A 109,574-nucleotide genomic window follows, 5' to 3' on the forward strand; every position below is an offset into this window, starting at 1 on the left:
GCTGGTGGACTGGCGCAACAGCACCAACCAGGATCACATCATCACCGTCGAGGATCCGATCGAGTACGTGCACGCCCACAAGAAGTCCATCGTCACCCAGCGCGAGATCGGCGTCGACACCGAGAGCTGGGAGATCGCGCTGAAGAACACGCTGCGCCAGGCGCCGGACGTGATACTGATGGGCGAGATCCGCGACCGCGAGACCATGGGCTACGGCCTGCAGTTCGCCGAGACCGGCCACCTGTGTCTGGCCACCTTGCATGCCAACAACGCCAACCAGGCGCTGGACCGCATCCTCAACTTCTTCCCCGAGGAACGCCACCAGCAGGTGCTGATGGACCTGTCGCTGAACATGCGCTCCATCATTTCGCAGCGGCTGGTGCCGCACAAATCCGGCCGCGGCCGGGTGGCCGCGGTGGAAATCCTGTTGAACAGCCCGCTGGTATCGGACATGATCTTCAAAGGCGAGATCGCCGGCCTGAAGGAAGTGATGGCCCGCTCGCGCGAAGCCGGCATGCAAACCTTCGACCAGTCGCTGTTCGAGCTGTTCGAGGCCGATTTGATCACCTACGAGGACGCGCTGCGCAACGCCGACTCCATCAACGACCTGCGCCTGAGAATCAAGCTGTACAGCGAAAGCGGCCGCAACCGCGACCCGCTGGAAGGCATCGACCACCTGGATATCGTCTGAACCGGCGCCACGCCACCCGAGAATCATGCATTTTGACGCCAATACCTCCGTACTGATCATCGAAGACTCCCATACCGTGCGCCAGGGTTTGCGCACCATGTTGTCGATGGCCGGCATTACCCGCTCCGACGCGGTCGGCAACGCCAGCGAGGCGCGCAACCGCCTGCGCGGCAAGCACTACGACGTGGTGCTGTGCGACTACAACCTCGGCGAGGGCATGGACGGCCAGGAACTGCTGGAAGCGATGCGCAAGGGCGGCAACCTGCCGCTGTCCACCATCTGGATCATGATCACCGGCGAGCGCCACTACGAACGCGTGGTGGCCGCCGCCGAAATGGCCCCGGACGACTACATCCTGAAGCCGTTCGCCTCCCAGCTGCTGCTGGACCGGATGAACCTGGCCGGCCAGCGCAAGACCTTCCTCGCGCCGGCGCACAAGCTGCTGGCCCAGGGCAAGGTGGAGCAGGCGATACAGGTGCTGCTGCAACTGGCGCGCGAGACGCAGAACGCGCAGTACCGGCTGGACGCCAAGCGCCTGACCGCCGAGCTGCTGGTCAACGAGGGCCGCCAGGGCGAGGCGCTGACCATCTACCAGGAGCTGCTGACGCAGCGGGTGATCCCCTGGGCCAAGATGGGCGTCGCCCGCATCGTCGCCGAGCAGGGCGAGACCCACGAATCCAACTCGCTGCTGCGCGAGATCATCGCCGACGCGCCGCGCTACACCGACGCCTACGACCTGTTGGCGCAGAACCTGATAGACGACGGCCAGTACCAGACCGCCGCCGCCGTGCTGGAAAAGGCGGTGGCGATCTCGCCGCGCAACTTCAACCGGCTGAAGAGCTGCGGCACCGCGCTGTTGCGCTGCGGCGACCCGGCCAAGGCGGCCGACTACCTGCAACGCGCGGTGGAGATAGGCCGCAACAACAATTTCTTCGGCCCCGACGTGCTGGTGGACCTGCTGCAGGCCTATAGCGAAAGCGACCAGACCCAGCAGCTGGACCGGCTGCAGGCCGAAATCGCCAGCCGCATCGACGAGCTGCCCGGCGGCCAGCTGACGATGGCCGTGTGCCGCGCGCTGACCGCGCTGGCGCAGAAACGCCCCGCCGACGCGCAGACCCTGCTGCAATCGGTGGCCGAGGAATTGCGCGCGCGCGAAACCGACTTCGTCAACGCCCAGCGCTTCCTCGCCGCCGCGGTGCGGCTGCCGCCGGAGCAAAGCAGCGACCTGCCGCAGCAATGGGCGCACAGCATCGCGCTGCGCTTCGCCGACGGCCGCCACGAGCTGGGCACGCTGCTGGAGGTCGCCCACAAGCACCAGGCCTGTCACGACGCCATCGAAACCGCCTACGACACGCTGCAGACCGACAGCAACAAGGCGGTAGAGCTGGCCAGCGCCGGCAAGCTGGAAGAGGCCGCCGCCATGCTCTACCTGCTGTCGCAAAAGACGCTGAACGAGCGCATCAGCATGAACGCCTGCGCGCTGCTGCTGCGCACCTGCGAAAGCCGCCACAAGGCCGGCCAGAACTTCGCCGTCGAAGACAAGCAGGTGCTGCAGCTGCTGCAATGGCTGCCGGAGGACAACGAGCGGGTGCGCGGCTTCGTCCGCCGCCACCAGGCGCTGGACCCGGATTGCGAATGAGCCGGCGCCGCGCCCGGCCGACAGGCGGGCGCGGCCACCGCCGCTTTTGACCGACACCGCTGCTTGCGAGGCTGCAGATGGCATTCGACGCGAACACCACCGTACTGATCATCGAGGACTCGCAAAGCATGGCGCAGGGCATACGCGGCATCCTCGCGCAGGCCGGCGTCACCCAGTCGGAAACCGCCAGCCACGCCGGCGAGGCGCAGAACCGGCTGCGCGCCCGCCGCTACGACGCGGTGCTGTGCGACTACAACCTGGGCCAGGGCATGAACGGCCAGGAGCTGCTGGAGACGATGCGCAAGAGCGGCGCGCTGCCGCTGGCCACGCTGTGGGTGATGATCACCGGCGAGCGCAACTACACCCAGGTGGTCACCGCCGCCGAAACCGTACCCGACGACTACATCCTGAAACCGTTCACCTCGCAGCTGCTGCTGGACCGGCTGGAGGCGGCGGCGCGGCGCAAGGCCTGGCTGGCCCCGGCGCACAAGCTGCTGGACAAGGGCAAGGTGGAGCCGGCGATCCAGACGCTGCGCGACCTGGCTCAGCAGGCCGACAACCGCCTGTACCGGCTGGACGCGCAGCGGCTGTGCGGCGAGCTGCTGGCGCGCGAGGGCCAGTTCGAGCCGGCGCTGCAGCTGTACCGCGCGGTGCTGGCCCAGGACGAGCAGCCGTGGGCCAAGATGGGCATCGCCCGCGTGCTGGCCCGGCAGGGCGACAGCGCCGCGTCCAACACGCTGCTGGACCAGGTGATCGCCGTCGCGCCGCGCTACACCGAGGCCTACGACCTCTTGGCGCAGAACATGGTGGACGACGGCCAGTACCAGGAAGCGGCCGCGGTGCTGGAAAAGGCGGTGGCGATCTCGCCGCGCAACGTCACCCGGCTGCACCACTACGGCACCGCGCTATTGCGCAGCGGCGAGGCCGCGCGCGCGGTGGAACCGCTGCAGAAGGCGGTGGAGATAGGCCGGAACAACAGCGTCTTCGGCCCGGAGGCGATGGTGGACCTGCTGCAGGCGCGCAGCGAAAGCGGCCAGACCCAGCAGCTGGACCGGCTGCAGAACGAGATCGCCGCGCAGATGGGCCGGCTGCCCGGCGGACCGCTGACGATGGCGGTGTGCCGCGCGCTGGCGGCGCTGGCGCAGCAGCGGCCGCAGCAGGCGCTGGAACAGCTCAGCGACGGCGCCGAGTGGCTGCGGGCGCCGGAAACCGACTTCGGCAGCGCGCTGCGCTTCTTGTCGGCGGCGGCGCGGCTGCCGGACAAAGAGGGCGCGGCGCTGGCGCCGCAATGGGCGCGCACCATCACGCTGCGCTTCGCCGACGGCCGTCACGAGGTCGGCAGCCTGCAAGAGGCCGCGCAGCCGCACGCCGCCTGCGCCGAGGCGATCAACCAGGCCTACGCCGAGCTGGAAAACCAGAGCCGGGCCGCGCTGGAGCTGGCCAATCAGGGCCAGTTGGAAGAGGCCGCCGCCATGCTGCTGCGCGAGGCGATGGCCAGCCTGAACTGCCGGCTGGGCATGTACGGCTGCGCGATGCTGCTGCGCATCGCCGAAAACCGCCAGCAAGCCGGCCAGGACAGCGCCGACCAATTGCAGGGCCTGCGCCAGCTGCTGCACTGGCTGCCGCACGACAACGAGCGCATACAGGGCTTCGTCAAGCGCCGCCAGGCGCTGCTGCGCCACAAGGACTGAGAAGGACTGGGCGGGACGGACCCGCCCCGCTACTTGGACTCCCCGCCGGCGCGCGGCGCCGCGGCGGCCAGGCGGTCGGCCAGCCGCGCCAGCGGCAGCGACTGCAGCCACACCCGGCCCGGACCGGTCAGCTTGGCGAAGAACAGCCCCTCGCCGCCGAACAGCGCGCTCTTCAGCTTGCCGACGTACTCGATGTCGAAATCGACGCCGGGCTGATACGCCGCCACGCAGCCGGCGTCGACCCGCAACACCTCGCCGGGCCGCAGCTGCATCTCGGTCAGCGCGCCGCCGGCGTGCAGGAAGACGTAGCCGTCGCCCTCCAGCTTCTGCATGACGAAGCCCTCGCCGCCGAACAGGCCGGCGCCGATGCGCCTCTGCCAGGCCAGACCCAGGCTGACGCCCTTGGCGCCGGCGAGAAAGCTGTCCTTCTGCGCGTACAGCACGCCGCCCAGCTCCAGCAGGTGCAGCGGCACGATCTTGCCCGGCGTCGCCGCGGCGAAGGCCAGCCTGCGCCGCCCGTCCGCCTGATTGGCGAACACGGTGGTGAACAGCGAGGCGCCGCCCAGCAGCCGCTTGCCGGCGCCCAGCAGCGAGCCGAGCACGCCGCCGCAGTCGGAACCGTCGCCGAACACCGTGTCCATCGCGATACCGTCCTGCATGTAATACAGCGCGCCGGCCTCGCCGACCGCCGCCTCGCCCGGCCCCAGCTCCACCTCGACATACTGCATGTCGTCGCCGAAGACCTGGTAGTCGATCACGTCCATCGTCATCATGCCTCCCCCGCGCCGTCCCAGCGCGCAGCGGCGGCCGCGTCGCTGGCCTTGGCGTCGACCCAGTGGCGGCCGCCGTCGGCCAGGATCTCGCATTTCCAGAACGGCGCCTGCCGCTTCAGGTAGTCCATCAGGAAGGACGCGGCCTCGAAGGCGTCGAGACGGTGGCTGCTGGTCGTCACCACCAGCACGATGGACTCGCCCAGCGCCAGGCGGCCAACGCGGTGTATCAGCGTCACCCCCTTCAGCGACCAGCGCCGGCGCGCCTCGCAAACGATGTCGGCGAGCGCCCGCTCGGTCATGCCCGGATAATGTTCCAGTTCCAGCGCCACCACGTCCTGGCGATCGCCGTAGTCGCGCACCAGGCCGGTGAAGCTGACCACGGCGCCGCAGGCCGGATTGGCCGACCAGCGCCTGACCTCGGCGCCGACGTCGAAGTCCTCGGTTTGCACCCGGATGTGGTTGACCGTCATCTCAGCCCCCGGTCACCGGCGGAAACACCGCCACCTCGTCGCCGTCGGCCAGCGCCGTGTCGGCCCGCGCCATCTGCTGATTGACCGCCACCCGGAACACCCGGTCCGCCGCCAGCTCCCGCGCCCAGGACGGGCCGCGCTGGCGCAGCAGGACCAGTAGGGCGTCCACGGTGGCCGCCTCGCAATCGAGCCGTTCGCTCTCGACGCCCAGGGTCTCGCGCAACCTGGCGAAATACAGCAGGTTCAGTGTCATGTCTTTCCTTCCCGGTCCGCGCGCCGGTCGTTGCCAGATGCGTCCAGTGTAAGCAATCGACCGCCGCCGGCCAATGCTGCTTATGGCCTAGGCCGCTTATGGGCTGGGCGCGCGGTCGCGCTGCGGATCGAACCACATCGTCGCGTCGCCCAGCGGCGTATCGGGCGGCAACAGCGGATTGGACAAGACGATCAGCCGGCGCTCGCTCATCCGGGCCTGGCGCAGCACGTCGCGGTGGTATTGCCAGAAGATGGCGTCGAAGCTGCCGTCGGCGCGCATCCGCTGCAGGCCCAGCTGCAGCCGCGCCGCCAGCCGCGGATTGTCGCGCTGGCAGAAGAAATAATAGGGCCACGGATAATAGATCAGCAGATGCTGCTCGACTTCCAGGTTGGGGTAGCGCTCGTGGTACTGCTGGTATTCGCCGAACACTTCGAGCACGCTGCGCGGCAACAGGTCGAAACGGTGGTTGCTGAGCATGCCGAACAGGCTGTCGTAACGGCCGGTGCTGACCCGGATGGCCGCGGCGCGGTAGACCTGGACGTCGCCCCAGTCCTTGCCCTGGCCGACCTGGAAGCGGCCAAGCCCGGCCAGCGTCCGCACCTGGTCGAATTCCGGCTGCCGCCTGCCGTCTATCAGCGCGATACGGTAGCCGAGCAGGCCCTTGCGCAGATCGACGCGCACCGGCAACAGCTGGCGCTCGCGCAGCGCCGAGGTGGAGCTCCAGGCGACATCGATGCCGCCGCCGCGGCGCAACTCCTCCAGCGAGCGCTCCTCCTCCATCGGCAGCCGGCTGGCCTCCAGCCGGTACGGTCCGTAGCGGTCCACGGTCTTGTCCAGCGCCGTGCGCAGCAGGACCAGCAGATCGTCATAGCGGTGATCGCTGGCGGCCTCGGTCGCCGGGTACACCACCCGCATCGGATCGGCGGCCAGGCTCGGGTGGCACAGGCATGCCAGCAGTATCCACCTCCACATCGCCCACACCCCCGCCCCGCATGCACTCCATCCAGCATAGGCGCGCGCGGCTCCGACGGCGAAAAAAAACCCGCCTCTGGGGCGGGTCGGGCATTCAGCGATGCCATGGTCGCCGACGCGCACACTCGCGCGGCCGGTGTCCAGTCGGCATACTATTCCCTTTCCTGAAATGACAAATGAATTATTGCAGCAGAAGCAGCAGCTTGCAAGCCTGTTTACATCCGGATTACAAACCGCCGCCGCGCTCAGCGCACGATCTGCGCCAATTCGCCCTTCAGGTACAGGTTGGCCATGGTGTCCAGATTGATGCCCTTGATCTTGCTGGCCTGGCCGGCGGCGCCGAAGGCCTCGTAGCGCGCGATGCAGATGTCGCGCATCGCGACGATGGTCTTGGCCAGGTATTTGCGCGGGTCGAACTCGGCCGGGTTCTTGGCCAGGAATTCGCGGATCGCGCCGGTGGACGCCAGACGCAGGTCGGTGTCGATATTGACCTTGCGCACGCCGTGCTTGATGCCCTCGACGATTTCCTCGACCGGCACGCCGTAGGTTTCGCCGATGTCGCCGCCGAATTCGTTGATGATCTTCAGCCAGTCCTGCGGCACGCTGGACGAGCCGTGCATCACCAGGTGGGTGTTCGGGATGCGGGCGTGGATTTCCTTGATGCGGTCGATGCGCAGCACGTCGCCGGTCGGCTTCTTGCTGAACTTGTACGCGCCGTGGCTGGTGCCGATGGCGATGGCCAGCGCGTCGACGCCGGTGTCCTTGACGAAGCGGGCGGCTTCTTCCGGATCGGTCAACAGCTGGCTGTGGTCCAGCACGCCCTCGGCGCCGACGCCGTCTTCCTCGCCGGCCATGCCGGTTTCCAGGCTGCCCAGGCAGCCGATCTCGCCTTCCACCGACACGCCGCAGGCGTGGGCGAAGTTGACCACGGTGCGGGTGACGCCGACGTTGTAGTCGTAGTCGGCCGGGGTCTTGCCGTCGGATTTCAGCGAGCCGTCCATCATCACCGAGCTGAAGCCCAGCTGGATCGAACGCTGACAGACGTCCGGGCTGGTGCCGTGATCCTGGTGCATCACCACCGGGATGTGCGGGAATTCCTCGACCGCGGCCAGGATCATGTGGCGCAGGAAGGGCGCGCCGGCGTATTTGCGGGCGCCGGCCGAAGCCTGCACGATCACCGGCGCGTCGACCTTGTCGGCGGCTTCCATGATGGCGCGCATCTGCTCCAGATTGTTGACGTTGAAGGCCGGCAGGCCGTAACTGTATTCAGCCGCGTGGTCCAGCAGCTGGCGCATGGAAACGAGTGCCATGAATCTCTCCCTCATGGGCCCCGCCTGGGCGGAGCCTGTTGCGAAAAACGGGCGGCCGGCATCGCGGCCGCCATGATGGTTTACTGCCGCGTCAGCCCGGTCAGCAGCAGGCCGGCGCCGACGAAGGCGCCGCCGCTGAAGCGGTTGACCATGCGCAGACGGCTGGCGCTGTTCAGCCAGCGCGCGAGCCGGGCGCCGCCGCTGGCGTAGCTCAGCTGCCAGCACGACTCGATCAGATAGAACGTGGCCGCCAGGATGGCCAGCTGCGGCCCCTGCGGCTGGTGCGCGTTCATGAACTGCGGGAACAGCGCGGTAAAGAAGATGAAGGCCTTGGGGTTGCTCATCGCCACCAGGAAGCCGCGGCGGAACAGCGCCCACGGACCGTGCCGGCCGTTGTCGTCGCCGGACAGCTCGGCCACCGGCCGCGGCAGGCTGCGCCAGGTCTTGACGCCCAGGTACACCAGATACAGCGCGCCGGCGTACTTGACGATGGAGAACAACAGCTCCGACGTGGCCAACAGCGCGCCCAGGCCGGCCACCGAGCCCAGCATGATCAGGCCCAGCGCCGTCATCAGCCCGAAACAGGTCATCAGCGTGCGGCGCACGCCGTAATGGATGCCGTGCGTCATCGCCAGCAGCATATTGGGGCCGGGCGTGGCGGAAACGAAGAACACGGTGGTAACGAACAACAACCAGGTTTGCAGCGGCATCACATTCTCCAGACGGGGGAATAGCCGCCAGTATAGCGGAGAGGCCGCTCCAAGCGGCCGATCCGCGCCGCGCCGTTCGCCGAAATATCCATATTCTCAAGCGCATGGCGGCAAAGCCGCCATGCGATCCTTTCCGTTAACCGGCGCGCTCGGCCAGGATGGCCACCGCCGGCAATTCCCTGCCCTCCAGGAATTCCAGGAAGGCGCCGCCGCCGGTGGAGATGTAGCTGATGTCGTCGGTGATGCCGTATTTGGCGATCGCCGCCAGCGTGTCGCCGCCGCCGGCGATGGAGAAGGCCTTGGAGCGGGCGATGGCCTCGGCCAGCGTCTTGGTGCCGTTGCCGAACTGGTCGAACTCGAACACGCCGACCGGACCGTTCCACACCACGGTGCCGGCCTCGGCGATGATGCCGGCCAGCTGCCGGGCAGCGTCCGGACCGATGTCCAGGATCATGTCGTCGGCGGCCACCTCGGCCACGTTCTTGGTGACGGCGGCGGCCGTCTCGGCGAATTCCTTGGCGCACACCACATCGGTGGGCAGCGGCACGTCGCCGCCGCGGGCGCGGATCTTGGCGATCACGCGCTTAGCGTCCTCCACCAGATCGGCCTCGGCCAGCGATTTGCCTATGGCCCTGCCCTCGGCCAAGAGGAAGGTGTTGGCGATGCCGCCGCCGACGATCAGCTGGTCCACCTTGTCGGCCAGCGCCTCCAGTATCGTCAGCTTGGTCGACACCTTGGAGCCGGCGACGATGGCCACCAGCGGGCGGGCCGGCGCCTGCAGCGCCTTGGACAGCGCGTCCAGCTCGGCCGACAGCAAGAGGCCGGCGCAGGCCACCGGCGCGAACTTGGCCACCGCGTGGGTCGAGGCCTCGGCGCGGTGGGCGGTGCCGAAGGCGTCGTGGACGAAAACGTCGCACAGGCTGGCGTAGGCGCGGCCCAATTCGTCCTTGTTCTTCTTCTCGCCCGGGTTCAGGCGCACGTTCTCCAGCATCGCCACCTCGCCCGGCGCCAATTCGACGCCATTGGCGAAATCGGCCGCCAGGCGCACCGGCTTGCCCAGCAGCTCGGACAGGCGGGCCACCACCGGCGCCAGGCTGTCTTCCGGCGTCGGCTCGCCCTCGGTCGGACGGCCCAGATGGGTCATCAGCAGCACGGCGGCGCCGGCCTTCAGACAGTGTTCGATGGTGGGCAGGCTGGCGCGGATGCGGGTGTCGTCGCCGATGACGCCGTTTTTCAGCGGGACGTTCATGTCGACGCGGATCAACACGCGCTTGCCGGAAAGATTCTGCTCGGAGAGTTTATTGAATTTCATCGCTTCGCTCGCTCGGTTTGGGATGCGGGACGTCCGGCCCGCCGCATGCAAGAACGGCGGGACGGCGACGGTCATGTTGGAGAATTTCCGGCGACGACGGCGCGCCCGCCGCGTCGACCGACAGCATCCAGTGTATGCCGAAACGTCGGCGCAACTTTAACACCAATCAAATTGACCGCATGTCTTGGTGTAATAAAACAACAGGGCGGCCGGCCCTGTCAGCCGGCCGCCCGCCGCCGCCTCAGCAGCCGAACATCGCGCGCGCGGTGCGCAGCATCTGGCAGCTGAAGCCCCACTCGTTGTCGTACCAGGCCAGCACCTTCACCATATTGCCGCCGGTGACCTTGGTCAGCGTGGAGTCGAAGGTGGACGCCTCCTCGGTGTGGTTGAAGTCGCCGGACACCAGGGGCAGCGTGTTGAAACCCAGTATGCCCTTCATGCTGCCGTTGGCGGCGCCCTCCAGGATCTCGTTGACCTCGTCGCGGCAGGTGTCGCGCGCGGCGGTGAAGGTCAAATCGACCAGCGACACATTGATGGTCGGCACGCGCACCGCGAAGCCGTCCAGACGGCCCTTCAGCTCCGGCAGCACCAGGCCGACGGCCTTGGCGGCGCCGGTCTTGGTCGGGATCATATTGTCGGTGGCGGAGCGGGCGCGGCGCAGGTCCTTGTGCTTGACGTCGGTCAGCACCTGGTCGTTGGTGAACGCGTGGATGGTGGTCATCAGGCCCTTCTTGATGCCGATCGCGTCGTTCAGCGCCTTGGCCACCGGCGCCAGGCAGTTGGTGGTGCAGCTGGCGTTGGAGACCACGGTCATGTCCGCGGTTAGCACGTCGTGGTTGACGCCGTAGACCACGGTGGCGTCGACATCGTCGCCGCCCGGCGCCGAAATCAGCACCTTCTTGGCGCCGGCGGCCAGGTGGGCCTGGCACTTTTCCTTGGTGGTGAAGGCGCCGGTGCATTCCAGCACCAGGTCGACATCCAGCTCGCGCCACGGCAGCTCGGCCGGGTTGCGGGTGCTGAAGAAGGGAATGCGGTCGCCGTTGAGCACCAGATGGCCGTCTTCCTGCGCCACGGTGCCGGGGAAACGCCCGTGCACGGTATCGAACTGGGTCAGGTGGGCGTTGATGCCGAGGTCGCCGGAGGCATTGACCGCCACCACCGTGAAATCGTCGTGCAACTTGTTTTCATAGATGGCGCGCAAAACCTGGCGGCCAATGCGACCGTAACCGTTGATGGCGAGGCGGATGGTCATGCTACAGGGTCTCCCGGTGAAGCTTTTGTAGTGCGGCGACTACATGGTGTGGCGAAAAAAAGGCCATCGCGCTGCGGCGATGGCCGGACTGCTAAATCAGCGAAGCACGGCGCGGGTCTTGGCGACCACGCTTTCGACGGTGAAGCCGAACTCCTTGAACAGCTGGGCGGCCGGCGCCGATTCGCCGAAATGGTCGATGCCGACCACTTCGCCTTCCAGGCCGACATACTTGCGCCAGAAGTCCGGATGGCCGGCCTCGATGGCGACGCGCGGCAGGCCCGGCGTCAACACGCTCTGCTGCCAGGCCTTGTCCTGGGCGTCGAACACATTGGTGCAAGGCATCGACACCACGCGGACCGGCACGCCCTCGGCGGCCAGCGCTTCCTGCGCCTTCAACGCCAGTTCCACTTCGGAACCGGTGGCGATCAGCACCGCGCGGGCGCCGGCGGCGTCGCGCAGCACGTAGCCGCCTTTGCGGATCGCGGCGGTCTGCGCCTCGTCGCGGGCGACGAAGGGCAGGTTCTGCCGGCTCAGCACCAGGCTGGACGGCGTGGTTTTCTGCTCGATCGCGTGCGCCCAGGCCACCGCGGTCTCGGTGGTGTCGCACGGACGCCAGGTGTGGTGGTTCGGGATGTAGCGCAGCGTGGCGGTCTGTTCCACCGGCTGGTGGGTCGGGCCGTCTTCGCCGAGGCCGATCGAATCGTGGGTGAACACGAAGATCGGGTTGATCTTCATCAGCGAGGCCATGCGCAGCGCGTTGCGGGCGTATTCGCTGAACATCAGGAAGGTGCCGCCGTACGGGCGCAGGCCGCCGTGCAGCGTCATGCCGTTGATGATGGCCGACATGCCGAACTCGCGGACGCCGTAGCTGATGTAGTTGCCACCGCCTTCGCCGTCCAGCCACTTGGAGCCGGACCAGTTGGTCAGGTTGGAGCCGGTCAGGTCGGCGGAGCCGCCGACGAATTCCGGCAGCGACGGGGAGAACGCTTCCAGCGCGATCTGGCTGGCCTTGCGGGTGGCCACGGTCTGGGCGGCGTCGGCGATCTTGGCGATCGCGGCGGCCTGGGTCTCGGCCCAGGCGCCCGGCAGCTCGCCCGCCATCCGGCGCTCGAACTCGGCGGCCAGCTGCGGGTGGGTGGCGCGGTAGGCGTCGAAACGCTTCTGCCATTCGATCTCGGCGACGGCGCCCTTGTCGCGGGCGCTCCACTCGGCGTAGATCTCGGACGGAATCTCGAACGGCGCGTGCGGCCACTTCAACAGATCGCGCGCGGCGGCGATCTCGCCGGCGCCCAGCGGGGAGCCGTGGCAGTCGTGGCTGCCCTGCTTGGTCGGCGCGCCGAAGCCGATGGTGGTCTTGCAGCAGATCAGCGTCGGCTTGTCGGCGCTCTTCTTGGCGGTGGCGATCGCGGTGGCGATCTCGGCCGGGTCGTGGCCGTTGACGTTGCGGATCACCTGCCAGCCGTAGGCTTCGAAGCGGGCCGGAGTGTCGTCGCTGAACCAGCCTTCGACGTGGCCGTCGATGGAGATGCCGTTGTCGTCCCAGAAGGCGACCAGCTTGGAGAGGCCCCAGGTGCCGGCCAGCGAGCAAGCCTCGTGGCTGATGCCTTCCATCAGGCAGCCGTCGCCAAGGAAGGCGTAGGTGTGATGGTTGACGATATCATGGCCGTCGCGGTTGAATTGCGTGGCCAGCATCTTCTCGGCCAGCGCCATGCCGACGGCGTTGGTGATGCCCTGGCCCAGCGGGCCGGTGGTGGTTTCCACGCCCGGCGCGTAACCGTACTCCGGGTGGCCCGGCGTCCTGGAATGCAGCTGGCGGAAATTCTTGAGGTCGTCGATCGAGAGGTCGTAGCCGGACAGATGCAGCAAGCTGTAGATCAGCATCGAGCCGTGGCCGTTGGAAAGGACGAAGCGGTCGCGGTCGGCCCAGTCCGGATTGGCCGGATTGTGCTTCAGATGATCGCGCCACAGGACTTCGGCGATGTCAGCCATACCCATCGGCGCGCCGGGGTGGCCGGATTTGGCCTTCTCCACGGCGTCCATCGACAGGAAACGGATGGCGTTGGCAAGCTCGGTGCGGGTAACCATTCGGTAAAACCTCAAGACTATTTGGGAACCGGAACGACGGTTCAACTCCTGCGCTCTGATGCCACCGGCGACAGGACCCTACCGTCGCGAAACCGCAGGATTATCGCCGATTTCGCCCATTGCCGGCAACCGGCCATACCGGCCGCAAAATGCGTAAAATCAGATAGAACCATGCTTGAATGGAATGGTCAGTGCCTATTTCCCATCGATAACGGCGGCTAAATCGCCAGTTCGGAGAACCTCATGCAGTCACCCGACACCGTCCATCCTCCCCGCAAGATCGCCGCCGGCCGCGGCTGGCGCTGGTGCGTGGAAGCGTTCCACATCGTGCGCGAGCAACCGCTGACCTGGGTGCTGCTGACGCTGGTCTATCTGCTGATAGGCTTCGCCGTCAGCCTGGTGCCGGTGCTGGGCCGCTTCGCCGGCGCCCTGATCGGCCCGCTGTTCGGCGCCGGCTACGTGCTGGCCGCGCACAAATCCGTATCGGGCGGGGAGCTGGAGCTGGCCGACCTGTTCGAGGGCTTTCGCCGCGCGCCCGGCCCGCTGATCCTGGTCGGCGTCATCTACTTCGCGCTGGCGCTGGCCTCGGTGCTGGTGATCACCATCGGCGGCGTCGCCGCCGGCGCCGGCGGCGGACTGCTGAGCCAGCCGGCGGCCGAGGCCGGCCAGCACGCGGCGGCGGCCTCCGGCACCGTCGGCGTGCTGCTGCTGGTGATGGCGGTGGTGATGTTCGTCGTCAGCCTGTGCTACTGGTTCGCGCCGGCGCTGGTGGTGCTGAACGGCGTCTCGGCGTGGCAGGCCATACGCGGCAGCCTGTCCGCCGGCCTGGCCAACTGGCGGCCGCTGCTGGTCGCCGCGCTGGCACTGGGCCTGCTGCTGATCCCGGCGCTGCTGCCGCTGGGCCTGGGCCTGCTGCTGTGGATTCCGGTGGCCTTCGTCACCGCCTACACCAGCTGGCGCGACGTGTTCGGCCAGCCGGAAGCCCCGGCGCCGGTCGAAGCGCCGGCCCAGCTGTAAGCTATGGCAATCAGCGCTCGACGATGGCCAGCGCGAAACCGTCGTAGCCCTTGCTGCCGACGGTCTGGATCGCGGTGGCCGACAAGCGCGGATCGGCGCCCAACAGCTCGATGAAGCGACGGGTGCCGACGATGGCCGGGTCGGGGTTGGCCGGATTGGCCACCTCGCCCTGGCGCGCGACATTGTCGCCGACGATGACGGTGCCCGGCCGCGACAGCCGCAGCGCCAGCTCCAGATAGACCGGATTGTTGGGCTTGTCGGCGTCGATGAAGATCAGGTCGAACGGCACCTCGCCGGCGGCGATCAGGCCTTGCAGCGTCTCGGCCGCCGCGCCCTGCAGGATGTCCACCCTGTCGGCCAGGCCGGCGCGCGCCAGATTGGCGGCCGCCACCTCGACGTGCCGCGGCTCATACTCCAGCGTCAGCAAGCGGCCGCCGGCCGGCAAGGCCCGCGCCAGCCAGATCGCGCTGTAACCGCCCAGCGTGCCGATCTCCAGAATCCGCTTGGCGCCGTGTATCCGCGCCAGCAGATTCAGGAACTTGCCCTGGTTCGGCGCCACATTGATCGCCGGCAGCCCGGCGGCGGCGCTGGCCGCCAACGCCGCGTCCAACGCGGCGTCCGGCCCGACCAGCTGTTTGCAGAAATAATCGTCGACCTCGTTCCAGCGTGCGTCCTGCATGCCTACCCCCTTGTCAGAAAAAAAGCCGCGCGCGGCGGCGTATCGGCCGTCAGGCCACGCCGTCGCCGCCATGGGCCTGGTAGGCCGGACGGCGGCGCAGCCGCTCGAAATAGGCCTCAGCCTTAGGCAAGGCCGGCTTGTCGAACGGCGTCAGCAGCCAGCGCTGCACCGCCCCTCCCAGCACGATGTCGGCCAGCGTGAAAGTGTCGCCCAATACCCAGCCGTCGCCCAACTGCGACTCCAGCAGCGCCATCTGCTTTTTCCATGACGCCACGCTGTCGGCGATGCGCGCCGGATCGCGGTGGTCCGGGCTGTTGCGGCTCAGCGCGTGAAAAGCGTACACCCAGGCGGGGTTCAGATCGGCGGCCTGCCAATCCATCCACTTCTCGACCGCGGCGCGCGCGGCTGGATCCAGAGGCAGCAAATCGTGGCGGCCGTGCTTCGCGGCCAGGTAGCGACAGATGGTGTTGGACTCCGACAGCACGACGTCGCCGTCCACCAGCACCGGGATCATCTCAAACGGATTCAGCGCCAGGAATTCCGGATCGGAAACCGGACGCACGCCGCGCCCCCAATCCTCGCGCTGATAATCGAGGCCGATTTCATGGCAAGTCCACAAGACCTTGCGGACGTTGATCGAGCTGCTGCGGCCCAGGATGCGGAGCATGGTGCGGTCCTTGTCGGAAACGGAATGCCGACCAGTGTAATCCGGAACATGCGGAAAGCATATGGCGCGCGGCCGGAATGCGGCACACCGTCTAGCGGACCGCTCCCGAGACCGGCGCCGACGCGTCGATATGGCCGCGGGCGCGCTCGGCATCGGCCGCCTCCGGCCGGTACTCGGCCCAGACGTCGGCGTCGCGCTCACGGTAACGCACCACGCCGCGGTCCAGGTCGAAGTCGTAATGGGCGTACACCCCGCGCGCCAGCAGCAGCGCCGGCGGGAACAGCAGCACGCCGGACGCGACGTTGCCGCCGTTGACCTTCAGCGGCAGCAGGCCGTACAACGGCGCCTTGCCGTCGCCGCTGGCCTTGAACTCGTAGCGGCTGAAACTGGTGTTGTCGTAGGTCTTGGTCGGCGCCGGCCGCAACGGCAGCCGGACCACCTGCTTCTGGTCGTAGATGGCGACGGCGGCGTGCGGCGCGTCGCCGCTCAGCGTGGTGGTGGACGTGGCGGCGCAGCCGGCGAGGGCCAGCGCGCCGAACGGCAGGACGAAAATCTTGTTCATGACGGCATCGAGATAGGCGAAAACAAAGCCGGCGGCATCCCGCCGCCGGCCAAAGTTGGCAATCGTAAGCGGAAACACGGCCCTACGGCCGGCCAGTCCCGCTTGTCATTTCAATTAAGCCATTGAAATGACTTGAATTTCCCGTTTTCGCAACACGGCCGGCGCTATTCCAGCCCGGAACGCAGCAAGCGCGCGTGCAGCACCATATTCTCCAGCGTCAGCCGCGCGGTGGCGGCCAGATAGACCAGCATGCGCTTGGCCTGGTCCGGCTCCTCGTCGCGGAACACCAGTTCACGCTCCAGCAGCGAATCGACGATCAACTCGCGCAGATTCTGTTCGTCGAACGGCAGGTCGGCGTAGTCGATAGGGTCCTCCGACTCCACATCCTCCACCAGGCACAGCAGGTTCTCACGGCTAAGCGCATCCATGGCCTTCCCTCCGGTTCCCGAACATCGACGACACGTTGATACGCAGGGTGCGTCACCCCGTAGGGTGCGTCACCCGAAGGGCGACGCACCGTTGGCGACGCACCATTAGGCGACACACCGCTGGTGCTTGTCAGTTTGAGTGTAGCGGATGGGAGGGAAGGGGGTTTCGCAGCAAACGTCGACAAAGCTTTGTGTCCGCTTTGCGGACGATTGATTTTCATGGCGGGGCTGCCCGCCGGGCAGGTCAGGGAGCTGTCTCGCCAGCCATCGCTGAGCGAATCAGAGATTCGCACGCAGACAACACCCCTAGGCGACCCCAGCATCGCTGCGAAACCCCGTCTCCAAAACCATTCCCAAGGCGCCGGCGAACTCGCGTCGCGCTAACGTCGCGCCGCTCAAACATGCGCCGTCTTAAAACCTTGGGAATGGCTTCGGAGCCGGCTTGCTCTGATGGGGATAGGGGTGCGTCGATACCGTCCTTACCGACTCGTACTTTTGGTGGATATGTCGGGAAAGCAGAGAGTGCCGCTCTTGGCCCAACCTATAGCATCACTATTTACCACACAAAACTGTATGAACGTGCGGACAATGCTGCTGATATTAACCCTGGCAATAGCAACTGCAGGGATCCAAACCAGACAGACCATAATTAACTATATACAAATACAAAAAGGTCCATAAGCACTTGATTCGTGTCTATATGGAGCCATATTACAGCTTTAATTATATTTCTGCGCAGCAGTGATAATTTGTTTTATTAAATTAGATGTTTGTTTTTTCTTAATCATATCCGTAATAACTATTACATTTGACTTCAATATATTATTTTCTATTTCCGAAGATCTATGTTCGGCTTCTTGATATATATCAGGTAACGGTTTAAATAAATCAGGTTGAAATGGTATCTTCATGGCCTTCTCCGTTAATATTTAGAATGCCATTTTGAGCAAGAGCTTTCGTAACAATAGCCTCAAGCACATGCAGCGCCTCGACCGATTTTTCATACCTCGGTGTAGCACTTTTTTTATCATAAGTCAACAGTTTACCATCCTTTTTCCGCCCTGTCGAGTTCGCGACAAAAAGCTCATGATAACGACGTGGTGCCACCCCTTCAAAAGCCAATAATCTTACTTTCTTTGAATCTTTTTCATTCTCAGTTAGACTATCATTATGCAATTTTGTTGCTAGGCTTTTTCGATATGGTTCAATAAAATAGACTTCAGAAATCCCTGCTGCAACGATATGACGAGCACAGGAATGGCACGGATATGTAGTGCAGTATAATTTGGCTCCAATTAATGAGCCATTACTATGATTCCCTGCATTTATAATTGCATGCATTTCTGCATGCACAGCTCTTGAAAATTCAATCAAGCTTTTCAGGCGGGCACTATTTTGTATAGCTTTTTTTGCAGCTTCTTTCTTATCTGGCTCAATTATACAAGCGTTAATTAAATCATCAACAACCTGCGTAGCAACAATACCCTTCTCTTTCTCATTATGGCATTCACTTGCTTTATAATTCCAACAACGCTTATCTTTATTTTTATCCTCTATATTAATATAGAGTCCGCCATTAAACTTTGGCACATCATTCCAACCAAGTGCTATTATATTGCCAGTTTTATCAGCAATAGCGGCCCCTACTTGCCTTGAAAGACATGCCGAGTTCTTTGCGGCTGAACTAGCAGCATGCATTGCTGTCTCAGCAGTAGTTGGCGTTATTAAACTTGTACCAAATAATAAATCTAAAAAACGACGAATTTTCTCCTCAATTTGAGAGGCAGAACTTTCATCAATCCTCAAAAAAAAGTCACTTAACGGAAAAACCTCAGAAACTTGTTGTCCACTACTTATTTCTTCCCCAGAATCTGTATCTATTAGCAAATGAACGTTTCGCTCTTCAATACCCCTAGATTTTAGTTCTGACACTCTATCTTCTATCGGAGAAAAAACTCCGACAGTAAATAATATTTCTCCATATATTAATTGCAACAGCTCTAATTCTTCTGGGTTTTTTATAGAGTTAATTATATAGCACACGCGATTTTTGTTTTCATCAATTATACTTTTTTTTCCTGAAGGTGCTTCACGAACCTTCCTATCCATTGCTATTTCACATACAGCTAGTTCTGCAAGAAATCGCCCTCCATGCGTCCTCCTTAACTCGTCACCAATATCAATCGCCGTCTTTATACGGTTAAACTCAGAGGATGGGTCAACATGCTTTTTTAATAATTCCTCTCCATATTGGCTTATACTATCGCTCAGCTTTATAATTTTTGAATTATAGTTATAATCTGATTTCAATATATGATCTAATTTTTTAGAAACTTCGTGTATTGGAGAACCGATAGGGCCGCATAATGCTATAACCAACTCTTCGGTATAGGTTGATTTCACTGTTTTCTTAGAATCAAATTTACTCCCTTCAAATAAGTCATTAGCCGCCAACGATTTAGCTGATTCTTTCTTTATAGCTTCTCCCACTGTCCTCTCCATATGTTAGTTTCGCAATCATGACAAAAAACACTACATCGTTATTGTATATGTATTAACAACACTAGTTGCTGGCATATCATGCCTTAACTCTAAATTAACTCTCTACCTAACCATCTATAAATTTTTCATCGGAAATTTATACAATATAACTAACTCAGCCGAATACAATACAGTAATTATTGGTTAAGTTAATTATGCTTTCACTCATTCTTACTAGCCTAAAGCATATAACTATGTTTGAAATTCTAAGTTTGAATAAATTACCGCATGCTCTCTCAGAGAACCTTAAGGCTACAAAAACTAATAATCTACTCAAAAAAGTAATGGTCCGCTACGTGTAGCAGACTTCCCCAACACCAATTACTCACCACAAAGGCATTTCCACATAATAGTAAAAATAACAATCAATCCATCTAGAACAAAATATGTGAGAATACTTAACGGTCGGCCTACCCAGAAGATCACAACAAAAAGTTTCATACTTCGCACTAAGTTCAATCCATCATCACCACCCAAGCAGCCCCCAGCAAAACCGAACCAACTCGCCCCCATCCCCCTCAGCTCGCGCCGGTCAAAAATCGTTCGGCCAGGTTTTAAGCCGGCGCATGTTTGAGCGGCGCGACGTTAGCGCGACGCGAGTTCGCCGGCGCCTGGCCGGGCGGTTTTTGATCGGGGTTTCGCGCGGTGCGGGGGCGGCCTGGGGGTGCCGGGGGGCTGGCCGCGCAGCCCCCTGGCCCGCCCGCCGGGCGGAACCCGACGTTTTGCAGAACCGACTTATCTAGGAAGCTCCCGGCTATCAGCCCCTCTTTCGTTGTTCCCACCCTCTGCCGCTGTTAGAATTTCCAACGGTGCTGAACACACCGACACACTAGCGGTTGCCTCGCCCGACAGACGAGGTCCTTGCGTCCATGGCTTTCACAGTCGCGCCTTGCTCTTGGTGCGTCTGCCGCTTATGGCCGGGTAGCGCGTCTGTCGAAAAATAGCCCGAAAGGACTAAGGCAGCGGGCCGTCTAGTGTCGGTGTTCAAGTACCTGGCCACCCCTCTGAACAGGGGGTTTCCGCATGGATAAAACACTAGGAGCCTCATCATGGATGCTCGTTTTGTTGCATTCGCCTTTCCTCCCCACCACCTCCCATCCGCGCCGCACCTGCCGATCCCTCACGGTCGCGACCACACCTGGGAGCCCCGTCCATGAACCACCACATCGACCTGGACGTGAACGCCCCGCTGCGCCTCGACTACGCCAAAGACCTGCCGCTGCGCGTGATCCGCCGCCAGGAAGGCTTCTGGTTCGTCGCCGCCGAAATCGCCGCCGCGCTGAAACAGGACGTCGACACGCTGCTGCCAGCACTGGAAGCGCCGGCCGGACGCCTGCTGTTACTGGCAGGCGAGACCGAGCCCGTGCTGTGCCTGTCCGAAGGCGAGCTGGACGAAACGGTGCGGCGGGTGAAGACGCCGGGCGCGCGGCGCTTGCGGCGCTGGTGGAAGGAGGAGACGCGGCCGGCGCTGCTGCATCAGGGCGGCCCGGCCACGACGGCGGAGAGCCTGCATCTGGCGCTGGCGCTCGCCGCCGAGGCGGCGCAACAGGTCAGCCGGGCGGTGATGGAGGCGGTGCTGCGCGGCCCCGGCCCGTGGCAGCATTCGCGCTGGGTGGTGGCGCTGGACTACGAGCGCCGCAACCGGCAGCGCTGGCCGCACGGCAAGCTGATCGGCCTCTCCAGCTCCGTCGCCACGCTGGAAGGGCTGGCCGAGCTGATCGCCGAGCCGGGCCGGATGCCGGTCAACAACGCCGACCTGGTCAAGCTGGCGGCAGCCTGCCATTTGCGGCTGGCGGAGCGGATGGGACGCGCTCAGGCGTAGGGTGCGTCACCCGCAGGGCGACGCACCGATGGGGCGACATACCGCCATCACGACCATGCTCCGCTTGCCCATGTCCGGCAAAACGGTGCGTCGCCCTGCGGGTGACGCACCCTACGATTCGCACGGAGCTGTACGGTTGCAGGCGGCCGCGCATCGGCCAACGGTGCGTCGCCCTCCGGGTGACGCACCCTACGATTCGCATGGAGCTGTACGGTTGCCACGGCCGCGCATCGGCCAACGGTGCGTCGCCCTTCGGGTGACGCACCCTACGAAACACACCCTACGAAACACACCGTACGAGACGCGCCGTACGATTGGCGGTTTATTGGCGCACGAAGCTGTACTGTTGCAGCAGCTTCTTCACGTCCTTGTCCTGGCCCCATTTCTTGGCCAGCGCCGGATACAGCGCCTTCGCCTTGCCGCAGGCATCGTCGATGCCGGCCTGGATTTCGCGCTTGTTCTCGTCCGGCAGGTCCGGGTCCCACTCGCCGGCGAAATGCTCGCAGGCCTCGGCGTTTTCCTTGAACGTCTGGACATCCTTGCTCATGTTCCCCCCGGCGATGGCGGCGGCGGGGATCAAGATCAGGCAGGCGGCAAACATGGCCTTGATCGATTGGCGGTCCAACATTTCATTCCTTCATCTAAATGGAAATCGGCGCCGACATCTAACTGGAAATCGACGCCAAATGGCGTAGGGTGCGTCACCCGAAGGGCGACGCACCATCACCGCAACCATGAGCTTCCGATGCCTGCTTGGTAAAACCGACGGAGTGCACGGTGCGTCATCCAACGGTGCGTCGCCCCGATGGGGTGACGCACCCTACCTTGGCGTGGCTTCGCCGGCCCAGTCCCTGGGCAAGATTCCCTGCCTGACATAGCGGTGGAAGCTGGAATACGGCCACTCGGCCACCCGCTCCACATGGCCGTGCTTGACCGGATTGTAATGAAGATAATCCAGATGCCGCGCCAGATCGGCCTCGTCCCGGATCCGGTGTTCCCAGTAGCGCCGCTGCCAGATGCCGCGCTCCTTGCGCCGCGTGCGCGACGAGGACAGGCTTTCCCCGCTTGCGATGCGCTTGGAAAACGTCATCTTGATCAAGCGCCAGCGCAGGGCGAAATCGGCGTCTTCGGCCGGCAGCTCCAGCACGCAATGCAAGTGGTCCGGCAGCACCACCCAGCCGTGGATGACGAAGGGGTGTCTGGCCTTGACCGCGCGCACCGCCTCCCGCAGCGCATCCACATGCCGCACCAGCAAGTCGTTGCCGTGCCGCCGCCATAGCGCCACCGTGAAGAAATAGGTGCCGCCGGGCGTCCAGCAGCGTCGGTAATCCGGCATGGCCGTTCTCCGCGAAGCGGGAGCGCTATCGTTGCATCCCGGAACCCCATCCTGCAAACCCACCTTATAACGTATGGTGCGTCACGCGTATGGCGCGATGTGCCATTGGACAACGCGCAGTTGAACGGCGCGCCGTCGTTTTCACCGGCCATGCGCAAGCGGGCGTGGCTGGATGACGGCGCGTCGCCCCGTTGGGGGCGCATCACCCGACAGCCGGTACATTGTTGCCCCCGCGCGCCGGCGCTAAACTCAATGGTTCCGCTCTCGAAACCGCCATCCCCATGCGCAAAGCCGAACGCCTGTTCCAACTGGTCAACCTGATCCGCGCCCGCCAGCCCATCACCGCGGCGGAGCTGGCCGAGCGGCTGGATGTGTCGGTGCGCAGCATCTACCGTTATATCGATGATCTGTCGGTCAACGGCATCCCGATCTACGGCGAGGCCGGCGTCGGCTACCGGCTGGACGAGAACTTCGAATTGCCGCCGCTGACGCTGACCTCGGCCGAGCTGGAGGCGCTGACGCTGGCGACCGACATGCTGTCGCGCGCGGTCGGCAACGATCTGAGCCGGGCGGCGCAGAGCCTGCTGGCCAAGATCTACGCCAGCTTGCCCGACGCGCGCGCCCGCGGCGGCGACGGCGCGGTGCTGGCCTTCACCACGCCGTTCGACGACGCGCACAAGGCGCGCTGGGACAAGCTGCACCAGGCCATCACCGAACGCACGGCGCTGGAGATCGACTATTTCAGCCTGGAGCAGCGCCGCACCCGGCGCGCGGTGTTTCCGCTGGGCCTGTTGTACTGGGGCGGCAAATGGACGCTGGTGGCCTGGTGCTGTCTGCGCGGCGATTACCGCAGCTTCCGCGTCGACCTGATCCAGTCGCTGCAGCGCGCCGAATCGCCGCCGCCGCCGGCGCACGCCAGCCTGACCGACTATCTGCGCCGCCAGCAGCAGGCGTGGCAGCCGGACGAGGCCACTGACAATACGCTGTCAGCAGAGGAAAAATAAACTGTCTCCATGCCAGGACGGCAGGGGACGAGCTTCCCGCCGTTCACCGGCCGAAACGCCATCAACAAAGGACAAGTTTATGAAGCGCGCCCCCTTCACCGCCTGCCTGGCGGTGCACGACATCGACGAGACCCTGGACTTCTTCGAGTCGCTCGGCTACCTGGTGGGCCGCGACAGCGTCTCGCCGGAAGAGACCGTGCACATGATCAGCGATCGCGACGGCCTGCTGTTCATGGTGCAGCCGCTGACCGAGGCCAATGTCTTCATGCCGCGCCTCCCGGCCGCCGCCACCGCGGCCAGCGCGATGTTCTATCTGTACGTCGACGACATCTTCGCCAAGCTCGACCAGGTCGGCGACAAGATAGACATCATCGCCAAATACGAGGACGACAACTGCCGGGTCTGCTATTTTCCCGATCCCAACGGCTATGTGTTCGCCTTCGTCGAGATGGCCGAGGAGGCCTGAGGCCTCGGCCGGGCATGAAAAAACCCCGCGCCTGGGCACGGGGTTTTTCGTTTAGCGTCCGGCGGCTCAGACCGCCATCACCGCTTCCACTTCCTCGACCGTCTTCGGGATCGGCTCGCCCAGCACGCGGCTGCCGTCTTCGGTGACCAGCACATTGTCCTCGATGCGGATGCCGCCGAAATCGGCGTATTCGCGGAACTTGGCGTAGTCGATGTACTGGCTGTGGCGGCCTTCCTTCTCCCAGGCCTCGATCAGCGCAGGGATGAAGTAGACGCCCGGTTCCACCGTCACCACCATGCCGGCCTTCAGCGGCTTGCCCAGCCGCAGATAGCCGAGGCCGAACAGGCCGCTGCGCTCGGCGCCGTCGCCATAGCCGACCAGGTCCTCGCCCAGCGCTTCCATATCGTGCACGTCCATGCCGATCTGGTGGCCCAGGCCGTGCGGGAAGGCGATGGCGTAGGCGCCGGATTCGACGACTTCGTCGGCATCGCCGCGGAAGAAGCCCAGCTCGGCCATCCGCTCCACCATCACCGCGGCGGACAGCTTGTGGATGTCCTGGTATTTGACGCCCGGCTTGACGGCGGCGATCGCCGCCTCCTGCATCTCCAGCACGATGTCGTACAGCTCGCGCTGGCGGGTGGAGAACTTGCCGCCGACCGGGAAGGTGCGGGTGATGTCGCTGGCGTAGCCGCCGCCGCTGGCACAGCCGGTGTCGTTCAGCACCAGGTCGCCCTGCTGCAGCACGTGGCCGTGGCCGTGGTTGTGCAGCACTTCGCCGCGCTTGGAGAAGATGGACGGGTAGGCCAGCTGCCAGTCATGGCGGCGCATGATGCCTTCCATGATGCCGACCACCTGGTATTCCAGCACGCCCGGCTTGGCATTCTGCATCGCGGCGATGTGCATCGCGTGGGTGACGCCCAGCGCGGCTTCCATTTCGGCGATTTCCTCGTCGCCCTTGATCTCGCGCAGCGCCACCACGGCGCGGGTCAGCGCGGGGGAGAAGCCTTCCTTGACCTTGGCCGGGTGCGTGTCCAGCAGCCGGCCCATCTCGATCAGCGTCTCGCCGCGGTACGGCGCCAGGTAGTGCACCGGGCGGCCGGCGGCGCGGGCTTCGGCCACCGCCTGCGCCAGTTCGGCGTACGGGCGGCTGCGCTCGACGGCGGCACCGGCGGCGCGCTCGGCCAGGCTGGGCAGCGGGCCGGTCCAGACGATGTCGGCCACGTCCGGATCATTGCCGAACAGCGTCGCGACGCCGCTGTCGGCGTCGATGGCGCCGGCGAGGCCGGGTTCGTTCAGGCCGAAGAAGTAGCGGAAGCTGGAGTCCTGCACGAAGGGCAGGGTGTTGTCGTGGTAGTTCATCGGCGAGTCGACGTTGCCGACGAACAGCAGCAGGCCGGAGAGGCCGGCCTGCTTCAGGCCGGCGCGGCGCAGGGCGTAAACGGAAGGGGCGAACATGCTTTTCTCCTTGGCCGCATGACGGCTTGGAAACGCTCATGCGGAATATTGTATGCAGCCGCCTAACTTATCACGCGCCGGCCACGGCGGCCAGCCGAGGCCTCAGCGCCCCACCGTCTCGACGGCCTGTTTCGGCGCTGGTCTGGCCGGGCTCAGCAGCCGGCACAGCAGGCCGCCGGCCAGCATCGCCCACAGCGGCGCGCCGAGACCGGCGATGCTGATGCCGGAGGCGGCCACGACGAAGGTCAGCAACGCCGCCTCGCGGTGTTCGACGTCGGCGAGCGCGGCGCCCAGCGACGAGGCCAGCGTGCCGAACAGCGCCAAGCCGGCGGCGGCCACCACCAGCGCCTGCGGCAGCAGCAGCACCAGCGCCGCCAGCGCGCCGCCGGCCAGGCCCAGGCCGATGTAGAGCAGGCCGCAGAACAGGCCGGCGACGTAGCGGCGGTTTCGGTCCGCATGCGCTTCCGGCCCGGTGCAGATGGCGGCGATGATGGCGGCCAGCGTGACGCCGTGGCCGCCGAACGGCGCGGTCAGCAGCGAGGCGACGCCCAGCGCCGTCACCGGCGAGCGCGCCGGCAAGTCGTAGCCGGACGCGCGCAGCACCGCCATGCCGGGCAGGAACTGGCTGGTCAGCGCCAGCAGCGCCAGCGGCAATGCCAGGTTGACGAAGGCGGTCCACGACCAGGCCGGCATCGTCAGCACCGGACCGGCGATGCCGGACAGCGCGCCGGCGGCCGGGGCGTGGATCCGCCCCTGGGCGACGCACAGCGCCACGCCCAGCGCCAGCGCCGCCAGCAGCGCCCAGCGCGGGAAGAAGCGCCGGCCGACGAAGAACAGCGCCGCCATCGGCAACACCAGCGCCAGCTCGCGGCCGGCCTCGGCCACCGTCTCGCCGACGAAGCGGAACAGGATGCCGCCCAGCAGCGCCGCCGCCAGCGCCGGCGGAAACAGCGCCATCAACCGGTCGAACAGGCCGCTCGCGCCGACCAGGGCGACGATGGCGGCCGCGGCGACGAAGGCGCCCACCGCCTCCGGATACGGCGTGCCGGGCAGGGCGGTCAGCAGCAGCGCCGCGCCCGGCGTGCTCCAGGAGGCGATCACCGGCGCCTTCCAGCGCCAGCTCAACCAGGCGCCGGCCACGCCTGAGCCTATCGACACCGCCCATACCCAGGAGCCGAGCTGGGCGGCGTCGAGGCCGGCCGACTGCGCGGCGTGGACGATGATCAGAAAGGGACCGGAATAGCCGACCAAGAGCGCCAGCACGGCGGCCAGCAAGGAGGAGGGCGCGGCGTCGCGCCGCAGGGTTTGCCACATGGAGGTTCTCGCCAATCGGTATCGATGGCTCGAGCATGCCATGGCGGCAACTGTCGCTTCTGCTACACCGATGGCAAACAGTTTGTACCCGCCGCAATCTGTTTGATATAACAGTTTGATGGAAGCGATCTACCAGGACATCGCCTGCCGCCTGCAGGCCCGCATCGACGCCGGCGAGTTTCCGCCGGGCAGCCGGCTGCCGTCGGTGCGGCAGCTGGCCGCGCAGCACCAGGTCAACAATCTGACCGCGCTGGCCGCCTACCGCTGGCTGGAGGCGCGGCAACGGGTGGTGGCGCGGCCGCGCGCCGGCTTTTTCGCCGCGCCGCCGGCCGGCGCCGACAGCCCGGTCGCCCGCGTGCTGCCGTCGCCGGCCGCGCTGGTGGACGTGGACAACCGGATGTCGCGGCTGGTGGAGTTGTCGGCGTCCGACGTGGCGGTGCAGCTGCACATGGCCGAGGCCCACCACAGCCTGTATCCGGCGATGGAGCTGGCGCGCCGCCTGCAGCAGACGCTGCTGCAGCGGCCGGAATTGATCGGCGCCCACCTGCCGGCCGCCCAGAGCGACCGGCTGCACGGGCTGATGCGGCGACTGGCCGCCGGCTGGCAGCTGGAGCTGCCGGCCGACCAGATCCTGTTCTGCAACGGCATCACCGAGGGCATAGGCCTGGCGCTGCGCCATCTGACCCGGCCCGGCGACACGGTGGCGGTGGAGACGCCGGTCTATTTCGGCCTGTTGCAGACGCTGGCGGCGCTGGGACTGAAGGCGCTGGAGATTCCGTGCACGCCGGACGCCGGCCTGTCGCTGGAGGCGCTGGAGTTCGCGCTGCGCCACGGCCCGCCGGTGCGCTGCCTGGTCACCGTGCCGCATTTCCAGAACCCCACCGGCGCGCTGATGCCGGACGACAACAAGAAGCGGCTGCTGGCGCTCGCGCGCCGCCACGGCCTGACCATCATCGAGGACGATGTCTTCGGCGAGCTGTATTTCGGCACCCGGCGACCGACGCCGCTGAAGGCCTGGGACCGCGACGGCGACGTGATCTACTGCGCCTCGTTCACCAAGAGCCTGGCGCCGTCGTTCCGGCTGGGCTGGCTGTCCGGCGGCCGCCACCACGCGGCGCTGGAACGGCTGCGCGCCAGCAACAGCCTGGTCAGCTCGACGCTGTTGCTGGGCGTGCTGTCCGACCTGTTGGCCAGCGGCGACTACGTCCGCTTCGGCAATCAGCTGCGCGCGCGGCTGGCCGGCCAGATGGAGACGGTGGCCGACGCGGTGCTGGCGGCCTTCCCGGCCGGCACCCGGCTGCGGCGGCCCCGCGGCGGCCTGTTGCTGTGGGTGGAGGGGCCGGAGGAGCTGGACAGCGCGCGGCTGCTGCAGGCGGCGCTGGCGGAGTCGATCAGCTTCGCGCCCGGCATGTTGTTCTCGGCCGAACCGCGCTTCGGCCACTGCCTGCGCTTGAATTTCGGCCAGCCCTGGGACGCGGCGCAACAGGCCGCCATCGTCCGGCTGGGACGGCTGGCCGCCGAACAACTGGAGACGCAACGATGAATCCGCAACCGACGATACGGCCGGCCCGGCCGGACGATCTGCCCGCGCTGGCCGGCATAGAGCGCCGCGCCGCCGCGCTGTTCGCGCCGGAGGACCTGCCGCCGGCGCTGCGCGGCGAGACCGTGCCGGAACCGACGCTGCGGCAAGCGCAGGCCGACGGCCTGCTGTGGGTGGCCGAGGACGGCGGCCGGCTGGCCGGCTTCGCGCTGGCCGAATGGCTGGACGGCCGGCTGCACCTGGCCGAGATGGACGTGGACCCGGACCACGGCCGCCGCGGCGTCGGCGCCGCGCTGCTGGCGCACGCGGTGGAGCAGGCCGCGCGGCTGGGCTGCGACGCCGTCACGCTGACCACCTTCGACCATCTGCCGTGGAACGCGCCGTTCTACCGCCGCCACGGTTTCGCCGACATCGCGCCGCCTCCGGCTTCGTCGCTGGCGGCGCGACTGCGCGCCGAGGCGGAGGCCGGCCTGGCCCGGCGCGTCGCGCTGCGGCGCGGCATCGTCCGATAAGAAGCTGCTCGAAGGAAGGCGTCGATATGGAACGGGTGGAATGCGTGGTGATAGGCGCCGGCGTGATCGGCTTGGCGGTCGCGCGGGCGCTGGCCGGCGCCGGCCGCGAAGTGCTGGTCGTCGAGGCGGAGCAGGCGATAGGCCAGCACGCGTCCAGCCGCAACAGCGAGGTGATACACGCCGGCCTGTACTACCCGACCGGCAGCCTGAAGGCGCGGCTGTGCGTGGCCGGACGCGACGCGCTGTACCGCTATTGCGCCGAACGGGCGATTCCGCACCGGCGGCTGGGCAAGCTGATCGTCGCCGGCCATGACGGCCAGCTGGCCAGGCTGGACGCATTGGAAAAACAGGCGCGCGCCAACGGCGTCGCCGACATCCGCCGGCTGGCGGCCGACGAGGCGCGCGCGCTGGAGCCGGCGCTCGATTGCGCCGCCGCGCTGCTGTCGCCGTCCACCGGCATCGTCGACAGCCACGCGCTGATGCTGGCGCTGCTGGCCGACGCCGAGGCCGGCGGCGCGCAGCTGGCGCTGGCCTCGCCGGTGGAAGACGGCGCAATCACCGCCGACGGCATCGTGCTGCGTGCCGCCGGCATCGAGCTGCTGGCGGACAAGGTGGTCAACGCCGCCGGCCTGTTCGCGCCGGGCGTCGCCCATACCCTCGCCGGCCTGCCCGCCGCCAGCGTCCCGACCGCCCGCTACGCGCGCGGCGTCTATTTCTCGCTGCAGGGCCGCTCGCCGTTCTCGCGGCTGATCTACCCGCTGCCGGAGGCCGGCGGCCTGGGCAGCCACCTGACGCTAGACCTGGGCGGCCAGGCCCGCTTCGGCCCGGACGTCGAATGGGTGGACGGCGTCGACTACCGCGTCGATCCGGCGCGCGAGGCCGCCTTCTACCGCGCGGTGCGCGCCTGGTGGCCGCAGTTGCCGGACGGCGCGCTGTCGCCCGGCTACGCCGGCATCCGCGCCAAGATCGTCGGCCCCGGCGAGCCGGACGCCGACTTCGTCATCCAGGGCCCGGCCGAACACGGCGCGCCGGGCCTGGTCAATCTGTTCGGCATCGAGTCGCCGGGCCTGAGCAGCTGCCTGGCCATCGCCGACGCCGCGCTGGCGCGGCTGGCGGACTGACGGCGCCGGACGTTGACTGGCGCCGATGCAAATCGCTTACAATTTGCCGCAACAAGCGGAGAAACAACAACAATGCTGATCCTGAATCAACGTCAACAAGCGCTGCTGGACATGGTCAAGCGCGAGAGCTACGTCAGCGTGGAGAAGCTGGCCGAGCACTTCGACGTCACCCGCCAGACCATACGCCGCGACATCGCGCTATTGGCCGAGCACCAGCAGCTGCAGCGCTACCACGGCGGCGCCAGCGTGCTGTCCAGCGTCGAGAACGTCGCCTACCAGGCGCGGCAGGTGCTGTGCATAGAGGAAAAGCGCCGCATCGCCCGCTGCCTGGCGCGCCACATCCCGGACAACGCCTCGCTGTTCATCAACCTCGGCACCACCACCGAGGAAGTGGCCAAGGCGCTGCACCGCCACCGCGGCCTGAGGGTGATCACCAACAATCTGCACGTGGCCGAGCAGATGTGCGACTACCCGGACTGCGAGGTCATCGTGCTGGGCGGCACGCTGAGAAAGCGAGACCGCGGCCTGACCGGCGAGGCCACCGTGCAGCTGATCCGCCAGTTCCGCGTCGACTACGGCATCATCGGCGTCTCCAGCATCGAGACCGACGGCACGCTGCGCGACTACGACTACCGCGAGGTGCGCACCACCGAGGCCATCATCCAGCAATCGCGCCAGGTCTTCCTGGCCGCCGACCACAGCAAGTTCGACCGGCCGGCGCTGGTGGAGCTGGGCCGGCTGGCCCAGATCGCCGCGCTGTTCACCGACAAGCCGGTGCCGCCGGCGATCGCCCGGCTGATGCAGGAGGCCGGCACCCAGCTGCACGTCGCGGAATAGCTGGGGCGCGCGCCTGGCGGAATACTCTGCAAGCGTTTGTTAGCGGGTCCGATTTCGATACGTGTTTTTGCTATGCTGAAACATCGTTCCCACGCCAAGGCAGGTGCGCCATGCAGCCCACTCTCGGCGCGCAGGCGGGCAGCATGCTGTTCCGCGACGCATCCGGCCGCTACTGCGCCGCCCTGGCCGGCTACCGCTTCCTCAGCGTCTTCCAGCCCATCGTCTACCGCGGCGGCGCCCTGTTCGGCCACGAGGCCCTGCTGCGCGTCGTCGACGACGGCGGCGAATGGCTGGCGCCGGACCGCTTCCTGGCCTCGCTGCCGGCCGAGCTGGCGCTGGAAGCCGACCGGCTGGCGCGGCTGATCCATGTGCGCAACTTCGCGCAGAGCGGCGCCGAGGGCTGCTTGTGCCTGAACCTGATGCCGGCCACCGTGCAGCTGGACCACGGCGGCCGCACCCATCTGCCGCTGCTGCAGAACCTGCTGGCCAGCCTGGAGATAGACGCCGGCGTCACCATCTTCGAGGTGCCGGAATTCGAGATCGAGCAGCACGGCCAGCCGCTGCTGGACGGCATGCGCCACGCCGCCGAGCTGGGCTTCGGCGTGGCGGTCGACGATTTCGGCGCGCTGGCCTCGCGCCACGGCAAGGTCGGCGCGCTGTGCCCGGACATCATCAAGATAGACCGCAGCCTGCTGCTGGACCACATGGCCGGCGAAACCCAGCAATTGCCGGCGCTGCTGGAGTTCGGCTGGCAAATCGGCAGCCGCATGCTGGTGGAAGGGGTGGAAACCGCCGAACAGCTGGAAGCGATGCGCGCGCTCGGCGTCGAGCTGTACCAGGGCCATCACCTTGGCCGGCCCGGCGAATTGCCGGTGATCCGCCAGTTGTAGCCGCCGGCGTCCAGACGCAGGCTGAGCAGCGCCAGCAAGGCCAGCAGCGCGCCCAGCCACAGCGGCGCGCGCAGGCCCAGGCCGGCGTCCAGGCCGGCGCCGCCCGCCCAGGAACCGAACATCAGCCCCAGATTCACCACCGCCATGTGCAGGCTGTTCACCATCGGCCCGCTGCCGCCGACGCGCACCACCCGCGCCACCATCGCCGGATTCATCGGCAGGCCGGCCAGGCCCAGCAGGGCCACTCCGGCCACCGTCAGCGCCTGCCATTGCGCGCCCAGCGCCAGCGCCGACATCACCAGACACAAGGTCAGCGTGCCGCCCAGCAGCACGCGCCGGGTGTGGCGGTCGGCCAGCCGTCCGGTCAGCAGATTGCCCAGCACCGTCGCCGCGCCGTAGACGCCGAACAGCAGCGGCACCGTCTCGCCGGAAAAACCGCCGACCTCGACGAAGATCGGCGCCAGATAAGTGAAGGCGGCGAACACCGCGCCGATGATCAGGCCGCTGGTCAGATAGGCCGCCCACAGCGGCGGCCGCGCCAGCGCGCGCAGCTCGTCGCCGGCGTCCTGCCGCGCCGGCTTGTCGCCGGCCGGCGCCAATGCGGCGATGCCCAGCATCGCCAGCCCCACCAATGCCGCCACCAGCCAGAACGCCGGCCGCCAGCCCCATTGCTGGTCCAGCAGCGTCGCCAGCGGCAGGCCGGCCACCGAGGCCAGCATCAGGCCGTTCAACACCAGGGCGGCGGCGCGGGCGATGCTCGCCATCCCCACCAGTTCGCCGGCCAGCGCCAGCGCCACGCCGAAGAAGGCCGACTGCGCGACGCCGCAGACGATGCGCGACGCCAGCAGCTGCGGATAGCCGCCGGCGGTCGTGCCTATCAGCTGGCCGATCAGGAACACCGCCAGCAGACCCAGCAGCGCCGGCTTGCGCCGCGCCGCGCGCAGCCTCAGCGTCAGCAACGGGCCGCCGACCACCACGCTGGCGGCGAAGGCGGACACCAGCTTGCCGACATCGGCCAGCGAGACATGGAAGGCCGCCGCCAGCGACGGCATCATGCCGGCCACCATGAACTCCGAGGTGGCCATCGCGAAGATGCACAGGCCAAACAGATAGATGACGGCCGGCAGCGGCCGGGACGCCGCGGCGCCCTCCTGGGGGGAAACAGCGGACGGTGTGGACATGGCGGCACTCCTGTAAGGTCAGGCCCCGATGCTAATGGCGCCGCCCATGACGGATAAATGGGTTAGCATGCCGCTCATAACGGAATGTTTTTCCGTAATTCAGGAAAAATCATGGACAAGATGAGCGGAATCGAGCTGTTCGCCCAGGTGGCGCGCCAGGGCAGCCTGGTGGCGGCCGGCCGTCAGCTGGGCCTGTCGGCGTCGGCGGTGGGCAAGGGGCTGGCGCGGCTGGAGCAGCGGCTGGGCGCGCGCCTGGTCCACCGCAGCACGCGGCGGCTGGCGCTGACCACCGAGGGCAGCCAGTACCTGGCCCGCTGCCTGCGCATCCTGGACGAGGCAGAAGCGGCCGAGCGCGAGCTGCAACAGGGCCTGGCCGCGCCCAGCGGCCGGCTGAAGGTAGGGCTACCGCACGAAAGCGGCCTGCTGACGCCGCCGCTGGCCGATTTCATGCGCCGCTACCCGCAAGTGGCGCTGGACCTGGACTACAGCGACCGGCTGGTGGACGTGATAGGCGAGGGCTTCGACGTGGTGGTGCGCGGCGGCGAGCCGGCCGACTCCCGGCTGGCCGCGCGCAGGCTGGGCGGCTACCGGATGCGGCTGCTGGCCTCGCCCGGCTATCTGGCCGAACACGGCGAGCCGGCGACCGCGCGCGATCTGCTGCGGCACCGCTGCCTGCACTACCGGCTGCCCCACAGCGGCAAGCTGCTGCCGTGGCCGCTGCTGCCGGACGGCGACGGCGAGGTGTCGCCGCCGATCAGCGCCAGCTGCAATACCGGCGAGGCGCTGATCGCGCTGGCCGCGCGCGGCATGGGCATCGCCTGCCTGCCGGACTTCACCGTCCGGCGCGAGCTGGCCGCCGGCACCCTGGTCCAGCTGGCGCGGCCGCAGGTGGAACGCAGCGGCAATCTCTATCTCTTGTGGCCGGCGGCGCCGGCGATGCCGCCGCGGCTGCGCGCCTTCATCGACCACATGGCGGCGCATGCCTTCGCCGAGTGAGCCGCCATGAAAAAACCGCCCGGAGGCGGTTTTCGTTTGGGAGAAGCGTCCGCTCAGACCTCGGACAGCACCAGCCGCACGCTGTGTTCCTCCAGCAGCTTGCTGACCGGCTCCGGCGGCATCGCGTCGGTGAACACGGTGTGGAACTCGCTGATGTGGCCCATGCGCACCAGCGCGTTGCGGCCGAACTTGCTGTGGTCGGCGGCCAGGTAGCGGTGGCGGGCGTTGTTCATCATCGCCTGCGCCACCCGCACCTCGCGGTAGTCGAAATCCAGCAGCGAGCCGTCGGACTCGATGCCGGACACGCCGATGATGGCGTAGTCGACCTTGAACTGATTGATGAAGTCCAGCGTCGCCACGCCGGTGATGCCGCCGTCCGACGCGCGCACGGTGCCGGAGGTGATCATCGCGGTGAAGTCCGGATTGGTGGACATGATGGACGCGACGTGGATGTTGTTGGTGATCACCCGAAGGCCCTTGTGCGTCGCCGTCAGCGCCTGCGCCACCGCTTCTATGGTGGTGCCTATGCTCATGAACAGCGAGGCGTGGTCGGGGATGCTGCGCGCGATCATGTCGGCGATGTGGGCCTTTTCGCTCTGAAACTTTCCTTTGCGAGCAAAATAGTCCTCGTTCTCCACGCTGTTGCCGAGCGCGGCGCCGCCGTGGTAGCGGCGCAGCAGATTGGCCTCGCACAGCTGGTTGATGTCGCGACGTATCGTCTGCGGCGTGACATCGAGCAACCTGGCCAGCTCCTCGATCGGCATGAAGCCGTTTTCGCGGACCAGTTGCAGAATCTTGTCGTGACGTGGAGAGCGGCTCATAACTATTCGGAATCGAAAATCACGTTACTTTAGTAACATATTTTTCGCCCCGTTAGCAAATGCCGGCTGCAATTTTCGTCCCGTTCCCGACCGGCGGCGTGCGGCCGCCACAACGGCGGCCGGATGTCGCTCGACGCTAGGGCGCCGTCGTCGCCGACGCGAAACGGTCTACCCGCGGCCAGGTGTCGCCGGCGATCAGCCGGCGCGCGAACTCGTCCAGCGGCATCGGCCTGGCGATATGGAAACCCTGCAGCCAGCCGACGCCGAGCTGGCTCAGATAGGCCAGCTGCTCGGCGGTCTCGACGCCCTCGGCCACCGTTTCCAACCCCAGCTTGGCCGCCAGTTCCGCCACGCTGTCGACGATGTGGGCGGACAGGCCGTCGCTGCCGATGCCGGCGACGAAGCTCTGGTCTATCTTCAACCCGTCCACCGCCAGCTGTTGCAGATAGACCAGACTGGAATGGCCGGTGCCGAAGTCGTCCAGCGCGATCTTCACCCCCAGCTGGTGCAGCCGGTGGAACAGTTCCTCCACCTCGGGCGTGACCTCGACCAGCTCGCGCTCGGTCAACTCCAGCGTCAGCACCGCTCCGCTGCCCTGCAGCGACTGCTGCAGCTCGCGGCAATCGTCGTAGAAGCGCGGGTCCTGCAGATGGGCGCGGCTGATGTTGAAGCCGAGATGGAAGTCCGGCGGCAGCGGCAGCCTGCGCAGACGGTCCGCCACCTGCCGCATCATCTGCCAGGTCATCGGCACGATCATGCCGGATTCCTCGGCGTGCGGGATGAACAGCTCGGGCCGGATCAGGCCGTCGCGCGGATGGCGCCAGCGCATCAGCGCCTCGGCGCCCTGCCAGCCCGGCAGGCCGGGCTTGATCACCGGCTGCAGAAAGCCCTCGAACTCGTCGTTCGCCAGCGCGCGCCTCAGCTCGGCCAGCGGCGAGGCCGGCCGGCCCAGCAGCCAGTACAGCGTCGCGCCGGCGGCCAGGCCCAGCGACAGCAGCACGATGACCAACAGGCCGTGGCGCTGCCACAGCAGGCGCGGCCACGACGGGACCTCGTAGCTGGTCAGCAAGGTATACGGATAGCGCTGCGAGCGGCCGATCTCGACGGTGCGCCACGCTTGCGGCGGCGGACCGCGTCCGACCCGGCGCGGCCCCAGCCATGCGGCGCCGACCTGCAGGAAGACCGGGGAGGTGTCGCTGGCGTCCTGCAGCGCCAGTTGCAGGTAGCGGCCGTCCACGGTGGCGATGGCGTCGCCGCGCGGCCCGCGCAGCCGGTAGTACAGCAGCGGCACGTTCGGCGTGATGTGGTTGCCGGGCAACAGCTGCAGCCGCCCCTCGGCGAAGCCGCCGGAATCGAGCGGCAGCGAGATGCTGCCGCTGAGCGAGGTGCAATAGAAGGTGTCGGCGCGCGCCAGCGCGGTGCTGCGGACGAAGGGCACCATCGCCACCTGCCGGCGCAGGCTGTACACCGCCTGGCCGCAGGGCTGGCCGGCATGCGGCAGGATGGTGCGGCTGGCCTGGTCGGCCTGGTCCAGAATCTCGTCGACCTGGGCCACCCCCTGCTGGATCTGCTGCCGGGCCAGCCGGCGCAAATCCTGCCCCTCCTGCCACAGCAGCGTCGGCGCCACCGTCAGCAGCGGCAGCAGGGCGACCAGCAGCGCCGGCAGCAAATGGCTGAGCCGGTGTTGGCGGCGCGGATGCAAGGGACTCATCGGGTCTCCGCGGCAAGCGTCCGCGGCATGCGGGACCGCCCGGCCACAACGGGTTGTCGACATTGAGGAAGCGCCCTCCTCGCGGAGGGCCGTCGCCTGGCGCGCCGGGCTCAGCCGAGCCGGGCGCGGTGTCGGGCGATCTGCGCCGCCACCTGCCGCGGCGCGGTGCCGCCGACGTGGTCGCGTTGCGCGAGGCTGCCTTCCGGCGTCAGTACGGTATAGACGTCATCGGCGATCAGCGCACTGAAGCCCTGCAACACCGCCAGCGGCAGCTCGGCCAGGTCGACCCCCTGCCGCTCGGCGTGGCGCACCGCCAGCGCGACCACTTCATGGCTGTCGCGGAACGGCAGGCCCTTCTTGACCAGGTAGTCGGCCAGGTCGGTGGCGGTGGCGAAGCCCTGCAGCACCGCGGCGCGCATCGCCTCCGGCTTCACCGTCACGCCGCGCATCATGTCGGCGTAGATGCGCAGCGTGGTCTGCAGCGTGTCGACGGTGTCGAACAGCGGCTCCTTGTCTTCCTGATTGTCCTTGTTGTAGGCCAGCGGCTGCGCCTTCATCAGCGTCAGCAGCGCAATCAGGTGGCCGACGACGCGGCCGGACTTGCCGCGCACCAGTTCCGGCACGTCCGGGTTCTTCTTCTGCGGCATGATGGACGAGCCGGTGCAGAAGCGGTCGGCGATGTCGATGAAGCCGACGCGCGGGCTCATCCACAGGATCAATTCCTCCGACAGCCGCGACAGGTGGATCATCACCAGCGAGGCGGCGGCGGTGAATTCGATGGCGAAATCGCGATCGGACACCGCGTCCAGCGAGTTGTGGCAGACGTCGTCGAAACCGAGCAGCTCGGCGGTGTAATGGCGGTCTATCGGGTAGGTGGTGCCGGCCAGCGCCGCCGCGCCCAGCGGCAGCCGGTTGACGCGCTTGCGGCAGTCCTGCATCCGCTCGGCGTCGCGCGCCAGCATCTCGACATAGGCCAGCAGATGGTGGCCGAAGGTGACCGGCTGCGCCACCTGCAGGTGGGTGAAGCCGGGCATCACGGTGGCGGCGTGCGCCTCCGCCAGTTCCAGCAGGCTCTTCTGCAGCTCGGCCAACAGGTGGACGCTGGCGTCGATCTCGCCGCGCAGCCACAGCCGGATGTCGGTGGCCACCTGGTCGTTGCGCGAACGGCCGGTGTGCAGCCGCTTGCCGGCGTCGCCGACGCGGTCGGTCAGCCGGCGCTCGATATTCATGTGCACGTCTTCCAGATCGACGCTCCACGCCAGCCCGCCGGCGCGGATCTCGTCGCGGATCTCGGCCATGCCCTGGCGGATCGCCGCCAGGTCGGCGTCGGACAGCACGCCCGCCCGGTTCAGCATCGCCGCGTGGGCGAGCGAGCCGTCGATATCCGCCTCGGCCAATCGGTAGTCGAAACCGATGGAGGCGGTGTAGTGCTTGACGAGTTCGGAAACCGGCTCGGAAAAGCGGCCGGACCAGGCGTGTTGGTCTTGCATGGCGTTGCGTCCCACTGGTAATCGTGCAAAAGCCCTACTATGCCAGCCGCCACCGCGCGCGGCCAGCGCGGATTTTGCAACTAACGCTCATCGGCGCCCTTTTTGCCGCCGGCCAGCAGCCGGGCGACGCTGCCGTCGGCCAGCATCGCGCGCAGCGTCCGCGCTATCCGCGCCCGCTCCGGATAACGCGGGGAAGTCCGCGCCAGCGCCAGCCGGTTCGGACGGGTGTCGTCCAGCGTCAGGGGCACGCGCCTGACGCTGGCGGCGAACTCCGGACTGGCCGCCAGCAGGCCGCTTTGCTGCTCGTTGCCTATCAGCACGTCGACGCGGCCGGCCACCAGCTTGCGGAAACTGGACTCCATCGTCGGCGCCGTGTCGCGGCGGATGCGGAAGTCGGCGTCGAAGCGCGGATGGTAGCGCACGCCCTGCACCACCCCCACCGTCAGCGGCAGCAGGTCGGCGTAGCGGGCGACGCCGCGCCCGTCGTCGCGGCGCTGATACAAGACCAGCCGGTTGCCGCTGGCGAACGGCGGCTCCAGGTAATCCAGATAGCGGGCGCGCTCGGCGCTGTACTGCACCCCTATCATCAGGTCGGCCTTGCCGGCCTGCATCGCCGCCAGACAGCGCGACAGCGGGCACTGGAAGAAACGCAGCGGCATCCCCAGCCGGCGCGCCAGCTCGCGCACGATCTCGGTGTACGGGCCGACTGGCCGGCCCTGCGCGTCCACCCGCTTCCAAGGCTCGAACACGTTGTAGGCGAAGACCAGCTCGTGGGCGGCCGCCGGCGCGGACGTCAGCGTCAGGCAGCACAGCAGCAGGGCGATCAGTCTTTTCACGGTGTTTGCTTGGAAATGTTTTCACCCATGCTATCCGCGAATCGCGCGTACCGGGAATTCGGCGTGCCGATAGTCGGATCGTTGTTGTAAAAACATCTCGCCGGCGGACGCGGTCCGGGCGCAAAAAAGCCCGCGCCGGGCGCGGGCTTCGCCATCGGCGCGACGCCGATCAATGCTGCAGGATCTTGGACAGGAACTGGCGCGCGCGCTCGCTGCGGGCGTCCATATCGCCGAAAAAGTCGTCCTTGGCGCAGTCCTCGACGATGTGGCCCTGGTCCATGAAGATGACGCGGTCGGCGACGCGGCGGGCGAAGCCCATCTCGTGCGTCACGCACATCATCGTCATGCCCTCGTGCGCCAGCTCGGTCATCACGTCCAGCACCTCGTTGATCATCTCCGGGTCCAGCGCGCTGGTCGGCTCGTCGAACAGCATCGCGATCGGCTCCATCGCCAGCGCGCGGGCGATGGCCACCCGCTGCTGCTGGCCGCCGGACAACTGGCCGGGATGCTTGTCGGCGTGCGCCCTGAGACCGACGCGGTCCAGCAGCTTCAGGCCCTTGGCCATCGCCTCGTCGCGGCCGCGGCCCAGCACCTTGACCTGGGCGATGGCCAGGTTTTCCGTGATGGTCAGGTGCGGAAACAACTCGAAGTGCTGGAACACCATGCCGACGCGGCTACGCAGCTTCGGCAGATCGGTCTTGGCATCGCCGACCGAGATGCCGTCGACGACGATCTCGCCCTGCTGGAACGGCTCCAGCGCGTTGACGCACTTGATCAGCGTGGATTTGCCGGAGCCGGACGGCCCGCACACCACGACCACCTCGCCCTTGGCGACCCGGGTCGTGCAATCGGTCAGCACCTGGAAGTCGCCATACCATTTGCTGACCTTGTTCAGCGCAATCATTGCAGTCATACAGCCAACCTTTGTTGCAGGCGCTTCACCAGTCGCGAGGCGCCAAAACTGATCACGAAGTAGACCATGCCGGCGAATATCAGGAATTCATGCGGCAGGCCGACGATGTCGCCCTTGGAACGGGCGGTGTTGAGAAAATCCATCAGGCCGACAGCGTATACCAGAGACGTGTCCTGGAACAGGATGATGGACTGCTGCAACAGCAGCGGCAACATCTTGCGCAGCGCCTGCGGCAGCACGACCAGCCCCATCACCTGGTGGTAGCGCATGCCCAGCGCGTAGGCGGCGCCGGCCTGTCCCTTCGGTATCGCCTGGATGCCGGCGCGGACGATCTCGGCGAAATAGGCTGCCTCGAACATCACGAAGGCCGTCAGGCAGGAGGTGAACGCCCCGACCGGCTCGAAGTTGCCGGTGATCCAGTTCAGCAGCAGCGGCACCGCCAGATAGAACCAGGAGATCACCAGCAGCAACGGAATCGAGCGGAAATAGTAGACGTACAACGTGGCCAGCACCGACAGCGGCTTGAAATCGGACAGCCGCGCCAGGGCCAGCAGTATGCCGAGCAGCACGCCGCCCATCACGCCGCCGGCCAGCATCTTCAGCGTCAGCAGCATGCCCGCGCCCAGACCCGGCAGCGCCGGGACGATCTGGCTGAAATCCATTACTTGCCTCCCATCATGCCGGGCACCCTGAGCTTCTTCTCCAGCGCGTTCATCATCAGCATCAGGCTCATGTTGAGCACGAAGTAGATGATGGTGGCCAGCGTGAAGGCTTCGAAGATATTGGCGGAAAACTCCGCGGTCTGCTTGGTCTGCGCCAGCAATTCGGCCAGGCCGATCAGCGACGCCACCGATGAGTTCTTGATGATGTTCAGAAACTCGCTGGTCAGCGGCGGGATGATGATGCGCATCGCCTGCGGCAGCAGCACGTGGCGGTAGGTCTGGCCAAGCGAGAAGCCGACCGCCATCGCCGCGTTGCGCTGGCCGCGCGGCAGCGCCTCGATGCCGGTCCTCACCTGCTCCGCCACCCGGGCGGCGGTGAACAGGCCGAGACAGACGACGACAGACAGGAATTGCGAGGTGATCGGCGACAGATCCTGCTTGAACCAGATCTGCGCGCCCTCCGGCAGCATGTCCGGCACCAGGAAGTACCAGACGAACAGCTGCACCAAGAGCGGCACGTTGCGGAACAGTTCGACGTAGGCGGTGGCGATGCCGGCCACCCAGCGGTTGGGCAGCGTGCGCAGCACGCCGACCACGGTGCCCAGCGACAGCGCGATGATCCAGCCGCTCAAGGCCACCGCCAGCGTCCAGCCGAAGCCGCTGACGAACCAGTTCAGATAGATCTCGCTGCCGACACCGGTAGGCTTGAAGAAGATTCCCCAGTCCCAGTGGTAATTCATGAAGCCACTCCCAGCCGCGCGGCCGCGAAGGCGCGCGGCGATCGATGCCCCCGCCGGCCGGCGGCCGGACAGGGTCGAGCAGCCACCCGCCGGATGCGGATGGCTTCGGTTTGAAGGCTCAGGCCGCCGTCAGGCGGCCGCGCCGGATCACTCGGCGGGCTTGTCGGTCGGCTTGGCCAGCAGCGCCTTCAGCTCGTCGGACATCGGGAAGTTCAGGTTCAGGCCCTTAGGCGGGACCGGGGAGGTGAACCATTTGGCGTAGATCTTGTTCACTTCGCCGGACTTGAAGGTTTTCTCCAGCGCGGTGTCCACCACCTTCTTGAACGCCGGATCCTCCTTGCGCAGCATGCAGCCGTAGATCTCGTACGATTGCGACTTGCCGGTCACCACCCAGTTGGACGGATTCTTGGCCTTGGCCATCTCGCCGTACAAGAGCGCGTCGTCCATCATGAAGGCGGCGGCGCGGCCGGACTCCAGCATCAGGAACGATTCGCCGTGGTCCTTGGCCGAAATGATGTTCATGCCCATATTCTTGCTGGCATTCATCGATTTGATCAGCCGCTCCGAGGTGGTGCCGGCGGTGGTGACCACGTTCTTGCCCTTCAGATCCGGGAAGTCCTTGACGCCGGAGGTCTTGGCGGTCAGCAAGCGGGTGCCGATCTCGAAGATGCCGACCGAGAACGCCACCTGGCGGCCGCGCTCGGCGTTGTTGGTGGTGGAGCCGCACTCCAGGTCCACGGTGCCGTTCTGCACCAGCGGGATGCGGGTCTGCGAGGTCACCAGATTGTATTTCACCTGCAGATTCGGCAGCTTCAGTTCCTTCTTCACCTCGTCCACCACCTTGCCCGCGAGGTCCATCGAATAGCCGATAGGCTTCTGGTTGTTGTCGTAGTACGAGAACGGGATCGAGGAATCGCGGTTGCCCAGCACGATCACGCCGGACTCCTTGATCTTCTTCAACGTGCCGGTCAGTTCGGCGGCGCCGGCCGGCAGCGCGGCGACCGCGGCCAGCGTACATCCAACGAGAACGGAAGTGCGAATGCGCATGAGTGTTTCTCCTTATGACTCTCTTTGCGGGGTGAGACGGCGCCGCTTCTAGGGCTGGCGCCTTGATCTTCTTTGTAGTGTTTGTCTGTCCGACAGTATGCGGATATTTTTTATTCGTGTCAGGACTTAATGCCCTTGTCAGACAAATGATTGGCTAGCCGGACATAGTCCTCGACCGGCAGGTTCTCCGGCCTCAGGCCCGGGTCTATGCCCAGCGCCTCCAGATCGGCCACATCGACCAGACCCTTCAGATTGTTGCGCAGCGTCTTGCGCCGTTGCGAGAACGCCTGGATCACCAGTTTCTCCAGCAAGCCCTCGTCGCGGGCGACGCCGCAGCGGCCCGGCGCCGGAATCATCCGCACCACGGCGGAGTCGACCTTAGGCGGCGGCCAGAACGCCTCCGGCGGCACGAACAGGATGTTTTCCATGTAGAAGCGGTACTGCAGCATCACCGACAGCCGACCGTAGTCGGCGTTGGACGGCTCGGCCACCATCCGCTCTATCACTTCCTTCTGCAGCATGAAGTGCATGTCCAGCACGCGGTTGCCGTAGCTGGCCAGGTGGAACAGCAGCGGCGTCGAGATGTTGTACGGCAGGTTGCCGACGATCTTCAGCGGCTTGTCGCTGACCGCGCCGAAGTCGAAGGCCAACGCGTCGCCGGCGTGTATGGTCAGCTTGTCGGCCGGATGCTCGGCGCGCAGACGCTCGATGATGTCGCGGTCGATCTCGACCACATGCAGGTGCGGCAGCCGCGCCAGCAGCGGCTTGGTGATCGCGCCCAGGCCGGGACCGATCTCGACGACGATGTCGTCCGCTTGCGGATTGACTGCGTGGACGATGCCGGCGATGACGCTGTCGTCCTGCAGGAAATTCTGCCCGAAACGCTTGCGGGGGATGTGCTTGCTCATGAATCTGCCAAATCTTGGAACAGCCGCGATTGTACTCGCGCCGCGGCAAATGTCCCAAGCGATTCAGGCAGTTGTCGGACTCAGGCGCCTGCCGGCGCCGGCACGCCCTGCAGGCGCAAGGCCAGCAGGCAGGCCAGCAGGCAGGCCAGCGGCAGCAGCAGCGCCGCGCCGCCCAGCGCCCATTCCCCCGGCAGCGGCAGCGCGGCCAGTGCCGCCGACAACACCGCGGCGAACAGCATCTGGGCGCAGCCCAGCAAGGCGGCGGCGCGGCCGGCCGCGTGGGCGAACGGCGCCATCGCCAGGCTGCTGGCCGGCCCCAGCGTGAAGGCGAAGCCCACGCTCAGCACCGCCACCGGCCCCATGTAATGCCAGGCGCCGCTTTTGCCGGACAGCGCCAGCAACAGCGCGCCCGACAGCGCCATCAGGCCCAGGCCCCAGTGCAGCAGCGTCTGCTGCGAGAAACGGCCGATCAAGCGCAGGCCGACGAAGCTGGCAGCCATGATCAGCAGCGCGTTGGCGCCGAACAGGAGGCCGAAGACGGCCGGGCTGACGCCGCCGTCGGCGATCAGCACCTTGGGCGACAGCGTGACGTAGCCGAGTATCATGCCCAGCGCCGTGCAGCAGCAGGCGCCGTAGCGCAGCAATTCCGGATGGCGCAGCAGCTCGGCGCTGCCGGCGCGCTCGGCGCGCGGCGGGGCGGCGGGGCGCGTTTCCGGCATCTTCCACGCCAGCGCGGCGAAGGCCGCCAGCGCCAGCGCCGCCAGCAGCAGGAAACACGACGGCCAGCCGTACTGCCGGACCAGCACGCTGCCCAGCGTCGGCGCCATCGCCGGCACGATGCTGAGCATGCCGTTCAGCAGGCTGTAGCGGCGCGCGGCGGCGTTGCCGGAGAAGCAGTCGCGGATGATGGTGAACGCGCATACCGAGCTGGCGCTGGCGCCCAGCCCCTGCAGCACGCGGGCGAGCAGGAAGCCGCCCAGCGTGCCGCAATGGCCGGCCAGCAGGGAGGCGACGGCGTAGACCAGCAGGCCGCCCAGCGCCACCGGCCGGCGGCCGACGCGGTCGGCCAGCGGGCCGAACAGCAGCTGGCCCAGGCCCAGGCTGAACACGAAGGCGCCTATGCTGGCCGAGGCGTCGGCATGGAACTGGCTTTGCAGCATCGGCAGGGCCGGCAGATACAGATCAATGCCCAAGGGATTGAACAGAATCAGCAAAATGGCGGTGGCGGTGGCCGGATTGGCGTGGCGGGCGGCGGGGCTGGCTGGCGACATAGGAGGCGGCGGAAACGGTAAAAAGACAGTCATCTTATCAAAACCGTCGCTTGCAGTTCAATTTGCATAAAAATTAATTTCACTATGCTTTATGACATAAAAACAGCCGCCGGGCCTTGCCAAGCGACTACAATCGTTCACCAATTGCCAGCCGGCGCAAGGCATTGAATCTCCATCGCTTTCCACCGGACCAGCCCCCCGCGGCCACCGCGACCATGGTTGGCGCCGGGCCGCTCTGGTAACCTAGGCATCAGCCCAAGAACAAACGAGCAGCCTGATATGAGCACCAATGACAACAGAATCTACCTCGCGTCCGGCAGTCCACGCCGGCGCGAGATCCTGGAACAGCTGGGCCTTCATCTGGAACGCATTCACGCCGAAATCGACGAAACGGCGAGGCCGGGCGAGGAAGCCGTCGCCTATACCGAACGGCTGGCGCGCGAGAAGGCCGAGGCCGGCTGGCGCGTGGTTTCCTCCTGCGGCCTGCCGGAGCGGCCGCTGCTGGCCGCCGACACCACGGTGACGCAGGACGGCGAGATCTTCGGCAAGCCGGAGAACGCCGACGACGCCCGCCGCATGCTGCGCGCCTTCTCCGGTCGCCGCCATCAGGCGATCACCAGCGTGGCGCTGCGCCAGGGCGAGCGGCTGCTGCTCAAGACCTCGGTCACCGACGTTTGTTTCAAGACCCTGTCCGACGCCGAGATCGAACGCTACATCGCCAGCGGCGAGCCGTTCGACAAGGCCGGCGCCTACGGCATACAGGGCCGCGCCGGCGTGTTCGTCGAACGCATCGAGGGCAGCTACACCGGTGTGATGGGCCTGCCGGTACACGAAACCGCGTTGCTGCTGGCCGAATTCGGCTTCGAGCTGCCATAAGCCGGGGAGCGAACATGCTGCATCAATCGATCGCGCTGCCGCGCGACCTGCCGCGGCCGCAGGAACAGATATTGGTCAACATCACGCCGCAGGAAACCCGCGTCGCGGTGCTGGAAGAGGGCATTGTCCAGGAATTGCATGTCGAGCGCGCCGCCAGCCGCGGCATCGTCGGCAACATCTACCTGGGCCAGGTCAAGCGGGTGCTGCCCGGCATGCAGAGCGCCTTCATCGAGATCGGCCTGGAGCGCGCCGCCTTCCTGCACATCGCCGACGTGCTGGAACAGCGCCAGCACCCGACCGAGCCGCAACGGATAGAGAAGATGCTGTTCGAGGGCCAGACCGTCCTCGTCCAGGTGATCAAGGACCCGATCGGCACCAAGGGCGCGCGGCTGTCGACGCAGATCTCGCTGGCCGGCCGCTTCCTGGTGCACCTGCCGCAGGAAGAGCACATCGGCGTGTCGCAGAAGATAGAAAGCGACACCGAGCGCCACAGCCTGAAGGCGCGGCTGGAAAAGCTGCTGCCGGCCGGCAGCCCGAAGGGCTACATCATCCGCACCAGTGCCGAGACCGCGCGCGACGACGAGCTGGCCGCCGACATCGACTACCTCAGCAAGCTGTGGTCCGACATCCAGCAGAAATCGAAGACGCTGCCGGCGCAGAGCGTGCTGTACGAGGATCTGCCGCTGGCGGTGCGGGTGCTGCGCGACATGGTCAGCGGCTACACCGAAAAGGTGCTGGTGGACTCCAACGAGAACTACAGCCGGATGGTGGAATTCGCCGAGCAGTACGTGCAGATCGCCGTCGACAAGATAGAACGCTACGCCGGCGAGCGGCCGCTGTTCGAGATGCACGGCATCGAGACCGAGATAGACAAGGCGCTGGCGCGCCGCGTCAATCTGAAGTTCGGCGGCTACCTGATCATCGACCAGACCGAGGCGATGACGACGATAGACGTCAACACCGGCGGTTTCGTCGGCAACCGCAACTTCGACGAGACCATCTTCAAGACCAATCTGGAGGCGACCCAGGTGATCGCCCGCCAGTTGCGGCTGCGCAATCTGGGCGGCATCGTCATCGTCGACTTCATCGACATGGACAGCGACGAACATCAGGCGGCGGTGCTGGCCGAGCTGGCCAAGGCGATGGCGCGCGACCGCACCCGGGTGACGCTGAACGGCTTCACCAGCCTGGGCCTGGTCGAGATCACCCGCAAGCGCACACGCGAAAGCCTGGCCCACGTGCTGTGCGAGCCGTGTCCGACCTGCCAGGGCCGCGGCGAGATCAAGACGGCGCAGACGGTGTGCTACGAGGTCCAGCGCGAGATCGTCCGCGAGGCGCGGCAATACGACGCCAAGGGCTACCGCATCCTGGCCGCGCAGTCGGTGATAGACATGTTCCTCGACGAGGAGTCGCAGAGCCTGGCGATGCTGGTGGACTTCATCGGCAAGCCGGTGTCGTTGTCGGTGGAGGCCAGCTACACGCAGGAGCAGTTCGACGTGGTCCTGCTGTAGCCATTCGACTTATCCACAGCTTGCGGCCGGCGCGCGTTTTATCCACAACGCCGCCGGCCGCGCCGCTTCAGGCGTCGTAAGCCAGATTCGGCGCCAGATCGCGCTCGGCCTGTTCGATGCTGACGCCGCGCCGCTCGGCATAGCTCGTCACCTGGTCCTTCTCGACCTTGCCGACGCCGAAATAGCGCGAAGCCGGATGGCTGAAGTAGAAGCCGGACACCGCCGCTGTCGGCAGCATCGCGTAGCCCTCGGTCAGCGTCATGCCTATCGCCGGCGCGTCCAAGAGCTTGAACAGATCGGTCTTCACCGTGTGGTCCGGGCAGGCCGGGTAGCCGGGCGCCGGACGGACGCCGCGGTAGCACTCGTCTATCAGCGCCTCGTTGTCCAGATGCTCGTCGGCGGCATAGCCCCAGAACTCGCGCCGCACCCGCGCGTGCATCAGCTCGGCGAAGGCCTCGGCCAGACGGTCGGCCAGCGCCTTCAGCAGGATGGCCGAATAGTCGTCGTTGGCGTCCTCGAAACGCTTCACATGCGGCTCGATGCCGATGCCGGCGGTGACGGCGAAGGCGCCGATATAGTCGTCGACGCCGCTGTCCTTCGGCGCGACGTAGTCGGCCAGCGCCCAGTTGGCCTTGCCGTCCATCTTCGGCAGCTGCTGGCGCAAGCCCACCCAGCGCATCAGCGGCGCGCCGTCCTCGTTGCGGATTTCGATGTCGTCGTCGTCGACGCTGCTGGCCGGGAACAGGCCGATCACCGCGTTGGCGGCCAGCCAGTTCTCGTCGACGATCTGCTTCAGCATCAGCTGGGCGTCTTCATACAGCGCCCGCGCCGATTCGCCGACGATCTCGTCGTCGAGGATGCGCGGGAAGCGGCCAGCCAGCTCCCAGCTCTGGAAGAACGGCGTCCAGTCGATGTAGGCGGCGATCTCGGCCAGCGGATAGCGCTCGAAGCGGCGCACGCCCAGCCATTGCGGCTTGGGCGGAACGTAGTCGGCCCAGTCTATCTTCTCCTTGTTGACCCGCGCCGCCGCCAGGCTGACCACCTTGCGATTGGCCTTGTTGGCGTGGCCTTCGCGCGCGCGCTGCTGCTCGGCCAGGTTTTCGGCGACGAAACCGTCCTTCAAGGTGTCGGACAACAGATTGGAGCAGACGCCGACGGCGCGGCTGGCGTCCGGCACGTAGATCACCGGATGCCGGTAATGCGGCGCGATCTTCACCGCGGTGTGCACCTTGGATGTGGTGGCGCCGCCGATCAGCAAGGGAATGTCGAAACCCTGGCGCTGCATCTCCTTGGCGACGTGGCTCATCTCCTCCAGGCTGGGCGTGATCAGGCCGGACAGGCCGATGATGTCGGCCTTGTGCTCGACGGCGGCGTCGAGAATCTTCTGGCACGGCACCATCACGCCCAGATCGATCACCTGGTAGTTATTGCAGCGCAGCACCACGCCGACGATGTTCTTGCCTATGTCGTGCACGTCGCCCTTGACCGTGGCCATGATGATCACGCCCTTGGCCGGCGCGTCGGCCAGGCCCAGCCGTATCTTCTCCTCGTCGATGAACGGCTCCAGATGGGCGACGGCGGCCTTCATCACCCGCGCCGACTTCACCACCTGCGGCAAAAACATCTTGCCGGCGCCGAACAGGTCGCCGACGACGTTCATGCCGTCCATCAACGGGCCTTCGATCACGTGTATCGGCCGCGCCGACTTCAGCCGCACCTCCTCGGTATCCTCGACGATGAAGGTGGTGACGCCCTTGACCAGCGCGTGCTCCAGCCGCTTTTCCACCGGCCACTCACGCCAGGCCAGATCCTCGGTCTTCTTGTCGCCGGCGGCCTCGCCCTTGAACTTCTCGGCCAGCGCGATCAGGTGCTCGGTGGCGTCGCCACCATCCTTGGGATGGCGCATCAGCACCACGTCCTCGATCCGCCCGCGCAGTTCCGCGTCCACCTCGTCGTACACCTCCAGGGCGCCGGCGTTGACGATGCCCATCGTCATGCCGCGCTGGATCGCGTGGTAGAGGAAGACCGCGTGTATCGCCTCGCGCACCTTGTTGTTGCCGCGGAAGCTGAACGAGACGTTGGACACGCCGCCGGAAATCTTGGCGTGCGGCAGATGCTGCTTGATCCAGCCGGTGGCCTCGATGAAGTCCAGGCCGTAGCGGGCGTGCTCGTCGATGCCGGTGGCGACGGCGAAGATATTCGGGTCGAAGATGATGTCTTCCGGCGGGAAGCCCACCTCGTCGACCAGGATGCGGTAGCTCTTTTCGCAGATCTCGACCTTGCGCGCGTAATTGTCGGCCTGACCCTGCTCGTCGAAGGCCATCACGATCACCGCGGCGCCGTAGCGGCGCAGCAGCCGCGCCTGCTCGACGAATTTGTCCCGGCCTTCCTTCATCGAGATCGAGTTGACGATGCCCTTGCCCTGGATGCATTTCAGGCCGGCCTCGATCACCTCCCACTTGGACGAGTCGATCATGATCGGCACGCGGGCGATGTCCGGCTCGGACGCGATCAGGTTCAAAAAGCGCACCATCGCGGCGTGGGCGTCCAGCATGCCCTCGTCCATATTGATGTCGATGACCTGGGCGCCGTTCTCCACCTGCTGCCGCGCGACGTCCAGCGCCGTCGCGTAGTCGCCGTTCAGGATCAGCTTGGCGAAGGCGCGCGAGCCTGTGACGTTGGTGCGCTCGCCCACATTCACAAATAAATCGCCGTCGCCGATGTTGAACGGCTCCAGACCGGACAGCCGGCATTTCTTCTCGATATCGGGCAGCGCGCGCGGCGCGACGCCGGCCACGGCGCGGGCGATGGCGGCGATGTGCTCCGGCGTGGTGCCGCAACAGCCACCGACGATATTGATCAGCCCCGACTCCGCCCATTCCCGGACATATCCGCCCATCGCTTCCGGCTCCAGATCGTAGCCGCCGAAGGCGTTGGGCAGGCCGGCGTTGGCGTGCACGGAGACGTAGGTGGCCGACACCCGCGCCAACTCCTCGACATAAGGCCTGAGCAGGTCCGGACCCAGCGCGCAGTTCAGGCCGAAGCTGGCGGCGTCGGCGTGCGACAGCGAGTTGTAGAAGGCTTCCGTGGTCTGGCCGGTCAGCGTGCGGCCGGACTGGTCGGTGATGGTGCCGGAAATCATGATGGGCAGCCGCGGGGTATCCGGGCGCTCGTCAAAGTATTGATGGATGGCGAACACCGCGGCCTTGGCGTTCAGCGTGTCGAAGATCGTCTCGACCAGCAGCAGATCGGCGCCGCCGGCCACCAGGCCGTCTATCGCCTCGGTGTAGCTCTCCACCAGCTCGTCGAAGCTGACGTTGCGGTAGCCCGGGTCGTTGACATCTGGACTGATCGAACAGGTGCGGTTGGTCGGACCCAGCACGCCGGCGCAGAATCGGGGCTTGGCCGGATTCTTCGCCGTCTCGGCGACGCACAGCTCCTTGACCAGCCGCGCCGCTTCGCGGTTGATCTCCGACACCAGCGTCTCCATCCGGTAGTCGGCCATCGCGATCGACGTGGCGTTGAAGGTGTTGGTCTCGACGATGTCGGCGCCGGCGTCCAGATAGGCCTGGTGGATGCCGGCGATCACGTCGGGCCGGGTCAGCACCAGTAAGTCGTTGTTGCCTTTGACGTCGCACGGCCAGTCGGCGAAGCGCCGGCCGCGGTAATCGGCCTCGTCAAGCTGGTGGCGCTGGATCATCGTTCCCATCCCCCCGTCCAGGATCAGGATGTGTTGCGATAACTGCTGATAAACGGGATGAGGGAATGGCTTTGTCATGTCGCGCGCGCTTACTTTTGTCTAAAACGGTATCAACAACAAGGGCTATAGTGCCCAATCATCTTAACACCGGCATCCTGGCTATCCGATGCCCGGCCATAGAATAAAGAGAGAGAGTCGATATGGCCCTTTTGCATAAAAAATGCATAGGCTTCTTATTGCTGATGGCGACGGCCGCGTCTCAAGCCGCCGCCCTGCGCATCGGCGTCGCCGACACCGACGCCCCGCCGATCGCCGTGCTGTCCGAGGACGGCAATACCCTGAACGGCGGCCTGGCTCGCGACCTGGGCCTGCTGCTGGCCGACGAGATGGGCATGAAACCGCAGTTCCTGCTGCTGGCGCGGCGCCGGGTCGAACCCAGTATCGAAACCGGCAAGGTAGACCTGATCTGCAACGCCAATCCGGACTGGTTCGCCAATTCCGCCCGCCTCAACTGGAGCCATGAAATCTATCCGCTGACCGAACGCGTGCTGTCGCTGAAGGGGCTGCCGCCGATACGTCAGCCGGACGACCTGGCCGGCAAGCATATCGGCACGCTGCATGGCTATCATTACCCGTCGCTGGAATACCTGTGGTCCAGCAACCGCAGCGAGCGGCAGACCGAGGCCCGTTTCGACCTGATGTTCAAGTCGCTGGAGAAACGGCTCAGCGACGTCGCCATCGTCACCGAGCTGACCTATGTCTGGTGGGCGCGCGGCCACGCCCAGGAAGCGTCCAGCTTCAAGGTGCACCCGCTGGTGGTGTCGTCGCAGCCGACCATGTGCGCGCTATCGCCGCAGTCGCCGGTCAAGCTCGACCAGCTGAACCACGCGATAGACCGCCTGCACAAGAACGGCCGGCTGAAGACGATGATGTCGCGCTACCAGTTGCAGGAGTAACGCCGCCAAAACGGGACGGGACGCATGCTAAAATGGCGTTTTTGCAGTGGAAAAGCGTCCCGTCATGAGCGATCTGTTAGCCGGTCTGAATCCCGAACAACTGCGCGCGGTCACCTGGCCGGCCAAGAGCGCGCTGGTGCTGGCCGGCGCCGGCAGCGGCAAGACGCGGGTGCTGACCACCCGCATCGCCTGGCTGTTGTCCACCAGCCAGACCTCGCCGGCGGGCTTGCTGGCGGTGACCTTCACCAACAAGGCCGCGCGCGAGATGCAGACCCGGCTGTCGGCCCAGGTGCCGGTCAATGTCCGCACGATGTGGATAGGCACCTTCCACGGCCTGTGCAACCGCTTCCTGCGCATACACTATCGCGACGCCGGCCTGCCGCAGACCTTCCAGATCCTCGATTCCGCCGACCAGCAGGCGGCGATCAAGCGGCTGCTGAAAAGCCTGGAACTGTCGGACGAGAAATACCCGCCGCGCGCGGTGCAGAGCTTCATCAACGGCAACAAGGAAGCCGGCGTGCGCGCCGAGGCGCTGCCGCCGGCGCTGAATCCGTACGAGGCCAAGCTGGTTGAGCTGTACGCCGCCTACGACGCCCAGTGCCGCCGCGAAGGCGTGGTCGACTTCGCCGAGCTGCTGCTCAGAAGCTACGAGCTCCTGTCGCGCAACGAGGCGCTGCGCGCTCATTACAGCGGCCGCTTCGCCCACATCCTGGTCGACGAGTTCCAGGACACCAACCGGCTGCAATACGCGTGGCTGAAACTGTTGGCCGGCGAGCACGGCGCGCTGTTCGCCGTCGGCGACGACGATCAGAGCATCTACGCTTTCCGCGGCGCCGAGGTCGGCAATATGCGCGCGCTGCTATCCGACTTCCAGGTGGCCGAACCGGTGCGGCTGGAGCAGAACTACCGCTCGATGGGCCACATCCTGAACGCCGCCAACGCGCTGATCGAGAAGAACGACGGCCGTCTCGGCAAGAATTTGTGGACCGACGCCGGTGACGGCGAAAAAATCCGCTTCTTCCAGGCCGGCAGCGACGGCGAGGAGGCCGAGTTCATCGTCGACGAGGCCAAGAGTCTGCACCGCGAAGGGCTGGCGCTGTCCGACATGGCCGTGCTGTACCGCTCCAACGCCCAGTCTCGGCTGCTGGAACACGTGCTGGTCAACGCCCAGATTCCGTACCGCATCTACGGCGGCCTGCGCTTCTTCGAACGGCAGGAGATCAAGCACGCGCTGGCCTATCTGCGGCTGGTTGCCAATCCGGACGACGACAACGCGCTGCTCAGAGTGATCAATGTGCCGGCGCGCGGCATAGGCGCGCGCAGCGTCGAGGGCCTGCAGGCCGTCGGCCGCGAGCAGGGCATCTCGCTGTGGCAGGCCGCCTGCGGCGCCGGCAGCGGCCGCACCGCCGCCAAGATAGGCGAATTCGTGCTGCTGATAGAGCGGATGCGCGAGCAGAGCCGCGACTTCAGCCTGGCCGAAACCATCAGCCTGGTCATAGACCGCAGCGGCCTGCGCGACATGTACGAACAGGACAAGAAGGACGGCGAGGAGCGGCTGGCCAACCTCGACGAACTGATCAACGCCGCCGCCAGCTTCATGCCGGACCAGCCGGAGCAGGCGCTGACCGAATTCCTGTCCGCCGCCAGCCTGGAGGCCGGCGAGCACCAGGCCGACGCCGGCAGCGACGCGCTGCAGCTGATGACGGTGCACGCCGCCAAGGGCCTGGAGTTTGACGCCGTCTTCGTCAGCGGCCTGGAAGAAGGCCTGTTCCCGCACGAGAACAGCGTGATGGACGGCAAGGGCCTGCAGGAAGAGCGTCGGCTGATGTATGTGGCGATCACCCGCGCCCGCAAGCGGCTCTATCTGTCCAGCGCGCAAAGCCGGATGCTGCACGGCCAGAGCCGCTACCCGATACCGTCGCGCTTCATCGACGAGATTCCGGCGGAACTGATCCATTCTCTGTCTGCTACAGTGAAAACACCCGCCGCGCCGGCGGCTAGACAGTCGGCCGCGATGCCGCGCCGCCAGGCCGACAACGACTACGGCCTGCGCATCGGCCAGTCGGTCAGCCACGCCAAGTTCGGCGTCGGGGTGGTGATCAACGCCGAAGGCGGCGGCGCGGACGTGCGGCTGCAGATCAATTTCGCCGAACACGGCGTGAAGTGGCTGGATCTGCGCTACGCCAAGCTGACGCCGGCCTGAACCGCTCCGGGAGCGGGGACGGCGCTTCCATTCGACTGACACAGGACCATGCCGCGAGCATAGCGACATCCGATGAGCGAATCCCCGACCCAACCGTCCACGGCGCCGGAACCGGTGCACCATGTGCGTTCGGCGCCGCCGCGCAACGGCTACGAAGACCCGTACGCCAAACGGCTGTTCCTGATCATAGACAGCCTGCCGCAGATGCAGCGCGCGCTGGCGATGACGCTGTCGTCGTTCGGCGCCAACACCGTCGAGTTCGCCAGCAAGCCCAGCGACGCGCTGGCCAAGATGGCCAAGTACGATTTCGACGTGGTGCTGTGCGACTACGACCTCGGCAACGGCTACGACGGCCTCTATCTGTTCGAGGAAGTCCGCGAGCGCAATCTGCTGAAGCAATCCTGCGTCTTCATGATCGTCACCGGCGAGCGCCGCTCGCAGCGGGTGATCTCGGCCGCCGAGCTGGTGCCGGACGACTACCTGTTGAAACCGTTCACCGGCGAGGTGCTGCGGGCGCGGCTGGAGCGGGCGATGCGCAAGCGCGACGCGCTGCGCCTGGTCGACGAGAGCGTGCTGCGCCACGAATACCTGACCGCGATCGACACCTGCAGCCGCAAGATCGCCGAAGACAACGAATTCGCCATCGACTTCATGCGGCTCAAGGGCTCGCTGTCGCTGAAGATCAACGATTACGACACCGCGCGCGAAGCCTATATGCAGGTGCTGCGGCTCAAGCCAGCCACCTGGGCCAAGATGGGCCTGGCCAAGTCGCTGGCCGGCCTGAAATCGCCGGACGAGGCGCGGATGCTGTTCGAGGCGGTGCTGGCCGACAACAACCAGGTGATGGAAGCCTACGACTGGCTGGCCCGGCTCTACCGCGGCAGCCATGACCTGGACCGCGCCCAGGACACGCTGCAGACCGCCACCGAAATGTCGCCGGTGGTGTTCCGCCGCCAGCAGCAGCTGGCCGAGGTGGCGGTGCTCAACGGCGACCTGGCCACCGCCGAGACCGCCTGCCAGCAGACGCTGGACATCGCCAAATACACCTGGCATCGCAGCCCCACCCACTACGCCGCGTTGCTGCGGGTACAGCTGGCGCGCGGCGACAGCGGCAACGCCGGCCGCACGCTGGCCAATCTGCGCCACGACTACCGCTACAACGAGGAGGGCGAATGGCTGGCCGGCGTGATGGACAGCCAGCTGCAGGCCAAGAACGGCAATGGCGACAAGGCCCGCGAGTTGCTGGAGGCCGCCGGCGAGCGCTTCAAGCAGCTCGCCCCGAAGCTGAACGAGGAGTCCCAGATGGAATACGCCCGCGCCTGCTACCGGCAAGGGCGCGATCAGCAGGGCAATGCGGTGATGGAATACCTGGTGCGCAACCATCACGACGACGAGGACATGCTGGCCCGCTTCGGCGACATGTTCGAGGAAATCGGCCTAGCCGAGGCCGGCCGCCAACTGATCTCCCAGAACGTCAAATCGGTGCTGGAGCTGAACAACCAGGCGGTGCGCGAAGCGCAGACCGGCGCCTTCGACGCCGCGATCGAACGCTTCATCAAGGCGCTGGAGGAAATGCCGCACAATGTGCAGATCATGCTGAACCTGATCAATGCGGTATTGGCCTACGTCAGCCAGCATGGCTGGCACGAGAGCCATATGCGCCGCGCCTACGAGCTACTGGCCAAAGTGCGGGAAATCGCGCCGGCCAACAACAAATTCCAGAAAATCCTGCAATCATGGCGCGCGCTGGTCGACAAGATGGACAAGCGACAATGGACGCTGTAAGCGAACTGCGGGTGGTGGTGGTGGACGACGAGATGCTGGCGCGCGAGCGGCTGCGCCAGCTGCTGGCCGACAACGGCGTCGGCCAGGTGCAATGCCTGGAGGACGGCCAGGCCGCGCTGGACTGGCTGGCCCGCCATCCGGCCGACGTGGTGGTGCTGGACATCTCGATGCCCGGCCTCGACGGCATCGAGGTGGCCAGACTGCTGCGGCGGCAGCCGTTGTCGCCGCAACTGATCTTCAGCACCGCGCACGACCACTTCGCGGTGGAGGCCTTCGAGCTGGACGCCGCCGACTACCTGCTGAAGCCGGTGCGGCGCGAACGGCTGGCCGAAGCGCTGCGGCGGGCGCTGACGCGCTGCGGCAACCAGGCCTCGATGCCCGGCTTCACCGTGCGCCAGCGCGGCCGCTTGTTGAACGTGCCGTTCAGCGAGGCGCGCTATCTGAAGGCCGAGCTCAAATACGTCACGCTGGTCAGCCGCGACGGCGAATATTTGCTGGACGACGCGCTGGTGGCGCTGGAGCAGCGCCTCGGCGACGCGGTGCTGCGCATCCACCGCAACTGCCTGGTGATGCGCCACGCGGTGCAGGAGTTGCGCCGCAGCGGCAACGGCGGCGACGAGCAATGGGTGGTCAGGCTGCGCGACATCGCCGAACCGCTGCCGATAAGCCGTCGTCAAATCCACGCAATTAAGGCCGCATTAGCCGCCGCGCCTACGTTACGTACTATTACTTAATTCGATCTTTCGCCGATTTATTGCTAAAAAATAGGCACCCGTTCTTATAGAATCAGTCATTGCCGAATATATGTCGATGGTTTTAACATGCAAGCAAGACTGGTTTATGCTGGATGCATAGCGCTATGGCTGATACTGAGCGCGCTGGCGGCGCTGTCCATCGCCAGCCGCTCGCTGCTGGGCGCGGAACAGCAATTCAACAACCAGTTGCAGCAATTGACCGAACAGCTGAAACAGCGGCTGCTCACCAATGAAACCATACTCGACAGCTACGCCACTTTCAGCGCGCTCGACCACCGCAACGAAACCCGCCGCAAACACCCGTTCGTCACGCAACTGCTGCGCCGCTATCCGCAAATCGTCGCGCTGGCCCACATCGAGCGGGTGCCGCCGGCCCGGCTGAACGGCTTCAACCGCCAGCTGCAACGCGAGTACGGCGCCGACCATCGGCTGCGCCCGTTCGGCGCGCGGCAAGCCGACGCCGCGCCGCCGCCGCAAACCGAATACTTCCCGCTGATGTTCGCCGAACCGCAATCGCAGGCCAATCTGCAATTGGTCGGCATGGACGCCTGGCAGCAGCCGCAATTGCGCGAGGCGCTGCAAGACAGCCTGAACAGCGGCCGCACCACCTTGTCGCGTCAGTTGCGGCTGCCGCAGGGCGATCCCGGCTACGCGCTGCTGCGCAGCATAGACAACCATGCCGCCGACAAGCCGCCGGATCTGCAGCCCCGGCACTTCGCGCTGCTGTTCATCCGCGCCGACTCGCTGCTGCCGGCCGACCCTCCACTGCCGGCCGGCATGGAGGTCTCGATCCGTCACCGCGACGATAGTTCGCGGACCGCGAGCGGCCAGCCGCTGCGCCTGGACGGCGCGCAGGCCGGCATGCTGGAGCGGCTGCTGTTCCCGCGGCTGGAAACCAGCCAGTTGCTCGGCGGCGGCAACCAGCCATTGCGCTTCACCCTGAGCTGGCAGCAGGGCTGGGGGCAGATCGGCATGCTGGAATGGGCGGTGTGGCTGCTGCTGACGCTGCTGCTGGCGATAGGCATGGGGCTGGCCGGCTACGGCTTCGTGCGCAGCAGCAACAACCGCCGCCAGCGCGAAAACCAGTTGTTTCACCTGGCCAACCACGACCGGCTGACCGGGCTGGCCAACCGCAATCTGTTCTATGACCGGCTGCAGCACGCGATCAGCCGCGTCGACCGCAGCGGCAAACGGCTCGGCCTGCTGTTTCTCGACCTCGACCGCTTCAAGCCGGTCAACGACACCTACGGCCACGTCGTCGGCGACCGGGTGCTGCAACTGATCGCCGCCCGCATCCAGGACGTGATACGCGACGAGGACACCGTCGCCCGCATCGGCGGCGACGAATTCGTGATCCTGATGGAAGACATCGAGTCCAACCGCGAGGCCGACAAGGTAGTGGCGCGGCTGAAACAGGCGATCCAGATGCCGTACCAGGTCGACAACCACCGCATCCTGGTCGGCGTCAGCATCGGCACCGCCTACTATCCGGAGGACGGCCTGCTGATAGACGAGCTGCTGGCGGTGGCGGACCGCAAGATGTACGGCAACAAGCAGTCCCCCAGCCGCCACGCCGAAACCGTGGACTGAGGCTCAGGCCGGCACGCGCACCGGTCCGCGGCTCAGATCGGCCAGCGACTGGCAGACCTGCAGCCAGTCGGTCAAACTGCGCACGCCCTGCAGGATGATGCGCGCCAGCGCATCGTTGCATACCGCCGGGCCGAACTGCATCAACATCTCGTGCAAGGCGAAACGCAAGGTGTGGCTGCCCTGCATCAGCGCGTCGACTTCCTCGTGCACGTCGCCGCAGGCGCGCATGCCGCCCCTCTCGTCCCATTGCACCTGGTGGCGGGGGCAGAAGCCGGAACGGATCAGCGCGGTGTCGCTGTCGATATCGCGGGCGAACAGCAGCGCGCTGTGCTGCAGATAGCCGCAGGCGACGATCAGGCTCTCCAGCGAATGCGGCGCGACGCTGGGGCCGGCCGCGGGAATCGTGGTCATGAAATCTCTCCTCTGTTAGAGCCTGTTCAAAGTCTTTGCAGGCTCTTATTGTCTTTACGTTCATTTGAGCATCGGCCGGCCGGTCATGACAATGGCGGAAATGCGCGAACGAACGCTTTTACCCGATATTTACAAGCAAAACAGCTATTACGGCAAACTGACAATGGCCGCGCCGAGTCGTACCATCTGGATATTTCCCCATCGGCGCCCGAGCATGCATATCGTCTATCTCCACGGCTTCAATTCCGGCCCGCAGTCGCTGAAGGCCGGCGAAACCGCCGCCTGGCTGCGGCAACACGCGCCGGACATCGGCCTGTCCTGCCCGCGGCTGTCGCCGCATCCGGCCGAAGCGATCGCCCAGGCCTCGGCGCTGCTGGACGCGCTGCCGGCCGACACGCTGCTGATAGGCAGCTCGCTGGGCGGCTTCTACGCCACCCATCTGGCCCAGCGCTACGCGCTGCCGGCGGCGCTGATCAATCCGGCGGTGCGGCCCGACCGCGATCTGGCGCGCTTCGCCGGCGAGCAGACCAATCCGTACACCGGCGAGGTCTACACGCTGGGAGACGCCGACTTGCGGGCCTTGCAGGCGCAACGGGTGGAAAAACCGGACACCGGACGCTACTGGCTGCTGCTGGGCAGCCGGGACGAGACGCTGGACTGGCGCGAGGCCGCGGTGCATTACCGCCACAGCCGACAGACTGTACTCAATGGAGACGACCACAGACTGAACAACTGGCCCAAGGTATTGCCCGAAGTCGTGGCCTGGGGACGCCGTCAACTGTCCAGCCGGACTTGACGGCCCGTCGAGCGCGCCGGCCTTGCCGCCGGCATGGCGCCGGCGCAGACTGGGCCCTTCCCTTCGCGAGGCATGCGCCATGAACCAGATCATCGTCTTTTCCGAAACCGGCGGTCCCGAGGTGCTCAGGCTGGAGCGCGCCGACATCGGACCGCCCGGCCCTGGCCAGGCGCGGGTGCGCCACAGCGCCATCGGCGTCAACTTCATCGACACCTACCAACGCAGCGGCCTGTATCCGCTGCCGCTGCCCAGCGGGCTCGGCTGCGAGGCGGCCGGCGTCGTGGAGGCGGTCGGCGCCGGCGTCGATGGACTGAAGCCGGGCGACCGCGTCGCCTACGCCGGCGGCCCGCTCGGCGCCTATGCCAGCGAGCGGCTGATAGCCGCCGAGCACCTGGTCAAGCTGCCGGACGGCATCGCCGACGAGACCGCCGCCTGCGCGATGCTGCAGGGCATGACCGTCGAGTATTTGGTGCAGCGCACCTTTCCGGTTCGGGCTGGACAGACGGTGCTGTGGCACGCCGCCGCCGGCGGCGTCGGCCAGATCGCGCTGCAATGGCTGGCGGCGATGGGGGTCGAGGTGATCGCCACCGTCGGCTCGGAGGCCAAGGCCGAGATCGCGCGCCGGCTCGGCGCCGCCCACGTGATCCTGTATCGCGACGAGAACGTCGCCGAGCGGGTGCGGGAGATCACCGGCGGCACCGGCGTGCCGGTGGTGTTCGATTCGGTCGGCAAGGACACCTTCACGGCGTCGCTGGACAGCCTGGCGCCGCGCGGCATGCTGGTATCGTTCGGCAACGCCTCCGGGCCGGTGCCGGCGCTGGCGCCGTTGGAACTGACCCGCCGCGGCTCGCTGTTCCTGACCCGTCCCAAGCTTGGCGACTACATCGCCAGCCGCGCCGAGCTGGAAGCGTCGGCGGCGGCGCTGTTCGACCGGCTGCGGGACGGCACGATCAAGCTGGAACCGTCGCACCGCTATCCACTGGCCGAGGCGGCCCAGGCCCATCGCGACCTGGAAGCGCGCCGCACGACCGGCTCGGTGATTCTGCTGCCTTGAGGTGCGTCGCACCATTGGGCAAGCGCTAGGCAACCTCGATGGCGGTGCGTCGCCCTATCGGGTGACGCACCCTACGCAACCCACCCAAAATCGCTCCCAAAACCAGGTAGGGTGCGTCACCCCGAAGGGGCGACGCACCGCTGGGCGACGCACCGTTGGATAACACACCGTTGCGCTTACTCCACCAACGGCAGCGGCCACTGGCAGCCGCCGGCCGCGCGGCGGCGCGGACGGTCGCAGGCGGCATCGTCGGCCGCGCAGGGCGCCTGGGGGCGCGCGCAGTCCGCGGGCGGCAGGCGCTCGTCCAGACATTGCCGCCGGGCGGCGCCCAACATGCCTTCGCACGAGGCCTGCGCCGCCAGCAACGCTTCGCAGCGCCGGGCATCGCGCTGGCGCTGGCAATTCAACGGAGGAGTGTAGTAGGCGAGGCAGGCGCGGCGGCGCGGCTCGGCCAGGTCCTGGCAGCTGCGCAAGCCCTGACGATGGATCTGGCAGCGCTGCGGCGCGACGGCGCGTCCGCAATCGTCGTCGACTTGCGCCGCCGCCATGCCGGCCAGGCAGGACAACCACAGACCGACTCCGGCCCGCACGCAATCCCCCCACCTGGTTTTCCGCTGATGCTTCATCGCTGCGCCCTTTTCCGAGGGAAGGCGGCCCGGGGCCGCTGACAAAACGCCGCGCGGCGGCTGGATTGGGGCGCGCCGGCGCAGACCGTGCAATCGGGGCAGGGAAGCGGCGACGGTTCTTATTCGGACGGGTTCTGTTCCTGCTCCTGCCGGCGTTTATCCTGCCAAAAATTCGGCTTGCTGGGTACTGTCCGCGCGTGTCCATCGGGCGATGGCGGCAGCAGCCGGGACTGGTGCTTGACCGGATCGAAGCCCAGATCGCCGTTGCGCTCGGCCTCGCGCATCCTCAGATTGCGCAGCCGGCGGTGTTCCGCACACCCGGGATCGGCCTGGCACGCCTGCGGCGCGGGACCGGCATGGGGCCAGCTGCGGCCGCCTCCGGACGCCCGCGCCAACACCGCCTGTTGCGCCAACAGGCAGCCGCACGCCAGAATGATCAGGTATCGCTTCATATCGACATTTTATCCTGTCCGAGACAAACCGGGCCATCGCCGCGGGGAACGACGCGACCCACCGCCGGAAAAGCCCGTGCCGGCAAGCGCGGTTCCGGATTGCCCATCGGGTGGCGCGCCGCTTGCGGCGCGCAATGATAAGAGCATGAAAGTACAGGGAAGCCGATGAAAGATTTGACTTTTTCCAGACAAGCGGCAGGCTTTCCCCTAGCATCTGCTTCAGCTTAAGCGCAAGCATTTGCTCAGACGTCAGCGCCGGCAGCACAATTGTTAACGACTGTATCGCGACGCATCGGCTTAACATCTGTAAAAACAAGGTCGGCCAAAGCGCGCGCACCGGCGCTAAGCTGGCAACCGGAACACTGAGGAAACCCACATGGAACACAACAAAATCCTGGTCGTGGACGACGATGCCAAGCTGCGCGAACTGCTGACCCGTTACCTGACCCAGCAAGGTTACAGCGTGGAAACCCTGCCCGACCCGAAAGACCTCGATCGCAAGCTGGCGCGCAACCGCCCGGACCTGATCGTGCTGGACGTGATGATGCCGGGCGAGGACGGCCTGGCCGTGGTGCGCCGGCTGCGCGCCCAGGGCGAGACGCTGCCAGTAATCATGCTGACCGCCCGCGGCGAGGACATAGACCGCATCCTCGGTCTGGAAATGGGCGCCGACGACTATCTTCCCAAGCCGTTCAATCCGCGCGAACTGACCGCCCGCATCCAGTCCGTGCTGCGCCGCCACCACACGACGCCGGCGCTGGCCGCCCAGCACAATGCCGACGACGTGGTCGAGTTCGGCGAGTTCGCGCTGAACCTCGGCCAGCGCGAGCTGCGCCGCAGCGGCCTGCCCATCGCGCTGACCAGCGCCGAATTCGCCGTGCTGTCGGTGCTGGTCAGCCACCCGCGCCGGCCGCTGACCCGCGAACAGCTGATGGAACTGGCGCTGGGCAAGAGCAACGGCGAATCGCTGGACCGCAGCATAGACGTCCACATCTCGCGGCTGCGCAAGGCGCTGGAAAACGGCGACAGCCAGCTGCGCTACATTCAAACCGTGTGGGGCTACGGCTACGTCTTCGTGCCGGACGGCTCGCCGAGGGAGTAAGCCTTGCTGCGCAAGTTGTTGGGCTCGCTGTTCTTCCGGCTGGCGCTGCTGGTGGTGACCGTGGTGATCACCACCCAGTTTTTCTCGTTCTGGATGGCCTCCAACGAACGGCACAAGCTGCTGGAACGCCAGCTGTACATCCAGGTGCTGGACACGCTGTCCTACCTGGAAGACTCGATGACGGGCATGAGCAACGAGGAGCGGCAGGCCTTCCTCGACAATTACAACCGTCCCGGTCTGCCCAGCCTGCTGCCGTTCAACGCCGACCAGGGCCAGACTTTCGCCGACGATCTGCCCAAGATAGGCAGCATGCTGGCGCAGCGGCTGTCGCACGATCTGAACGAGCCTATCCAGGCCCATTATGCGCGCCGCGAGGACCACAGCGAGCTGTGGGTGCATGTGCACGTGCTGGACCAGCCGTACTGGCTGGTGATTCCGTTCGGCCGCTACCGCGACCGCTGGATCAATCCGTTGCTGCAGGCGTCCTTGCTGGCGGCGCTGTTCGCGACGCTGCTGGCCTCGCTGGTCGCCTGGCGCATCACCAGGCCGATCAGCCGGGTGGTGCAGGCCAGCCGCGAACTGGCCGGCGGCTCGATGCCGCAAACGATTCCGGAAACCGGTCCGCGCGAAGTTCAGCTGTTGGCGCACAACTTCAACAGCATGGCCCTGGCGCTGGACAATGCCGCGCGCGAGCGCCGGCTGATGCTGGCCGGCCTGTCGCACGACCTGCGCACGCCGCTGACCCGGCTGAAGCTGACGCTGGAAATGCAGGAAGCCAGCACCGACCAGCACGACATGCTGTCCGACATCGACGAGCTGTCGCGCATCGTGCGCCAGTTCATCGATTTCGCCCGCGCCGAGGAAACCAGCCGCCTGGAACCGGTGGCGCTGGCCGATCTGGCCGGCAGCGTCGTGGCCCGCTTCCGCCGCGAGGACATGGACGTGCGGCTGGACATCCGCAGCGAGGTCGAATTGCAGGCCGACGCGCTGGCGCTGGAGCGCCTGCTGAGCAATCTGCTGGAAAACGCCCGCCGTTACGGCCGGCCGCCGGTCATCGTCCGGGTGGAGCGGCTGGAGAGCGAGATCGCGCTCAGCGTCATCGACCACGGCGCCGGCATTCCCGCCGCGCTGCGCGAATCGGCGCTGGCGCCGTTCGAACGCCTGGCCGAGCACCGCGGCACCGACGGCGGCAGCGGTCTCGGCCTGGCCATCGTCGCCCGCATCGTCAAGCAGCACGACGGCAAGCTGGAGCTGGCCGACGAGGACGGCGGCTTCAAGGTGGCCATCCATCTGCCGACCTCCTGAGCGGTCCCATCAGCGGAAACGCAACATCAGCCACAGGCCGGCCAGGCTCAACGCCATGCCGGCCACCCGCCCCGGCGACGGCTGTTCGTGAAACAGCCACCACCCCAGCGGCAGCAACATGGCCGTGCTCAGCACATTGGAACTGAAACCGGCGTAACCCAGGTTCCAGCCGGTGCGGTAGGCTAGCAAATACCCGATTTCAACGCCCACAATCCCCAGCGCCACCCCCAGACTGCTCCAGTTCAGCGCCGCCACCCCGCGCTGCCCCGCCGGCAGCCACCACATCCCGACCAGGCACATCGCCAGCGCCAAGGCGTAGCTGACCGCCAGTGAAAAGAACGGATTAATCGCCGCCGGCACCTGCTTGATCGACAAGTGATACAACACCGAGCCGGCTACCGTCAGCAACAAGGCCACTGCAAACATCGCGCCACTCCATGCTAATACGTAGTATTCCGATGCTAAGCAAACAGCCCGCTTATAGGTAGACTGCAAATCCAGGCAATCGTTATAGGTTTTCATTATGACCAGAGACCTCGACACCGCGCTGTTGCGGGCGCTGGCGGCGGTGGCTCGCCACGGCAGCATCAACCGCGCCGCCGCCGAGCTGGGCCACAGCCAGCCGGCGCTGAGCCTGCAGTTGCGCAAGCTGGAACAGCACTGCGGCCAGACGCTGCTGCTGCGGTCCACCCGCGGCGTCAACCTCACCGCCGCCGGCCGCGCGCTGCTCCCCTTCGCCGAGCGCATCGTCAGCCTGGCGGAACAGATGCTGCCGGCCGAGGCCGCCATCGCCGCGGCGCCGTGCCGGGTAGGCCTGATCGAAGACGTGGTCAGCCGCCACCTGCCGCAGGTGCTGGCCGATTTTTCCCGCACCCATACCCAGCTGGGCCTGGAGGTCAGGGTGGAGCCGGGACGGGAGTTGAGCGCCGCTTACCGCGCCGGCGAGCTTGACCTGCTGATCGCCAATCCGCGGCTGTGCGGCCTGGAAGAACAGCCGCTGTGGTCGCTGTCCTGCGCGCTGCCGTGGTTGGCGGCTGGAGGAGCATGGCCGGACGGCGCCGAACTGCCGCTGGTGCTGTTCACCGCGCCGTGCAGCTGGCGCAACGCGATGCTGCAGGCGCTGGAATTGGCGGGCCAGCGCTATCGGGTGGTATTCGAGAGCTCCAGCCTGCTGGCGGTGCAAGCGGCGCTGGAAGCGGGGCTGGGCGTCGGCGCGCTGCTGCCGGACGCCGCGGGCGACAAACTGCGGCCCCTGCCGTCCGGCCGGCTGCCGGACTTGCCCGCGGTGCCGCTGGCCCTGTATCGCCGTACAGAACGGGCGGAAAATCGGGGACTGGAGCTGCTGAGCCGGCTGTTTTTCCGCGAATTGAGCCGCCTGGCCGCTTAGCGCCTGGCGTTCAACAACAGCACCCCGCCCAGGATCAGCGCCGCGCCGGCCAGCATCGCCGCGCTGACCGCCTCGCCGAGAAACAGCGCGCCCCACAACACGCCGAACACCGGCACCAGATAAGTGACGCCGCTGGCCCCGGTTGCGCCCAGGCGGTCTATCAAGCGATAGAAGATCAGATAGGCCAGCGCGGTGCACAACAGCGCCAGCAAGGCCACCGCCAGCCAGGCGCGCGCCGGCGCCGGCGACGCCGGCCAGTTCCACCAGGCCAGGGGCAGCAGCAATAGCGCGCCGCTGGCCAGACCGCCGCAGGCGGTGAGCAAGGACGGCATTCCCGGCAGCCAGCGGCGGGTCATATGTCCGGCCCAGCCGTAACAGGCGGTGGCGCCCAGCATCGCCAGCACAGGCGCCAGCGCGGCCGCGTCGAAGCGGGCGCCGCGCCCCAGCAGCAGCGCCGCGACGCCGGCCAGTCCCAGGGCCAGACCGGCCAGGCGCCGCGCGCCGGGTCTCTCTCCGGCCAGCGGCCAGGCCCACAGCGCCGTCATCAGCGGCGTGGTGGCGTTCAGCACCGAGGCCATGCCGGCCGACAGCGACAACTGGGCCCAGGCGATCAGGCAGAACGGCAAGGCGGTCAAAAACACGCCGACCACGGCGATAGCCCGCCAGCGGGCGCGCCACAACGGCAACAGGCCGCGCCAGCACAGCAGCGGCAGCAACAGGCAGGCGGCCAGCCCCACCCTCAGCGCGATCAGCGGCAGGGGGCCGAAGGCCGGCGCGGCGATGCGCATGAACAGGAAGGAGCCGCCCCACAAGGCCGCCAGCAACAGCAACGGCGCGAACTCGCGCCTCACGCCGCCACCTCGCCGGCCGCCGCCAGCCGCGCGCTCTCCCAGCCTATCAGGTCCAGTTTGCGCTCCTCGCCCCAGCGATAACCGCCCAGCGCGCCCTCGGCGCGTATCACCCGGTGGCATGGAATCAGCCAGGCCACCGGATTGGCGCCCACCGCGTTGCCGACCGCCCGCGCCGCGCCCGGCCGGCCCAGCCGTTCCGCCAGCTGGCGATAGCTGAGCAAGCCGCCGTAGGGCACGGCCAGCAGCGCCCGCCACACCTGAATCTGGAAATTGCTGCCCTGCACCCTGAGCGCCAGCGGCGGACCGTCCGCCTCGGCCAAGGGATCGAACAGGCGGCCGCACAATTCCCGTCCCTGGCCGGCGACGTGGCGCAGCGCGGCGCGCGGCCATCGCGCCCGCAACCAGGCCTCGGCCTCCGCCTCGTCCGCCAGGAATTGCAGCGCGCACACCCCGCGCGCGGTTCTCGCCAGCAGCGCCGGGCCGAAGCGACTGGCTTCGACGCTCCACACGATGTCCAGCCCGGCGCCGCCCTGCTGGTATTCGCCCGGCGTCATCGCCTCCAGCGTGACGAACAGATCGTGCAGCCGGCTGGCGCCGGACAGGCCCAGTTCGTGCGACAGGGACAACACCGGCGCGCCGGCCGCCAGCCGCGTCTTGGCCGCCTCGCAGGTCAGCTGCTGGATGAAGCGCTTCGGACTGACGCCGGCCCAGCGGCTGAACAGCCGCTGCAGCCGCGATTCCGACAGGTAGAGCGCGGCGGCCAGATCGGCCAGCTGCGGCTGGTCGCCGGCATGGGAAACCAGATAGCGTATCGCGTCGCGAACGCGGGTGTAATCGCGACCGTTCTCCGCGTCGTCAAGCAGGGCGACGTTCATCTCATTCGCTCCGGTTCAAGCGCAGCGCGTAGCAGCCATGCGCGGGAAAGCGCAGCATCGCGAACGCGATTTCCGGCCGCGCCTCCCAGCGCGCCAGCGTCGCCTCCGCCTCGCGCGTCGGCAACAGCGCGGCTTCCAGCATGCTCTGTCCGTCGTCGTAGGCGCGCAGCGCCACGCCTTCTCCAAGATAGGCGTCCCCTCCGTCGCGACGCAGCAACGACGACAGACCGGGCAGCGATTCCGGCTGCGGCCCGGCCGCCAGGAAAACCGGGCCGTACTCGCGATAAGGTCCGGTTTGGCGGAATGGGCTGTAGCTCGCCAGGATCAGCGCCTCGCCCCGACGGGCGCGGCGCAGCGCGTCGCGAAACGGTTCGCCGCCGGCGGCCGTCAGCCGCCGCACCGGCTGGCCGAGGGCGTCGACGCCCTCGCGCCTCGCCCGTTCGACGAAAGCCGCATCCAGGGTTTCCAGTTGCCAGGCCATGCCGCTCTCCTTCGTATCATTGCGATGTCCGAAGTCTATGGCGGCGGCGGCCCGGCGGCGACCCGATTCTTGCCATCCCCGGCCTCAACCGGTGTACAGCAGCGAGTACTGGATTTCCGACAAGGCCTGCGGCACGCGGATGAACGATAGCGGCATGCCCAGCAGCCGGGCCATATGGGTGGTGGAGAACAAGCCGCACAGCTCGTGGTGGCCATTGGCCGGATTCACCTCGACCACCAGCGCGTGCTGGCGGCCCAACTGTTTCATCGTCGCGATCAGCTGGCCGACATTGGCCGCCGCCACGTCCTGCAGCCGCAGCGCGTCCAGATGGTCCCGCGGGGTCATCACGTCGGCGACCAGGATGTCGGCGTGATGCTTGCCGTGTTCCCGCATGCACTGGATCGGCCGCTCGCCGAGCAGATCGACGGCGGTGACGATGCCCAGCAGACCGCCGCCGTCGTCGTGGGCGAACAGCAGACGGATGCCATGGCTGATCATTTTCTGGTGCGCCTCGCGCAGATCGGCGTCGGCGCGGATGCCGACAGGATTGACCACTCTCAGATCGGTCATCACGCTCAGCGCCGCGCTGTGAAGGTCGATCGGAGGGTGCGGACGCTGCTCCAGTTGCACCAGGTCGGTCGTGCGTGGCAGAGTCAGAGTGGGCAAGGAATGGAAATCGTTAGCCATGGCGGCTCCTCGCAGGGCAGACTCGAAAGGCAAAACGGGCCGGCCCGCCCATTGCGGTCAGCCCTGTCTTCACGTTAGCGGAAAAGCCGCCCGACTTCAGCACCCGGGCAGGGAACTTTACGTTTCAAAATTGCCTCATTAGTGTATTTGTCCTAATTCCTGCGAAAATCTATGAAGCATAACGATGATGGCCGGCGCCATGCCGGACGCTACGGCCGGTTCGCGCTGGCCTGCCTGCTGCCCGCCGCGCTATTGGCCGGCCCCGCCCACGCCGACGGCTGGCCCTATCCGGGCTGGCAGGACGACGGCGTGGTCCGCGTCAAGGCGCTGGCGCTGCTGCAGACGGCCAACGCGACCCTGCTGAGCCAGCCCAGCGCCACCCGCACCTTGCAGCAATGGTGCGCCGAGCACCGGCTGGCCGCCGAGCCCCGCATCCGCGCCTTGCGCGACACCGATACCCGCAAGCCGGCCAACGCCGAGATCCGCCGCCAGCTGCAAGTCGGCGCCGACGAGCCGATAGGCTATCGCCGGGTCAAGCTGGCCTGCGGCGAGCGGGTGCTGTCCGAAGCCGACAACTGGTATGTGCCGTCGCGGCTGACGCCGGAGATGAACCGCCTGCTTGATACCACCGACACGCCGTTCGGCACCGCGGTGCGCGCGTTGAACTTCAGCCGCCGCACCGAAAGCGCGCGCCTGCTGTGGTCGCCGCTGCAACAGGGCTGGGAGATGCGGCCGCTGGCCGCGTCCGCCGGCAAGCCGCTGGAGATTCCGGAACAGGTGCTGCAGCACCGCGCGGTGCTGTACAAGGACGGCAACACGCCGTTCAGCCTGGTGGTGGAAACCTACCGCCGGGAATTGTTCGCCTTTCCGCTGAACCAGCGGGAAACGGGCCGATGAACGCCGTTCGCATCGTCGCCGTCTGCGCGGCGGCGCTGCTGGCCAGCGCCGTCGCCCGGGCCGACCGGCTGGACGACATTCTGGCGCGCGGCGAACTGAGGGTAGGCAGCAGCGGCGACTACCTGCCGTTCAGCGGCAAGGACGACGCCGGCCGGTACCGCGGCCTGGACATAGACATGGCCGGGGATCTGGCGCGCGCGCTGGGCGTCAGGCTGCGGCTGGTCGACACCAGCTGGCCGACGCTGATGCGCGACCTCGCCGACGACAAGTTCGACATCGCGATGGGCGGCATCTCGATCAGCCTGGAACGGCAGAAGCGGGCGCTGTACTCGACCCCTTATTTCGACGACGGCAAGACCCCCATCGCCCGCTGTGACCAAGCGGCGCGTTTTCAGACGCTGGAACAGCTGAACCGTCCGGAAACCCGGCTGGTGGTCAATCCCGGCGGCACCAACGAACGCTTCGCCCGCACACGCCTGCCGAATGCCGGTTTAACGGTTTTCCCCGACAATACCGCAATTTTCCAGCAGATCATCGCCGGCAAGGCCGACGCGATGGTGACCGACGCGGTCGAGACCCGTTATCAGCAAAAGCTGCATCCGGAACTGTGCGCCTTGCACCCGGACAAGCCATTCGACTTCTCGCAGAAAGCCTATCTATTGCCGAACGACTGGCGCTGGAAAGCCTGGGTCGACCAATGGCTGAACCAGCGGATGCGCGACGGTGCCTTCGCCAGGCTGTCGGCCAAGTGGCTGGGATCCTGAAGCTGGCTCAATGAAAAAACCGCCTGAACAGGCGGTTTTTTTATTTTTGGCTGCAAACGCGTCTCAATCGGCCGGCAAGACCGTCTTCAGCAAGGCCAGCATCCGCTCGCTGGCGCCGCGGTGCGCCGCGCTGAAGCTCAGCGCGCCCTGCCGCATCGTCTCCGCCCCGGCCGGATCGGCCAGCAGCGACAGCACCGCCTTCACCAACTCGTCGGCGTCGGCGACCTGCCTGCCGGCGCCGGCGGCCAGCGAATCGGCGGCCGCCTGCTGGAAATTGAACACCGACGGACCAAACAACGCCGGGACGCCCATCAACGCCGGCTCTATCAGATTCTGGCAACCGAAGGGCAGCAGGCTGCCGCCGATGAAGGCGACGTCGCAGGCGCCCAGATAGGCGAACATCTCGCCCATGCTGTCGCCGAGCCAGACCCGGGTGGAGGCGGCCACCTCGGCCTCGTCGCTGCGGCGCTGCAGGGCAAAGCCGCGCTCGACGGCCAGTTCCGCCACCGGGTCCAAGCGTTCCGGATGGCGCGGCACCAACAGCAGCAGGGTGTCGCCGACGGCGGCGCCGGCCGCTCGCCAGGCATCGAGGATCAGGGCCTCCTCGCCGTCCCGGGTGCTGGCGCACAGCAGGACCGGCCGCGCGCCGATGCGGCGACGGAAGTCGGCCGCCAAATGACGCTGCGCTTCAGGTATCTCAATATCATATTTGCTACTGCCGCAAACAACGATATTTTCAGCGCCCAGTAGACGCAAACGATCAGCATCTTGCGCCGTTTGCGCGGCAACAGTGGTCAATTTCCTCATTTCCGGCGCGATCAAACCGCGTATTCGACGATAGCCTTTCAGCGATTTTTCGGACAATCTGGCATTGAACAACAATAGCGGCACCCGCTGCTCGGCGGCGGCGTGAATCAGATTCGGCCAGATCTCGGTTTCCATCAGCACGCCGCAACGCGGCTGGTAGGCGCGCAGAAAATCGGCGACGGCGCGCGGGTAGTCGTACGGCAGATAGCGCACTTCGGCGTCGGGATACAGCGCCTCGGCGGTGGCGCGGCCGGTAGGCGTCATCTGCGTCAACAGCAGCGGCGCGTCGGGCCACTGGCGGCGAATCGCGGCGACCAGCGGCTGCGCGGCGCGGGTCTCGCCGACCGACACCGCGTGGATCCAGATCGCGCCGCTCGCCCTGGGCGCCAGCGCCCGGCCGAAACGCTCGTCCCAATGTTCCAGATAAGCCGGCGCCTTGCGCGCGCGTTTACGCAGATAGCGGCGGATCAGCGGCGTCAGCGCCCGCCACAACAGGCCGTACAAGCCGCGCCGCCAGCTCATGTCCAGTCTCGCCTCGCCTGCAGCGCCTGCATCACCTCGTCGACCGTCGGACATTGGCCGACATTGCCCAGATTGGTCGCCCACGGCGTTTCCACCACGCCGGTCTGCTGAGGATCGGTATCGGTGTAGATCGCCACCAGCGGCACTTGCAGAGCGTTGGCCAGGTGGGCGAGCCCGGTGTCGACGCCGATCACAGCGCTGGCGTGGCCGAGCAGGCCCGCCGCCTCGGACAGGCTCATCTTCGGCGCCACCACGGCCGCCGGCAAGCGCGCGGCCAGCCGTTCGGCGCGCGCCTTTTCCTTGTCGCTGCCCCATGGCAGCACCGTCACCAGGTCATGCCGGGACGACAGCTCCTCACCCAGCGCTATCCAGCGCGCTTCCGGCCATTCCTTGGACGCGCGGCTGGTGGCGTGCAGCAGCACCGCGTAGCGGCCGCTCAGCATCCAGGACGGTCTCTCGCCGGCGGCCACCCCGAAGTTGGGCGCGCCTTCGGGCCGATAGCCGAAACTCAGGCCGAACAGCAGGCGATTGCGGTCTATCGCCGACAGCAGGCGCGAAACCGTGTGTTTCTTGTCGTAGAACAGGCTGGCCAGCGACTCGCGCGCGCTCTTCCAATCCAACCCGGCCAGCGGCGCGCGCGCCCAACGCGCCGGAATGGCGCTCTTGATCAGGCCCTGGCTGTCCAGCACCAGATCGAAATGGGTGTCGCGCAGCTGCCGTTTCAATTCCCGCAGTTCACGCCAGGCCGCAGGCCGCAGCAAGCCCTTGCGCCAGCTGCGCCAGCGCAGAGTCAGCACCTCGGCCACCTGAGGATGCAGCCGAGCGATGTCGGCAAAGCTTTCCTCGGCCAGCCAGGTCAGCCGGATATTGGGGTAGTGCGTCTTCAGCTCGGTGATGGCGGGCCAGGTGTGGATAAGGTCGCCCATCGACGAGGTGCGCACGATCAGCACATTCATCATGGCGCGCATTGTACCCGAGCGGGGCTGTGGTTAACCAAGTAAAATCCCGCCTAATCAGATGTGGATAAGTGCTTGTGAATAAGTTTCGCCACTTTTATCCACAATCTACCAGACCGTTGCACCCGGTAATAATCCAATGGCTATCAACAGGACAAGCCTATGAAGAAAAGCGTTTTTTTTCATTTGTCCACAAAAAAAGCCGCCTTCATTATTTTCATCATTTTATAGTTGCGTTAATGAAAATCCGCTGATGAAAAGCCGTTTCGCGACAAAAAACGTCATGCACAGGTCTGCGGGCAAAAGCATCGGTCTCCATGTGGAAAACTCGAGATAACGGACGAGGCTCAAAGTTATCCACATGTGGTCAACTTCGGATCAGCCTTGCTGACAACAGCTTGTCATGCAAGTTAAGTTGTTGAAAAATAAATGGTAAAATGACTTATCCACAGTAAAGGACTAGCTTCTACCAGTTTCATCATTTTATAAATGGGAAAAACAAGAAAAGATGCGAGTCGCAATCAGCGCGGTACTCATCACCAAAAACGCGGGCAAACAGCTGGAACAATGTCTGCAGAGTCTGGCCTTCGCCGACGAGATCGTCGTTGTGGATTCAGGCAGCAGCGACGATACATTGGCGATAGCTGCAGCCTATCGGGCCAAAGTTATCCACCAGGACTGGCTGGGATTCGGTCCGCAGAAGCAATTCGCGGTCAGCCAAGCCAAGCACGACTGGGTGCTTTGCCTGGATGCCGATGAATACCTTTCCAAAGAATTATCTTTTTCTATCAATAGGATGCGAGACAATCCACAGGCCTCGGCCTACCGTTTCGCGCGTTGCAACCGTTTCATGGGTCGTTTTCTGAAGCACGGCGAGGGTTACCCGGACTGGTCGCTGCGCCTGTTCGATCGCCGGCGCGCGCGCTGGTCCGACGACCTGGTTCACGAGTACGTGATCTGCGACGACGCTGTGGAAAAACTCGATGGGGATCTGATGCACGAGTCGGGAGAGGACATCGCGCTGTATCTGATCAAGCAGAACCGCTACACCTCGCTGCAGGCGGAACACCTGCGCGCGCGCGGCAAGAAGGCGGGAGCCGGCAAGCTGCTGTTCAGTCCGCTGTTGCGTTTCTTCAAGTTCTATTTCGTTCGCCGCGGTTTCCTCGACGGCCTGCCCGGACTGGTGCATATCTCGATCGGTTGCTTCAACAGCTATATCAAGTACGCGAAGCTGATCGAGCTTCACCGGCTGAATAAATGACGTTTGGTTTTTATTGGCGAATTCCCTTAGCATGGGGTTTTGCTTCGAAACCGAACCAATGAATCCAATCCTGATCCGGACAATGACGGAAGCCGACATCGCCGCCGTCGCGAGGCTGTGTCAGGACCTCGACTACCCGACGACGCCCCGGCAATTGGCGTCGCGCTACGCGGCGGTGCGCGGGAGCCCGGACAACGAGATCTGGGTGGCGGAGCTCGATGGCCGGGTCGTCGGCTGGGCGCATGGCCACGGCGGTCATCTGCTGGAGGCTGACGGCTATGTCGAAATCGGCGGCATCGTCGTCGATCCGGCTTGTCGCAAGCAGGGCGTAGGCCGTTTGCTGTTGCAGGCCTGCGAACAATGGGCGCAGGCTCGCGGCTATCCGCGCATACGGCTGCGTTCCGGCATTCATCGCGCCGACGCGCATGCCTTCTATCGCCATATCGGCTATCGGCAGCGCAACACCGGCATCACGTTCTCGCTCGATCTGCCGCGGCGCGATTGAATGCGGCCGGCTCATCCACACGCTTCAGGATCACACCCATGCCCATCCGTTTTCCGGCTCCGCTGAAGCCCGGCGACGCCATCGCCGTCACCGCCTTTTCCTCCGGCGTCCACAGACAGCTGCACGGCCGGCTGGACGACGCGCTGGCCTCGCTGCGCGCGCGCGGCTACCGCGTGGTGGAGGGCGAGTGCCTGCGCGACGAGAAACGCGATGCCAGCGCGCCCGCCGCCGCGAGGCTGGCCGAACTGCGCCGCTTTCTGTTCGATCCCGACATCCGCGCCATCCTGCCGCCCTGGGGCGGCGAGCGGGCGATCGAATTGCTGCCGGGCCTGGATTTCGACGCCTTGGCCGAATTGCCGCCGAAATGGATCGCCGGATTTTCCGACGTGTCCACCTTGATGGCGCCGCTGACCTTGCGGGCCGGCTGGGCGACGCTGCATGGCCCCAATCTGATGGATCTGCCGCTGCGGGACAGGGTGTTCGGCAACGAGGCGTTGCTGGCCGCGCTGGAGACAGGGATGCCGCCGGGGCAGTCGCAGCACGACCGCTACTGGCGCTGGGACGCGCCGGGCCGGCAATTCGCCAACCGGGTTCGGTTGCTGGACGGCGAAGCGGGGAAAATGGAAGGAAGATTGATCGGCGGCTGTCTAGACGTGTTGGTTTCGCTGCAGGGCACGCCGTATTTCGATCTGGACGCGTTCAAGGCCGAACCGGCCATCCTGTACCTGGAAAACTGCGAACTCGCGCCCTGCGGCGTTCTAAGGGCCCTGGCGGGCCTCCGGCTATCCGGGGCGATGGATGGCCTGGCCGGGCTGGTGTTGGGCCGCAGCAACGGTCCCGACGCCGCCGATGGCGACGCCCTGGACTACGAGGGGGCGTTGCGCGCCGCGCTGGACGGTTTGCCGTGTCCGGTGGCGATAGACGCCGACATCGGCCACGTGCCGCCGCAATGGAGCCTGTTTAACGGCGCCTGGGCGGCTTTGGAGGTGTTCGGGGAGGGGAGGGCCAGGCTGGAGCAGCGCGCGACGCGCTGAGCGCGTTTAAAGCGGCATTCTGTAGAACACCACCCGCTCGGTCTCCTCGAAACCCAGCGACAGGTGGGCCTGCTGCGAGACTAGGTTGTCCAGGCTGGTGTCGGACGCCAGTTCGGCGCAGCCGTGGCCGCGGGCCCATGTCTTGGCCGCGTCCAGCAGCAGGGCCGCCATGCCCGCGCGCCGGTGTTCCGGCGCCACGTACAGGCCTTCGACGAAGGCCACCGGCGAGCTGGATGCGCCGTTGACGTAGTCGCCGCGCAGCGAGAGTTCGATCAGGCCGATGGCCTCGTTCCCGCCGGCCAGCGCGAGGAAGGCGGCGCAACGGCCCGGATCGGCCGATTGCGCGGCGATTTCCCGCCGTTGCCGCGCCATCGGGCAATGCGGCCATAGCGCGGCGCGCAGGCCCAGCCAGTCGTCCGGACGCGCGGCGGCGGGGATGGCGGTCATATCGATTCGAATTCCGGTTGCGGCAGGTGATGGCGCAGCACCAGGATCTTGTCGACCCGGGTCTTGTCCATGTCCACCACCTCGAAACTGAAGCCGTTCCAGTCGAAACGGTCGGCGACGCTGGGAATGCGGCCGAACTGGAACATCATCATGCCGCCCAGCGTGTGGATGTTGCCGCCGGCTTCGCCCGGCAGCGGCGCCTCCAGTTCGAAAAACTCGCGGAAACGCTCCAGCGACAGCATGCCGTCCACCAGCCAACTGCCGTCCTCGCGCTGCACGATCTCGTCATCTTCGCCGTCGATTGCCGGCATATCGCCGACGATGGCTTCCATCACATTATTGATCGACACCAGGCCTTCCAGCTCGCCGTATTCGTCGACGACCAGCGCGCTGTGGCTGCGCGCCTGCTTGAACTGTTCCAGCAGCTGCATCAGCGAACTGGTCGCCGGCACATACAGCGCCGGCGCCAGGTCGGCGGCGAAGTCCAGCGGCTCGCCGCGCAGCAACCGGTCCAGCAGCAGCTTGGCGTTGAGCATGCCTATCACTTGGTCGGTGTCGCCGCGGCAGACCGGAAAATGGCTGAACGGGTGGCGCAGCAGCAGCTCGCGGTTGTGGTCGGGGCTGTCTTCCAGATCCAGGATCACCACGTCCTTGCGCGGCGTCATCACCGAGGCCACCTTGCGGTTGTCGAGCCGGAAGATGTTCGCCACCAGCGCCTGTTCGGCGCGGTCGAACACGCCCTCGTCGGCCCCTTGTTCCATCAGCACGCGGATCTCGTCCTCGGTGATCGACGGCTCGTCGCTCTTCTTCGCGCCCAGCAGCAGCAGCAGGCCGTCGGTGACGCGGCTGAACACTTGCACCAGCGGACCGCTGGCGCGCGACAGCAGCAGCATCGGCGGCGCAAGCGTCATCGCCACCCGTTCCGGATTCAGCAGCGCCAGCCGTTTCGGCACCAGTTCGCCGAAGATCAGCGACAACATGGTGATCAGCACCACCATCAACGCCACCGACAGCGGCTTGCTGTAAGGCGCCAGCGGCGGCAGGTCCAGCAGCACGTTCCTCAGGTGATCGGACAGCGCCGCCTCGCCGTAGACGCCGGACAGGATGCTGATCGAGGTGATGCCGATCTGGATGGTCGACAGGAAGCGGGTGGGCTCGGCGGACAGTTTCAGCGCGGCGCGGGCGCCTTTGTGGCCCGCGTCGGCCCAATGCCGCAGCCTGACCTTGCGCGCGGAGACCACGGCGATCTCGGCCATGGCGAACACGGCGTTCAACAGGATCAGGCCCAGCAGCAGCAGAATTTCCACGATGAAAGGAGGGAAGTGGCGAAGCTGTTAGCTTAGGGCAAGCCGGCCGCCGCGCAAAGCGTCAGAACAGACAGCTTTGCGCGGCGGGCATCACCGCCCAGCGTACCGGCTGACGGCCGCGGGCCAGCAGCCAGGCGTTGACCTGGGAGAAGTGCCGGCAGCCGTGGAAGCCGCGGCTGGCCGACAGCGGCGACGGATGGGCGGCGGTCAGCACCAGGTGGCGGCTCTGGTCGATGCGTTCGGCCTTGGTTTGCGCCCAGTTGCCCCACAGCAGGAACACGCAGCCGGGGTTTTCCGCGTTGACGGCGTCGATCAGCGCGTCGCTGACCGTTTGCCAGCCGAACTTGCCGTGGCTGCCGGCCTGATCCCGCTCCACGGTGAACACGCTGTTCAGCAGCAGCACGCCTTGTTGCGCCCAGTGGGTCAGATCGCCGCTGGAGGGGATGCCGAGGCCGAGGTCGGCCGCCAGTTCCTTGTAGATATTGCGCAGCGACGGCGGCACGCGCACGCCGTCCGGCACCGAGAACGACAGGCCCATCGCCTGGCCGTCGCCGTGGTACGGGTCCTGGCCCAGGATCACCACCCTGACGTCGGCCGGCGCGGCGAAGCTGAGCGCGTTGAACACCTGCGGCGGCGGCGGAAACAGCGTCTTGCCGTTTTGGCGCTGCAGCGTGAGCTGGCGGTCTATCTCGGCCAGGCGGGAGGCGATGGCGGGCTGGCCCAATACCGCTTCCCAGTCGGGATGGATGCGGGCGAGGGCGGGGGCGAGGTAGGTCGAAGAAGACATGTCGGGTTCTTTGCGGCGTATCGTCAGGCGGTTAACGTGGTTTGGAATGATGGCTGCGCGATTCGTTCCAAAACAAAACACCGCCCGGAGGCGGTGTTGCTCGGGTGCGTCACCCCTCTGGGGCGACGCACCATCCGATATCAATACCGGGCGACGGACGGGTCCACTTGAACCGACCAGGCATCGATGCCGCCTTGCAGGTTCAGCACCTGCTCGAAGCCGGCGTTCTGCAGGAACAGCGCCACCTGGGCGCTGCGCATGCCGTGATGGCAGATGGCGACGATGACGGTGTCGTCGGGCAGCTCGCCGTTCCGGATCGGGATCAGATTCATCGGAATGTGGACGCTGCCGGCTATGTGCGCCAGCTGGACTTCCCAGCCTTCGCGCACATCCAGCAGCAGCGGGCGCGCGGCCTGCGGATCGGCCAGCAGCGCCGCCAGTTCCGGTGCGGTGATTTCGCGCAGCATGATCAGAAACTGAAGCGGGCCGGCTCGACCGCCTGGAAGTTATGCAGGCGGCCGATACAGGTTTCGAACAGCGCGGTTTCGCGGAAGGCGGTGTCCGACTGGCGCTCGATCAGCGTGCAGCTCATCACCGGCAGGTCGCCGACGACCAGGATCAGGCGGCCGCCGACGGCCAGCTGGTCCTTCAGCTGTTGCGGCACCACCGGCAGCGAGCCGGCGACGACGATCACGTCGTACGGCGCTTGCGCCGGCAGGCCCAGCACGCCGTCGCCTTCGACCAGGGAGACGTTGTCTATGCCGGCCTTCTTCAGGCTGGCGGCGGCGCGTTCCTTCTGCGCCGGATCGATTTCCACGCTGACCACCTGCTTGCCGAGCTTGGCCAGCAGCGCGGTCATGTAGCCGTTGCCGGTGCCGATTTCCAGGATCTTGTCGGTCGGCTTGATCGCGGCGTCCTGCGCCAGCCGGGCTTCCATCTTGGGCTGCAGCATCTTGCCGCCGTTGGGCAACGGCAGTTCGGTGTCGACGAAAGCCAGCTGGCGCTGGCCGTCGGCGACGAAGTCCTCGCGTTTCACGTGAAACAGCAGATCCAGCACGGTGGTATCCAGAACGTCCCACGGGCGAATCTGTTGTTCGACCATGTTGAAACGGGTTTTTTCGAAATCCATCAACTTAAACTCCGGAGGGCTGGGAGTCCGCTCCGTCCGCGGGGGACATCGGCGGCGGCAAGGACTCGTATGATGACGATAACTTGCGATTATCCCATATTTGCCTTACCTTCACACAGCATCGCTAGGGGTCCTGCGCCTGGCGTTCGACGCGGATGACTACCGAAGTGTAGGACATCGGCTCGGATGGCAAGGCGCGGGTGAGAAATACCCTTGGAACCTGACCCGGATAATACCGGCGTAGGGAAGCGTCACCTGCCCTCTATGGCCGCGCCATATCCCGCAGCCGGTTCGTCCGGATCGCTCCTTGCGCCGTTTCATCGCATTTGGAGAACCGCCCGATGAACGCGCCCGTCAACAAGCAGATGGTGGTCGACGCCGCCGCCATTCAACCGCTGCCCAATTCCCGCAAGATTCATGTCGAGGGCAGCCGCCCGGACCTGCGCGTGCCGATGCGCGAGATCGTTCAGGCCGCCACGCCGACGCAGTTCGGCGGCGAAAAGAATCCGCCCATCTTCGTCTACGACACCAGCGGCCCGTACAGCGACCCGTCCGTCCGCATCGACATCCAGAGCGGCCTCGCGCCGTTGCGCGCCGGCTGGATAGCCGAACGCGGCGACTGCGAGCAGCTTGACGGCCTCAGCAGCGAATACGGCCGGGCCCGCGAGGCCGATCCCAAGCTCGCCGAGCTGCGCTTCAATCTGCAGCGCAAGCCGCGCCGCGCCAAGGCCGGCCGCAACGTCAGCCAAATGCATTACGCGCGCCAAGGCATCGTCACGCCGGAGATGGAATTCGTCGCCATCCGCGAAAACCTGAACCGCCGCGCCTATGTAGCCTCGCTCGAGGCCGCCGGCAACCAGCGTCTGCTGGAGCTGATGACGCGCCAGCACAAGGGCCAGAGCTTCGGCGCCCGCCTGCCGGACGAGATCACGCCGGAATTCGTCCGCGACGAGATCGCCGCCGGCCGCGCCATCATCCCGGCCAACATCAACCACCCGGAATCCGAGCCGATGATCATCGGCCGCAACTTCCTGGTGAAGATCAACGGTAACATCGGCAATAGCGCGGTCACCTCGTCCATCTCCGAGGAAGTGGACAAGATGACCTGGGGCATACGCTGGGGCGCGGACACCATCATGGATCTGTCCACCGGCAAGAACATCCACGAGACGCGCGAGTGGATCCTGCGCAACTCGCCGGTGCCGATCGGCACCGTGCCCATCTATCAGGCGCTGGAAAAGGTGAACGGCAAGGCCGAGGACCTGACTTGGGAAATCTTCCGCGACACGCTGATCGAGCAGGCCGAGCAGGGCGTCGACTACTTCACCATCCACGCCGGCGTGCGCCTGGCCTACGTGCCGATGACGGCGGGGCGGATGACCGGCATCGTGTCGCGCGGCGGCTCCATCATGGCCAAGTGGTGTCTGGCCCACCACCGCGAGAACTTCCTCTACACCCATTTCGAGGATATCTGCGAAATCATGAAGGCCTACGACGTGGCCTTCAGCCTCGGCGACGGCCTGCGGCCGGGCAGCGCCTGGGACGCCAACGACGAGGCCCAGCTGTCCGAATTGAAGACGCTGGGCGAGTTGACCGCGATCGCCTGGAAGCATGATGTGCAGGTGATGATCGAAGGCCCGGGCCATGTGCCGATGCAGCTGATCAAGGAGAATATGGACAAGGAACTGGAATGGTGCCACGAGGCGCCGTTCTACACGCTGGGGCCGCTGACCACCGACATCGCGCCCGGCTACGACCACATCACCTCGGCGATCGGCGCCGCGCAGATAGGCTGGTACGGCACCGCGATGCTGTGCTACGTGACGCAGAAGGAGCACCTGGGGCTGCCGAACAAGAACGACGTCAAGGAAGGCATCATCACCTACAAGCTGGCGGCGCACGCGGCCGATCTGGCCAAGGGGCATCCGGGCGCCCAGATCCGCGACAACGCCTTGTCCAAGGCCCGTTTCGAGTTCCGCTGGGAAGACCAGTTCAATCTGGGCCTGGACCCGGACAAGGCGCGTGAATTCCACGACGAGACGTTGCCCAAGGACAGCGCCAAGGTGGCGCACTTCTGCTCGATGTGCGGCCCGCACTTCTGTTCGATGAAGATCACCCAGGACGTACGCGAATACGCGGCCAGCCAGGGCATCAGCGCCCAGGACGCGCTGCAGCGCGGCATGACAGAAAAGTCGGTGGAATTCATTAAAGGCGGCAGCAAGTTGTACGATAAGGTGTAGACCATGAGCGTTTTTTGCTGTTTGTCATGATTTTGTTGGCATAGCATGGCGGCGGCCCGGCATGTTGCCGGGCCGCCTTCATTCAGGATCGCCAAGAACAAAATCATGCTGAAATCTCTTTTTGCCGCCATCGGCGTCGGCGGCGCCACCGTCGATACCCGCTTGCACAATCCCCGTCTGCGCCCTGGAGAACTGCTGCGCGGCGAAGTGACGGTCAACGGCGGCGCCATGGCGCAGGACCTGGTCAAGATAGAGTTGCAATTGCTGGCCGAGATCGACGGCGCCGGCCGGGAGCCGGCGATGCTGGCCAGCCTGCCGGTCTGCGGTCCGTGCCGGATTCCGGCCGGCTGCGAATGGCGGCTGCCGTTCCGGCTGGCGCTGCCGCCGGCGATGCCGGTCAACCATCTGCCGGGCCTGGCCGGCCGGCCGCCGTCGTGGCTGCATACCGATCTGGGCCTGCAGCGGCCGCGGGACGCCGACGCCGGCGGCTGGCTGCAGATCCTGCCGACGCCGCAGATGGAGGTCCTGCTGGACGCCTTCTCCCGGCTGGGCTGGGATTTGTTCGCCGCCGACGTCGCCGGCCCGGAGCGCCGGCAGATTTTCGAGCTGCGTCCGCGCGACGCCGGCTGGAACTGGCGCGCGATAGCGCTGGACTTCGCCGTCGAGCAGGGCGGGGCGACGCCGGTGCGGGTCGTGATAGCCGGCGGCGGCGGGGAGCACCGGCTGGCGCTGCTGCTGGACGCCGACTGGCGGCGGGCGGACTGGCTGGGCGAACTGAGGGCGCGGCTCGGACTCTGAACCGCCTGGAAGACCGGCAGCGTCGCCCCGGCTCCGGGTCTAACATGAAGGGTTTCCAGCCACAGGACGCTGAAATGGATACCAGCAATCACCTGTTGCCCGGCCTGTTCCGCCAGCTTGGCCTGCCCGACGAGCCGACCGCCATTCGCGCCTTCATCGCCAGCCATCCGCTGCCGCCGCGCACTTCGCTGGCCGACGCGCCGTACTGGACGCCGGCGCAGGCCGACTTCCTGCGCCAGGCGCTGGATTGCGACGCCGAATGGAGCGAGGCGGTCGACGAGTTGGCGGTCTTGCTGCAACAGCCCGAGCATTGAGTCTTTCTAATTCCGGATACTGGCCGGACGACATGATCCGCACGTAGAAACCGCATATGACATTGCATAGCCGGCGGGCGCTATATAGTTTTAATTAGGGGTCATGACACGGGGGCCGGTATGAAGCAGACTGACCAAACCCTGCTGGAGCAGCTGCGCATCACCGATTTCGAAATCGAGCAACGCAAGACGCTGTTCGATCTGAAGCCGCGCGACGAATTCCTGCTGCGCGCCGCCGGGGTGCTGATCGAATCGCAGCTGGACGATCTGGTGGCGCGCTTCTACGAGTTGCAGACCAGCACGCCGGAAATCGCGCTGCTGATCGGCGACGCCGACACGCTGCAGCGGCTGCGCAATGCCCAGCGCCGCTACGCGATCGACCTGTTCAGCGGCGTCTACGACCTGGAATACGTCAACAACCGGCTGCGGATCGGCTTGGTGCACAAGCGCATCGGCGTCGAGCCCAAGCTGTACCTGGCGGCGGTGCAGTCGCTGAAGACGCTGATGGTCGACCTGCTGGGCACGCAGATTCCCGATCCCGAAGTCCGCGACCACACGCTATTGGCGATGGACAAGCTGATGATGTTCGACGTGGCGCTGGTGTTCGAGACCTATATCCGCAGCCTGGTGGCGGAGATCGAGACCTCGCGCAACAAGTCGGAACAGTACGCGCAGGCGCTGGAGGAAAAGGTGGCGGTGCGCACCCGCCAGCTGGAGGAAATGTCGCGCACCGATCCGCTGACCGGCCTGTTGAACCGCCGCTACCTGGACGAGACGCTGACGCGGGTGCTGCGCAGCGCGCAACGCCGCCACGAGAAGGTGACGCTGGTGTATCTGGACGTCGACGACTTCAAGACCATCAACGACGGCCAGGGCCACCAGCGCGGCGACGAGATATTGCGCGGGCTGGGGGAGACCATCACCCGCATCACCCGGCTCGAGGACGGCTGCTTCCGCTACGGCGGCGACGAATTCTGCATCGTGCTGCCCAATTGCAGCCGCACCCAGGCCGAGGAGACCTTTGTCGAGCGGCTGCGGCTGGAATTGCACGCCATCCTGCCCGGCATCGCCATCAGCGCCGGCTGTGTCGAGACCGGGCCGGATGATTTCGCCACGCCGGAAACGCTGGTGGGCATGGCCGACCAGCGCATGTACGCGATGAAGCAGGTCCATCGCCACGAAAACGGCCATCATGCCTCCCCGGTCCCGGACGCGGAGCCGGGCGAGGAGGATGTCGCGGCGCGCTAGCCGCGGCAGACCCGGTTGCGGCCGGCCTGCTTGGCCTGGTACAGCGCCTGGTCGGCCTTCTGCTGGGCGCTGGCGAAGTCCTGCTGCCGGCACTGCCATTCGTAGACGCCGGCGGAGAAGCTGCAGCGCAGCTCCGGATGTTCCGGCAGCAGCGGCAGTTGGTGAAAGCGCAGCCGCAGCCGTTCCGCCACCTGATGGCCGGTATCGACGCCGGTGTCCGGCATCACCAGGCAGAATTCCTCGCCGCCGTAGCGTATCAGCAGGTCGTTGTCGCGCACGCCGTCGTTCAGCACGCCGGCCAGCGCCCGGATCACCTCGTCGCCGGCCGGATGGCCATAGCGGTCGTTGATGGCCTTGAAGTGGTCGATGTCCAGCATCACGATGGCGACGCTTTCTATCGACGCCTCCAGCGTCCGCAGCCAGTATTGCAGCGCGCGGCGGTTGCCGGTGGAGGTCAGCGGGTCGATGTTGGCGGCGTCCTCCAGCCGGCTGTTCTGTCTTTGCAGCACGATATTGAGGAAGCCGACGGCGCCGCACACCTGGGCGGCGGTGGCGAAGGTCAGCGCCAGATGGTGGACGCTGTCCTGATCGTGCGGCAGCGGCGCGAGGCCGTTCAGATGGCGCAGCAGGTCGGCGCCGTCGCGCCAGAGAAACAGCAGCGCGCCGATCAGGAACAGCAGCGCGGTGGGGCTGAAGCGGTGGTGGCATACCGTCCGTTCGGCGCGCTGGTACAGCCAGGCCGCCGTCAGGTACAGCAGCGGAATCTCCGAACCGTCCAATATCATCTTCAGCGTGGTCCACGGCACCCACTGGTTCAGGCCGGCGCAGGCGCCGAAGGCCAGCCACAGCCAGTTCGGCGGCCGTATGCCTATCAATCTGGCGATGATGGTCAGCTGCAGCGCGATGCCGGCGGCGCTCATGAAAGGGCCGATGGACTGCGTCAGCGGCGTTTGTCCCAGCGCCCTGCCTTCGACCAGCATGCCGGCGGACAGCAGCAGCGACGCTTGCAGCCAGCGGCGCCGCGGCCGCACCAGGTCCGCGCGCACGCTGTGCTGCCAGGTGATGACGCCGATGCTGGCAACGGCCAGCGAGACCATGATGAGCAGGAAATCAGACATGTGCGCCTTGTGCGGGGAGGGGCGGTTTTTGCTTCATCCTAGCAAAAATCGTCCACAGGCTGCGCATCCCGCCCGCCAAGGCGTCGAAAGGTCGCCGGCGAAAGCGCCGGGGCGGCGCTCAGAACCGGGCCACCACCTTGCGGCGTATGCTGTAGTCGGGCCGCAGGCTGGCCTCGGTGTCCAGGAAATAGCGGTTGCTGTCGAGCAGGAAGTGCGGGTCGTTGCCGGCGTCCGGATCGGCCCACAACTGGAACAGCCGGAACACCTGCTCCGGATGGCCGCAGCCGGCCAGGCTTTCGCGGAACGGCCGCTCGGCGAACATCCGCGCCGCCGCCGCCAGCAATTGCAGATGGGTTTCGCGCGCGTCGTGCGGCAGCAGCAGCAGCAGCAGGCTGTACACCGGTTCGCCGTCCGGCGCGTCGAACGGCAGGGCCCGCGCTAGGCGCAGGAACAGCGCATGGGTTTCGGCCAGGCCGGGGATGCGGGCGTGCGGCAGCGCCAGGCCGTGTCCCAGCGCGGTGCTGCCGGTATGTTCGCGCGCCAGCAGCGCGGTTTGCAGCGTCTGGGCGTTCAGCGCGTGGCGCTGGCCGAACTGGCGGGCGGCATAATCGAACAGCTGGCTTTTGCACGATATGTCCACATCCAGCAGGATGTCGCTGCTGCGGCAAACGTCGGGCAGGGTTTGCATGATGATGGTCTCCAAAAGGAAATGACAAGACCATGCTAGGCCGCCACGGCTAAATTGAAGCTAAAGAAACGGCGCGCCGGCGTAAAAATGCCGTTAACGCTTCTCGTCCTGCGGCTTGATCGCGCTCTTCAGCGCCGACGCCTGTTCCTTCAGCTTGTCCACCTGCTGTTTCACTTCCGGATTGTTCAGCGTGGCCGAACCTATCTGCTTGGCGGCGCCCAGCGCGTCGCTGGCCTGTTGTTGCAACTGGCCGAGCGGCGCGCTGGCGGTTTCCACGCTCTTGTGGACATTGCCGATGGCGGCCGAGGCCGCCTGTTGCAGCTGAGTGGTCTGTTGCTGGTCGCAGCCCGCGATGGCGAAGGAGGCGCACAAGGGGATCAGAATGGTACGCATGGGCAGGGTTCCGTTGCTGGGATATCAGGCTTAGAGTGCGCGACCCCCCGGTCGAGTTCCGGAACAGGGGCGGAGGCAGGCCGAAATGACACCCGTCGGACCTTGGCTATAGTGTAACGATCAGACGGAGTAGGGAGGCTCGCAATGAGCATCATGCGCGGGCGGCCCGGCCTGGCGCTGGCCGGCGGGCTGCTGTGGCTCGCGCTGGCCGATGCCGTGTCAGCCCAGACTTTGCGGCTGGTGAACCTGTCGCCGCTGGACGCGCCCAATATGCTGGCGATGCGCCATACGCTGGACGCGGTTTTCGCCGAGGCCGGCCTCGGCTACACGATACAGTACCTGCCGCCGGAGCGCGCGCTGGCCGCCTTCATGGCCGGGGAGTTCGACGGCGATCCCAACCGCGGTCCGCAGTTCCGCCAATTCTTTCCCGACGCGATCCGGGTGGAGCCGCACCTGCGTACCTCGTGGTATTACGCCATCAGCGCCTCGGCCGATGTCCGGCCGCGTTCCTGGGCCGATCTGGGCCGTTATCACATCGCTTTCCTGCGTGGCCTGCACGGCATCGATCTGATGACGCGCCACGTGCCCAGGCGCGAGATGCCGTCCAGCCAGGACGCCTGCATCCGGATGGCGCTGATCCGGCGCGTCGATCTGTGCGTCGTCTCCAGTCCGACCGCCGATCACTGGCCGCTGCAGGAAACATACGGCGCCGAGGCGCACGCCGCGGTTTTCGAGCACCTGAACATCTATCTGTGGATGGCGCCGAATCAGCGCGCCGTCGCAGACAAGCTGAGCCGGACGATGAAAGCGATGGCCGCCCGAGGCGAGTTGCAAAGGCTGATGGGGCCGTATCGCGCCGACTGATCCGAAACACGCGCCTGGCAATGATGACATTTGGTAAAACCGGCCGGCGGGAGTAATTTTGAGGCTTCCTACTCGTACCGTGGAGGCTTGCCATGATTACCGTCAGCGTCGTCTATCCGCAGTATGCCGGTGCCCGTTTCGATTTCGACTACTACATGCAAAAGCACATGCCGCTGGTGCAGCAGCTGCTGGGCAGCGCGCTGAAGGGCGTGCAGGTGGAGCGTGGCTTGTCGGGCGCCGAACCGGGCAGCGCGCCCGGCTATGTGGCGCAGGCCCAGCTGGTGTTCGAATCGGCAGAGGCTTTCGAGCGCGCCTTTGGTCCGGTGGCGGCGCGCATCATGGGCGACATCCCCAATTACACCGACATCCGGCCGGCCATCCAGCTGAACGAGCTGTTGCTGCAGGAGGCGCGCCAGGCCGGCGTCAGCGGCTGGTACGCCGGCGCGCAGTAGTTCAGTCTTCCAGCCGCGCGGCGATGCGCGCCGCCAGATCGCCGGGCGCGGCGGCGATGGCCAGCCTGGGCGTGCCGTGCCAGGCGGCCAGCCGGCCCAGGGCGCCGGCCAGGTCGTCGGCCAGCCGCTGGCTGATCCGCACGCCAGCTTCCAGATGCAGCGACTTCACCTCGAACACGCCGCCGGCGCGGTGGGCCTTGGCGTCCAGCCGGCCCACCAGGCGGCCGCGGTTCAATATCGGCAGCGTGAAATAACCGTACTTGCGTTTCGGCGCCGGCGTGTAGCACTCGATCTTGTAGTCGAAGTCGAACAGCTCCAGCGCCCGTTTGCGGTCCCACACCAGCGGGTCGAATGGCGACAGGATGGCGGTGTTGCCGCTGTCCAGCCGGTCGTCTAGCGCCCGTTCCAGCTCGGCGGCGAGGCTCAGATGGACGAAGGCGTCGTGGCGCCAGCCTTCCACCCGCACCGGGATCAGTTCGCCGGCGTCGGCCAGCTCGTGCAGTATCTCGCCGCAAGGCGCGCGCTTCAGCCGATAGTAGTCGGCCACCCAGCCGGTCTTGACCAGGCCCAGCGCGCGGCAACTGTTGCGGACCTGCCGCAGCCTGGCCTCGTCCGGCGACGGCAGGTCGCGGGCGTCGTCCCAGCCGGGCAGCACCCGCTCGGCCAGATCGTAGACGCGCTGGAAGCCGCGCCTCTCCTTGACCATCAGCCGTCCCAATGTGAACAGCGCTTCCAGGTGGCGTTTCTCCGGCTTCCAGTCCCACCATCCGTCGCCCTTGCCGTCCCTGCGCTCGAAATCGGCCGAGCGCGCCGGGCCGTTGGCGCGGATGTGCTCGACGATGGCCTCGATGTCGGCGCGGTGTTGCTCGTACCAGCGTGGTGAAAATTTCCAGCCCATGCCCTCGGCGTTCAGCATGCGGTGGCGCAGCAGCGGGTAGTCCTCGGTCGGCACGAAGCAGGCCTCGTGCGCCCAGTACTCGAACAGCGCGCCCTCGGCCAGCAGTTGGTCCAGCCAGGCCGGGTCGTAGGCGCCCAGGCGGCTGTACAACACCAGATAGGGGCTGCGCGCCACCACGCTGATGGTGTCGATTTGCAGCAGCGCCATCCGGCGGATCGCCGCCAGCGCGTCGGCCTTGCCCGCCTTGCGGCGCGGCGCGGACAGCAGGCCCTGGGCGGCCAGTTGCAGGTGGCGGGCTTGCCGCAGCGACAGATGTAGCGTCATGTGTTGCGCATGGAATGGTGGGAACGACGACTATAGCAGGGTCGGGGGGCACGGTCAGTTGTCATGCTTTTGGCATGACAATGCGACGGCTTTGTGGCAGTGTTGACCTCCAGACATTCGGGAGCGCGCATGATCAGCCATATCGACCACATCGTACTGACCGTCCGCGACATCGAGACGGCGGTGGACTTCTACCAGCGCGCATTGAAGCTGGAGGCGGTGACCTTCGGCAACGGCCGGCGCGCGCTGCGCTTCGGCAATCAGAAGATCAATCTGCAGTTGCTGGGCCAGGAGACGCGCAACCACGCCGCCATCGGCGGCGGCGACCTGTGTCTGATCAGCCGCTTGCCGTTGACCGAGGTGGTCGAGCATCTGAAGGGCGAGGGCATCGCGATCATCGAGGGGCCGGTGACGCGCAGCGGCGCGATGGGGCCGATCACCTCGGTGTATTTCAACGACCCGGACGGCAATCTGATCGAGGTCGCCACGTATAGTTTCTGATTCTGACAACGCGGCAGATGGCTTGCTGGCCGGGCTGCGCCGGCACAAAAAGATCTGAGCCGCGGCTCAATGCCCGGCGCTGAAAAAGCCGCGGACCAGCGCGGCGTAGCTGCCGTCCTGGCGCATGGCCTCCAGCGCCTGGTTGAAACGCTGCAGCACGGCGCGGTTGCCGGGCTGCTTGCGCAGGGCGAGGAAGGTGGGGTTGGCGACCAGCGGTTCGGAGTCGATGGCGAGGCCGGGGTAGTCGCCGCTCGCCAGTATCGCGTCCATCGCTTCTCGGACGCCGAGGGTGGCATCCAGGTAGCCGCGCTCCAGCCGTTGCAGGTTCTGTTGGTCCGATTCCCCGTCGTAGGCGCTGAAGCGGCCGGCCGCGCGGGCGCGGTCGAAGTCGTCGCCATAGCTCCAGCCGGCCATCACGCCGACGCGCTTGCGGTCAAGATCGGCCAGCGCGTGGAACGGCAGCGGCCGCTGCCGCGGATAGATCACGACGATGCGCTCCGTGAACAGCGGCTGGCTGAAATCGTACAGTTTTTCGCGGCTGCTGTTCTTGTAGATGCCGCCGACGGCCGCCTGGCCCTGGTTCAGCTGGTACAGCGCGCGGCGCCATGCCAGCGGCTGCAGCGCGACGCGCAGGCCGGCGCGTTCGCTGACGCGGCGGATCAGCAGCGGGTACAGGCCCGCCGCGCCGGCGTGGCCGGCGTACATGAACGGCGGATTGCCGGCGTCCACCGCCACCGTCAGCGCGTCGCCGTCGGCGGCGCGGGTCGGCGCGGCGAGGCCGATCAGCAGGATCATCAATCGCAAGCTGCCAAGCAGGAGGCGTGCCCTCATGTTCCGTTTCCGCAGGGTGTGTTTTTCAGAATAGTATCAATCGCTTGGACTAAGCGAACGACAGGCCGACCGGGCAGGGAGGACGGGAGGGATAAGGCGGAGAAAAGCCGGGCGCGGCGGAATCGCTAAGCATTCCGCCGCGCCGACGGCGGAGCTCAGGGGTAGACGATGCGCAGCAGATTGGTGGTGCCGGGGGTGCCGAAGGGCACGCCGGCGATGATCACCATCGGTTTGCCCTGCTCGGCCAGGCCGAGCTTGGTCGCGCAGAAGGTGGTCTTCACCACCATGTCCTCCAGGTTTTCCGCGTCCGGGCCGTGGTAGGCCACCACGCCCCACACCAGCGACAGCCGGCGCGCGGTGGCGAGATTGGGCGAGATGCCCAGTATCGGCGTCGACGGCCGCTCGCGCGCCAGATACAGACAGCTGGCGCCGCTGGTGGTGAAGGCCACCGACACCGAGACCGGCAGCAGCGTCGCCACCTTGCGCACGCAGGCGGCGATGGCGTCGGTGCGGCCCGGCTCGTCGGCGGCGCTGTAGTCCAGCGCCATCACCTTGCGGTAGTCCGGCGCGCTTTCGACGCGGCGGATGATGCGGTCCATGATCTGCACCGCCTCCAGCGGGTACTGGCCAGCGGCGGTCTCGGCCGACAGCATCACCGCGTCGGCGCCTTCGTAAACCGCGGTGGCGACGTCGTTGGCCTCGGCGCGGGTCGGCGTCGGCGCGGTGATCATCGATTCCAGCATCTGGGTGGCGACGATGACCGGCCGGCCCAGGTGGCGGCACTGGTGCACGATGCGGCGCTGTGCCACCGGCACATCTTCCGGCGGCAGTTCCACGCCCAGGTCGCCGCGCGCCACCATCACCGCGTCGGACAGCGTGGCGATCGCTTCCAGATCATCGACCGCCGACGGCTTCTCGATCTTGGAGACGATGCCGACGCGGCGCCCGACGATGCCGCGCAGCACCTCGACGTCGGCCGCGGTCTGCACGAAGGACATCGCCAGCCAGTCGGCGTTTTCGGCCAGCGCGAAGTCGATGTCCTTGCGGTCCTTGTCGGTGATGGCCGACAGCGGCAGCACGGTGTGCGGCAGGTTGAAGCCCTTGTTGCTGGACAGTTCGCCGCCGACGGCGACGCGGGTGACGATGCGGCGCGGCTCCACTTGTTCCACGTGGAACGCCAGCTTGCCGTCGTTGACCAGGATGCGGTGGCCCGGCTCGAGCGCGGCGAAGGCCTCGGGGTGGGGCAGCGTGGCCCGGCTCGCGTCGCCCTCCACCTCGTCCAGCACGAATTCGTAGCGATCGCCGGTTTTCACCGGGACCGGCTGCGGAAATTTGCCGATGCGCAGCTTGGGGCCCTGCAGATCCACCACCACGCCCAGCGGGCGGTCCAGCGCCTGTTCGGCGTCGCGTATGGCCTGCAGGCGCGCGCGGTGATCGTCGTGGCTGCCGTGGCTCATATTGAGCCGGAAGATGTTGACCCCGGAGCGGGCCAATTCCAGGATTTGTTGCGGGCTGCTGGAGGACGGTCCCAGCGTGGCGAGGATTTTGGTGTTGCGAAGCATTGATGTTCCTTTGACTCTTGGCGGCCAGGTAATCAGGAGTGCGCGGCGTTGCGCGGCCGACTTGGCGATGATGATGCCATGGCGACGCGCCGGCTTTCTTGCGCTGGGTCCAATGATGGCGTCCGGCGCCCATCCATGCTGCCATAAGCGCCGTGTAGCGGCAGCATTACGTTTCTCGGCCTGCGTGGTTGCAAAGCAACGTCCAGGCGCTTGGATACGGTTGCTTAAGTGATAGTTCTTGTTCGCTTGTTTTCCTATTTTTTCTTTTCCAATGATTCGGCTGTAATTCGCCTAAGTCATTGTTGCGACGCGCAATTGATATTTTTGTCCGACGAAAAGCGGCAAAGCCTTGCCGCACGAGCCCTCGCCATGTTTTTGTCGGCGGTTTTTTTCGGCGTCGGTGTGGGGCGGCGATGGCGTGATGTAAAAATGTAGCGTTTTACTACATCAAACAATGTACTGATTAGAAAGGTTTTATTGTGGATTTCGCCTTGCTTTTCTGTTGGTTGCACTGCGGAAAACGGATTTTTTTTCCGGCGGAAGATTGACAAGGCTTGGTACGGCAATAGAATTGTTCGCAAATAAAACGAACGTCATAAGCAAAAAAAGCAACAAACAACGCAACGTTGACCCCCCCGGGGCGTTAATCAAGCCGCCTTATCGGCAATCAGGAGAAGACACAATGAGCGATCAGTACATACTGGCCCTGGACCAGGGCACCACCAGTTCCCGCGCCATCCTGTTCAACCGCGGTGGCGACATCGTGTCGCTGGCGCAGAAGGAATTCCGCCAGATCTATCCGCAGCCGGGCTGGGTCGAGCACGATCCGCAGGAAATCTGGGGCGGGCAGGTCGGCGTGGCCGCGGAAGCGGTGGCCAAGGCTGGCATAGACGGTCGCAGCATCGCCGCCATCGGCATCACCAACCAGCGCGAAACCACCATCGTCTGGGACCGCGAAACCGGCCAACCGGTGTACAACGCCATCGTCTGGCAGGACCGCCGCACCGCCGAGTTCTGCGACGAGCTGAAGGGCCGCGGCCTCGGCGAACTGATCCGCTCCAAGACCGGCCTGCTGGTCGACGCCTACTTCTCCGGCAGCAAGATCAAGTGGATTCTGGACAATGTGCCGGGCGCCCGCGACCGCGCCCGCGACGGCAAGCTGGCCTTCGGCACCGTCGACAGCTGGCTGATCTGGAACTTCACCCACGGCAAGGTGCACGTGACCGACGTGTCCAACGCCTCGCGCACCATGCTGTACAACATCCACACGCTGGAATGGGACGCCGAGTTGCTGGACATCATGGGCATCCCGGCCTCGATGCTGCCGGAAGTGAAGAGCTCCAGCGAAGTGTACGGCCATACCCACGCCGCCCACCTGGGCCGCGAAATCCCGATCGCCGGTGTCGCCGGCGACCAGCAGGCGGCGCTGTTCGGCCAGCAGTGCACGACGCCGGGCATGGTGAAGAACACCTACGGCACCGGCTGCTTCATGATGCTGAACACCGGCGAGACGCCGATCGAATCGAAGAACAATCTGCTGACCACCATTGCCTGGAAGGTGGACGGCAAGGTGCAATACGCGCTGGAAGGCTCGATCTTCATCGGCGGCGCGGTGGTCAAGTGGCTGCGCGACGGCCTGGGCATCATCCGCCATTCGGCCGATGTCGGCCCGCTGGCCCAGGAAGTGAAGGACAGCGACGGCGTCTATCTGGTGCCGGCCTTCGCCGGTCTGGGCGCGCCGCACTGGAACGCCAGCGCCCGCGGCACCATCGTCGGCGCCACGCTGGGCACCAAGGCCGCCCATATCGCCCGCGCCGCGCTGGACAGCATCGCCTACCAGACCCGCGACGTGCTGAAGGCGATGGAGGCCGACGCCCAGATGAGCATCGCCGAATTGCGCGTCGACGGCGGCGCCACCGTCAATGAATTGCTGATGCAGTTCCAGTCCGACATCCTGGCCGTCGACGTGGTGCGTCCGAAGATCACCGAAACCACCGCGCTGGGCGCCGCCTACCTGGCCGGCCTGGCCGTCGGCTACTGGAAGAGCGTGGACGACATCCAGGGCCAGTGGCAGCTGGACCGCCGTTTCCAGCCGGCGATGCCGGCCGGCGACGTGGCCGCCAGCGTCAAGGGCTGGCAGCGCGCGGTGAACGCCGCCAAGGTGTGGGCCGACGACCAGGCCTGAGCGGGTCTGAGCAGGCGCGGCCGGAACGCCCGATGCCGCCTTGCCGCGTCCAAGCGGCGGCGGCCGGGTCTGGCCGGCCACTTATACAGTGACGACTGCGCGACCCGCCGAGCCAAGGCGGGCGGACGCATCCCTTAAGTTGGAAAGAGACAATCATGAATCCTTTGATGGGTGAATTCATCGGCACCGCCTTGCTGGTGCTGTTGGGCAACGGCGTGGTGGCCAATGTGCTGCTGAAGAACACCAAGGGCCACGACAGCGGCCTGATCGTCGTGGCCTTCGGCTGGGCGATGGCGGTGTTCGTCGGCGTGTTCAGCGTGGCGGCGATCAGCGGCGCCCACCTGAACCCGGCGGTGTCGGTGGCGCTGGCGGTGGCCGGCAAGTTCCCGTGGGACAAGGTGCCGGGCTACGTCGCCGCGCAGATGCTGGGCGGCATGGCCGGCGCCGGCCTGATGTGGCTGATCTACCGCAAGCACTATGAAACCACCGATTGCGCCGACACCAAGCTGGCCACCTTCTGCACCGGCCCGGCTATCCGCAGCCTGCCGGGCAATCTGGTGTCCGAGATCGTCGCCACCTTCGTGCTGGTGTTCGCCATCCTATCGATGGTGGCGCCGAAGATGTCGCTGGGCGCGATCGACGCGCTGCCGGTGGCCTTGCTGGTGCTGGGCATCGGCGTGTCGCTGGGCGGCACCACCGGCTACGCGATGAGCCCGGCGCGCGATCTGGCGCCGCGCATCATGCACGCCATCCTGCCGATTCCGGGCAAGCGCGACAGCGACTGGGGCTATGCCTGGGTGCCGGTGCTCGGCTCGCTGATCGGCGGCACGCTGGCGGCGCTGGCCTATACGCTGTAATCGGTTTTCGCGGCGCGCTTTCGGGCGCGCCGTTTTCCTTTTTCCTTCGTTTTCCCCTTCGACGCCCGCCCATGGGCATTCAGCTGATTTTATTGGCTGGCAAGGCGATTAGCCGCATCCCTCTCTCCTTTCATTTGCCCGGCTTGTTCTTTTTGCTGAATGAGTGTCGTAAAAACGAAAAAATAACGAAAGAAAAATGTGTTATTCATGTTCTCTATTAGCTATTGTGGATAGAATGGGCGACATGGATCAAAGCAAGGATCGGGCAATGGACGTATATGACTTGATGGTGATCGGCGGCGGCATCAACGGCGCCGGCATCGCGCGCGACGCCGCCGGACGCGGCCTGTCGGTGCTGCTGTGCGAGAAGGACGATCTGGCTTCGCACACCTCGTCGGCCAGCACCAAGCTGATCCACGGCGGCCTGCGCTATCTGGAACACTACGAGTTCGGCCTGGTGCGCAAGGCGCTGCAGGAGCGCGAGGTGCTGTTGAAGGCGGCGCCGCACATCATCTGGCCGTTGCGCTTCGTGATGCCGCACGCGCGCGACCAGCGTCCGGAGTGGATGATACGGGCCGGCCTGTTCCTGTACGACCATCTGGCCCGCCGCGAAGTGCTGCCGGGCTCGGAAACGGTCAGCTTCGCCAAACACCCGTCGGGCGCTCCGCTGCAGCAGGCCTTCAAGCGCGGCTTCGTCTATTCCGACGGCTGGGTGCAGGACGCGCGCCTGGTGGTGCTGAACGCGATGGACGCGGCCGAGAACGGCGCCAGAATCCACACCCGCACCGCCTGCGTCGCGGCGCGCCGCGACGACGGCCACTGGCTGTGCACGCTGGAGCGCGAGGACGGCAGCCACTTCGAGGCCCGCGCCCGCGCGCTGGTCAACGCCGCCGGACCGTGGGTGCAGAGCCTGATCGAGGACAAGCTGGCGATGCCGTCCGGCAAATCGATCCGCCTGGTCAAGGGCAGCCACATCGTCGTGAAGAAGCTGTTCGACCATCCGTTCGCCTACATCTTCCAGAATCCGGACCAGCGCATCATCTTCGCGATTCCTTACGAAAAGGAATTCACGCTGATCGGTACCACCGACGTCGAATACCGCGGCGATCCGGGCGAAGTGGCGATAGACGGCGACGAAATCGCCTACCTGTGCCAGATGAGCAACCGCTATTTCCGCGCCCAGATCGGCCCGGACGACGTGTTGTCGACCTATTCCGGCGTGCGTCCGCTATTGGACGACGCTTCGGACAACGCTTCCAGCGTCACCCGCGACTACTCGCTGGAGATGGATCTGGCCGGCGCGCCGCTGTTGTCGGTGTTCGGCGGCAAGATCACCACCTTCCGCAAGCTGGCGGAGGAGGCGGTGGACAAGATCGCGCCGCTGCTCGGCAAGCACAAGCCGGGCTGGACCGCCGGCGCGCCGCTGCCCGGCGGCGACATGCCCGGCGCCGATTTCGGCCGTTTCCTGCAGAGTCTGCGCATGCGCCATCCATGGCTGCCGGCCGAGCTGGCCGAACGCTGGGCGCGCGCCTACGGCACCCGCGTCGGCAAGCTGATCGGCGACGCGGACAGCCTGGCCGGTCTCGGCGCGGAGGTGCTGCCGGGCCTGTACGAGGCCGAGCTCGCCTATCTGGCCGACGTCGAATGGGCGACGCGCAGCGACGACATCCTGTGGCGCCGTTCCAAGCTCAAGCTGCACCTGCCGGCCGACGCCGCCGAGGTGGTGGACGCCTGGCTGTCCGCGAGGGCGACGGCCCGGCGCGAGGCGCTGAGCGCCTGATCCGCCAATGACGACGAAGCCCGGCTCTGGCCGGGCTTTTTTCTTGCCTCAGTCTATGTCGGCGAGCTCGGCCAAGCGTGTCGGCCTGGAACCGGCCGCCGGGTCGGTCTGCAATTCGGTCAGCATGAATGGCGGCGCATGGCCTTCGGCCTGCAGGAAGGCGACGACGAAATCGTCGAAGCGATCCTTGTCCTGGAAGCTGACCATGCCGTAGTTCGGTTCGAAAAAGCTGTGCGCGCCGCCGCGGCTGGACATCGCCATCGTGTGCTCGCCGGTGCGGAACACCAGCGCGCCGTCGCCATGCGCGGGCAGCCGCGCGCACAGCTGGCGCTCGGCCGGCGTGGCGCCGGGATGGATGATGTCGACGCGGGCCTTGATGCCGTTGCGCCCGGCCCAGCCGTCGACCGCCTGCAGGTAATTGAGCATGTCCTGTTTGGCGCTGCCGGTATGGGTGAAGCGGTTGAACTGGAAGTCCTGCATCTTCTTCAGATGATTGAGCAACGGAATGCGCGCCTCGCTGAGCGGCGACGGGGCCGCGCCGCCGCGCGGACCGCGCGCCAGGCTGTCGCTGGCCGCCACCCGGCTTATCCATTGCAGCGCGCGCGCGCCGTCGCCGGTTTTCAGCTGTTCCTCGGCCCAGGCATAGGACAGGCCGTTGCATACGCCCTGTTTCATATCGCGCAAGCCCAGCTTGGCCAGATCGGCGGCGCATGGCGTCAGCACCGCCTGCTTCTGATCGAAGGCCAGTTTCCGGTCGGCGCCTCCGCTGGCGTGCAGCGTCTTGTCGAACGGATTGGCCAGCAGCATGCGCATGCGGCCCCATAGTCCGTCGCCGCCGACGGCGGCCGGCCGGAAGCTTGGCGCATTGCCGGGAACATTGCCCAGGCCGTTCAGGCGGGCGCCCAGCGGGGACGAGGGGGCCGAAGCCGGGCCCTGGCTCGCCGCTACGGCGGGTCGCGCATGGGACAGATGGGAAAGACTGCGCATCGTGGACTCCTTTACAGGGTGATCCACGCAGTGTCGGCGTCCGGGCCTGGCCGGTCTTGCAGATTTCGCTGTCTATGAACAGGCGCTAATGCCCCATTAGACATTGTCGTTTCACAGCCTGCGGCGATTTGGCTAGCATGGTCCCGATAGCGATCAACGGAGGCGATATGCGCGTGATCTTGAGTCCGGCCTTGCTGCAGGCGATGCCGGAAATGGAAGTGAGCGGGCTGCTGGCCCTGGACCTGGACGCCGCGGCGCTGCCTGCGCGGGTGCCGTCGCTGCCGGAGGCGACGCGCGATCTGGAGGCCTTGCTGCAGGACTGGAAGCGGCTGTACAAGGCGCTGCCCGGCGACAAGAAGGCGCGTTGCTCATTGGAATACCTGGTCAAGGCGGCACAAAAGGACAAGCTGCGCAGCATCCTGCCGCTGGTGGACCTGTACAACCAGGCGTCGCTGATCAGCCTGGCGCCGTTCGGCGGCGAGGACGTCGACCGGCTGGGCGGAGAGCTGCGGCTGGACCTGGCGCGCGGCGACGAGGTTTTCGTGCCGCTGGGACGCGTCGAAGCCGAACATCCGCTGCCGGGCGAGGCGGCGTGGCTGAACGGCGGGCGCGAGGTGGTGTGTCGTTGCCTGAACTGGCTGGAATCGGACCGCTTCAAGTTGACGGCGGACAGCCGTCACGCGGTTTTCGTCAGCGAACGGCCGGATGCCGGTTTTCCGTCCGGCGAGGCCGGCATGGACTGGCTGGAGCGGAAGCTGGCGCCGCATGCCGGCCGGCTGGTCCGTTTCCGGCTCAGCGCCGCGCAGCCGGTCTTCGACGCTACAGCCTGAACTGGCCGACCATCGCCTGCATCTGCTCGGCCAGGCCGCTGAGGCTGGCCACCATGCCGCGCAGATCGTTGGTGGCCTGGGAATTGTCGGCGACCATCTGCGCCACCGTCTCGATGCGGTGGGCAATGCTGTTGCAGGCCGACTTCTGTTCGGCGATGGCGTCGCGGATTTCGCCGACGCCGTTGCTGGCTTCGTGGACGCTGTCGCTGGCGGCGCTCAGATTGGCCAGCACCGATTCGATGGTGTCGCGGCTTTGCTGGGTGGAGACGATGCCGTTCTGCACCGAACTGCCCACCGCCTGCGCATCCTGGCTCAGCCGGGTGGTGACGTCCTTGATCTCGCTGGCGGCCTTGGCCGAGTTTTCCGCCAGCTTGCGCACCTCGTCGGCCACCACGGCAAAGCCGCGGCCGGCTTCGCCGGCGCGCGCCGCCTCGATCGCCGCGTTCAGCGCCAACAGATTGGTCTGCTCGGCGATCTCCTTGATCTGGCCGGTCAGCTGATTGATGGCCTGGGTGCTGTTCTGGAACGCCTGCGACGCGCTGTCTACCTTGCCCATCACCGAGTCCATCACCTGGGCCTGCTGCTGCAGCTTGGCCATTTCGTCGAGGCCGGCGCGGGTCTGTTCGGCGCTGGCGGCGGAGTCGTCGCTGATGGTGGCGGTCTGATTGGCGATGGTGTCTATGCTGGTGGCCATCTGCTCCACCGAGGCGGCGTTGCTGGCGATGGAGTCGTTCTGCGTTTCGGCGCTTTGCGCCAGCAGATGGGCGGCTCGGCTCAGTTCCTGGCTGGTGTGGCTGACTTCGGACGCGGCGGCGCTCAGCTTGCCGATCAGCGCGCCCAGATTGGCGCGCACCGCCTCGCCGCAGGCGGCGATCTGGCCGATTTCGTCCATCCTGTCGTGATGCAGCGGGTGGGTGAAATCGCCCTGGCGCAGACGGCCCAGTTCTTCGACCAGCCGGCGGGTGCGCAGGATCAGCGTGTGGTTGATGTAGTACAGGAAGAAGGCCATGCCCAGGATCGCGCCCAGCGCCATCGCGGCGGCGGCGCGCCACAGTGCGCTGTTGGCGCCTTGTTCCGCGGCGGCGGCGGTGGCGGCGGCGCGCTTGTCCAGCAGCTCGCTGACCTGGGTCAGCAATTCGGTCGGCGGCCTGTCCATGCCGGCCACCTGCTTGTCGCCGGCCTTGAAGTCGGCCCCGGCCTGCCGATAGGCGTCCAGGCCCTTGCGGTAATCGTCGCCCATCTTCTGGTGGGCGGCGACGAACTGCTGCAACAGCCGTTGCGCGTCCGGATCGCCGACCGAGGCCGCCAGCCGGTTGCCCTCGTCGCGGACCTGCTGCTCGCGTTTCTGGAAATTGCCCCAGTACTTGGCCTGCTTGGCCGGATCCTGGCCGCGCAGCAGCGTGTCCTTCCATTCCTGCACCTGCTTCTTGAAGTCCACCTGCATCGTCAGCACTTGGCGCACGCTCTGCTGGTCGGCGCCGACCTGGTCGCGGAAGGCGCGAATGCCGCCCCACAACTGGGCCAGCGAAAACACGGCGGTGGCCAGCAGAATGGCGATCACCAGACCGACCAGGGCGGCCAGTTGCCTGGCCAGCGAAGTTTGGCGCTCCATGCGAAGCTCCCGACAAAACAATCCTGCTCTAGTTGTAGGGCAGTTCCTGATGTCTTACGAATATTTACCTAGTAATTTCAATGGTTTTCCATCGTGGACATTGCGGCATTGCGGCTGGCGGGAGGTTTGTGGATAAATCGACAATCTAGCCATCGCTGTGGATAAACGGCTTCAGTCGCGCGCTTGCAGCGGCGGCAGCCGGCGCGGCACCGGGCTGCTCTTGACGATGGAACTGGCGGTGCTGGCCAGTTCGGACAGGCTGTCCAGAATGTCGTCCAGCTCCATGACGTTGCGCAGGGCCAGGCGGGCGATGAAGCAGTCTTCGCCGGTGACCTTGTCGCATTCGATTACCTGTGGAATGTTGATCAGCCGGGTTTCCAGCGGCTTCAACTGGCCGGGAAACGGTTGCAGTCGCACCAGAGCGGTCAGCGTGTAGCCCCAAGCCTCCGCGTTCACCGTCGGCACATAGCCGGACACCGCGCCCGACTCCTCCAGCCGCTTCAGCCGCTCGGAGACGCTGGGTGCCGCCATCTTCAGCCGGCGCGCCAGCTCCGCCAGGCTCTGCCGGGCGTTCTGCTGCAACAGTTTTACTAGCTCCACGTCTATCCAGTCTCGCATTCGAAGCCTCTACGCGCCGATCAGATGATCAATCCAAGGTAGCAGCGGCCCATTTTCCTCGCAATCCTCATGTAAGGCCGCGCGTGCCTTGCCTAGACTGTCCGCATGCCTTGAATGGAGGATTTGGTGATGCAAAATCAGGATGAGATTCGTCTGGGCCAGGGGCAGATGCTGGCCGCGATGGTGTTGTCGGGCACGCTGGGCTGGTTTGTGCTGCAATCGGGCCAGCCGGTGTTCAATGTGGTGTTTTTCCGCTGCCTGATCGGCGCGGTCTGCCTGGCGCTTTACGCCGGCTGGCGAGGCCTGTGGCGGCCGTGGCCGTTCACTGTCCGCAGCCTGTTGTTGTGCCTGGCCGGCGGCGTGGCCCTGGTCGGCAACTGGCTGCTGTTGTTCAACGCCTACCGTTACAGCTCCATCGGTATCGCCACCGTGGTGTATCAGGCCCAGCCTTTCATCCTGTACGGCATGGCGGTGCTGTGGCTGGGCGAGCAGGCGAGCCGGCGCAAGTTGGCCGCGCTGGGCTTGGCCTTCATCGGTTTGTTGCTGATCGTGGAGCCCGCGCTGGTCGGCGGTTCCGGTGGCCGGTGGTGGCTGGGCATCGGCCTGGCGCTGGGCGCGGCCCTGCTGTACGCGCTGGCCACCATCGTCACCAAGCGTTTGCCGGCCGGCATCCCGCCGCATCTGATCGCCTGCCTGCAGACGCTGGTGGGGGTGGCGATGTTGTGGCCGCTGCTGCAGCCGGCGCGGCTGGCCGAGGCGAACGCCGCCGCCTGGTCCTGCCTGGCGGTGCTGGGCGTGGTGCATACCGGAGCGATGTATATCCTGATGTATTCGGCGTTCCGCCGGCTGCCCACCCATTTGATCGGCGCGCTGGGCTTTGTTTATCCGCTGACGGCGGTATGGGTCGATTATCTGGCCTATGGCCACGCGCTGGGCCTTGGACAATGGCTGGGCATGGCGCTGATCGTGTTGGCCAACGCCTGGATGAATGGCTGGATACGCTGGCGGCAAGCCGCTGTGGATAAATCCGTGGTTTGAGGTTTTCTGTGGATAAGGCGAGCGCGCCGCCGTTCCGCCGTCAAGTGATCAATTCCGCCTCCGGCCTGGCCGTCGGGTCCGGCCGTTCCAGCGCCAGGCCGCGTTCGTCGAACACATGACAGTGGCGCGGGTCTGGCGCGAGGAAACGGCGTTCGCCGGGCCGGGGTCCGGCCTCGTGGCCGGACAGTTTCAGCGCGATGGCCTCGCCGTCGCCGCCGTGGCGCAGATGGACGATCTGTTGGTCGCCAAGGTGCTCGACCAGCTGCACCGTCGCCGCCAGACCGGCCTCGGCGAAGCGCAGGTGTTCGGCGCGCACGCCCAGCGTCAGCTCGCCGGGGGCGGACTCGGCGAGCGGCAGCGTCAGCCGGCATCCGCCCGGCAGTTCCAGCTCCAGGCCGCCGGCGTGCCGGCCCAGCGCGCGCGCCGGGATGAAGTTCATCCGCGGCGCGCCGAGGAAGCCGGCGACGAAGCGGTTGGCCGGGCGCTGGTACAGTTCGAGCGGCGCGCCCACCTGCTCGATGCGGCCGGCGTTGAACACCGCGATGCGGCCGCCCATGGTCATCGCCTCCACTTGGTCGTGGGTGACGTAGATCATTGTGCTGCCCAGCTCCTGATGCAGCCGTGTCAGTTCGAGCCGCATCTGCACCCTGAGCGAGGCATCCAGATTGGACAAGGGCTCGTCGAACAGGAAGACGCCCGGTTGGCGGACGATGGCGCGGCCGATGGCGACGCGCTGGCGCTGGCCGCCGGACAGCACCTTGGGCTTGCGGTCCAGCAGGTGCTCGATCTGCAGCGTCTGCGCGGCGCGCCGCACCGCGGCGTCGATCTCGGCTCGGCCGCGGCCGGCCAGCTTCAGGCTGAAGGCCATATTGTCGCGCACCGTCATGTGCGGATACAGCGCGTAGCTCTGGAACACCATCGCCAGGCCGCGCTTGGCCGGCTCGATGTCGTTGGCCAGCCTGTCGTCTATCCGCAGCTCGCCTGAACTGATGTCCTCCAGCCCGGCTATCATCCGCAGCAAGGTCGACTTGCCGCAGCCGGACGGGCCGACGAAGACCATGAATTCGCCGTCCGCGATCTCCAGGCTGACGTCGTCTATCGCGGCGTGGCCGTCGTCATACACCTTGCGGAGGTTCTTCAGCGCGAGTCGGGACATCGGATGGCTCCTGGGTGGGGTGGGTCCGCTTCCGCCGGCCGCCGGTCCACAGCGGCCATTGCCGCGGATAGACGCGGCGCCGGAATCCAGATAATGCCATATGCAAGTCAGGATTCCAGCCCCGCCGGCGAAACCGGCGGCCGCGGGTCAGAAAGTCCTGCTGTAGGAGGCGATCACCTTGACGTCGTTGCGGTCCTTCTTGCCGTAGAAGTCGCCGGAACGATACCAGGCCGGGTAGACGCCGATGCCGGCGCCCTTCAGCGGGCCGCTCTGCACCGTGTAGCTGGCGCTCAGGTCCAACTCGCGCGCCTTGCTGTCCGGCGCGCCGGGGTTCTTCAGGCCGGTGGCGTAATTGCCGCTGACGCCGACGCTGAGGCCGGGCAGGCCCCGTTTGGAAAAGTCGTAGCTCGCGCCCAGCTTCGCCACCCGGCTGCCGTCCCAGACGAAGTCGTCGTCCTGGCCCCAGGTCTGGATGAAGTTGCGGTTGTCGCTGTTGCCGTACGGCGTCAGGCGGAAATTGACTTCGCCGCCGTCCGGGTTGCGGCTCTTGCCCAGCGCGGCCATCAGCGTCAGGCCGCCGCTGGCGTAACTCAGACTGGCGCTGGCATGCCAGGCCTGCTGCGAGTTGGGCAGTCCCAGCGGCGCTAGATCCTTGCCCTGGAAGTAGTAGGCGACGCCGGTCAGCGTGTCGCCGCCGGCGAGCTTCCAGCTGTAGGAGCCGGCGATCTGCGCGGTGCGCCGGTAGTCCTTGCCTTCGCCGAAGCCGATGTCGACGAAGGCGCCGTCCGGCGCGTAGCGCAGGCCTATGCTGTCCACGTAGCGTATCTTGCCCGGATGGCTGCCGTTGGTCCGGCCCTGTTCCCAGGAGTTCGTCATGTCGCGGAAGCGGTTGTCCCACTCGTTGCGGAACTGGTCGGCCCAGCCGTAGCCCAGCTCGAAGTCGCCCAGCTTGTATTTGCCTTCGAAGCCGCGGTAGGCGTGCGATTGCAGGCCGCCGGAGGTGCCGAGCACGCCGATGCCGATAGGGGTGTAGCCGGCGCGGGCGGAGAAGCCCTGGCCGTCCGGGTGCTGGCGGAATTTCAGCGCCGCCTGGCTCAGCACCGCGTCGCTCTTGTCCTTGCCGCCGCCGCCCTCCGCCGGATCGCTGGCGTCGTTGTAGTCGTGATACAGCACCTCGGAGAAGCCTATGCCCCGGTTCAGCCGCAGCGAGGCGTGGGCGGCGGCGTCGAAGCCCAGCGTATTCCAGGCGTAGCCGGATTTGAAGTTCAGGCCCAGGTTCAGCGCGTTGACGCGGATGTCGCCGGCGTTGCTGTTGCCCGGCTGTTTCTCCTGCCGGTCGCGGCCGTAGTACAGCGCGCTGAACGTGGTTTCCGAGCGGTTCAGCAGATCGTAGACGTCGCTGGCCGGGATCGCGTCCAGCGTGCCTTTCAGCGGCGGGCCGTCGCTGGACGGCGGGACGGAAGGTTCTTCTTCCGCCAGGGCGTGGCCGGACAGCGCTGCCAGCGCCGCCAACAGCCAAAGATGTCGCTTGTGCATTTTTGTGCTCCAGGTCCGATTGGGGAATCCGTCTGCGGGAATCCTGGAGGCACCTTATCTGGCCTTATATTGGTCTTCAAATGGTATTGGATTATCTCAGTGAAAATCGATTGTCATGGTGTTGCAATGTTGCCATGCGATATGATTTTTATGGTGTTTTATAATTTTATCTGCTTGATTTGTCCATGATATTAAATATTTCAGCGCTTTATGCCACTTTTATCCGGTTGCTTGCGCGAAAAAGACCAGGCGATGATTGGGTCTGAAAATCAATCCAATAGAATACCAGTTTGACTTTCGAAACAGCGCATATCCGCTTTGCTGCGTCGCAGCAATCTCAACGGATGCGAACAAAAAAATGTCCGCGCGCGCAAGCGGGCGGACGGCAATGAGGAAGCTAGAGCAGGGCGATACGATCAAAACGGCCAGGCGAGGAACACCGCGGCGCCGGGTCGGCGGGGAGAGGCGAAGACGCGGCCCCGATATTTCGGGGTAGCAGCCGGCATCGGGCCAGGCAATGCGCATCGGCCGCCCTAGGTAGTCGTACTTAACGCCGCCGGCGCGAGCCCGCGGCGCGGGATTCCGCGCCGGATTCGCCGCTCTATGGCGTGCCGCTACCTATAAGCCCATGATTCCGCTATACTTCTGCGCCCGCCAGTCGGCGTGAACCAACCCTTTGCGAATTCCGGAACCGTCATGAGCCTGTTGCCGCACCAAGTCGAACTGCTGTCACCCGCCAAAACCGCCGAAATCGGCCGCGAAGCCATCCTGCATGGCGCCGACGCGGTGTATATCGGCGGGCCGTCGTTCGGCGCGCGCCACAACGCCTGCAACAGCGTCGAGGACATCGCCGCGCTGTGCGATTTCGCCCATCGCTATCACGCGCGCATCTTCACCACGCTGAATACCATATTGCACGACGCCGAGCTGGAAGGCGCGCGCAAGCTGATCTGGCAGTTGTACGACGCCGGGGTCGACGCGCTGATCATCCAGGATATGGGCATCCTGCAAATGGACCTGCCGCCGATCCAGCTGCACGCGTCCACCCAGTGCGACATCCGCGACGCCGACAAGGCGCGCTTCCTGTCCGACGCCGGCTTCAGCCAGATCGTGCTGGCGCGCGAACTGACGATTCCGCAGATCAGGAAAATCGCCGACCGCGTCGCCGATTCCGCCACCATCGAATACTTCATCCACGGCGCGCTGTGCGTGGCCTTCTCCGGCCAGTGCTTCATTAGCCACGCCGACACCGGCCGCAGCGCCAACCGCGGCGATTGCTCGCAGGCCTGTAGGCTGCCGTACACGCTGACCGACGAAAAAGGCGGCGTGGTGGCCTTCGACAAGCACTTGCTGTCAATGAAGGACAACAACCAGAGCGCCAATCTGGAGGCGCTGCTGGACGCCGGCGTGCGGTCCCTGAAGATAGAGGGCCGCTACAAGGACATCAGCTACGTCAAGAACATCACCGCCCATTACCGTCTGCTGCTGGACGAAATCTTCGAGCGCCGCCCGGAGTTGGCGCCGGCCGCCAGCGGCACGAGCGAGATCTACTTCACGCCGGACCCGGACAAGACCTTCCATCGCGGCGCGACCGATTATTTCGCCACCGGCCGCAAGCAGGACATCGGCGCCTTCGATTCGCCGAAGTTCGTCGGCGTCGGCCTGGGCACCGTGCACAAGATCGGCGATACCTGGCTGGAGATCGCCACCACCGAGCAGATGGCTAACGGCGACGGCATCAACTTCATGAAGAAGCGCGAAGTGGTCGGCATGCAGCTGAATACCGTCAAACAGGTGGGCAAGGCCGAGGGCGGGCTGCTGGTCTGGCGCTGCGAACCGAACGATGCGGCGGCGCTGCAAGGGCTCAAGCCCGGCGTCGACATCAGCCGCAACCGCGATCACGCCTGGGAACTGGCGCTGCTGAAGAAGTCGGCCGAGCGCCGCGTCGGCGTTTGGGCCGCATTGTCCGAAACCGCCGACGGACTGGCGCTCAGCTATACCGACGCCGACGGTTGCAGCGCCAGCGCCGCCGTGGCATTGGCGCGGGAACCGGCCAAGGACGCCGCCCGCGCCGAGCAGAGCCTGCGCGACGCCGCCGCCAAGCTCGGCAACACCATGTTCGAGGCGCACGACGTGGCGCTGAATCTGTCCCAGCCGTGGTTCGTGCCGGCGTCCGTCATCAACGGCCTGCGCCGCGACGCGGCGGAAAAACTGGAAGCCGCCCGCGCCGCCGCCTGGGTCCGTCCCGAGCGCAAGGCCGCCGTCGAGCCGCCGGTCGCCTTCCCGCAGCAGGAGCTCAGCTATCTGGCCAACGTCTACAACGCGCTGGCCTGGGATTTCTACAAGCGACACGGCGTCGAAGTGATAGAGCCGGCCTACGAGGCGCACCAGGAGGAGGGCGAGGTCAGTCTGATGATCACCAAGCACTGCCTGCGTTTCTCCTACAATCTGTGTCCGAAGCAGGCCAAGGGGGTCAAGGGCGTGATGGGCCAGGTACGCGCCGATCCGATGGTCCTGAAGACCGGCGACGAGACCTACACGCTGAAGTTCGAATGCCGGCCGTGCGAAATGCATGTGATGGGCAAGATGAAGAAGCACGTGCTGAAGTCGCCGCCGCCGAGCGAAATCCCGGCTTCCGCGCCGATAACCTTCTTCAAGCAGCGGCCGTAGGGCGCGTTGTCGCACGTAGGGTGCGTCATCCCGAAGGGGCGACGCACCGAAACCGCGGTTTGTTGACAACAAGGGCAGGCCTTTATGGCCTGCTTTTTTATTGCCGTCCGAGCAAGGTTAAGTGTCTTGGGATGGATTTCGTCCTATTTTTACCTGGAGTGATATAGCAGGCTTATTGTCAGAGGGGGCTGGTAAATGAGATTCGTAGTCGCATTTTTGATGTCGGTAATATTGGCTGGATGTGCCGATACGGGGCCGATGAAGATTGCCAAGGACACGTACAGTATCTCCGTTAGAGTTCCTTTTTCTGGCCCATCAGGAGCAAAGGGCGATGCGTTAAGGGAGGCAAATGGGTTTTGCGCTTCTCAAAACAAACAGTTGCTGCTTCAAAGTGAAAATTCTTATGAGTGCGCACTTCATGGTGGTTGCGGTGAGGCGGAGATAACGTTTCTTTGCCTGTCGGAAAAAGATCCGCGATATTCTATTCCGCAGCAAATGCGTAAAGATAATGGCGTCATCACGATACAGAATCGGTAACTATTTCGGTTCCACTGTGCGTCGGTAGCAACTGGAAGACCTGCTGCACGAGATTGAGGCGCCTCCGATGCAGCGGCCGGGCAAGCACGTAGGGTGCGTCACCCCAAAGGGGCGACGCACCGGACGATGCCGCCTTCCGATCAAGATCGCCTGCGTGTCGCAATGACAGCGCAGGCGATTTTTTTGGCGGATTTGGCTGTCGCGCTTGGCATGCGGCGCAAAGGCCGGCGACATGGCGTTGTGCCGAAGGCGGTCGATCTGCAATCATGAGTTCTCGAGCGCAACGGAGGCCCATGGATGCAAACCTATCGATTCACGGTCTACGGCCAGATCATCGCGGTGGAGCGGCATGGTTCCGGCTGGCGGACTTTCCTGCCCGGCAACGACGGCAAGCGCCGGCCCGCCGATTTCGTCGTCCCCGACTGGGTGACGGAAGACGGCTTGGCGCAGTATCTGGAAGACCTGCTTCACGAGAACGCGACGCCGCGCAACGGCGACGTCAGACAGCTCGATTGAGACCCCCGATGCAGCGGCCGGGCAAGCCGGCCGCTGCCGCCTAGTTCCTGCCCGCCATCACGCCGCCGTCCACGTCCAGCACCGTGCCGGTGATCCAGCCGGCCTTGTCCGACAGCAGGAACGCTATCGCGTCGGCGATGTCGTCGGCGGTGCCGATGCGGCCCAGCGGGTGGAAATCGTTGAAGCCGGCCAGCGTGGCCGCGATCTCGTCCTCGGCGATGAAGGACTTGTAGATGCCGGACAGCACCACCGCCGGCGCCACCGCGTTGACGCGGATGCCGTCGCCGGCCAGCTCCATCGCCATGTGCTGGGTGAGGGCGTGCAGGCCGGCCTTCTGCATCGAGTAGGCCGACGACGGCGTGGCCTTCACCGCCTGGTGCGCCCACATCGAGCCGATGTTGACGATGGCGCCGCCGCCGTGGCGGCGCATATTGCGCGCCACCGCCTGGCTGATGAAGAAGAAGGCCTTGTTGATGTCCAGCTGGCGGTCGTAATCCTGTTCGCTGTGTTCCAGGAAGCCCACCGGCTGGAAGAAGCCGGCGGCGTTGACCAGTTCGGCGATGGCGCGCGGCTCGGCGTCCAGCCTGGCGATGAAGGCGCGCACTTGTTCCGCCTGGTAGAGGTCCACCTCGGCGGTTTCGACGCGGCCGCCGGTGTCGGCTTCCAGTTCCGCCTTGGCGGCGGCCAGGCGGCCGGCGTCGTGAGCCAGGATCAGCACCGTGCGGCCCTGGCGCAGCAAGCGGCGCGCGCTTTCCTTGCCCATGCCGCTGGAACCGCCGACGATGAGGGAGAGGGTGGGGGAATGTGTCATGCTTTGCTCCGGATGGGGGTGAGGTATGGCCAGTCTGGATGCCGCCCCGGGCGTTGAAAAGCAGGCACAAAACGGTAAGCCGCTTACTTTTTGGTACAGATTGATGATGGATCAGGAAAAGTTTTTTTCCCGCAAGACGCCGCCGGCGCGCAGCGCGCGCATGGTGGAGAGCATCTATGGCTGCAAATGGTCGCTGACCGTCTACCAGCTGCTGGCGGCGGGCATCAACCGTCCGGGCGAAATGGTGCGGCGGACCGACGGCCTGAGCACCAAGGTGTTGAACGAATGCCTGCGCCGCAATATGGAGTTCGGCATCCTGGAGCGGGTGGCCTTCGACGAGTCGCCGCCGCGGGTGGAGTACCGGGTCACGCCGTTCGGCGGCAAATTCATGCGGGTGCTGGACGAGCTGGAAAAGCTGCAGCGCGAGCTGGAGCCGCCCGGCGGCTGATCAGCGGCTTTAAAATGACATTTCCATTTTTACGGCGCGGTGGCATGCTTGCTCCTGGGGCCGGCCTCGTCCGGCCGCAGGCTCTATGGGCTTGGGGAGGCGGAATGGAGATGGTCGACAGGCAGGAGGCGACGGGAGAGGACGATCCGTTATGGGTCCTGGCTTGCAGCGGCACCGGCGGGGACATCCTGCCCTTCATCGCCGTCGGCCGGCAGCTGGCCGCGCGCGGCCATCGCGTGCGGCTGCTGACGCCGGCGCCTTACGTCGACTGGGTGGCCAGCCATGGCCTGGCCTGCGACGGTTTCGGCTCGGAACAGGCGTTCCTGGCCTGTCTGGACAATCCGGACCTGTGGGACGAGCGCAAGGGCTTCGCCGTGGTGTGGCAGAGCGTGGCGCCGTATCTGCAGGTCCTGCGCGAGCTGGCGGCGCGGGAGTCCGGCCGCTGCCACCTGATCTGCCATCCCATCATGCTGGCGGCCGCGAATCTGGCCAAGGCGGCCCGTCCCGGCATCAAGGTGGCCGCGCTGCACCTGGCGCCGTCCGGCCTGTGCAGCAGCCATGAATTCCCCGCGCTGGGCTCGCTGGTCTTGCCGGCGTGGCTGCCGCTGGCCTGGAAGCGCCGGCTGTGGCGCTGGGTTTACCGTTTTTGGCTGGATCCCATCATGCTGCCGGCCTTGAACGCCGCGCGCCGGGACATGGCCCTGCCGCCGCTGGACAGTTTCGACAGCCTGCTGCGCGGGACGCCGGACGCGGTGCTCGGCCTGTTTCCGTCCTGGTTCGCCGCCACGCAGCCGGACTGGCCGGCACCGTATTTCGAAGCCGGCTTCCCGCCAGTGCCGACAGGGCCGGCGGCCGAACTGTCGGCGGAGCTGCAGGCCTTTCTCGACGCGGGTCCGGCGCCGGTGGCCTTCACGCCCGGCACCGGGCACAAGCATGCCGGCCGCTATTTCGAGTCGGCGCTGGCGGCGTTGGCCCGCTGCGGCCGGCGCGGCCTGTTGATCACGCCGCATCGGGAGCAGGTGCCCGAGAGCCTGCCGCCCGACGTGCTCTGGCTGCCGCACGCGCCTTTCGAGCTGCTGCTGCCCAGGCTGGCGGCGCTGGCGCATCACGGCGGGATAGGCACGTGCGCCGCGGCCTTCCGCGCCGGCGTGCCGCAACTGATCTGTCCGTACGCGTTCGACCAGTTCGACAATGGCTGGCGCGCGCGCCGGCTGGGCGTGGCGGAAACGGTGCCGGCCGGCAAGCTGACGGCCGGGACGATGGCGGCGGCGCTGCGGCGTCTGCTGGCTTCCGAGCCGGTGGCCGAGTCCTGCGCGCGGACGGCGGGGCTGGCTGGGGCCGGATCGGCCTTTGCCGCGGCGGAACGACTGGAGCAGGCCCTGGGCCTGCGCGTGAGCCGGCCGCTGCCGGCCTGATGGGGGAAACCATGATCTACCCGATGTTCGCGTTGGTATTGCTGACCTTTTTCGTCGGCATCCGCCTGGGCGCCACCCGTTTCGCCAATGCCCGTTCCGGACGGGTCAAGGGCGGCTATTACCGGCTGATGCAGGGCGACACGCCGCCGGACGGCGAATTGAAGCTGGCGCGCAACTTCTCCAATCTGTTCGAGGGGCCGGTGCTGTTCTACGCTTTCGGCGCCATCGTCATCGCCAAGAACCTGGCCGCGCCGCTGCCGTTGGCGCTGGCCTGGGGCTATGTCGCGCTGCGCGCGGTCCATACCGCGATCCATCTGGGCCGCAATCACCCCATCCACCGTTTCCTGGCCTTTCTGGTGTCCAGCATCCTGCTGCTGGCGATGTGGGGCTGGCTGGCACTGGTCCTGTGAGCGTGGCCGGCTGTGCCGGCGACGCTTATTCCAGATCAATGCCGAGTGAGGGAGACGGCCGCACAATGCGGGCATGCTACCCGCCACGGCCAAGAAATTTCCCCTCCATCCCCGCCACCCCGAGCGCGTCTGCTGGGGCTGCGACAAGTATTGCCCGGCCTCGGACATGGCCTGCGGCAACGGCAGCAGCCGC

At 66.0% G+C, this 109,574-nt stretch carries 107 protein-coding genes, 1 pseudogene and 1 riboswitch (2 of these 109 cut by a window edge); of the genes and pseudogenes, 49 read left to right on the forward strand and 59 right to left on the reverse strand.

The genetic code is table 11. The features are described 5' to 3' along the window. From CXB49_RS20640 to CXB49_RS20650, 3 genes are all read left to right on the forward strand, one after another. A protein-coding gene (locus CXB49_RS20640) for a PilT/PilU family type 4a pilus ATPase (protein WP_101710108.1) crosses the window boundary here: on the forward strand, positions 1 to 691 show its 3' portion. 446 nt of this gene lie to the left of the window's left edge; the window shows 691 of its 1,137 coding nt (coding positions 447–1,137); its start codon lies off the left edge, out of view; the stop codon is at positions 689 to 691. 25 nt (positions 692 to 716) lie between these two features. After that, on the forward strand, positions 717 to 2,330 hold the full coding sequence (locus CXB49_RS20645; RefSeq protein WP_101710109.1) for a response regulator: 1,614 nt from the start codon (positions 717 to 719) through the stop codon (positions 2,328 to 2,330). A 77-nt stretch (positions 2,331 to 2,407) separates the two neighbouring features. After that, the gene (locus tag CXB49_RS20650) at positions 2,408 to 4,021 is read left to right on the forward strand and encodes a response regulator (RefSeq protein WP_101710110.1); all 1,614 of its coding nucleotides are present in this window, start codon (positions 2,408 to 2,410) and stop codon (positions 4,019 to 4,021) included. A 29-nt stretch (positions 4,022 to 4,050) separates the two neighbouring features. Here the strand turns inward: CXB49_RS20650 and CXB49_RS20655 are convergent, their stop codons facing one another. The 9 genes from CXB49_RS20655 to tkt form a co-directional block, all read right to left on the reverse strand. Beyond that, a complete protein-coding gene (locus CXB49_RS20655) occupies positions 4,051 to 4,794 on the reverse strand; it encodes a TIGR00266 family protein (RefSeq protein ID WP_233492873.1) in 744 nt (247 codons plus the stop codon). Continuing rightward, the gene (moaE, locus tag CXB49_RS20660; RefSeq protein WP_101710112.1) at positions 4,791 to 5,264 is read right to left on the reverse strand and encodes a molybdopterin synthase catalytic subunit MoaE; all 474 of its coding nucleotides are present in this window, start codon (positions 5,262 to 5,264) and stop codon (positions 4,791 to 4,793) included. The genes CXB49_RS20655 and moaE overlap by 4 nt, the downstream gene beginning before the upstream one ends. Position 5,265: 1 nt before the next feature. Continuing rightward, positions 5,266 to 5,517 (reverse strand): molybdopterin converting factor subunit 1, encoded by a 252-nt coding sequence (gene moaD, locus CXB49_RS20665; protein ID WP_101710113.1) that lies wholly within the window; start codon positions 5,515 to 5,517, stop codon positions 5,266 to 5,268. Positions 5,518 to 5,613: 96 nt separating this feature from the next. Further along, positions 5,614 to 6,489 (reverse strand): transporter substrate-binding domain-containing protein, encoded by an 876-nt coding sequence (locus tag CXB49_RS20670; protein WP_101710114.1) that lies wholly within the window; start codon positions 6,487 to 6,489, stop codon positions 5,614 to 5,616. Between the two features lie 245 nt (positions 6,490 to 6,734). Then, positions 6,735 to 7,799 (reverse strand): class II fructose-bisphosphate aldolase, encoded by a 1,065-nt coding sequence (gene fba, locus CXB49_RS20675; protein WP_101710115.1) that lies wholly within the window; start codon positions 7,797 to 7,799, stop codon positions 6,735 to 6,737. A gap of 80 nt (positions 7,800 to 7,879) precedes the next feature. Next, positions 7,880 to 8,509 carry a LysE family translocator gene (locus tag CXB49_RS20680; RefSeq protein ID WP_101710116.1) on the reverse strand — a complete coding sequence of 210 codons (630 nt, stop codon included), beginning with the start codon at positions 8,507 to 8,509 and terminating at the stop codon, positions 7,880 to 7,882. 136 nt (positions 8,510 to 8,645) lie between these two features. Further along, positions 8,646 to 9,821: a phosphoglycerate kinase gene (locus CXB49_RS20685; protein WP_101710794.1), complete on the reverse strand. Its 1,176-nt coding sequence runs from the start codon at positions 9,819 to 9,821 to the stop codon at positions 8,646 to 8,648. A gap of 241 nt (positions 9,822 to 10,062) precedes the next feature. Next, entirely contained in the window at positions 10,063 to 11,073 is a 1,011-nt protein-coding gene (gene gap / locus CXB49_RS20690; protein ID WP_101710117.1) for a type I glyceraldehyde-3-phosphate dehydrogenase, read from the reverse strand. A gap of 96 nt (positions 11,074 to 11,169) precedes the next feature. After that, the gene (gene tkt / locus CXB49_RS20695; RefSeq protein ID WP_101710118.1) at positions 11,170 to 13,158 is read right to left on the reverse strand and encodes a transketolase; all 1,989 of its coding nucleotides are present in this window, start codon (positions 13,156 to 13,158) and stop codon (positions 11,170 to 11,172) included. 243 nt (positions 13,159 to 13,401) lie between these two features. Here tkt and CXB49_RS20700 point away from each other — a divergent pair, with 243 nt between their 5' ends. Continuing rightward, complete coding sequence (locus CXB49_RS20700; RefSeq protein ID WP_101710119.1) at positions 13,402 to 14,175, forward strand: BPSS1780 family membrane protein; 774 nt, start codon at positions 13,402 to 13,404, stop codon at positions 14,173 to 14,175. A gap of 10 nt (positions 14,176 to 14,185) precedes the next feature. Here CXB49_RS20700 and CXB49_RS20705 read toward each other — a convergent pair whose 3' ends face one another. From CXB49_RS20705 to CXB49_RS20725, 6 genes are all read right to left on the reverse strand, one after another. Further along, a complete protein-coding gene (locus CXB49_RS20705) occupies positions 14,186 to 14,854 on the reverse strand; it encodes an O-methyltransferase (RefSeq protein ID WP_101710120.1) in 669 nt (222 codons plus the stop codon). A gap of 49 nt (positions 14,855 to 14,903) precedes the next feature. Beyond that, complete coding sequence (locus tag CXB49_RS20710) at positions 14,904 to 15,521, reverse strand: glutathione S-transferase family protein (protein ID WP_101710121.1); 618 nt, start codon at positions 15,519 to 15,521, stop codon at positions 14,904 to 14,906. 91 nt (positions 15,522 to 15,612) lie between these two features. Beyond that, positions 15,613 to 16,083: a hypothetical protein gene (locus CXB49_RS20715; RefSeq protein ID WP_158300973.1), complete on the reverse strand. Its 471-nt coding sequence runs from the start codon at positions 16,081 to 16,083 to the stop codon at positions 15,613 to 15,615. Positions 16,084 to 16,247: 164 nt separating this feature from the next. After that, the gene (locus tag CXB49_RS20720; RefSeq protein ID WP_101710123.1) at positions 16,248 to 16,511 is read right to left on the reverse strand and encodes a hypothetical protein; all 264 of its coding nucleotides are present in this window, start codon (positions 16,509 to 16,511) and stop codon (positions 16,248 to 16,250) included. A 719-nt stretch (positions 16,512 to 17,230) separates the two neighbouring features. Continuing rightward, complete coding sequence (locus tag CXB49_RS23775) at positions 17,231 to 17,422, reverse strand: hypothetical protein (RefSeq protein WP_158300974.1); 192 nt, start codon at positions 17,420 to 17,422, stop codon at positions 17,231 to 17,233. Continuing rightward, a complete protein-coding gene (locus tag CXB49_RS20725; RefSeq protein WP_199406730.1) occupies positions 17,400 to 19,001 on the reverse strand; it encodes an anti-phage dCTP deaminase in 1,602 nt (533 codons plus the stop codon). The genes CXB49_RS23775 and CXB49_RS20725 overlap by 23 nt, the downstream gene beginning before the upstream one ends. A 1,204-nt stretch (positions 19,002 to 20,205) precedes the next feature. On the opposite strand from CXB49_RS20725, the gene CXB49_RS20730 reads away from it, so the two are divergent. After that, positions 20,206 to 20,874, forward strand: a complete 669-nt coding sequence (locus CXB49_RS20730; protein WP_101710125.1) for a hypothetical protein — start codon at positions 20,206 to 20,208, stop codon at positions 20,872 to 20,874. Between the two features lie 322 nt (positions 20,875 to 21,196). Here CXB49_RS20730 and CXB49_RS20735 read toward each other — a convergent pair whose 3' ends face one another. Together CXB49_RS20735 and CXB49_RS20740 are read right to left on the reverse strand one after the other, a co-directional pair. Beyond that, positions 21,197 to 21,502, reverse strand: coding sequence for a hypothetical protein (locus CXB49_RS20735; protein ID WP_101710126.1), 306 nt, complete (start codon positions 21,500 to 21,502; stop codon positions 21,197 to 21,199). Positions 21,503 to 21,694: 192 nt separating this feature from the next. Next, positions 21,695 to 22,210, reverse strand: a complete 516-nt coding sequence (locus CXB49_RS20740; protein ID WP_101710127.1) for a transposase — start codon at positions 22,208 to 22,210, stop codon at positions 21,695 to 21,697. A gap of 281 nt (positions 22,211 to 22,491) precedes the next feature. Here CXB49_RS20740 and CXB49_RS20745 point away from each other — a divergent pair, with 281 nt between their 5' ends. Together CXB49_RS20745 and CXB49_RS20750 are read left to right on the forward strand one after the other, a co-directional pair. After that, entirely contained in the window at positions 22,492 to 23,214 is a 723-nt protein-coding gene (locus CXB49_RS20745; protein ID WP_101710128.1) for a YafY family protein, read from the forward strand. Positions 23,215 to 23,293: 79 nt separating this feature from the next. Continuing rightward, positions 23,294 to 23,680 (forward strand): VOC family protein, encoded by a 387-nt coding sequence (locus tag CXB49_RS20750; RefSeq protein ID WP_101710129.1) that lies wholly within the window; start codon positions 23,294 to 23,296, stop codon positions 23,678 to 23,680. Positions 23,681 to 23,746: 66 nt separating this feature from the next. Here the strand turns inward: CXB49_RS20750 and CXB49_RS20755 are convergent, their stop codons facing one another. After that, a complete protein-coding gene (locus CXB49_RS20755) occupies positions 23,747 to 25,135 on the reverse strand; it encodes an aminopeptidase P family protein (protein ID WP_101710130.1) in 1,389 nt (462 codons plus the stop codon). 102 nt (positions 25,136 to 25,237) lie between these two features. Continuing rightward, complete coding sequence (locus tag CXB49_RS20760; RefSeq protein ID WP_101710131.1) at positions 25,238 to 26,449, reverse strand: benzoate/H(+) symporter BenE family transporter; 1,212 nt, start codon at positions 26,447 to 26,449, stop codon at positions 25,238 to 25,240. Positions 26,450 to 26,567: 118 nt separating this feature from the next. On the opposite strand from CXB49_RS20760, the gene CXB49_RS20765 reads away from it, so the two are divergent. The 5 genes and pseudogenes from CXB49_RS20765 (at position 26,568) to CXB49_RS20785 (ending at position 31,349) form a co-directional block, all read left to right on the forward strand. Further along, on the forward strand, positions 26,568 to 27,992 hold the full coding sequence (locus CXB49_RS20765) for a PLP-dependent aminotransferase family protein (protein ID WP_101710132.1): 1,425 nt from the start codon (positions 26,568 to 26,570) through the stop codon (positions 27,990 to 27,992). Then, positions 27,989 to 28,396 (forward strand): annotated as a pseudogene (locus CXB49_RS24190) (GNAT family N-acetyltransferase); the annotation flags it as partial. The gene CXB49_RS20765 and the pseudogene CXB49_RS24190, both read left to right, overlap by 4 nt. Further along, positions 28,360 to 29,622 (forward strand): NAD(P)/FAD-dependent oxidoreductase, encoded by a 1,263-nt coding sequence (locus CXB49_RS20775; protein ID WP_158300975.1) that lies wholly within the window; start codon positions 28,360 to 28,362, stop codon positions 29,620 to 29,622. The pseudogene CXB49_RS24190 and the gene CXB49_RS20775, both read left to right, overlap by 37 nt. 75 nt (positions 29,623 to 29,697) lie before the next feature. Further along, on the forward strand, positions 29,698 to 30,459 hold the full coding sequence (locus CXB49_RS20780; RefSeq protein WP_199406912.1) for a DeoR family transcriptional regulator: 762 nt from the start codon (positions 29,698 to 29,700) through the stop codon (positions 30,457 to 30,459). Between the two features lie 110 nt (positions 30,460 to 30,569). After that, a complete protein-coding gene (locus CXB49_RS20785; RefSeq protein WP_101710136.1) occupies positions 30,570 to 31,349 on the forward strand; it encodes an EAL domain-containing protein in 780 nt (259 codons plus the stop codon). Here the strand turns inward: CXB49_RS20785 and CXB49_RS20790 are convergent. Continuing rightward, positions 31,304 to 32,530, reverse strand: coding sequence for an MFS transporter (locus CXB49_RS20790; protein WP_233492874.1), 1,227 nt, complete (start codon positions 32,528 to 32,530; stop codon positions 31,304 to 31,306). The genes CXB49_RS20785 and CXB49_RS20790 overlap by 46 nt on opposite strands. A gap of 111 nt (positions 32,531 to 32,641) precedes the next feature. Here CXB49_RS20790 and CXB49_RS20795 point away from each other — a divergent pair, with 111 nt between their 5' ends. Further along, on the forward strand, positions 32,642 to 33,526 hold the full coding sequence (locus CXB49_RS20795; protein WP_101710137.1) for a LysR family transcriptional regulator: 885 nt from the start codon (positions 32,642 to 32,644) through the stop codon (positions 33,524 to 33,526). 53 nt (positions 33,527 to 33,579) lie between these two features. On the opposite strand, the gene CXB49_RS20800 is transcribed toward CXB49_RS20795, so the two are convergent. The 10 genes from CXB49_RS20800 to CXB49_RS20845 form a co-directional block, all read right to left on the reverse strand. Next, positions 33,580 to 34,347: a DeoR/GlpR family DNA-binding transcription regulator gene (locus CXB49_RS20800; protein WP_101710138.1), complete on the reverse strand. Its 768-nt coding sequence runs from the start codon at positions 34,345 to 34,347 to the stop codon at positions 33,580 to 33,582. 136 nt (positions 34,348 to 34,483) lie between these two features. Further along, the gene (locus tag CXB49_RS20805; RefSeq protein WP_158300976.1) at positions 34,484 to 36,058 is read right to left on the reverse strand and encodes a cyclic diguanylate phosphodiesterase; all 1,575 of its coding nucleotides are present in this window, start codon (positions 36,056 to 36,058) and stop codon (positions 34,484 to 34,486) included. Positions 36,059 to 36,168: 110 nt separating this feature from the next. Then, positions 36,169 to 37,548 carry an argininosuccinate lyase gene (argH, locus tag CXB49_RS20810; protein ID WP_101710140.1) on the reverse strand — a complete coding sequence of 460 codons (1,380 nt, stop codon included), beginning with the start codon at positions 37,546 to 37,548 and terminating at the stop codon, positions 36,169 to 36,171. A gap of 80 nt (positions 37,549 to 37,628) precedes the next feature. Beyond that, positions 37,629 to 38,384, reverse strand: a complete 756-nt coding sequence (locus tag CXB49_RS20815) for an ABC transporter substrate-binding protein (protein ID WP_101710141.1) — start codon at positions 38,382 to 38,384, stop codon at positions 37,629 to 37,631. A gap of 169 nt (positions 38,385 to 38,553) precedes the next feature. Further along, entirely contained in the window at positions 38,554 to 39,288 is a 735-nt protein-coding gene (locus tag CXB49_RS20820) for an amino acid ABC transporter ATP-binding protein (protein WP_101710142.1), read from the reverse strand. A 5-nt stretch (positions 39,289 to 39,293) separates the two neighbouring features. After that, a complete protein-coding gene (locus CXB49_RS20825) occupies positions 39,294 to 39,959 on the reverse strand; it encodes an amino acid ABC transporter permease (protein WP_101710143.1) in 666 nt (221 codons plus the stop codon). Continuing rightward, entirely contained in the window at positions 39,959 to 40,699 is a 741-nt protein-coding gene (locus CXB49_RS20830; protein WP_101710144.1) for an amino acid ABC transporter permease, read from the reverse strand. Before CXB49_RS20830 ends, CXB49_RS20825 begins: the two co-directional genes overlap by 1 nt. Before the next feature lie 147 nt (positions 40,700 to 40,846). Then, complete coding sequence (locus tag CXB49_RS20835) at positions 40,847 to 41,746, reverse strand: glutamate/aspartate ABC transporter substrate-binding protein (RefSeq protein ID WP_101710145.1); 900 nt, start codon at positions 41,744 to 41,746, stop codon at positions 40,847 to 40,849. 119 nt (positions 41,747 to 41,865) lie between these two features. Continuing rightward, a complete protein-coding gene (rsmA, locus tag CXB49_RS20840; RefSeq protein WP_101710146.1) occupies positions 41,866 to 42,654 on the reverse strand; it encodes a 16S rRNA (adenine(1518)-N(6)/adenine(1519)-N(6))-dimethyltransferase RsmA in 789 nt (262 codons plus the stop codon). 80 nt (positions 42,655 to 42,734) lie between these two features. Then, positions 42,735 to 43,925, reverse strand: a complete 1,191-nt coding sequence (locus CXB49_RS20845; RefSeq protein WP_158300977.1) for a Bcr/CflA family efflux MFS transporter — start codon at positions 43,923 to 43,925, stop codon at positions 42,735 to 42,737. A 279-nt stretch (positions 43,926 to 44,204) separates the two neighbouring features. Between CXB49_RS20845 and CXB49_RS20850 the strand changes: the two genes are divergently transcribed. Further along, positions 44,205 to 44,801, forward strand: coding sequence for a nucleoside triphosphate pyrophosphatase (locus CXB49_RS20850; protein ID WP_101710148.1), 597 nt, complete (start codon positions 44,205 to 44,207; stop codon positions 44,799 to 44,801). A gap of 14 nt (positions 44,802 to 44,815) precedes the next feature. Continuing rightward, positions 44,816 to 46,312 carry a ribonuclease G gene (rng, locus tag CXB49_RS20855; RefSeq protein WP_101710149.1) on the forward strand — a complete coding sequence of 499 codons (1,497 nt, stop codon included), beginning with the start codon at positions 44,816 to 44,818 and terminating at the stop codon, positions 46,310 to 46,312. A gap of 67 nt (positions 46,313 to 46,379) precedes the next feature. Here the strand turns inward: rng and metH are convergent, their stop codons facing one another. After that, the gene (metH, locus tag CXB49_RS20860) at positions 46,380 to 50,090 is read right to left on the reverse strand and encodes a methionine synthase (RefSeq protein ID WP_101710150.1); all 3,711 of its coding nucleotides are present in this window, start codon (positions 50,088 to 50,090) and stop codon (positions 46,380 to 46,382) included. Between the two features lie 122 nt (positions 50,091 to 50,212). Between metH and CXB49_RS20865 the strand changes: the two genes are divergently transcribed. From CXB49_RS20865 to CXB49_RS20885, 5 genes are all read left to right on the forward strand, one after another. Beyond that, positions 50,213 to 50,968 carry an ABC transporter substrate-binding protein gene (locus CXB49_RS20865; RefSeq protein WP_101710151.1) on the forward strand — a complete coding sequence of 252 codons (756 nt, stop codon included), beginning with the start codon at positions 50,213 to 50,215 and terminating at the stop codon, positions 50,966 to 50,968. Positions 50,969 to 51,032: 64 nt separating this feature from the next. Next, the gene (locus CXB49_RS20870) at positions 51,033 to 53,171 is read left to right on the forward strand and encodes a UvrD-helicase domain-containing protein (RefSeq protein WP_101710152.1); all 2,139 of its coding nucleotides are present in this window, start codon (positions 51,033 to 51,035) and stop codon (positions 53,169 to 53,171) included. A gap of 72 nt (positions 53,172 to 53,243) precedes the next feature. Then, complete coding sequence (locus CXB49_RS20875) at positions 53,244 to 54,956, forward strand: tetratricopeptide repeat-containing response regulator (protein WP_101710153.1); 1,713 nt, start codon at positions 53,244 to 53,246, stop codon at positions 54,954 to 54,956. Then, on the forward strand, positions 54,944 to 55,690 hold the full coding sequence (locus CXB49_RS20880) for a LytTR family DNA-binding domain-containing protein (protein ID WP_101710154.1): 747 nt from the start codon (positions 54,944 to 54,946) through the stop codon (positions 55,688 to 55,690). Before CXB49_RS20875 ends, CXB49_RS20880 begins: the two co-directional genes overlap by 13 nt. Positions 55,691 to 55,777: 87 nt before the next feature. Continuing rightward, positions 55,778 to 57,301, forward strand: a complete 1,524-nt coding sequence (locus tag CXB49_RS20885) for a sensor domain-containing diguanylate cyclase (protein ID WP_101710155.1) — start codon at positions 55,778 to 55,780, stop codon at positions 57,299 to 57,301. Positions 57,302 to 57,304: 3 nt separating this feature from the next. Here the strand turns inward: CXB49_RS20885 and CXB49_RS20890 are convergent, their stop codons facing one another. Next, positions 57,305 to 57,712 (reverse strand): hypothetical protein, encoded by a 408-nt coding sequence (locus tag CXB49_RS20890; RefSeq protein ID WP_101710156.1) that lies wholly within the window; start codon positions 57,710 to 57,712, stop codon positions 57,305 to 57,307. Between the two features lie 214 nt (positions 57,713 to 57,926). Between CXB49_RS20890 and CXB49_RS20895 the strand changes: the two genes are divergently transcribed. Together CXB49_RS20895 and CXB49_RS20900 are read left to right on the forward strand one after the other, a co-directional pair. Further along, positions 57,927 to 58,508, forward strand: a complete 582-nt coding sequence (locus CXB49_RS20895) for a YqiA/YcfP family alpha/beta fold hydrolase (RefSeq protein ID WP_101710157.1) — start codon at positions 57,927 to 57,929, stop codon at positions 58,506 to 58,508. 79 nt (positions 58,509 to 58,587) lie between these two features. Further along, positions 58,588 to 59,562, forward strand: a complete 975-nt coding sequence (locus tag CXB49_RS20900) for a quinone oxidoreductase (RefSeq protein WP_101710158.1) — start codon at positions 58,588 to 58,590, stop codon at positions 59,560 to 59,562. Between the two features lie 176 nt (positions 59,563 to 59,738). On the opposite strand, the gene CXB49_RS20905 is transcribed toward CXB49_RS20900, so the two are convergent. Both CXB49_RS20905 and CXB49_RS20910 read right to left on the reverse strand, forming a co-directional pair. Further along, positions 59,739 to 60,152 (reverse strand): hypothetical protein, encoded by a 414-nt coding sequence (locus tag CXB49_RS20905; protein ID WP_158300978.1) that lies wholly within the window; start codon positions 60,150 to 60,152, stop codon positions 59,739 to 59,741. Positions 60,153 to 60,307: 155 nt separating this feature from the next. After that, positions 60,308 to 60,640: a hypothetical protein gene (locus CXB49_RS20910; protein WP_101710160.1), complete on the reverse strand. Its 333-nt coding sequence runs from the start codon at positions 60,638 to 60,640 to the stop codon at positions 60,308 to 60,310. Between the two features lie 376 nt (positions 60,641 to 61,016). Between CXB49_RS20910 and ompR the strand changes: the two genes are divergently transcribed. Both ompR and CXB49_RS20920 read left to right on the forward strand, forming a co-directional pair. Beyond that, the gene (gene ompR, locus CXB49_RS20915; protein WP_101710161.1) at positions 61,017 to 61,742 is read left to right on the forward strand and encodes a two-component system response regulator OmpR; all 726 of its coding nucleotides are present in this window, start codon (positions 61,017 to 61,019) and stop codon (positions 61,740 to 61,742) included. Positions 61,743 to 61,745: 3 nt separating this feature from the next. Then, on the forward strand, positions 61,746 to 63,047 hold the full coding sequence (locus CXB49_RS20920) for an ATP-binding protein (protein ID WP_233492875.1): 1,302 nt from the start codon (positions 61,746 to 61,748) through the stop codon (positions 63,045 to 63,047). Positions 63,048 to 63,056: 9 nt separating this feature from the next. On the opposite strand, the gene CXB49_RS20925 is transcribed toward CXB49_RS20920, so the two are convergent. Beyond that, a complete protein-coding gene (locus tag CXB49_RS20925; protein ID WP_101710162.1) occupies positions 63,057 to 63,473 on the reverse strand; it encodes a hypothetical protein in 417 nt (138 codons plus the stop codon). A 97-nt stretch (positions 63,474 to 63,570) separates the two neighbouring features. Between CXB49_RS20925 and CXB49_RS20930 the strand changes: the two genes are divergently transcribed. Then, positions 63,571 to 64,434: a LysR family transcriptional regulator gene (locus CXB49_RS20930; protein ID WP_101710163.1), complete on the forward strand. Its 864-nt coding sequence runs from the start codon at positions 63,571 to 63,573 to the stop codon at positions 64,432 to 64,434. Here CXB49_RS20930 and CXB49_RS20935 read toward each other — a convergent pair. From CXB49_RS20935 to CXB49_RS20950, 4 genes are all read right to left on the reverse strand, one after another. Continuing rightward, a complete protein-coding gene (locus CXB49_RS20935; protein WP_199406921.1) occupies positions 64,431 to 65,285 on the reverse strand; it encodes a DMT family transporter in 855 nt (284 codons plus the stop codon). The two genes, CXB49_RS20930 and CXB49_RS20935, sit on opposite strands and share 4 nt — an antisense overlap. Beyond that, a complete protein-coding gene (locus CXB49_RS20940) occupies positions 65,282 to 66,160 on the reverse strand; it encodes a methylated-DNA--[protein]-cysteine S-methyltransferase (RefSeq protein ID WP_101710165.1) in 879 nt (292 codons plus the stop codon). The genes CXB49_RS20935 and CXB49_RS20940 overlap by 4 nt, the downstream gene beginning before the upstream one ends. Position 66,161: 1 nt before the next feature. Next, positions 66,162 to 66,641, reverse strand: a complete 480-nt coding sequence (locus CXB49_RS20945; protein ID WP_101710166.1) for a DUF1203 domain-containing protein — start codon at positions 66,639 to 66,641, stop codon at positions 66,162 to 66,164. An 84-nt stretch (positions 66,642 to 66,725) separates the two neighbouring features. Further along, complete coding sequence (locus tag CXB49_RS20950) at positions 66,726 to 67,328, reverse strand: CBS domain-containing protein (protein WP_101710167.1); 603 nt, start codon at positions 67,326 to 67,328, stop codon at positions 66,726 to 66,728. A 171-nt stretch (positions 67,329 to 67,499) separates the two neighbouring features. Between CXB49_RS20950 and CXB49_RS20955 the strand changes: the two genes are divergently transcribed. Both CXB49_RS20955 and CXB49_RS20960 read left to right on the forward strand, forming a co-directional pair. Then, a complete protein-coding gene (locus tag CXB49_RS20955) occupies positions 67,500 to 68,225 on the forward strand; it encodes a hypothetical protein (protein WP_233492876.1) in 726 nt (241 codons plus the stop codon). Beyond that, positions 68,222 to 68,989, forward strand: coding sequence for a transporter substrate-binding domain-containing protein (locus CXB49_RS20960; RefSeq protein WP_101710168.1), 768 nt, complete (start codon positions 68,222 to 68,224; stop codon positions 68,987 to 68,989). The genes CXB49_RS20955 and CXB49_RS20960 overlap by 4 nt, the downstream gene beginning before the upstream one ends. Before the next feature lie 63 nt (positions 68,990 to 69,052). On the opposite strand, the gene waaA is transcribed toward CXB49_RS20960, so the two are convergent. Continuing rightward, on the reverse strand, positions 69,053 to 70,318 hold the full coding sequence (gene waaA / locus CXB49_RS20965) for a lipid IV(A) 3-deoxy-D-manno-octulosonic acid transferase (RefSeq protein WP_101710169.1): 1,266 nt from the start codon (positions 70,316 to 70,318) through the stop codon (positions 69,053 to 69,055). Then, the gene (gene waaC / locus CXB49_RS20970) at positions 70,315 to 71,274 is read right to left on the reverse strand and encodes a lipopolysaccharide heptosyltransferase I (RefSeq protein ID WP_199406914.1); all 960 of its coding nucleotides are present in this window, start codon (positions 71,272 to 71,274) and stop codon (positions 70,315 to 70,317) included. Before waaC ends, waaA begins: the two co-directional genes overlap by 4 nt. 508 nt (positions 71,275 to 71,782) lie before the next feature. Here waaC and CXB49_RS20975 point away from each other — a divergent pair. Genes CXB49_RS20975 through CXB49_RS20985 form a run of 3 tightly spaced genes read left to right on the forward strand, consistent with a single transcriptional unit; the run spans position 71,783 to position 74,074 of the window. Beyond that, positions 71,783 to 72,535 carry a glycosyltransferase family 2 protein gene (locus CXB49_RS20975; protein WP_101710170.1) on the forward strand — a complete coding sequence of 251 codons (753 nt, stop codon included), beginning with the start codon at positions 71,783 to 71,785 and terminating at the stop codon, positions 72,533 to 72,535. Positions 72,536 to 72,593: 58 nt separating this feature from the next. Then, positions 72,594 to 73,040, forward strand: a complete 447-nt coding sequence (locus tag CXB49_RS20980) for a GNAT family N-acetyltransferase (protein WP_158300979.1) — start codon at positions 72,594 to 72,596, stop codon at positions 73,038 to 73,040. A gap of 38 nt (positions 73,041 to 73,078) precedes the next feature. Then, on the forward strand, positions 73,079 to 74,074 hold the full coding sequence (locus CXB49_RS20985; RefSeq protein ID WP_158300980.1) for a S66 peptidase family protein: 996 nt from the start codon (positions 73,079 to 73,081) through the stop codon (positions 74,072 to 74,074). Between the two features lie 6 nt (positions 74,075 to 74,080). Here CXB49_RS20985 and aac(6') read toward each other — a convergent pair whose 3' ends face one another. From aac(6') to CXB49_RS21010, 5 genes are all read right to left on the reverse strand, one after another. Further along, complete coding sequence (gene aac(6'), locus CXB49_RS20990) at positions 74,081 to 74,521, reverse strand: aminoglycoside 6'-N-acetyltransferase (RefSeq protein WP_101710173.1); 441 nt, start codon at positions 74,519 to 74,521, stop codon at positions 74,081 to 74,083. Next, positions 74,518 to 75,828: a hemolysin family protein gene (locus tag CXB49_RS20995; protein WP_199406731.1), complete on the reverse strand. Its 1,311-nt coding sequence runs from the start codon at positions 75,826 to 75,828 to the stop codon at positions 74,518 to 74,520. Before CXB49_RS20995 ends, aac(6') begins: the two co-directional genes overlap by 4 nt. Before the next feature lie 61 nt (positions 75,829 to 75,889). After that, a complete protein-coding gene (locus CXB49_RS21000) occupies positions 75,890 to 76,615 on the reverse strand; it encodes a uracil-DNA glycosylase (protein ID WP_101710175.1) in 726 nt (241 codons plus the stop codon). A 140-nt stretch (positions 76,616 to 76,755) separates the two neighbouring features. Further along, complete coding sequence (locus tag CXB49_RS21005) at positions 76,756 to 77,082, reverse strand: rhodanese-like domain-containing protein (protein WP_199406732.1); 327 nt, start codon at positions 77,080 to 77,082, stop codon at positions 76,756 to 76,758. Between the two features lie 2 nt (positions 77,083 to 77,084). Then, on the reverse strand, positions 77,085 to 77,744 hold the full coding sequence (locus tag CXB49_RS21010; protein ID WP_101710176.1) for a protein-L-isoaspartate O-methyltransferase: 660 nt from the start codon (positions 77,742 to 77,744) through the stop codon (positions 77,085 to 77,087). Positions 77,745 to 77,860: 116 nt separating this feature from the next. Further along, positions 77,861 to 78,008, forward strand: a riboswitch (TPP riboswitch). Positions 78,009 to 78,085: 77 nt separating this feature from the next. Here CXB49_RS21010 and thiC point away from each other — a divergent pair. The 4 genes from thiC (at position 78,086) to CXB49_RS21030 (ending at position 82,344) form a co-directional block, all read left to right on the forward strand. Further along, positions 78,086 to 79,984: a phosphomethylpyrimidine synthase ThiC gene (thiC, locus tag CXB49_RS21015; RefSeq protein ID WP_101710177.1), complete on the forward strand. Its 1,899-nt coding sequence runs from the start codon at positions 78,086 to 78,088 to the stop codon at positions 79,982 to 79,984. 105 nt (positions 79,985 to 80,089) lie between these two features. Next, on the forward strand, positions 80,090 to 80,782 hold the full coding sequence (locus CXB49_RS21020; RefSeq protein WP_158300981.1) for a sporulation protein: 693 nt from the start codon (positions 80,090 to 80,092) through the stop codon (positions 80,780 to 80,782). Positions 80,783 to 80,856: 74 nt separating this feature from the next. Continuing rightward, positions 80,857 to 81,096, forward strand: a complete 240-nt coding sequence (locus tag CXB49_RS21025; protein WP_101710179.1) for a DUF2789 domain-containing protein — start codon at positions 80,857 to 80,859, stop codon at positions 81,094 to 81,096. 120 nt (positions 81,097 to 81,216) lie between these two features. Then, the gene (locus CXB49_RS21030; protein WP_101710180.1) at positions 81,217 to 82,344 is read left to right on the forward strand and encodes a GGDEF domain-containing protein; all 1,128 of its coding nucleotides are present in this window, start codon (positions 81,217 to 81,219) and stop codon (positions 82,342 to 82,344) included. Here CXB49_RS21030 and CXB49_RS21035 read toward each other — a convergent pair. The 3 genes from CXB49_RS21035 to CXB49_RS21045 all read right to left on the reverse strand — a co-directional run bounded on the left by CXB49_RS21035 (position 82,341) and on the right by CXB49_RS21045 (position 84,543). Further along, positions 82,341 to 83,462 carry a GGDEF domain-containing protein gene (locus tag CXB49_RS21035; RefSeq protein WP_101710181.1) on the reverse strand — a complete coding sequence of 374 codons (1,122 nt, stop codon included), beginning with the start codon at positions 83,460 to 83,462 and terminating at the stop codon, positions 82,341 to 82,343. The genes CXB49_RS21030 and CXB49_RS21035 overlap by 4 nt on opposite strands. A gap of 118 nt (positions 83,463 to 83,580) precedes the next feature. Next, positions 83,581 to 84,150 (reverse strand): PTS sugar transporter subunit IIA, encoded by a 570-nt coding sequence (locus CXB49_RS21040; protein WP_101710182.1) that lies wholly within the window; start codon positions 84,148 to 84,150, stop codon positions 83,581 to 83,583. 93 nt (positions 84,151 to 84,243) lie between these two features. Further along, positions 84,244 to 84,543, reverse strand: a complete 300-nt coding sequence (locus CXB49_RS21045) for a hypothetical protein (RefSeq protein WP_101710183.1) — start codon at positions 84,541 to 84,543, stop codon at positions 84,244 to 84,246. Between the two features lie 144 nt (positions 84,544 to 84,687). Between CXB49_RS21045 and CXB49_RS21050 the strand changes: the two genes are divergently transcribed. Beyond that, positions 84,688 to 85,407 carry an ABC transporter substrate-binding protein gene (locus CXB49_RS21050; RefSeq protein WP_101710184.1) on the forward strand — a complete coding sequence of 240 codons (720 nt, stop codon included), beginning with the start codon at positions 84,688 to 84,690 and terminating at the stop codon, positions 85,405 to 85,407. Between the two features lie 92 nt (positions 85,408 to 85,499). After that, positions 85,500 to 85,859 carry an EthD family reductase gene (locus tag CXB49_RS21055; RefSeq protein ID WP_101710185.1) on the forward strand — a complete coding sequence of 120 codons (360 nt, stop codon included), beginning with the start codon at positions 85,500 to 85,502 and terminating at the stop codon, positions 85,857 to 85,859. A 1-nt stretch (position 85,860) separates the two neighbouring features. Here the strand turns inward: CXB49_RS21055 and CXB49_RS21060 are convergent, their stop codons facing one another. Further along, positions 85,861 to 87,081: a winged helix-turn-helix domain-containing protein gene (locus CXB49_RS21060; protein WP_101710186.1), complete on the reverse strand. Its 1,221-nt coding sequence runs from the start codon at positions 87,079 to 87,081 to the stop codon at positions 85,861 to 85,863. Positions 87,082 to 87,210: 129 nt separating this feature from the next. Between CXB49_RS21060 and CXB49_RS21065 the strand changes: the two genes are divergently transcribed. Continuing rightward, on the forward strand, positions 87,211 to 87,582 hold the full coding sequence (locus CXB49_RS21065) for a VOC family protein (RefSeq protein ID WP_101710187.1): 372 nt from the start codon (positions 87,211 to 87,213) through the stop codon (positions 87,580 to 87,582). 66 nt (positions 87,583 to 87,648) lie between these two features. On the opposite strand, the gene CXB49_RS21070 is transcribed toward CXB49_RS21065, so the two are convergent. The 3 genes from CXB49_RS21070 to CXB49_RS23780 form a co-directional block, all read right to left on the reverse strand. Further along, positions 87,649 to 88,413: an ABC transporter substrate-binding protein gene (locus CXB49_RS21070; RefSeq protein ID WP_101710188.1), complete on the reverse strand. Its 765-nt coding sequence runs from the start codon at positions 88,411 to 88,413 to the stop codon at positions 87,649 to 87,651. A 155-nt stretch (positions 88,414 to 88,568) separates the two neighbouring features. Beyond that, positions 88,569 to 89,975, reverse strand: a complete 1,407-nt coding sequence (gene pyk / locus CXB49_RS21075; protein WP_101710189.1) for a pyruvate kinase — start codon at positions 89,973 to 89,975, stop codon at positions 88,569 to 88,571. Positions 89,976 to 90,271: 296 nt separating this feature from the next. Continuing rightward, positions 90,272 to 90,526, reverse strand: a complete 255-nt coding sequence (locus tag CXB49_RS23780; protein WP_158300982.1) for a hypothetical protein — start codon at positions 90,524 to 90,526, stop codon at positions 90,272 to 90,274. Positions 90,527 to 90,657: 131 nt separating this feature from the next. Here CXB49_RS23780 and glpK point away from each other — a divergent pair, with 131 nt between their 5' ends. From glpK to glpD, 3 genes are all read left to right on the forward strand, one after another. Beyond that, positions 90,658 to 92,160 (forward strand): glycerol kinase GlpK, encoded by a 1,503-nt coding sequence (gene glpK, locus CXB49_RS21080; protein WP_101710190.1) that lies wholly within the window; start codon positions 90,658 to 90,660, stop codon positions 92,158 to 92,160. Between the two features lie 155 nt (positions 92,161 to 92,315). Next, a complete protein-coding gene (locus CXB49_RS21085; RefSeq protein ID WP_101710191.1) occupies positions 92,316 to 93,017 on the forward strand; it encodes an MIP/aquaporin family protein in 702 nt (233 codons plus the stop codon). Positions 93,018 to 93,285: 268 nt separating this feature from the next. Beyond that, the gene (gene glpD / locus CXB49_RS21090; protein ID WP_101710800.1) at positions 93,286 to 94,797 is read left to right on the forward strand and encodes a glycerol-3-phosphate dehydrogenase; all 1,512 of its coding nucleotides are present in this window, start codon (positions 93,286 to 93,288) and stop codon (positions 94,795 to 94,797) included. A gap of 48 nt (positions 94,798 to 94,845) precedes the next feature. Here glpD and CXB49_RS21095 read toward each other — a convergent pair whose 3' ends face one another. After that, the gene (locus tag CXB49_RS21095) at positions 94,846 to 95,784 is read right to left on the reverse strand and encodes a YopT-type cysteine protease domain-containing protein (protein ID WP_101710192.1); all 939 of its coding nucleotides are present in this window, start codon (positions 95,782 to 95,784) and stop codon (positions 94,846 to 94,848) included. Between the two features lie 167 nt (positions 95,785 to 95,951). Between CXB49_RS21095 and CXB49_RS21100 the strand changes: the two genes are divergently transcribed. Further along, positions 95,952 to 96,614 carry a B3/4 domain-containing protein gene (locus CXB49_RS21100; RefSeq protein WP_158300983.1) on the forward strand — a complete coding sequence of 221 codons (663 nt, stop codon included), beginning with the start codon at positions 95,952 to 95,954 and terminating at the stop codon, positions 96,612 to 96,614. Here CXB49_RS21100 and CXB49_RS21105 read toward each other — a convergent pair. Together CXB49_RS21105 and CXB49_RS21110 are read right to left on the reverse strand one after the other, a co-directional pair. Then, on the reverse strand, positions 96,604 to 98,226 hold the full coding sequence (locus CXB49_RS21105; protein WP_101710194.1) for a methyl-accepting chemotaxis protein: 1,623 nt from the start codon (positions 98,224 to 98,226) through the stop codon (positions 96,604 to 96,606). The two genes, CXB49_RS21100 and CXB49_RS21105, sit on opposite strands and share 11 nt — an antisense overlap. A 171-nt stretch (positions 98,227 to 98,397) precedes the next feature. Then, positions 98,398 to 98,844: an Lrp/AsnC family transcriptional regulator gene (locus tag CXB49_RS21110; protein ID WP_101710195.1), complete on the reverse strand. Its 447-nt coding sequence runs from the start codon at positions 98,842 to 98,844 to the stop codon at positions 98,398 to 98,400. 129 nt (positions 98,845 to 98,973) lie between these two features. Between CXB49_RS21110 and CXB49_RS21115 the strand changes: the two genes are divergently transcribed. Next, on the forward strand, positions 98,974 to 99,882 hold the full coding sequence (locus CXB49_RS21115; protein WP_101710196.1) for a DMT family transporter: 909 nt from the start codon (positions 98,974 to 98,976) through the stop codon (positions 99,880 to 99,882). A gap of 40 nt (positions 99,883 to 99,922) precedes the next feature. Here the strand turns inward: CXB49_RS21115 and CXB49_RS21120 are convergent, their stop codons facing one another. Beyond that, positions 99,923 to 101,038, reverse strand: a complete 1,116-nt coding sequence (locus CXB49_RS21120) for an ABC transporter ATP-binding protein (protein WP_101710197.1) — start codon at positions 101,036 to 101,038, stop codon at positions 99,923 to 99,925. 147 nt (positions 101,039 to 101,185) lie between these two features. Beyond that, positions 101,186 to 102,574 carry an OprD family outer membrane porin gene (locus CXB49_RS21125; protein ID WP_101710198.1) on the reverse strand — a complete coding sequence of 463 codons (1,389 nt, stop codon included), beginning with the start codon at positions 102,572 to 102,574 and terminating at the stop codon, positions 101,186 to 101,188. 696 nt (positions 102,575 to 103,270) lie between these two features. On the opposite strand from CXB49_RS21125, the gene CXB49_RS21130 reads away from it, so the two are divergent. The 3 genes from CXB49_RS21130 to CXB49_RS21140 all read left to right on the forward strand — a co-directional run bounded on the left by CXB49_RS21130 (position 103,271) and on the right by CXB49_RS21140 (position 106,297). Next, a complete protein-coding gene (locus CXB49_RS21130; protein WP_101710199.1) occupies positions 103,271 to 105,244 on the forward strand; it encodes a U32 family peptidase in 1,974 nt (657 codons plus the stop codon). A gap of 195 nt (positions 105,245 to 105,439) precedes the next feature. Beyond that, positions 105,440 to 105,781, forward strand: a complete 342-nt coding sequence (locus CXB49_RS21135; protein WP_101710200.1) for a hypothetical protein — start codon at positions 105,440 to 105,442, stop codon at positions 105,779 to 105,781. Positions 105,782 to 106,078: 297 nt separating this feature from the next. After that, positions 106,079 to 106,297, forward strand: a complete 219-nt coding sequence (locus tag CXB49_RS21140; protein WP_101710201.1) for a hypothetical protein — start codon at positions 106,079 to 106,081, stop codon at positions 106,295 to 106,297. A 40-nt stretch (positions 106,298 to 106,337) separates the two neighbouring features. On the opposite strand, the gene CXB49_RS21145 is transcribed toward CXB49_RS21140, so the two are convergent. Continuing rightward, on the reverse strand, positions 106,338 to 107,108 hold the full coding sequence (locus tag CXB49_RS21145; protein WP_101710202.1) for an SDR family NAD(P)-dependent oxidoreductase: 771 nt from the start codon (positions 107,106 to 107,108) through the stop codon (positions 106,338 to 106,340). A 103-nt stretch (positions 107,109 to 107,211) separates the two neighbouring features. Here CXB49_RS21145 and CXB49_RS21150 point away from each other — a divergent pair, with 103 nt between their 5' ends. From CXB49_RS21150 to CXB49_RS21165, 4 genes are all read left to right on the forward strand, one after another. Continuing rightward, positions 107,212 to 107,556, forward strand: coding sequence for a helix-turn-helix domain-containing protein (locus CXB49_RS21150; RefSeq protein ID WP_101710801.1), 345 nt, complete (start codon positions 107,212 to 107,214; stop codon positions 107,554 to 107,556). A gap of 104 nt (positions 107,557 to 107,660) precedes the next feature. Beyond that, complete coding sequence (locus CXB49_RS24375; protein WP_158300984.1) at positions 107,661 to 108,971, forward strand: glycosyltransferase; 1,311 nt, start codon at positions 107,661 to 107,663, stop codon at positions 108,969 to 108,971. An 11-nt stretch (positions 108,972 to 108,982) separates the two neighbouring features. Continuing rightward, positions 108,983 to 109,381: an MAPEG family protein gene (locus CXB49_RS21160; RefSeq protein ID WP_101710204.1), complete on the forward strand. Its 399-nt coding sequence runs from the start codon at positions 108,983 to 108,985 to the stop codon at positions 109,379 to 109,381. A gap of 73 nt (positions 109,382 to 109,454) precedes the next feature. Then, positions 109,455 to 109,574, forward strand: partial view of a DUF3079 domain-containing protein gene (locus tag CXB49_RS21165; RefSeq protein ID WP_101710205.1) — the 5' portion only. Its footprint extends 69 nt past the window's final position; 120 of the gene's 189 nt are visible here — the first part of the coding sequence; it begins with the start codon at positions 109,455 to 109,457; the stop codon falls past the right edge of the window.

The organism is Chromobacterium sp. ATCC 53434, assembly GCF_002848345.1.
Taxonomy (GTDB): domain Bacteria; phylum Pseudomonadota; class Gammaproteobacteria; order Burkholderiales; family Chromobacteriaceae; genus Chromobacterium.

Excerpts from the sequence above, each read along its gene's own strand:
- CXB49_RS21000 (WP_101710175.1), bottom strand. The coding sequence starts at position 76,615 with ATGTCTTCTTCGACCTACCTCGCCCCCGCCCTCGCCCGCATCCATCCC.
- CXB49_RS21125 (WP_101710198.1), bottom strand. The coding sequence starts at position 102,574 with ATGCACAAGCGACATCTTTGGCTGTTGGCGGCGCTGGCAGCGCTGTCC.
- CXB49_RS20735 (WP_101710126.1), bottom strand. The coding sequence starts at position 21,502 with ATGTTGGACCGCCAATCGATCAAGGCCATGTTTGCCGCCTGCCTGATC.
- CXB49_RS21130 (WP_101710199.1), top strand. The coding sequence starts at position 103,271 with ATGAGCCTGTTGCCGCACCAAGTCGAACTGCTGTCACCCGCCAAAACC.
- CXB49_RS20845 (WP_158300977.1), bottom strand. The coding sequence starts at position 43,925 with ATGTCGCCAGCCAGCCCCGCCGCCCGCCACGCCAATCCGGCCACCGCC.
- CXB49_RS21105 (WP_101710194.1), bottom strand. The coding sequence starts at position 98,226 with ATGGAGCGCCAAACTTCGCTGGCCAGGCAACTGGCCGCCCTGGTCGGT.
- fba (WP_101710115.1), bottom strand. The coding sequence starts at position 7,799 with ATGGCACTCGTTTCCATGCGCCAGCTGCTGGACCACGCGGCTGAATAC.
- CXB49_RS20930 (WP_101710163.1), top strand. The coding sequence starts at position 63,571 with ATGACCAGAGACCTCGACACCGCGCTGTTGCGGGCGCTGGCGGCGGTG.
- CXB49_RS20835 (WP_101710145.1), bottom strand. The coding sequence starts at position 41,746 with ATGCGCATTCGCACTTCCGTTCTCGTTGGATGTACGCTGGCCGCGGTC.
- CXB49_RS21100 (WP_158300983.1), top strand. The coding sequence starts at position 95,952 with ATGCGCGTGATCTTGAGTCCGGCCTTGCTGCAGGCGATGCCGGAAATG.
- CXB49_RS20890 (WP_101710156.1), bottom strand. The coding sequence starts at position 57,712 with ATGACCACGATTCCCGCGGCCGGCCCCAGCGTCGCGCCGCATTCGCTG.
- CXB49_RS21150 (WP_101710801.1), top strand. The coding sequence starts at position 107,212 with ATGATGGATCAGGAAAAGTTTTTTTCCCGCAAGACGCCGCCGGCGCGC.
- CXB49_RS21065 (WP_101710187.1), top strand. The coding sequence starts at position 87,211 with ATGATCAGCCATATCGACCACATCGTACTGACCGTCCGCGACATCGAG.
- CXB49_RS21010 (WP_101710176.1), bottom strand. The coding sequence starts at position 77,744 with ATGGATTTCGAAAAAACCCGTTTCAACATGGTCGAACAACAGATTCGC.
- CXB49_RS20885 (WP_101710155.1), top strand. The coding sequence starts at position 55,778 with ATGCAAGCAAGACTGGTTTATGCTGGATGCATAGCGCTATGGCTGATA.
- CXB49_RS20705 (WP_101710120.1), bottom strand. The coding sequence starts at position 14,854 with ATGCAGGACGCACGCTGGAACGAGGTCGACGATTATTTCTGCAAACAG.
- CXB49_RS20945 (WP_101710166.1), bottom strand. The coding sequence starts at position 66,641 with ATGGCCTGGCAACTGGAAACCCTGGATGCGGCTTTCGTCGAACGGGCG.
- CXB49_RS20805 (WP_158300976.1), bottom strand. The coding sequence starts at position 36,058 with ATGAGTCCCTTGCATCCGCGCCGCCAACACCGGCTCAGCCATTTGCTG.
- CXB49_RS20825 (WP_101710143.1), bottom strand. The coding sequence starts at position 39,959 with ATGGATTTCAGCCAGATCGTCCCGGCGCTGCCGGGTCTGGGCGCGGGC.
- CXB49_RS20820 (WP_101710142.1), bottom strand. The coding sequence starts at position 39,288 with ATGATTGCGCTGAACAAGGTCAGCAAATGGTATGGCGACTTCCAGGTG.
- CXB49_RS20925 (WP_101710162.1), bottom strand. The coding sequence starts at position 63,473 with ATGTTTGCAGTGGCCTTGTTGCTGACGGTAGCCGGCTCGGTGTTGTAT.
- CXB49_RS21085 (WP_101710191.1), top strand. The coding sequence starts at position 92,316 with ATGAATCCTTTGATGGGTGAATTCATCGGCACCGCCTTGCTGGTGCTG.
- CXB49_RS21025 (WP_101710179.1), top strand. The coding sequence starts at position 80,857 with ATGGATACCAGCAATCACCTGTTGCCCGGCCTGTTCCGCCAGCTTGGC.
- CXB49_RS20875 (WP_101710153.1), top strand. The coding sequence starts at position 53,244 with ATGAGCGAATCCCCGACCCAACCGTCCACGGCGCCGGAACCGGTGCAC.
- CXB49_RS21070 (WP_101710188.1), bottom strand. The coding sequence starts at position 88,413 with ATGAGGGCACGCCTCCTGCTTGGCAGCTTGCGATTGATGATCCTGCTG.
- gap (WP_101710117.1), bottom strand. The coding sequence starts at position 11,073 with ATGACCATCCGCCTCGCCATCAACGGTTACGGTCGCATTGGCCGCCAG.
- pyk (WP_101710189.1), bottom strand. The coding sequence starts at position 89,975 with ATGCTTCGCAACACCAAAATCCTCGCCACGCTGGGACCGTCCTCCAGC.
- CXB49_RS20985 (WP_158300980.1), top strand. The coding sequence starts at position 73,079 with ATGCCCATCCGTTTTCCGGCTCCGCTGAAGCCCGGCGACGCCATCGCC.
- CXB49_RS21035 (WP_101710181.1), bottom strand. The coding sequence starts at position 83,462 with ATGTCTGATTTCCTGCTCATCATGGTCTCGCTGGCCGTTGCCAGCATC.
- CXB49_RS21145 (WP_101710202.1), bottom strand. The coding sequence starts at position 107,108 with ATGACACATTCCCCCACCCTCTCCCTCATCGTCGGCGGTTCCAGCGGC.
- CXB49_RS20645 (WP_101710109.1), top strand. The coding sequence starts at position 717 with ATGCATTTTGACGCCAATACCTCCGTACTGATCATCGAAGACTCCCAT.
- CXB49_RS21005 (WP_199406732.1), bottom strand. The coding sequence starts at position 77,082 with ATGCTGCGCGAAATCACCGCACCGGAACTGGCGGCGCTGCTGGCCGAT.
- CXB49_RS20865 (WP_101710151.1), top strand. The coding sequence starts at position 50,213 with ATGGCCCTTTTGCATAAAAAATGCATAGGCTTCTTATTGCTGATGGCG.
- waaA (WP_101710169.1), bottom strand. The coding sequence starts at position 70,318 with ATGAGCTGGCGGCGCGGCTTGTACGGCCTGTTGTGGCGGGCGCTGACG.
- CXB49_RS20795 (WP_101710137.1), top strand. The coding sequence starts at position 32,642 with ATGGACAAGATGAGCGGAATCGAGCTGTTCGCCCAGGTGGCGCGCCAG.
- CXB49_RS20755 (WP_101710130.1), bottom strand. The coding sequence starts at position 25,135 with ATGTTCGCCCCTTCCGTTTACGCCCTGCGCCGCGCCGGCCTGAAGCAG.
- waaC (WP_199406914.1), bottom strand. The coding sequence starts at position 71,274 with ATGAATGTGCTGATCGTGCGCACCTCGTCGATGGGCGACCTTATCCAC.
- CXB49_RS23775 (WP_158300974.1), bottom strand. The coding sequence starts at position 17,422 with ATGAAGATACCATTTCAACCTGATTTATTTAAACCGTTACCTGATATA.
- CXB49_RS20800 (WP_101710138.1), bottom strand. The coding sequence starts at position 34,347 with ATGAGCCGCTCTCCACGTCACGACAAGATTCTGCAACTGGTCCGCGAA.
- moaE (WP_101710112.1), bottom strand. The coding sequence starts at position 5,264 with ATGACGGTCAACCACATCCGGGTGCAAACCGAGGACTTCGACGTCGGC.
- CXB49_RS20750 (WP_101710129.1), top strand. The coding sequence starts at position 23,294 with ATGAAGCGCGCCCCCTTCACCGCCTGCCTGGCGGTGCACGACATCGAC.
- CXB49_RS20700 (WP_101710119.1), top strand. The coding sequence starts at position 13,402 with ATGCAGTCACCCGACACCGTCCATCCTCCCCGCAAGATCGCCGCCGGC.
- glpK (WP_101710190.1), top strand. The coding sequence starts at position 90,658 with ATGAGCGATCAGTACATACTGGCCCTGGACCAGGGCACCACCAGTTCC.
- ompR (WP_101710161.1), top strand. The coding sequence starts at position 61,017 with ATGGAACACAACAAAATCCTGGTCGTGGACGACGATGCCAAGCTGCGC.
- CXB49_RS20980 (WP_158300979.1), top strand. The coding sequence starts at position 72,594 with ATGAATCCAATCCTGATCCGGACAATGACGGAAGCCGACATCGCCGCC.
- thiC (WP_101710177.1), top strand. The coding sequence starts at position 78,086 with ATGAACGCGCCCGTCAACAAGCAGATGGTGGTCGACGCCGCCGCCATT.
- CXB49_RS20895 (WP_101710157.1), top strand. The coding sequence starts at position 57,927 with ATGCATATCGTCTATCTCCACGGCTTCAATTCCGGCCCGCAGTCGCTG.
- tkt (WP_101710118.1), bottom strand. The coding sequence starts at position 13,158 with ATGGTTACCCGCACCGAGCTTGCCAACGCCATCCGTTTCCTGTCGATG.
- metH (WP_101710150.1), bottom strand. The coding sequence starts at position 50,090 with ATGACAAAGCCATTCCCTCATCCCGTTTATCAGCAGTTATCGCAACAC.
- glpD (WP_101710800.1), top strand. The coding sequence starts at position 93,286 with ATGGACGTATATGACTTGATGGTGATCGGCGGCGGCATCAACGGCGCC.
- CXB49_RS20790 (WP_233492874.1), bottom strand. The coding sequence starts at position 32,530 with ATGTCCACACCGTCCGCTGTTTCCCCCCAGGAGGGCGCCGCGGCGTCC.
- CXB49_RS21135 (WP_101710200.1), top strand. The coding sequence starts at position 105,440 with ATGAGATTCGTAGTCGCATTTTTGATGTCGGTAATATTGGCTGGATGT.
- rng (WP_101710149.1), top strand. The coding sequence starts at position 44,816 with ATGCTGCATCAATCGATCGCGCTGCCGCGCGACCTGCCGCGGCCGCAG.
- CXB49_RS24375 (WP_158300984.1), top strand. The coding sequence starts at position 107,661 with ATGGAGATGGTCGACAGGCAGGAGGCGACGGGAGAGGACGATCCGTTA.
- CXB49_RS20960 (WP_101710168.1), top strand. The coding sequence starts at position 68,222 with ATGAACGCCGTTCGCATCGTCGCCGTCTGCGCGGCGGCGCTGCTGGCC.
- CXB49_RS21055 (WP_101710185.1), top strand. The coding sequence starts at position 85,500 with ATGATTACCGTCAGCGTCGTCTATCCGCAGTATGCCGGTGCCCGTTTC.
- CXB49_RS21120 (WP_101710197.1), bottom strand. The coding sequence starts at position 101,038 with ATGTCCCGACTCGCGCTGAAGAACCTCCGCAAGGTGTATGACGACGGC.
- CXB49_RS20765 (WP_101710132.1), top strand. The coding sequence starts at position 26,568 with ATGGAAGCGATCTACCAGGACATCGCCTGCCGCCTGCAGGCCCGCATC.
- CXB49_RS20655 (WP_233492873.1), bottom strand. The coding sequence starts at position 4,794 with ATGATGACGATGGACGTGATCGACTACCAGGTCTTCGGCGACGACATG.
- CXB49_RS20680 (WP_101710116.1), bottom strand. The coding sequence starts at position 8,509 with ATGCCGCTGCAAACCTGGTTGTTGTTCGTTACCACCGTGTTCTTCGTT.
- CXB49_RS20650 (WP_101710110.1), top strand. The coding sequence starts at position 2,408 with ATGGCATTCGACGCGAACACCACCGTACTGATCATCGAGGACTCGCAA.
- CXB49_RS21160 (WP_101710204.1), top strand. The coding sequence starts at position 108,983 with ATGATCTACCCGATGTTCGCGTTGGTATTGCTGACCTTTTTCGTCGGC.
- CXB49_RS21060 (WP_101710186.1), bottom strand. The coding sequence starts at position 87,081 with ATGACGCTACATCTGTCGCTGCGGCAAGCCCGCCACCTGCAACTGGCC.
- CXB49_RS20710 (WP_101710121.1), bottom strand. The coding sequence starts at position 15,521 with ATGCTCCGCATCCTGGGCCGCAGCAGCTCGATCAACGTCCGCAAGGTC.
- moaD (WP_101710113.1), bottom strand. The coding sequence starts at position 5,517 with ATGACACTGAACCTGCTGTATTTCGCCAGGTTGCGCGAGACCCTGGGC.
- CXB49_RS20730 (WP_101710125.1), top strand. The coding sequence starts at position 20,206 with ATGAACCACCACATCGACCTGGACGTGAACGCCCCGCTGCGCCTCGAC.
- CXB49_RS21040 (WP_101710182.1), bottom strand. The coding sequence starts at position 84,150 with ATGCAAACCCTGCCCGACGTTTGCCGCAGCAGCGACATCCTGCTGGAT.
- CXB49_RS20670 (WP_101710114.1), bottom strand. The coding sequence starts at position 6,489 with ATGTGGAGGTGGATACTGCTGGCATGCCTGTGCCACCCGAGCCTGGCC.
- CXB49_RS21110 (WP_101710195.1), bottom strand. The coding sequence starts at position 98,844 with ATGCGAGACTGGATAGACGTGGAGCTAGTAAAACTGTTGCAGCAGAAC.
- CXB49_RS21050 (WP_101710184.1), top strand. The coding sequence starts at position 84,688 with ATGAGCATCATGCGCGGGCGGCCCGGCCTGGCGCTGGCCGGCGGGCTG.
- CXB49_RS20720 (WP_101710123.1), bottom strand. The coding sequence starts at position 16,511 with ATGGATGCGCTTAGCCGTGAGAACCTGCTGTGCCTGGTGGAGGATGTG.
- CXB49_RS20900 (WP_101710158.1), top strand. The coding sequence starts at position 58,588 with ATGAACCAGATCATCGTCTTTTCCGAAACCGGCGGTCCCGAGGTGCTC.
- CXB49_RS20880 (WP_101710154.1), top strand. The coding sequence starts at position 54,944 with ATGGACGCTGTAAGCGAACTGCGGGTGGTGGTGGTGGACGACGAGATG.
- CXB49_RS20760 (WP_101710131.1), bottom strand. The coding sequence starts at position 26,449 with ATGTGGCAAACCCTGCGGCGCGACGCCGCGCCCTCCTCCTTGCTGGCC.
- CXB49_RS20975 (WP_101710170.1), top strand. The coding sequence starts at position 71,783 with ATGCGAGTCGCAATCAGCGCGGTACTCATCACCAAAAACGCGGGCAAA.
- CXB49_RS20785 (WP_101710136.1), top strand. The coding sequence starts at position 30,570 with ATGCAGCCCACTCTCGGCGCGCAGGCGGGCAGCATGCTGTTCCGCGAC.
- CXB49_RS20830 (WP_101710144.1), bottom strand. The coding sequence starts at position 40,699 with ATGAATTACCACTGGGACTGGGGAATCTTCTTCAAGCCTACCGGTGTC.
- CXB49_RS21115 (WP_101710196.1), top strand. The coding sequence starts at position 98,974 with ATGCAAAATCAGGATGAGATTCGTCTGGGCCAGGGGCAGATGCTGGCC.
- CXB49_RS20745 (WP_101710128.1), top strand. The coding sequence starts at position 22,492 with ATGCGCAAAGCCGAACGCCTGTTCCAACTGGTCAACCTGATCCGCGCC.
- rsmA (WP_101710146.1), bottom strand. The coding sequence starts at position 42,654 with ATGAGCAAGCACATCCCCCGCAAGCGTTTCGGGCAGAATTTCCTGCAG.
- CXB49_RS20740 (WP_101710127.1), bottom strand. The coding sequence starts at position 22,210 with ATGCCGGATTACCGACGCTGCTGGACGCCCGGCGGCACCTATTTCTTC.
- CXB49_RS20870 (WP_101710152.1), top strand. The coding sequence starts at position 51,033 with ATGAGCGATCTGTTAGCCGGTCTGAATCCCGAACAACTGCGCGCGGTC.
- CXB49_RS21045 (WP_101710183.1), bottom strand. The coding sequence starts at position 84,543 with ATGCGTACCATTCTGATCCCCTTGTGCGCCTCCTTCGCCATCGCGGGC.
- argH (WP_101710140.1), bottom strand. The coding sequence starts at position 37,548 with ATGCAAGACCAACACGCCTGGTCCGGCCGCTTTTCCGAGCCGGTTTCC.
- CXB49_RS20850 (WP_101710148.1), top strand. The coding sequence starts at position 44,205 with ATGAGCACCAATGACAACAGAATCTACCTCGCGTCCGGCAGTCCACGC.
- CXB49_RS20685 (WP_101710794.1), bottom strand. The coding sequence starts at position 9,821 with ATGAAATTCAATAAACTCTCCGAGCAGAATCTTTCCGGCAAGCGCGTG.
- CXB49_RS20910 (WP_101710160.1), bottom strand. The coding sequence starts at position 60,640 with ATGAAGCGATACCTGATCATTCTGGCGTGCGGCTGCCTGTTGGCGCAA.
- CXB49_RS20950 (WP_101710167.1), bottom strand. The coding sequence starts at position 67,328 with ATGGCTAACGATTTCCATTCCTTGCCCACTCTGACTCTGCCACGCACG.
- CXB49_RS20955 (WP_233492876.1), top strand. The coding sequence starts at position 67,500 with ATGAAGCATAACGATGATGGCCGGCGCCATGCCGGACGCTACGGCCGG.
- CXB49_RS21140 (WP_101710201.1), top strand. The coding sequence starts at position 106,079 with ATGCAAACCTATCGATTCACGGTCTACGGCCAGATCATCGCGGTGGAG.
- CXB49_RS21095 (WP_101710192.1), bottom strand. The coding sequence starts at position 95,784 with ATGCGCAGTCTTTCCCATCTGTCCCATGCGCGACCCGCCGTAGCGGCG.
- CXB49_RS20715 (WP_158300973.1), bottom strand. The coding sequence starts at position 16,083 with ATGAACAAGATTTTCGTCCTGCCGTTCGGCGCGCTGGCCCTCGCCGGC.
- CXB49_RS20940 (WP_101710165.1), bottom strand. The coding sequence starts at position 66,160 with ATGAACGTCGCCCTGCTTGACGACGCGGAGAACGGTCGCGATTACACC.
- CXB49_RS21020 (WP_158300981.1), top strand. The coding sequence starts at position 80,090 with ATGCTGAAATCTCTTTTTGCCGCCATCGGCGTCGGCGGCGCCACCGTC.
- CXB49_RS21030 (WP_101710180.1), top strand. The coding sequence starts at position 81,217 with ATGAAGCAGACTGACCAAACCCTGCTGGAGCAGCTGCGCATCACCGAT.